The 105,269-nt window shown below is 35.5% G+C and carries 99 protein-coding genes and 1 tRNA gene (1 of these 100 only partly in view); 89 read left to right on the top strand and 11 right to left on the bottom strand.

Going from position 1 to position 105,269, the window contains the following annotated elements:
- The first annotated feature begins 252 nt into the window (after nucleotides 1-252).
- The 13 genes from EZV73_RS19415 (at nucleotide 253) to EZV73_RS19355 (ending at nucleotide 13,103) form a co-directional block, all read left to right on the top strand.
- On the top strand, nucleotides 253-915 hold the full coding sequence (locus EZV73_RS19415; protein ID WP_240842071.1) for a sigma factor: 663 nt from the start codon (nucleotides 253-255) through the stop codon (nucleotides 913-915).
- A 4-nt stretch (nucleotides 916-919) separates the two neighbouring features.
- The gene (locus EZV73_RS19410; RefSeq protein ID WP_240842070.1) at nucleotides 920-3,022 is read left to right on the top strand and encodes an anti-sigma factor domain-containing protein; all 2,103 of its coding nucleotides are present in this window, start codon (nucleotides 920-922) and stop codon (nucleotides 3,020-3,022) included.
- A gap of 184 nt (nucleotides 3,023-3,206) precedes the next feature.
- The gene (locus EZV73_RS19405) at nucleotides 3,207-4,394 is read left to right on the top strand and encodes an ATP-grasp domain-containing protein (protein ID WP_240842069.1); all 1,188 of its coding nucleotides are present in this window, start codon (nucleotides 3,207-3,209) and stop codon (nucleotides 4,392-4,394) included.
- A gap of 9 nt (nucleotides 4,395-4,403) precedes the next feature.
- Nucleotides 4,404-5,501 carry a glycosyltransferase family 4 protein gene (locus EZV73_RS19400; protein ID WP_240842068.1) on the top strand — a complete coding sequence of 366 codons (1,098 nt, stop codon included), beginning with the start codon at nucleotides 4,404-4,406 and terminating at the stop codon, nucleotides 5,499-5,501.
- An 11-nt stretch (nucleotides 5,502-5,512) separates the two neighbouring features.
- The gene (locus tag EZV73_RS19395; RefSeq protein ID WP_240842067.1) at nucleotides 5,513-6,493 is read left to right on the top strand and encodes a transglutaminase-like domain-containing protein; all 981 of its coding nucleotides are present in this window, start codon (nucleotides 5,513-5,515) and stop codon (nucleotides 6,491-6,493) included.
- 9 nt (nucleotides 6,494-6,502) lie between these two features.
- Entirely contained in the window at nucleotides 6,503-7,549 is a 1,047-nt protein-coding gene (locus tag EZV73_RS19390) for a type II secretion system F family protein (RefSeq protein ID WP_240842066.1), read from the top strand.
- Between the two features lie 13 nt (nucleotides 7,550-7,562).
- Nucleotides 7,563-7,895, top strand: a complete 333-nt coding sequence (locus EZV73_RS19385) for a hypothetical protein (RefSeq protein WP_240842065.1) — start codon at nucleotides 7,563-7,565, stop codon at nucleotides 7,893-7,895.
- A 9-nt stretch (nucleotides 7,896-7,904) separates the two neighbouring features.
- Nucleotides 7,905-8,387 carry a DUF4860 domain-containing protein gene (locus tag EZV73_RS19380; RefSeq protein ID WP_240842064.1) on the top strand — a complete coding sequence of 161 codons (483 nt, stop codon included), beginning with the start codon at nucleotides 7,905-7,907 and terminating at the stop codon, nucleotides 8,385-8,387.
- Between the two features lie 3 nt (nucleotides 8,388-8,390).
- A complete protein-coding gene (locus EZV73_RS19375; protein WP_240842063.1) occupies nucleotides 8,391-8,789 on the top strand; it encodes a prepilin-type N-terminal cleavage/methylation domain-containing protein in 399 nt (132 codons plus the stop codon).
- Entirely contained in the window at nucleotides 8,782-9,225 is a 444-nt protein-coding gene (locus tag EZV73_RS19370; RefSeq protein WP_240842062.1) for a hypothetical protein, read from the top strand. The genes EZV73_RS19375 and EZV73_RS19370 overlap by 8 nt, the downstream gene beginning before the upstream one ends.
- A 14-nt stretch (nucleotides 9,226-9,239) precedes the next feature.
- Nucleotides 9,240-10,574 carry a polysaccharide biosynthesis tyrosine autokinase gene (locus EZV73_RS19365; RefSeq protein WP_240842061.1) on the top strand — a complete coding sequence of 445 codons (1,335 nt, stop codon included), beginning with the start codon at nucleotides 9,240-9,242 and terminating at the stop codon, nucleotides 10,572-10,574.
- Nucleotides 10,575-10,582: 8 nt separating this feature from the next.
- Nucleotides 10,583-11,935 carry an O-antigen ligase gene (locus EZV73_RS19360; RefSeq protein ID WP_240842060.1) on the top strand — a complete coding sequence of 451 codons (1,353 nt, stop codon included), beginning with the start codon at nucleotides 10,583-10,585 and terminating at the stop codon, nucleotides 11,933-11,935.
- Nucleotides 11,898-13,103 (top strand): glycosyltransferase, encoded by a 1,206-nt coding sequence (locus EZV73_RS19355; protein WP_240842059.1) that lies wholly within the window; start codon nucleotides 11,898-11,900, stop codon nucleotides 13,101-13,103. Before EZV73_RS19360 ends, EZV73_RS19355 begins: the two co-directional genes overlap by 38 nt.
- A gap of 33 nt (nucleotides 13,104-13,136) precedes the next feature.
- Here EZV73_RS19355 and EZV73_RS19350 read toward each other — a convergent pair whose 3' ends face one another.
- On the bottom strand, nucleotides 13,137-14,522 hold the full coding sequence (locus EZV73_RS19350; protein WP_240842058.1) for a right-handed parallel beta-helix repeat-containing protein: 1,386 nt from the start codon (nucleotides 14,520-14,522) through the stop codon (nucleotides 13,137-13,139).
- 187 nt (nucleotides 14,523-14,709) lie between these two features.
- Here EZV73_RS19350 and EZV73_RS19345 point away from each other — a divergent pair, with 187 nt between their 5' ends.
- The 35 genes from EZV73_RS19345 to EZV73_RS19170 all read left to right on the top strand — a co-directional run bounded on the left by EZV73_RS19345 (nucleotide 14,710) and on the right by EZV73_RS19170 (nucleotide 54,399).
- On the top strand, nucleotides 14,710-15,930 hold the full coding sequence (locus tag EZV73_RS19345; protein WP_240842057.1) for a nucleotide sugar dehydrogenase: 1,221 nt from the start codon (nucleotides 14,710-14,712) through the stop codon (nucleotides 15,928-15,930).
- Nucleotides 15,931-15,940: 10 nt separating this feature from the next.
- Nucleotides 15,941-17,071, top strand: coding sequence for a glycosyltransferase family 4 protein (locus EZV73_RS19340; RefSeq protein WP_240842056.1), 1,131 nt, complete (start codon nucleotides 15,941-15,943; stop codon nucleotides 17,069-17,071).
- Between the two features lie 9 nt (nucleotides 17,072-17,080).
- A complete protein-coding gene (locus EZV73_RS19335) occupies nucleotides 17,081-18,274 on the top strand; it encodes a CDP-glycerol glycerophosphotransferase family protein (RefSeq protein ID WP_240842055.1) in 1,194 nt (397 codons plus the stop codon).
- Nucleotides 18,275-18,287: 13 nt separating this feature from the next.
- On the top strand, nucleotides 18,288-19,826 hold the full coding sequence (locus EZV73_RS19330; protein ID WP_240842054.1) for a lipopolysaccharide biosynthesis protein: 1,539 nt from the start codon (nucleotides 18,288-18,290) through the stop codon (nucleotides 19,824-19,826).
- Nucleotides 19,816-20,739 (top strand): GNAT family N-acetyltransferase, encoded by a 924-nt coding sequence (locus tag EZV73_RS19325; RefSeq protein WP_240842053.1) that lies wholly within the window; start codon nucleotides 19,816-19,818, stop codon nucleotides 20,737-20,739. Before EZV73_RS19330 ends, EZV73_RS19325 begins: the two co-directional genes overlap by 11 nt.
- Nucleotides 20,740-20,751: 12 nt before the next feature.
- On the top strand, nucleotides 20,752-21,348 hold the full coding sequence (locus EZV73_RS19320; RefSeq protein ID WP_240842052.1) for a sugar transferase: 597 nt from the start codon (nucleotides 20,752-20,754) through the stop codon (nucleotides 21,346-21,348).
- Nucleotides 21,349-21,363: 15 nt separating this feature from the next.
- Entirely contained in the window at nucleotides 21,364-22,308 is a 945-nt protein-coding gene (locus tag EZV73_RS19315; protein ID WP_240842051.1) for an LCP family protein, read from the top strand.
- Between the two features lie 8 nt (nucleotides 22,309-22,316).
- Nucleotides 22,317-24,203 (top strand): nucleoside-diphosphate sugar epimerase/dehydratase, encoded by a 1,887-nt coding sequence (locus EZV73_RS19310; RefSeq protein ID WP_240842050.1) that lies wholly within the window; start codon nucleotides 22,317-22,319, stop codon nucleotides 24,201-24,203.
- Between the two features lie 10 nt (nucleotides 24,204-24,213).
- A complete protein-coding gene (locus EZV73_RS19305) occupies nucleotides 24,214-24,945 on the top strand; it encodes a tyrosine-protein phosphatase (protein ID WP_240842048.1) in 732 nt (243 codons plus the stop codon).
- A gap of 9 nt (nucleotides 24,946-24,954) precedes the next feature.
- On the top strand, nucleotides 24,955-26,172 hold the full coding sequence (locus tag EZV73_RS19300; RefSeq protein WP_240842047.1) for a DegT/DnrJ/EryC1/StrS aminotransferase family protein: 1,218 nt from the start codon (nucleotides 24,955-24,957) through the stop codon (nucleotides 26,170-26,172).
- Nucleotides 26,172-26,864, top strand: a complete 693-nt coding sequence (locus EZV73_RS19295; protein ID WP_240842046.1) for a polyphosphate polymerase domain-containing protein — start codon at nucleotides 26,172-26,174, stop codon at nucleotides 26,862-26,864. The genes EZV73_RS19300 and EZV73_RS19295 overlap by 1 nt, the downstream gene beginning before the upstream one ends.
- An 8-nt stretch (nucleotides 26,865-26,872) precedes the next feature.
- On the top strand, nucleotides 26,873-27,541 hold the full coding sequence (locus EZV73_RS19290) for a DUF4956 domain-containing protein (RefSeq protein WP_240842045.1): 669 nt from the start codon (nucleotides 26,873-26,875) through the stop codon (nucleotides 27,539-27,541).
- A gap of 13 nt (nucleotides 27,542-27,554) precedes the next feature.
- Entirely contained in the window at nucleotides 27,555-29,954 is a 2,400-nt protein-coding gene (locus EZV73_RS19285) for a CotH kinase family protein (RefSeq protein WP_240842044.1), read from the top strand.
- A gap of 61 nt (nucleotides 29,955-30,015) precedes the next feature.
- Complete coding sequence (locus tag EZV73_RS19280) at nucleotides 30,016-30,414, top strand: hypothetical protein (RefSeq protein WP_240842043.1); 399 nt, start codon at nucleotides 30,016-30,018, stop codon at nucleotides 30,412-30,414.
- A 971-nt stretch (nucleotides 30,415-31,385) separates the two neighbouring features.
- On the top strand, nucleotides 31,386-34,067 hold the full coding sequence (locus tag EZV73_RS19275; protein ID WP_240842042.1) for an ABC transporter substrate-binding protein: 2,682 nt from the start codon (nucleotides 31,386-31,388) through the stop codon (nucleotides 34,065-34,067).
- A gap of 238 nt (nucleotides 34,068-34,305) precedes the next feature.
- Nucleotides 34,306-35,271 (top strand): ABC transporter permease, encoded by a 966-nt coding sequence (locus EZV73_RS19270; RefSeq protein WP_240842041.1) that lies wholly within the window; start codon nucleotides 34,306-34,308, stop codon nucleotides 35,269-35,271.
- Nucleotides 35,271-36,680, top strand: a complete 1,410-nt coding sequence (locus EZV73_RS19265) for an ABC transporter permease (protein WP_240842040.1) — start codon at nucleotides 35,271-35,273, stop codon at nucleotides 36,678-36,680. The genes EZV73_RS19270 and EZV73_RS19265 overlap by 1 nt, the downstream gene beginning before the upstream one ends.
- On the top strand, nucleotides 36,680-37,720 hold the full coding sequence (locus tag EZV73_RS19260; protein ID WP_240842039.1) for an ABC transporter ATP-binding protein: 1,041 nt from the start codon (nucleotides 36,680-36,682) through the stop codon (nucleotides 37,718-37,720). The genes EZV73_RS19265 and EZV73_RS19260 overlap by 1 nt, the downstream gene beginning before the upstream one ends.
- On the top strand, nucleotides 37,710-39,575 hold the full coding sequence (locus EZV73_RS28915) for an oligopeptide/dipeptide ABC transporter ATP-binding protein (RefSeq protein ID WP_330637174.1): 1,866 nt from the start codon (nucleotides 37,710-37,712) through the stop codon (nucleotides 39,573-39,575). The genes EZV73_RS19260 and EZV73_RS28915 overlap by 11 nt, the downstream gene beginning before the upstream one ends.
- A complete protein-coding gene (locus EZV73_RS19245) occupies nucleotides 39,572-40,369 on the top strand; it encodes an InlB B-repeat-containing protein (RefSeq protein ID WP_240842038.1) in 798 nt (265 codons plus the stop codon). Before EZV73_RS28915 ends, EZV73_RS19245 begins: the two co-directional genes overlap by 4 nt.
- Nucleotides 40,370-40,515: 146 nt before the next feature.
- A complete protein-coding gene (locus EZV73_RS19240; protein ID WP_240842037.1) occupies nucleotides 40,516-41,115 on the top strand; it encodes a hypothetical protein in 600 nt (199 codons plus the stop codon).
- Nucleotides 41,116-41,119: 4 nt separating this feature from the next.
- On the top strand, nucleotides 41,120-41,635 hold the full coding sequence (locus tag EZV73_RS19235) for a hypothetical protein (RefSeq protein ID WP_240842036.1): 516 nt from the start codon (nucleotides 41,120-41,122) through the stop codon (nucleotides 41,633-41,635).
- A 302-nt stretch (nucleotides 41,636-41,937) separates the two neighbouring features.
- Nucleotides 41,938-42,192 carry a hypothetical protein gene (locus EZV73_RS19230; protein WP_240842035.1) on the top strand — a complete coding sequence of 85 codons (255 nt, stop codon included), beginning with the start codon at nucleotides 41,938-41,940 and terminating at the stop codon, nucleotides 42,190-42,192.
- 95 nt (nucleotides 42,193-42,287) lie between these two features.
- Nucleotides 42,288-43,103 carry an SDR family NAD(P)-dependent oxidoreductase gene (locus tag EZV73_RS19225; protein ID WP_240842034.1) on the top strand — a complete coding sequence of 272 codons (816 nt, stop codon included), beginning with the start codon at nucleotides 42,288-42,290 and terminating at the stop codon, nucleotides 43,101-43,103.
- 9 nt (nucleotides 43,104-43,112) lie between these two features.
- A complete protein-coding gene (locus tag EZV73_RS19220; RefSeq protein WP_240842033.1) occupies nucleotides 43,113-43,688 on the top strand; it encodes a hypothetical protein in 576 nt (191 codons plus the stop codon).
- An 895-nt stretch (nucleotides 43,689-44,583) separates the two neighbouring features.
- Nucleotides 44,584-46,434, top strand: coding sequence for an ABC transporter substrate-binding protein (locus EZV73_RS19215; protein WP_240842032.1), 1,851 nt, complete (start codon nucleotides 44,584-44,586; stop codon nucleotides 46,432-46,434).
- Nucleotides 46,435-46,522: 88 nt separating this feature from the next.
- A complete protein-coding gene (locus EZV73_RS19210) occupies nucleotides 46,523-47,554 on the top strand; it encodes an ABC transporter permease (RefSeq protein ID WP_240842031.1) in 1,032 nt (343 codons plus the stop codon).
- Nucleotides 47,554-48,573, top strand: coding sequence for an ABC transporter permease (locus EZV73_RS19205; protein ID WP_240842030.1), 1,020 nt, complete (start codon nucleotides 47,554-47,556; stop codon nucleotides 48,571-48,573). The genes EZV73_RS19210 and EZV73_RS19205 overlap by 1 nt, the downstream gene beginning before the upstream one ends.
- Nucleotides 48,566-49,558 (top strand): ABC transporter ATP-binding protein, encoded by a 993-nt coding sequence (locus EZV73_RS19200; protein ID WP_240842029.1) that lies wholly within the window; start codon nucleotides 48,566-48,568, stop codon nucleotides 49,556-49,558. The genes EZV73_RS19205 and EZV73_RS19200 overlap by 8 nt, the downstream gene beginning before the upstream one ends.
- A complete protein-coding gene (locus EZV73_RS19195) occupies nucleotides 49,551-50,729 on the top strand; it encodes an oligopeptide/dipeptide ABC transporter ATP-binding protein (protein WP_330637173.1) in 1,179 nt (392 codons plus the stop codon). Before EZV73_RS19200 ends, EZV73_RS19195 begins: the two co-directional genes overlap by 8 nt.
- Nucleotides 50,726-50,938: a hypothetical protein gene (locus tag EZV73_RS19190; RefSeq protein WP_240842028.1), complete on the top strand. Its 213-nt coding sequence runs from the start codon at nucleotides 50,726-50,728 to the stop codon at nucleotides 50,936-50,938. The genes EZV73_RS19195 and EZV73_RS19190 overlap by 4 nt, the downstream gene beginning before the upstream one ends.
- A gap of 179 nt (nucleotides 50,939-51,117) precedes the next feature.
- Nucleotides 51,118-52,317, top strand: coding sequence for a class I SAM-dependent rRNA methyltransferase (locus EZV73_RS19185; protein WP_240842027.1), 1,200 nt, complete (start codon nucleotides 51,118-51,120; stop codon nucleotides 52,315-52,317).
- Nucleotides 52,318-52,319: 2 nt separating this feature from the next.
- Nucleotides 52,320-52,877: a histidine phosphatase family protein gene (locus EZV73_RS19180; RefSeq protein ID WP_240842026.1), complete on the top strand. Its 558-nt coding sequence runs from the start codon at nucleotides 52,320-52,322 to the stop codon at nucleotides 52,875-52,877.
- Nucleotides 52,878-52,888: 11 nt separating this feature from the next.
- Nucleotides 52,889-53,491 (top strand): GNAT family N-acetyltransferase, encoded by a 603-nt coding sequence (locus EZV73_RS19175; RefSeq protein WP_240842025.1) that lies wholly within the window; start codon nucleotides 52,889-52,891, stop codon nucleotides 53,489-53,491.
- A complete protein-coding gene (locus EZV73_RS19170) occupies nucleotides 53,488-54,399 on the top strand; it encodes an aminoglycoside phosphotransferase family protein (protein WP_240842024.1) in 912 nt (303 codons plus the stop codon). The genes EZV73_RS19175 and EZV73_RS19170 overlap by 4 nt, the downstream gene beginning before the upstream one ends.
- 8 nt (nucleotides 54,400-54,407) lie before the next feature.
- Here EZV73_RS19170 and EZV73_RS19165 read toward each other — a convergent pair whose 3' ends face one another.
- A complete protein-coding gene (locus EZV73_RS19165; RefSeq protein ID WP_240842023.1) occupies nucleotides 54,408-55,316 on the bottom strand; it encodes a hypothetical protein in 909 nt (302 codons plus the stop codon).
- Between the two features lie 115 nt (nucleotides 55,317-55,431).
- Between EZV73_RS19165 and EZV73_RS19160 the strand changes: the two genes are divergently transcribed.
- Genes EZV73_RS19160 through EZV73_RS19150 form a run of 3 tightly spaced genes read left to right on the top strand, consistent with a single transcriptional unit; the run spans nucleotide 55,432 to nucleotide 56,903 of the window.
- Entirely contained in the window at nucleotides 55,432-55,722 is a 291-nt protein-coding gene (locus EZV73_RS19160; RefSeq protein WP_240842022.1) for a DUF4346 domain-containing protein, read from the top strand.
- A 9-nt stretch (nucleotides 55,723-55,731) separates the two neighbouring features.
- A complete protein-coding gene (locus EZV73_RS19155; RefSeq protein ID WP_240842021.1) occupies nucleotides 55,732-56,262 on the top strand; it encodes a prolipoprotein diacylglyceryl transferase family protein in 531 nt (176 codons plus the stop codon).
- Nucleotides 56,263-56,270: 8 nt separating this feature from the next.
- Nucleotides 56,271-56,903, top strand: a complete 633-nt coding sequence (locus EZV73_RS19150; RefSeq protein WP_240842020.1) for a hypothetical protein — start codon at nucleotides 56,271-56,273, stop codon at nucleotides 56,901-56,903.
- A 3-nt stretch (nucleotides 56,904-56,906) separates the two neighbouring features.
- Here the strand turns inward: EZV73_RS19150 and EZV73_RS19145 are convergent, their stop codons facing one another.
- Together EZV73_RS19145 and EZV73_RS19140 are read right to left on the bottom strand one after the other, a co-directional pair.
- The gene (locus EZV73_RS19145) at nucleotides 56,907-57,950 is read right to left on the bottom strand and encodes an inorganic phosphate transporter (RefSeq protein WP_240842019.1); all 1,044 of its coding nucleotides are present in this window, start codon (nucleotides 57,948-57,950) and stop codon (nucleotides 56,907-56,909) included.
- Between the two features lie 8 nt (nucleotides 57,951-57,958).
- Nucleotides 57,959-58,609: a DUF47 domain-containing protein gene (locus EZV73_RS19140; protein WP_240842018.1), complete on the bottom strand. Its 651-nt coding sequence runs from the start codon at nucleotides 58,607-58,609 to the stop codon at nucleotides 57,959-57,961.
- A 124-nt stretch (nucleotides 58,610-58,733) separates the two neighbouring features.
- Here EZV73_RS19140 and EZV73_RS19135 point away from each other — a divergent pair, with 124 nt between their 5' ends.
- The gene (locus EZV73_RS19135) at nucleotides 58,734-59,030 is read left to right on the top strand and encodes a YciI family protein (RefSeq protein ID WP_240842017.1); all 297 of its coding nucleotides are present in this window, start codon (nucleotides 58,734-58,736) and stop codon (nucleotides 59,028-59,030) included.
- A gap of 6 nt (nucleotides 59,031-59,036) precedes the next feature.
- Nucleotides 59,037-59,588, top strand: coding sequence for a redoxin domain-containing protein (locus EZV73_RS19130; RefSeq protein WP_240842016.1), 552 nt, complete (start codon nucleotides 59,037-59,039; stop codon nucleotides 59,586-59,588).
- A 16-nt stretch (nucleotides 59,589-59,604) separates the two neighbouring features.
- On the opposite strand, the gene EZV73_RS19125 is transcribed toward EZV73_RS19130, so the two are convergent.
- Complete coding sequence (locus tag EZV73_RS19125; RefSeq protein WP_240842015.1) at nucleotides 59,605-60,156, bottom strand: DUF3841 domain-containing protein; 552 nt, start codon at nucleotides 60,154-60,156, stop codon at nucleotides 59,605-59,607.
- An 85-nt stretch (nucleotides 60,157-60,241) separates the two neighbouring features.
- On the opposite strand from EZV73_RS19125, the gene EZV73_RS19120 reads away from it, so the two are divergent.
- Nucleotides 60,242-60,826, top strand: a complete 585-nt coding sequence (locus EZV73_RS19120; RefSeq protein ID WP_240842014.1) for a TetR/AcrR family transcriptional regulator — start codon at nucleotides 60,242-60,244, stop codon at nucleotides 60,824-60,826.
- Between the two features lie 89 nt (nucleotides 60,827-60,915).
- Entirely contained in the window at nucleotides 60,916-62,430 is a 1,515-nt protein-coding gene (locus EZV73_RS19115) for a radical SAM protein (RefSeq protein ID WP_240842013.1), read from the top strand.
- 20 nt (nucleotides 62,431-62,450) lie between these two features.
- On the opposite strand, the gene EZV73_RS19110 is transcribed toward EZV73_RS19115, so the two are convergent.
- Nucleotides 62,451-64,433, bottom strand: a complete 1,983-nt coding sequence (locus EZV73_RS19110; protein WP_240842012.1) for a cache domain-containing protein — start codon at nucleotides 64,431-64,433, stop codon at nucleotides 62,451-62,453.
- 169 nt (nucleotides 64,434-64,602) lie between these two features.
- Here EZV73_RS19110 and EZV73_RS19105 point away from each other — a divergent pair, with 169 nt between their 5' ends.
- The 9 genes from EZV73_RS19105 (at nucleotide 64,603) to EZV73_RS19065 (ending at nucleotide 74,952) form a co-directional block, all read left to right on the top strand.
- A complete protein-coding gene (locus EZV73_RS19105) occupies nucleotides 64,603-66,027 on the top strand; it encodes a diguanylate cyclase (protein ID WP_240842011.1) in 1,425 nt (474 codons plus the stop codon).
- A 107-nt stretch (nucleotides 66,028-66,134) separates the two neighbouring features.
- On the top strand, nucleotides 66,135-66,812 hold the full coding sequence (locus EZV73_RS19100; RefSeq protein WP_240842010.1) for a TVP38/TMEM64 family protein: 678 nt from the start codon (nucleotides 66,135-66,137) through the stop codon (nucleotides 66,810-66,812).
- A gap of 27 nt (nucleotides 66,813-66,839) precedes the next feature.
- Nucleotides 66,840-67,346: a DUF2284 domain-containing protein gene (locus EZV73_RS19095; protein WP_240842009.1), complete on the top strand. Its 507-nt coding sequence runs from the start codon at nucleotides 66,840-66,842 to the stop codon at nucleotides 67,344-67,346.
- Between the two features lie 64 nt (nucleotides 67,347-67,410).
- Nucleotides 67,411-68,622 carry an NAD(P)-dependent oxidoreductase gene (locus tag EZV73_RS19090; RefSeq protein WP_240842008.1) on the top strand — a complete coding sequence of 404 codons (1,212 nt, stop codon included), beginning with the start codon at nucleotides 67,411-67,413 and terminating at the stop codon, nucleotides 68,620-68,622.
- Between the two features lie 116 nt (nucleotides 68,623-68,738).
- Complete coding sequence (locus tag EZV73_RS19085; RefSeq protein WP_240842007.1) at nucleotides 68,739-69,854, top strand: efflux RND transporter periplasmic adaptor subunit; 1,116 nt, start codon at nucleotides 68,739-68,741, stop codon at nucleotides 69,852-69,854.
- The gene (locus EZV73_RS19080) at nucleotides 69,854-72,949 is read left to right on the top strand and encodes an efflux RND transporter permease subunit (protein WP_240842006.1); all 3,096 of its coding nucleotides are present in this window, start codon (nucleotides 69,854-69,856) and stop codon (nucleotides 72,947-72,949) included. The genes EZV73_RS19085 and EZV73_RS19080 overlap by 1 nt, the downstream gene beginning before the upstream one ends.
- Nucleotides 72,942-73,508 carry a TetR/AcrR family transcriptional regulator gene (locus tag EZV73_RS19075; protein ID WP_240842005.1) on the top strand — a complete coding sequence of 189 codons (567 nt, stop codon included), beginning with the start codon at nucleotides 72,942-72,944 and terminating at the stop codon, nucleotides 73,506-73,508. Before EZV73_RS19080 ends, EZV73_RS19075 begins: the two co-directional genes overlap by 8 nt.
- Nucleotides 73,509-73,558: 50 nt before the next feature.
- The gene (locus EZV73_RS19070; RefSeq protein WP_240842004.1) at nucleotides 73,559-74,233 is read left to right on the top strand and encodes a LexA family transcriptional regulator; all 675 of its coding nucleotides are present in this window, start codon (nucleotides 73,559-73,561) and stop codon (nucleotides 74,231-74,233) included.
- The gene (locus EZV73_RS19065) at nucleotides 74,230-74,952 is read left to right on the top strand and encodes a biosynthetic peptidoglycan transglycosylase (RefSeq protein WP_240842003.1); all 723 of its coding nucleotides are present in this window, start codon (nucleotides 74,230-74,232) and stop codon (nucleotides 74,950-74,952) included. The genes EZV73_RS19070 and EZV73_RS19065 overlap by 4 nt, the downstream gene beginning before the upstream one ends.
- Nucleotides 74,953-75,025: 73 nt before the next feature.
- Here the strand turns inward: EZV73_RS19065 and EZV73_RS19060 are convergent.
- Nucleotides 75,026-75,101: transfer RNA gene (locus EZV73_RS19060), tRNA-Thr, on the bottom strand.
- Nucleotides 75,102-75,367: 266 nt separating this feature from the next.
- Between EZV73_RS19060 and EZV73_RS19055 the strand changes: the two genes are divergently transcribed.
- From EZV73_RS19055 to EZV73_RS19045, 3 genes are all read left to right on the top strand, one after another.
- Nucleotides 75,368-76,522 carry an HD-GYP domain-containing protein gene (locus tag EZV73_RS19055; protein WP_240842002.1) on the top strand — a complete coding sequence of 385 codons (1,155 nt, stop codon included), beginning with the start codon at nucleotides 75,368-75,370 and terminating at the stop codon, nucleotides 76,520-76,522.
- Between the two features lie 61 nt (nucleotides 76,523-76,583).
- Nucleotides 76,584-77,558 (top strand): LacI family DNA-binding transcriptional regulator, encoded by a 975-nt coding sequence (locus EZV73_RS19050; protein WP_240842001.1) that lies wholly within the window; start codon nucleotides 76,584-76,586, stop codon nucleotides 77,556-77,558.
- Complete coding sequence (locus EZV73_RS19045) at nucleotides 77,548-78,360, top strand: purine-nucleoside phosphorylase (protein WP_240842000.1); 813 nt, start codon at nucleotides 77,548-77,550, stop codon at nucleotides 78,358-78,360. Before EZV73_RS19050 ends, EZV73_RS19045 begins: the two co-directional genes overlap by 11 nt.
- 26 nt (nucleotides 78,361-78,386) lie before the next feature.
- Here EZV73_RS19045 and EZV73_RS19040 read toward each other — a convergent pair whose 3' ends face one another.
- On the bottom strand, nucleotides 78,387-79,172 hold the full coding sequence (locus EZV73_RS19040) for an AraC family transcriptional regulator (RefSeq protein ID WP_240841999.1): 786 nt from the start codon (nucleotides 79,170-79,172) through the stop codon (nucleotides 78,387-78,389).
- Between the two features lie 97 nt (nucleotides 79,173-79,269).
- On the opposite strand from EZV73_RS19040, the gene EZV73_RS19035 reads away from it, so the two are divergent.
- Both EZV73_RS19035 and EZV73_RS19030 read left to right on the top strand, forming a co-directional pair.
- Nucleotides 79,270-81,513: a glycoside hydrolase N-terminal domain-containing protein gene (locus EZV73_RS19035; RefSeq protein ID WP_240841997.1), complete on the top strand. Its 2,244-nt coding sequence runs from the start codon at nucleotides 79,270-79,272 to the stop codon at nucleotides 81,511-81,513.
- 68 nt (nucleotides 81,514-81,581) lie between these two features.
- Entirely contained in the window at nucleotides 81,582-83,726 is a 2,145-nt protein-coding gene (locus EZV73_RS19030) for an alpha-galactosidase (RefSeq protein WP_240841996.1), read from the top strand.
- On the opposite strand, the gene EZV73_RS19025 is transcribed toward EZV73_RS19030, so the two are convergent.
- Together EZV73_RS19025 and EZV73_RS19020 are read right to left on the bottom strand one after the other, a co-directional pair.
- The gene (locus EZV73_RS19025; protein ID WP_240841994.1) at nucleotides 83,721-84,518 is read right to left on the bottom strand and encodes an AraC family transcriptional regulator; all 798 of its coding nucleotides are present in this window, start codon (nucleotides 84,516-84,518) and stop codon (nucleotides 83,721-83,723) included. The two genes, EZV73_RS19030 and EZV73_RS19025, sit on opposite strands and share 6 nt — an antisense overlap.
- A 7-nt stretch (nucleotides 84,519-84,525) precedes the next feature.
- Nucleotides 84,526-85,368, bottom strand: coding sequence for an AraC family transcriptional regulator (locus tag EZV73_RS19020; RefSeq protein WP_240841993.1), 843 nt, complete (start codon nucleotides 85,366-85,368; stop codon nucleotides 84,526-84,528).
- A 239-nt stretch (nucleotides 85,369-85,607) separates the two neighbouring features.
- Between EZV73_RS19020 and EZV73_RS19015 the strand changes: the two genes are divergently transcribed.
- The 16 genes from EZV73_RS19015 to EZV73_RS18940 all read left to right on the top strand — a co-directional run bounded on the left by EZV73_RS19015 (nucleotide 85,608) and on the right by EZV73_RS18940 (nucleotide 100,121).
- The gene (locus EZV73_RS19015) at nucleotides 85,608-86,372 is read left to right on the top strand and encodes a glycerophosphodiester phosphodiesterase (RefSeq protein WP_240841992.1); all 765 of its coding nucleotides are present in this window, start codon (nucleotides 85,608-85,610) and stop codon (nucleotides 86,370-86,372) included.
- Nucleotides 86,350-87,240 (top strand): carbohydrate ABC transporter permease, encoded by an 891-nt coding sequence (locus EZV73_RS19010; RefSeq protein ID WP_240841991.1) that lies wholly within the window; start codon nucleotides 86,350-86,352, stop codon nucleotides 87,238-87,240. Before EZV73_RS19015 ends, EZV73_RS19010 begins: the two co-directional genes overlap by 23 nt.
- A gap of 11 nt (nucleotides 87,241-87,251) precedes the next feature.
- Nucleotides 87,252-88,088: a carbohydrate ABC transporter permease gene (locus EZV73_RS19005; RefSeq protein ID WP_240841990.1), complete on the top strand. Its 837-nt coding sequence runs from the start codon at nucleotides 87,252-87,254 to the stop codon at nucleotides 88,086-88,088.
- Nucleotides 88,089-88,133: 45 nt separating this feature from the next.
- Nucleotides 88,134-89,519 (top strand): extracellular solute-binding protein, encoded by a 1,386-nt coding sequence (locus EZV73_RS19000; protein ID WP_240841989.1) that lies wholly within the window; start codon nucleotides 88,134-88,136, stop codon nucleotides 89,517-89,519.
- Between the two features lie 51 nt (nucleotides 89,520-89,570).
- Complete coding sequence (locus EZV73_RS18995) at nucleotides 89,571-90,269, top strand: histidine phosphatase family protein (protein ID WP_240841988.1); 699 nt, start codon at nucleotides 89,571-89,573, stop codon at nucleotides 90,267-90,269.
- A gap of 10 nt (nucleotides 90,270-90,279) precedes the next feature.
- Nucleotides 90,280-92,241, top strand: coding sequence for an alpha-amylase family protein (locus EZV73_RS18990; RefSeq protein WP_240841987.1), 1,962 nt, complete (start codon nucleotides 90,280-90,282; stop codon nucleotides 92,239-92,241).
- 8 nt (nucleotides 92,242-92,249) lie between these two features.
- A complete protein-coding gene (locus EZV73_RS18985) occupies nucleotides 92,250-92,909 on the top strand; it encodes an MgtC/SapB family protein (protein ID WP_240841986.1) in 660 nt (219 codons plus the stop codon).
- Between the two features lie 133 nt (nucleotides 92,910-93,042).
- A complete protein-coding gene (locus EZV73_RS18980; protein WP_240841985.1) occupies nucleotides 93,043-94,287 on the top strand; it encodes a hypothetical protein in 1,245 nt (414 codons plus the stop codon).
- Nucleotides 94,288-94,818, top strand: a complete 531-nt coding sequence (locus EZV73_RS18975; protein WP_240841984.1) for a DUF6320 domain-containing protein — start codon at nucleotides 94,288-94,290, stop codon at nucleotides 94,816-94,818.
- A 60-nt stretch (nucleotides 94,819-94,878) separates the two neighbouring features.
- Nucleotides 94,879-95,922: a M20/M25/M40 family metallo-hydrolase gene (locus tag EZV73_RS18970; RefSeq protein ID WP_240841983.1), complete on the top strand. Its 1,044-nt coding sequence runs from the start codon at nucleotides 94,879-94,881 to the stop codon at nucleotides 95,920-95,922.
- A gap of 51 nt (nucleotides 95,923-95,973) precedes the next feature.
- Nucleotides 95,974-96,531: an AAA family ATPase gene (locus EZV73_RS18965; protein WP_240841982.1), complete on the top strand. Its 558-nt coding sequence runs from the start codon at nucleotides 95,974-95,976 to the stop codon at nucleotides 96,529-96,531.
- Complete coding sequence (locus EZV73_RS18960) at nucleotides 96,521-97,606, top strand: hypothetical protein (RefSeq protein ID WP_240841981.1); 1,086 nt, start codon at nucleotides 96,521-96,523, stop codon at nucleotides 97,604-97,606. Before EZV73_RS18965 ends, EZV73_RS18960 begins: the two co-directional genes overlap by 11 nt.
- 108 nt (nucleotides 97,607-97,714) lie before the next feature.
- Nucleotides 97,715-98,503, top strand: a complete 789-nt coding sequence (locus EZV73_RS18955; protein ID WP_240841980.1) for a hypothetical protein — start codon at nucleotides 97,715-97,717, stop codon at nucleotides 98,501-98,503.
- Nucleotides 98,503-99,030 (top strand): hypothetical protein, encoded by a 528-nt coding sequence (locus EZV73_RS18950; protein WP_240841979.1) that lies wholly within the window; start codon nucleotides 98,503-98,505, stop codon nucleotides 99,028-99,030. Before EZV73_RS18955 ends, EZV73_RS18950 begins: the two co-directional genes overlap by 1 nt.
- A gap of 43 nt (nucleotides 99,031-99,073) precedes the next feature.
- Nucleotides 99,074-99,556 carry a DUF2569 family protein gene (locus EZV73_RS18945; protein ID WP_240841978.1) on the top strand — a complete coding sequence of 161 codons (483 nt, stop codon included), beginning with the start codon at nucleotides 99,074-99,076 and terminating at the stop codon, nucleotides 99,554-99,556.
- 100 nt (nucleotides 99,557-99,656) lie between these two features.
- Entirely contained in the window at nucleotides 99,657-100,121 is a 465-nt protein-coding gene (locus EZV73_RS18940; RefSeq protein ID WP_240841977.1) for a DUF2569 family protein, read from the top strand.
- Between the two features lie 110 nt (nucleotides 100,122-100,231).
- Here EZV73_RS18940 and EZV73_RS18935 read toward each other — a convergent pair whose 3' ends face one another.
- Complete coding sequence (locus EZV73_RS18935; protein ID WP_240841976.1) at nucleotides 100,232-101,461, bottom strand: aminopeptidase; 1,230 nt, start codon at nucleotides 101,459-101,461, stop codon at nucleotides 100,232-100,234.
- A gap of 196 nt (nucleotides 101,462-101,657) precedes the next feature.
- Between EZV73_RS18935 and EZV73_RS18930 the strand changes: the two genes are divergently transcribed.
- The 4 genes in view from EZV73_RS18930 to EZV73_RS18915 are tightly spaced (at most 12 nt apart) and all read left to right on the top strand, a layout consistent with a single transcriptional unit that may run on beyond the window.
- Nucleotides 101,658-101,939, top strand: a complete 282-nt coding sequence (locus EZV73_RS18930) for a hypothetical protein (RefSeq protein WP_240841975.1) — start codon at nucleotides 101,658-101,660, stop codon at nucleotides 101,937-101,939.
- On the top strand, nucleotides 101,939-102,472 hold the full coding sequence (locus EZV73_RS18925; RefSeq protein ID WP_240841974.1) for a GNAT family N-acetyltransferase: 534 nt from the start codon (nucleotides 101,939-101,941) through the stop codon (nucleotides 102,470-102,472). Before EZV73_RS18930 ends, EZV73_RS18925 begins: the two co-directional genes overlap by 1 nt.
- The gene (locus EZV73_RS18920; RefSeq protein ID WP_240841973.1) at nucleotides 102,469-103,206 is read left to right on the top strand and encodes an MBL fold metallo-hydrolase; all 738 of its coding nucleotides are present in this window, start codon (nucleotides 102,469-102,471) and stop codon (nucleotides 103,204-103,206) included. Before EZV73_RS18925 ends, EZV73_RS18920 begins: the two co-directional genes overlap by 4 nt.
- Before the next feature lie 12 nt (nucleotides 103,207-103,218).
- Nucleotides 103,219-105,269, top strand: the 5' portion of a protein-coding gene (locus tag EZV73_RS18915) for a cadherin-like beta sandwich domain-containing protein (protein WP_240841972.1). 2,437 nt of this gene lie beyond the right edge of the window; 2,051 of the gene's 4,488 nt are visible here — the first part of the coding sequence; the start codon lies at nucleotides 103,219-103,221; the stop codon falls past the right edge of the window.

Below are 105,269 nucleotides of genomic sequence, written 5' to 3'. Positions count from 1 at the left end.
AAGAAGTAAGACTCATATAAGAAACTGCTTTAGCAGTTGCATGTGAGCGTAAGCGGTTGGCGGACTATTCAGAGAGCCTTAAGGCTCTAGCGTGTCCCATGCCCTTATAGGGCTGAGCAAACTACCCGCTGAGCGGGTAGTTTTGATTTTGAGAATAAAGAAATTTTTCGGGTAAATATTTAATGTTCAGGTACATTTAGTTTGACTTTGTTTCGTATTATATAGTGACAGTGAAAGGAAAGAAGTGATCAAGTGAATATCAATGAGCAAATAAAAGAGATTAAAGACGACAATGATAAACGCAGTTTATTCATTGAAACTCATCAACCTTTCATAATTGGTAAAATCACAAGAACAACTAATCGCTATGTGAGAAAAGAAACTGATGAAGTTTTTCTTGTTGGATTAGAAGCTTTCAATGAAGCTATTACCAGGTTTGATGAGTCCAAGGGTAATTTTTTACCTTTTGCGGGACAGGTTATCCAGAGTCGTATTACAGACTGGATGCGCAAAGAAAAGAAAAGGCAGGATAGAGAAACTAGATTAGGTGATTATGACCCTGTTGATACAAAGGATTTAGAATATGAAGTTCTTTTAAAGGATGAAGTTTTCAATTTTAAGAATGAACTTTCCCAGTTCCAAATTACCTTTGATGATTTAGTCACGAAGGCACCTAAAAAAGAAAAAACAAGAAAAAAAGTAACTACTATTGGCACTAAGGCTTCACAAAAAGAGTCTATTGTAACCAAGTTGTTTAAAACAAGAAAACTACCAATGAAAGAGATTCAATCATTTGTTAAGACAACACTTAGGATCTTAAAAACACACAGGGATTTTATTATTAGTGTTATGATTATCAAAGTAAAAAAGTTTGACTTAGTTGCAAACTTCTTAATTGAATCCGAAGAAGGGTGATGTTATGAAAAAAGGAATCGTACTTGAACTTAAAAAGGAATATGCCGTGATAGGGTCCGAGGGCTCTTACAAAAGAGTGAAAAGAAAAGATGGTATGGAGCTTGGACAAGAAATTATTTATCTTGAAGAAGATGTTTTGATTGTAAAAAAAGAAACTACTGGCTTCAGTTTACAAAAGCTTGTTCCTGCCTTATCTGCACTGGTTATTCTTATGATGATTGTATTTAATTATTATACAGAAAACCTTAGAATATATGCTGTTGTTACAGTTGATATCAATCCAAGTATTGAGTTAAAACTCAATAAGAATCAAGAAGTCGTGGAAGCGATAGCCATTAATGCAGATGCAGAAAAACTGGATCTAAGGAGTTTTGAAGGTATTATGGTAGAAGAGGTTGTTGAAAAGATTATTGAATCTTCAAAGGATGAAGGTTTTATTGCTCCTGACAAGAAAACCTATATTATGATAACAACAGTAAACACAAGAGATCAGGTTGAAACGTATGACAATATTAAAGCTACGCTAGAAACATCAATCGATTTGATTTCCATTGAGGAAAATGTAAATATTGGGCTTGGGGAATCTACTGTTGAACTGCTTGAACAAGCAGAAGCAACACAAGTACCGTTAGCACTTTTAGAAGTTAGAGATGAACTTGATGAAGATGTAGATTCGGTAGAAGACTTATTTGAAAATCAAGAAGTGAAAGCATTTATTGAATCACAAGGTAAAATTGTTGAAGTGGAAGTAGAGTTTGAAGATGATGGTGTGGAAATCGAGATTTCTATAGAAGATGATTTGGATGATGATCTTGATGATTTACTAGAGCTGTTGTCTAAGCTTTCAAAGATACCAGAAGAGGAAGTTGAAATTCTAACATTTGTTGAGGAATCATATAAAGCTTTAGATGGAGAAAACGCAAATGTTAAGGAGTTAAAGGATACTGCAAAAGGTTATTGGTTAAGTGTCAAAGACTTATACGATATTGATGACGACGATGATGATCTTGATGATTTGCTTGAGTTATTGGTCAAGCTTTCAAAAGTACCTGAAGATGAAGTTGAGATCTTAGCATTTGTTGATGAGACATACAACGCTTTAGATGGAGAAAACGCTAATATTAAAGAGTTAAAGGATATTGCAAAAGGTTATTGGTTAAGTGTCAAAGACTTATACGATATTGATGACGATGATGATCTTGATGATTTGCTTGAGGTGATGGCTAAATTAGAAGCTTATAGTCAGCTTGAAGAAGTTGTAGCATTTATTACCAAAGATACTGAGGCTGTAGAAAATGAAACCGGAAACTATCACGCATTAGAAGGTGAAGGAGAAGACTTACTTGATTCAATAGAAGATCAGTTAGATGACGACAACGACATGGATGAGTTAGAAGATTTACTAGAAGTAATCGATGAGTTGGACAAGTATAGAAATCTGGAAGAAGTTGCAGCATTCATTACTAAAGCAAAAGAGGCTGTAGAAAATGAAACTGGAAACTATGATGCTCTAGAAGATGAAGGAGAAGACTTGCTTGATTCTATAGAAGATCAGTTGGAGGATGAAGACGACGGCAATGATATAGATGATGAAGACGACAATGACATGGACGATGATGACATGGATGATGACGACGACAATGACATGGATGATGACGACGACAATGACATGGATGATGAAGACGACAATGACATGGATGATGATGACGACAATGACATGGATGATGACGACGACATTGACATGGATGATGATGACGACAATGACATGGATGATGAAGAAGACAATGACATGGACGATGACGACGACAACGATATGGATGACTTAGATGATTTATTAGAAGTTATGAGTAAGTTACAAACATACACTAGCTTTGAACAAGTTGAGTCGTTTATCAACAGAGCAAATGAGGTAATTGACAACAAGACTGGTGGTTATGAAGCTTTAGAAGAAGAAGGTAAAGACTTATTAGATTTCGTGGAAGATGCTTCTGAAGAAATAGATGAGGACAATGAAGAAGAGGAAACTGACGAAGCAGATGAGGTCGATGAAGTGGATGAAACTGACGAAGCGGATGAAATCGATGAAGTAGATGAAGAGGATGATTAATAAATCTAAGTGTGATGTAGCTTGGTAATAAATTTATGAGAGAGTATCTGATTTGATCAGATGCTCTCTTTGATCGTTTAACATAAAATAATATATACCAAATTGGTAAAATAAGTCTTTAAAAATGTAGAATATGGGTATACATAGTAAATAAGATGGTTATCAGAATTGAATCGAGGCACTTATGAAAAAACTGTTGATATTGGGTGCTGGTTTTTTACAGGCATTTGTAATAAGAAAAGCTGTTGAAATGGGTTATTATGTTATAGCCATAGATAAGAATCCTGAATCTGTAGGTTTTAAAGATGCACATGAATATGCTGTAGTAGATATTGTAGACATTGAAGCATGTTATGATTATGCACGTAGAAAAGCCATTGATGGTGTTATGACTTGTGCAACAGATTATGGGGTATTGGCTGCTTCCTATATCGCTTCTAAACTGGATTTGAATGGGATAAATTTCCAAACTGCTCAGATGATAAAAAATAAGTATTTGGTTAGAAAATGTTTACACGAAAATAAGGTTGATGGTATTTCGCAATATTATGAGGTGGATGGTCGAACTGATTTTGATAATATATGTTCAACCATAAAATATCCTGTGATGGCCAAACCAATTGATGGGTCAGGTAGTAAGTCGGCCAATTGTGTTAGGACATGTGACAAGCTGAAGGAAGCGTGTTATGATGCCATCTCAAGCTCAGTTGTAGGCGGCGCTTTAATAGAGGACTTTATTGATGGTCATGAGTATGGTGTAGAATCCTTCGTTATTGATGGTCAAGTCGTTCTCATGGCTGTGATGGAAAAGTTTATGACTCAGGCTCCTTACTTTGCAGAACTAGGTCATTCATTAGGCAGACAGCTTAGTATTGAAAATGATATTAAAGAACGAGTAAAAAAAGCCATCAAAGTATTAGGAATTGACTTTGGCTCTGTAAACATGGATGTGCTAGTGTCTGAAACTGGTGATGTATCCATCGTTGATATCGGTGCTCGAATGGGTGGCAATCTAATTGGCTCTCATATTGTTCCTATTGGAACCGGTCATAAGTATTTAGAGCTATTAATAAAGTCGACTCTAAATGAACCTGTCGACCTAGATCTTTATGAAACAAAAGCTATTGCCACACGACTGTTAGCCTTGAAACCCGGTATTGTTACTAATTTACCTGATTTTGGTGCTATAGAAAAAGAGTATGGCGTTTCCATTCATCATCATCTAAAGATTGGCGATAAAATCTCAGAGTATAAGACCAATCTGGATGGTTGTGGTTATGTTGTGGCTGTTGGAGAGAATATTGATGAGTTAAACAAAAAAGCTGAATTGGTAAAGAGACTTATTGATGAGACCATTGAGAGGTTAGAGTAGGAGGCAAAAATGAAAAAGATGTTGTTTATTAGCAATACATCAAATGCCATTACTAACTTTACGATTCCTTCTATCGTAGCTGCTAAGCGGCTAGGTTATGAGGTACATTTGGCTGCCAACTATTCCGATTTTGATGGGATTAACGACTATGGCGTTATCATTCACCATTTAGATATAGAAAGGAATCCGTTTAATTTTAGAAACCTTAAAGCCTATAGACAACTAAAAAAGGTGTTGGAGAAAAATAACTTTGACATGATTCACTGTAATACACCTGTAGGAGGTGTATTAGGTCGTTTTGTAGGAAAAAAATACGGAATAAGAAAAATAATATACTCGGCTCATGGTTTTCACTTCTATAAGGGAGCTCCTTTGATTAATAGAAGCCTTTACTGGGTAGCAGAATACTATATGGCTAAGATGACGGATGCCTTAATAACAATCAATCAAGAGGATTATGAAGCTGGGAAAAAACTTAACTTAAAAGCTGGCGGTAAAGTATTTTATATTCCAGGAGTAGGCATTGATTTGGATAGTTATCAAACAGATGAAAATCTGAGAACTTCTTTAGGACTCAGTCAAGACGACACCCTTTTAATCTCTATGGGTGATTTGATAAAGAGAAAGAACTATGAGGTTGCTATTAAGGCCCTTGATGCGTGTCAGGATCCATCTATTAAATATTTAATCTGTGGTACTGGTCCCTTAGAAGATTCGTTAAAGTTGCTTGTTTCTGAGCTGGGTTTATCAAAGCAGGTATTCTTCTTAGGCTTTAGAAGAGATGTCGTTGCTCTTTTGAATACAGCTGATATATTCTTATTTACAAGTTTACAGGAAGGGCTGCCGAGATCAACCATGGAGGCGATGACTTCTGGCCTTCCATGTATTGTCTCAAAAATAAGGGGAAATACTGACTTGATTACTCAAGGTGGTTTCTTAATAGATCCAATGGATATAAGTGGTTTTTCAGAAGCAATTGAAACGCTTGCCTCAAACAAAAGCATGATGGCATTTATGAGTCAGTTTAACAAAGAAGCAGCAAAGAGCTTTGATGTTGAAGTTATAAAAGGAAAAATGTACGAAATCTATAAAGAAGTTCTAGAGTAAAGGAATAGTTGATGAAGAAATATAGACTTGCAATTATCATGCTTTTTACCATTGTCTTGAGCATCGGTGTATATTTTTATATTAATCATGATCCAGGGATTAAAGAGTTAAACTATACCTACGATTTGACAATACTAGAGAGTATAGAAAAAAATGATTTTAATGTTATAAGAGAAGTAGTCTACAACTATAATGATGAATACGATATTAAACTGACTTATTCTGAACAGGGCGTTGTCGATATACTTTATAATTTGCCAAGTGATAAGAAAATAAAAGTAATCATTCGTTCAGGTAGAACCAAACTCTCATACGATATTTCGGCAAGCAACCAGTATGTTTATTTTCCTCTTCAGCTTGGGTCAGGCAAGTATGCCATAGAGGTTTATGAGAATACGACCGGTACTAAGTACAAAAAGATCTTTGGTGAAAAAGATTTTTTAGAGATTGTAGACAATAGAATTGTTTTCTTAAACACCATTCAAATCATTGATTTTAATGGCTCGAGTGAGGTTGTTAAGTTGACTAATGATTTGATAATTACTAAAAAGATCGAAATTGCGAAGAAAGAGTATGGCCAAGATATTACCAATGAGATGATTGAATCCATTGACTTAGAAGATAGAGAGATTGCCTTGTTACTCTACGATTACATTATCCAGAATATTGTTTATGACCATGATAAGATCGGTCAGTTATCTTATGATTATATTCCTGATATATTGGATACTCTAGAAACTAAAAAAGGCATCTGCTATGATTATTCTTCCTTGTATGCAGCTATGCTGAGAAGTCAAAATATACCCACTAAACTCATTAAGGGATACAGTAAGATTTCTAGTGTTTATCATGCTTGGAATGAAGTTTATATAGAAGATGAAAATGCTTGGATAGTGGTTGATACAACATACGATGCTTATCTTTTAGACCGGGGAGGAGACTTTTCTTTTGAAAAATCATCTACCGATTATATTAAGGATATTGAGTATTAAGAGGTGATTATGGCTAGGTATAAGTTTAATAAAAAAGAACTCATAATATTTGCAAGACAACTTAGCTTGATGGTGGATTCAGATGTATCCATCTATTTAGGCGTGGAAATGATTAAAAAGAAAATGAAAAAACCTGAGCAAAAGGAGGTAATTGCCTCGATATCTAAAGACATAAAAAGTGGTATGTCCCTAGCTGATGCCATTCTGGATGTTAAAGATGCATTTAATCCTTTTTTCGTAAACATGGTTGTATTCGGAGAAAAAAGTGGCAACCTGACTAAGGTCTTGTTGGAAATCGTCGACTTGTATGAAAAGGAACTTGATTTAAAAGCTAAAATAATTTCTGCTGTTACTTATCCTTTAATGGTAGCCACCTTAATGATGGGTGTCATCCTCCTTTTAATACTTAAAATATTTCCAATGTTTAACCAGATCCTTATTGAATCAGGTGGTACATTACCAGCACTAACAGAGGGATTACTCAGTTTTTCAACTTATTTTGCTGAAAACTTCTTGATTATATTCCTGATTATCATAATTATCGTTTCTATATATGCCATATACAGAAGAACTGATAAGGGCGCTCTAAGAGTTGATCGTTTAAAGTTCCAGTTGCCGATAATTAGAAAAATTAACAAGCTAAACACAGCCATCATTTTATCAAGGAACATTGCACTTGTTATAAAAAGTGGTTTGAGCATTTCAATTGGTTTGGAGATGATTACAGAGATTGTTGAAAACAGACATGTAAAGGAGAAGTTAGAAGAGGCAATTCAGTCGGTTGATGAAGGTGAACACTTTGATGAAGTTATTGAAGACATGGGCTTTTTCCCTGAGCTTTTAAGCAACTACATTGCTGTCGCTTTTATCAACGGTAAGCTAGATACAGTGTTTGATGAAGTTGCAGATTACATGCAAAAGGATATTGACGAGTCATTAGATAATTTAACCAGTATCATTGAGCCGATTTCGGTAATTGTTTTATCCAGTATCGTAGCAGTCATTCTCTTAGCGGTCATATTACCGGTTATTAATATTATCAACTCTATAGGTTAGAAACGAGGACTATATGAGGTACAAGGATATCTTGACAGTCATTTCAAAAAGTGCATTATTGATTATTATCATGTTAACGAGCTTAGTTGTTTTTCATTCATTGACGACCTTTTTTTCAAAACATGAGGACAATCATTTAGAGGCCATTGCAGAAACTGTGGAGCTTTTTGCTGTTCAGTGTTATACCTTTGAAGGCTCTTATCCACCTGATATTGAATACCTTGAAGAAAACTACGGCTTGGTCTTAGATCGTGAAAAGTATATATATATTTACGATGCGTTTTCGTCAAATATCAGGCCTGATGTTAGGGTGATAGAAAATGATGGCTACTCAGGAAATCAATAAGGGGAATGTATGAAACGAAAAAATAGGAGTTCTCTAGAATCGCTTATTATGGTTTTTTTCTTAATATTGTTTTCTCTTGCTGTAAGCATGCTGATTATTCAGGGAAGTCGTATGTTTTCAAGGGTTATGGATAATAAGAGAGCCTATGAGCAAATTAGGATTGCATCATCCTTTGTAGAAATGAAAATTAAGCAAAACGACTTCCGAGGCAAAATAGGCGTTAGAAATGATCTTCTAGATGATAAGTCGGTTCTAGTTATTGAACACATTGGTGAAGAAGAAGGTATGTTTACTTACTTGTTTTATGAAGATGGAGATTTTTATGAGTGTTATACTGATCAAATACCAACACTAGAAAGATCGGAACTGATCACGCGCTTAGAAGGTATCAGTTTTGAAGAAGATGATAACAAAATTATTATAAAGATAGATTATCAAGATGACGGTCAAATCAAACATGTAAGAAAAAGTATTTACTTGCGAACGAGGTAACTTATGAAGAATTCAAAGGGATTTACACTAATTGAAATCATAATATCAATCGCTATATTCAGTATTATCTCTGTTGTTTTATTGCAGCTTTTTATAGTGGCAGAGAATGTTAATCTAGAATCCAAGTCCAAGGAGCTTGCCTTGTTTTATGGGACATCCTTTATAGAAGAGTTTAAAGCAAGTAGAGATCTGCCTGAGTCATCATACCAAGAGATACATCATTATGATGAGGATTGGCAAAGAGTCGATCATCAAAGTGTTTATATCTTAAGTGCGGAAGTAGAAGTTGAAGAAGTAAAGACAGGTCATTATTACAAGCTTAAGGTGTCTGCTTTTGATGAAAATGACATTTTGATCCTTTTGAACACAGAGCATTATGTTCAGGAGGTGGCAAATGAATAAGCTAGACAATAAGGGAATGACCTCAATTCTGGTATTGGTCTTTATGACAGTCATTCTTCTTTTAGGCATATCAACCGTTATTGCCTCCTTGTCTAATCAAAAGTTGGCGAATAAAAAAGAAACTTGGCAAGTTGAGTATTATGAATTAGAAACTCTGGTACAAAGACAACTGGTACAAGTAGATGAAACACTCAAGGATTTATCCATTAATCCATCTTTTGCAAATGATTTTATCAGGCTGTATCCAGATGCCTATGAAGAAAAGGAACGTTTAATCTATGAGTTTCAGGTAGAAAATGATGATTCTAATCGTGGTATTTCTGTCATGTTAAGCATTCCTTTAGAGATAAATGCCAGATATGAAATACTCGCTTATTACGAGTTTTCTGCACCATTTGAATACAATCAAAAGTCAAAATTTGAAGATCCATTTTAAGAAAGGAAGCTCCTATGGAGAACTATCAAAGAGAAATAGAAATATTTGATTTATTCCAGAAGGTATTTAAACGTTTTTGGATAATCGCGCTTACAAGTATTGCAGTTGGAGCCTCATTTTTTGTGGTTAATAATTTTTATATACCAGATACCTATTCGGCTGAGACAACCATTTTTATTGGTAAAGAATCAGGTGCTCTTGCAGAATTTAACTTTCTGGACTTAGAGATCGGTGCCCAGTTGATTGACGATTACAAGGAACTGATTAAGACAAAAGCTGTAAGAAATGAAGTAATCAGTAGATTGAACTTAAATATTCACCCAGATTCCTTGTTGGGGAGAGTCAATGTTCATACTGTTGATGATTCTAGGTTTATGAAAATCGTTGTATTGGATGCTTCACCTCATGCTGCAACTCGAATAGCAAATGCTATTTCCGATGTCTTGATTGATAAGGCAGAAGTGGTTATTGGTGCTAAAAATATACAAGTAGTCGATGCAGCAGAAGTGAATGAAAGACCTATAAGTCCTAATGTTTTGAATGCTACAATCATTGGCGTCATTTTGGGCTTTTTAGTTGGCTTGATTATATCGATTATTCTAGTTTTGATGGATAATAAAGTGAATATTGATACAAACTTAGAAGACTTATTAGGTGTACCATTTTTGGGTTCTTTATTGCCAGTAAAATCATCAGACCACTTAGATGCACTGGTCATGCACCATAACAACAACACTTATGATGCAGAACTTTATAAGTTGATCAGGACCAACTTAGACTTTATGAGTGTTGACAATAAATGCAAAGTGATGATGTTTACTTCTGCACAGATGTCTGAAGGTAAATCAACAACTGTATCTAATATAGCACTTGCATTTTCGCAGGTTGGCAAGAAGGTGCTCTTGATAGATGCCGATTTAAGAAAACCAAACCTTCATAATCTGTTTTCTATTAGAAATTATTCAGGATTAAGTAATTTAATTGTGAATAATGTAGCATATAAAAAGATTATTAATCAAAAGTATCACACATCGATTATAACTTCAGGACCAAAGCCACCCAATCCAAATGAACTTTTAATGTCTAAGAAGGTAGATGATATTGTAATGGAATTAAGAAACATGTATGATATTATCTTGATTGATTCACCGCCAATACTCTCGGTAGCTGACTCATTAAGTTTGGCTAGATGTGTTGATGGTATTGTTATGATTGCAGCGTGTAAGCAAACTAAGAAAGAAAATGTTGTTGCCAGTATAAAAAAAATTAGGCAAATCAATGGTAAAATTCTTGGAGTTGTTATGACTAAGGCAAAAGTTAAGAAAAAAGAGTATTATTCATATAAGTAGGTGGCGGTATGGAAGAATTAAAGGGCAACAGGATATCCGATATTTCATTAATTATCTTATTAATAGCTTTGATTGGCTTGTTATTGATTCCAATAATTATTGGGTCCAATAGCTTTAAAATGCTTGCTTTGGTATTGATAATAACAGTTGTCTTATTTGCAAGTGTTGAAAATGCGATTAAAGCCATGATGTTTTTTATCCATGCCATAGCCCTTATGGTTTTTCCTGGTTTGCCTTTTTCTGCCTATTCAATTTTGGTTTTGGTCCTAATCATCAAGTTGATTTTAGCTCGTCCTGATATGAATGTATTTTCTGTTTTAATGACTTTTGTTTTATTTGCAATGGTACTAACCAATATATCTAACAACAACCTTCAAGAGTACATCGCTTGGGGGATTAACATAGTGATGTTGCTCATGATGTTTTCGTATCTACCTAAGAAATCCAGTAGGTTTTATACTGGTATTTTCAGGTTTTATATATTAGGGAATGTCTTCGCAGCATTTCTTGGTATTTTTATACGAGCTTTTTTCCCAAAGGTAAATTTTTTCTATAAGAATTATTCTGCTATTCAATACACCCGAAGTTTTATCACCAATCGTTTTACTGGACTCATGAGAGATCCTAATTATTTTTCACAGGCCATCTTGGTTTCGATAGCCATAATTGCCTTTTATAAGTTGCATAGAAAAAAACTTTTCAAACATGAATGGTTAAGTAATTGTATGCTTTTTATCTTAATTATGTTTGGCTTTTTATCTTATTCAAAGATGTTTATCATAAGTTTTTTAGTCTTGTTTGTTTATTATAATTATGCCAATCAACGTTTTAACTATAATCGATTCTTTTTGACCATGGGGGCTGTCCTATTGACAGTACCGTTGGTACTGAAATTCTGGGGTGATTATATCCTTAGAATATTCTATGCCTTGTCTTTGAGATTTTCAATAGGGGATTTATCATCGGGACGTTTTGATAAACTTGTAGAAGGATTTGATTCCTTGTTGGATAATCCAACCATTCTTATTAGGGGGATAGGTAGTGGTAGCGGCATTCATAACTTTATTGATTCTTCGCTACATAATACGTTTTTTGAGTATCTTGTTGCATACGGCATCATAGGGTCCATTGTATTTGTATTGGCATTTGTATATCTTATGTACAAGAGTGGCCATAGGACGACTAAGAAAGCCTATATACTGCTGGTTGTCTTAATGACCTCTTCTATGTCGCTAGATGGCCTCTTGGCAGATTGGCATTATCTCTATTTGGCTTTGATATTAATCATGTTTGAGTTGGATAAATTATTCAAAGGAGATATTTATGAATATCATAATATTTACAAACGGCTATCCTCTTGAGGGCAAAGATGTGTTCTTTGATAATGAAATCAGTTTTCTTCAAGAAAGGTTTGATGAAATCTTCATCGTACCGATTTTAGAAGATGGCTTGATGCCGAAAACTTCTTTTTCATATGATGAGGTTCATAAAGGATGTAGAGTCATATCTTATGATTATAAGAAAACTAACTTGTTCTTTAAGCCTAGAAACATGGGGGACATTCTTAAATCAGATAAGCAAAAAGGACTAAAGGTTTTATATAAAAAAGTTCAACATATTCTTTATTCTAATCTATTAATTAAAATACTTGGTCAGATTGAAAAGGAATACCAGTTAAATAAAAAAGAGACCCTCTTGTATTCTTATTGGTTTCACTATCATGCACTTGGTATTGCAAGAGCTGAAGGATACAAAATGAAAATTTCAAGAGCACATAGGTATGACCTTTATCAGGAATGGCGGATACAACCTTTTAAAGCCTATACCCTAAGTCAGATAGATTATGTTTTTCCATGCTCAAAGATGGGCGAGAATTATTTAAAGAAAATGTATCCTGGATTTGATAACATTAGAACTTCTTATTTAGGTACCTATCAAAAAGGTGAAAATCCAAAGCATACAAGTCATAGACTTAATTTGCTTTCTTGTTCATTTGTTCATCCTGTTAAGCGACTTGAAAAGATAGTAGATGCCTTGTCATTAATAGACGATATTGAGGTTCGTTGGACTCATATTGGTGGTGGGATAGACTTTGAAAGCTTAAAAGCATATGCTCAAGTGCTTGATGGAAAAGATAAGATCCTTTATCAGTTGTTAGGCAATATGACCAATGATCAAGTTCTGAACTACTATACCAGTCATCCAGTTGATCTGTTTATTAATACGAGTCAGTCTGAAGGGTTGCCGGTTTCCATTATGGAAGCTTGTTCCTATGGCATTCCTATAATTGCAACCGATGTCGGTGGCGTATCAGAAATTGTAGATCCAGGAAAAAATGGCTACCTTTTAGATGAAAACTTTAAAGATGAGGTATTAAAAGATTTTATAGAAGATTATTATAAGCTGGACCAACTTAACAAAGAAAAGATGGGTCGAGCATCCTATAAAAAATGGGCTGATCATTTTAATGCTGAAGATAATTACAATGAATTTTATAACTTTATAATAAAAAACGTCCTATCTGATTGATAGGGCGTTTTGACAGTTAAGATTAAAACTCAATTAGTAACTTTTGTATCTTTTGATTCTTACATCAACATCTCTGAATTCATTTCCAGATACTTGAGCATTGCCACTATAAGAGATGTCTATACCAGTAATCACATCAATTAGGTTGTTACCATAAATGGTGTTGTTCAGAATGGTTGGACCTAATAAGTTTCTAGCATAGATGGTTGTACCTGACGTCATATCTTCGTTAAATGCGTAGACATTATTGTTTGTGATAGTTACGTTTTCGCTTTGGAGACCATGAAACTTAATCTGTGCACAATCATTTCCGTCTACCACAACATCGTTATAGAAAATGTTTTCAGCATTTGTCGTAGGATGGAAGACGATAGATTTATCCAACATGGTGTTGTTAGATACTTCTACATTGGTAATGGTTGCATCACTGACGATTGTAACTACTTGAATACCTTCAGGTGTACGGCCGGTGATGGTATTGTCTCTAACAATAAAGCCTGTTGGATTGATATCATAAACTTCATCCTTACGAATGTTAATGGCTTCAGATCTTTCATTGTCCCATTGTATTTCATTACCTTCGATGACGATATAGTTAGAGTTTTTAACTCTTAATCCTACAATATAGGAATCATCTGAATCTTGAGCTGATGTAATCTTATTGTTGGAAATGGTGATATTCTCACATGCGGTGTATAGCTCAACGCCACCTAAATGCGCATCTGGCGACCAATAGTTGTCTACATTCAGAAACTGATTGTTATTGATAAGGCCGTTTTTAGAGTAGGCTAGCCACACTTGGCCTTTACCACTTGAAATGTAATTGTTTTCAATGACAAAGTTCTCAGATTCTAGTAACCAAATCATTGGTCCTTCTGGTTCATCAATAGTATTGATGGTGCAGTTAGAAACGGTTAAACCTTTGCTTTTACCATTTGGAGAATCAGTTCTCGGTCTGACTTCGACCACGTAGCCGGTTGTATTCTCCACGGTTACATTGTCGATTGTAACATTGGATAGATTTTTATAATATGAGAAGAATCGAGTGTTATCATCAAGTACATTCCTGTGGCCCTTTAAATCAACTGTTATGTTGCTGATAGTCACGTTTTTTAAAGTGGGCCTTTTAGAAGTAAAGAGGTATTCTGATCCATCCTTGTTAAAGAGCTTTACAAGTTTTGCACCAGATGACGTAATGGTCGTATCACTTCTCAGTTCTAATTGATGATAGATGTTGTAAGTTTTGTCACCTAAATCGATGACACCACCCTTGTCGAGTAATTTTTGAAGTGCGATGGAATCATCGAAACCAAGTGGAATTGGCGGGTCGATAATATCCATGGTTCTATTGTAGATCGCGATCGTTGCTACGATTAAAATTAGGGATATAATTAGGATTGACTTTGAATGTTTTTTCATAAAAATCACATCCTTTCAATACTATTGGTTAGTATTACATTATAGCACATTTTTGAACTTTTTTCAATCAAAAAACAGGCCGGTCATGGTTTTGTAATATAGAATTTTACAAAGTCTCAGCGTATTTTCCTGTTTAATGTTACTGATAGCGAATAATGGATATAAATATGATATAGAGGAGGCGCTAATGGTCAATGTTATAGGTCTTGGATATATCGGTTTACCAACGGCTTTAATGCTAGCAAGTCACGGTGTTGAAGTTGTTGGTACAGATAAGAATGAAATGCTTGTCAATCAGCTTAAGAAACATCAAGTAACTTTTACAGAAACGGGTTTGGAAGAACTCTTTAATCAAGCTGTAAGTAATGGCATTTGCTTTACCAATGAGTACCAGCAAGCGGATATCTACATTGTTGCTGTACCGACACCTTTTCACAAAGAAGACAAAAAACTGGATTCTAAGTATTTGGTAAGTGCAACTAAATCAATATTAGAAGTTTGTAAGAAGGATGCAGTTATCATCATTGAATCAACCATATCCCCTCGAACAATAGACAAGTACATCAGACCACTAGTAGATTTACATGGTTTTACACTTGGTAAAGATATTCATCTGGCACATGCCCCAGAACGTTTGTTGCCAGGCAAGATGATAGACGAGCTTGTTTACAACCCAAGAACCATTGGTGCAGATTCTAAGGAAATAGGTCAACTTGTCAAGAAGCTTTATCAAAGCTTTTGTAAAGGGGACATTCTACTAACAGATATCAAGTCAGCTGAAATGTCAAAGGTCATTGAAAATACCTATAGAGACATTAACATTGCTTTTGCTAATGAATTGGCAAAAATATGCAGACGCGACGAGATGGATGTTTATGAAATCATCAGACTGGCCAATATGCATCCACGTGTAAATATCTTGCAACCAGGACCTGGTGTTGGAGGTCACTGCATTTCTGTAGATCCATGGTTTTTAGTTGGTGATTACCCAGACTTAACAAACTTAATTTTAACAGCAAGAAAGATTAACGATTCCATGCCCAAACACGTTTTAGGTCGCATCAGAGTCATGATGAAGGAACATGGATTAAAGGATATCACAAGAATAGGTTTGTATGGCATGACCTATAAAGAAAATGTAGATGATATCAGAGAAAGTCCGACCATGAAGCTTTTAAGTGTCATGGACAACCACTTAGCATTTGGTGTTAAGGCTTACGATCCCTTTATAGTAAGTAGGCTTGTTGATAATCAATATTTTGATTTTGACAGGTTTTTAAGTGATATAGATATTTTGGTTGTTATGGTGGGGCATGATCATTTATTAGACCATGTAGATAAGATTAAGGATAAATTGATATTGGATACCAGGCATGTGCTGGATCAAGAAGGTATTTACCAATTGTAAGGAGGTCGGTATGAAAATCTTATATATTGGTAATGAAGATATGAGAAAAGTTGGGGGTGGCAAAACACATTTTTTCGAAGTCGCCTTAAATCTAAGAAAAATTGGTCATCAAGTAACGGTTATATTACCAGGCTATCATCCGAGAGAGAATCTAGGATATGACCTGCATATTATTCAGATTCCTACTTTTAAGAAAAATGTATTTTCTTACTTACTTTATGAGTTCTTTAAAATGTTCTACGTCATATGGTATTTGGCCTTTAAGGGATACAAAGTGGTTTATGTTCGGTCTGCCTTACTAGACTTCATGCCAAGCATTTTGACAAGGTTATTGATGAAAAGACTTTATACAGAAAGAAATGGTATTGCAGAATATGAGAACAAGGCCCATGGATACAGTTTGTTGTACATTAAAGTTATGAAACTTTCGGTCTTGATTTCTACTAAACTCAGTCATGGTATTGTATGTGTCAGTGAAGGGGTAAGGGATTATTATCATAGTGAATTTAAAGTACCATTGAATCGCTTGCATCTTGTTTCAAATGGTGCCAATGTTGAACGATTCAAACCACTAGAGAGTCATCGTAAAGTATACAAGCTACCTGACGATGCATTTATTGTGGGTTTTATAGGAACCTTTGTTAAATGGCAATCTCTGGATATATTGGTTCAAGCTGCACTGGAACTGAAAGAAGATGTCATTTTTGTCCTTGTAGGGGATGGGCCTTTATATCCGACCATCAAGAAAATGGTTGAAACTTATGACTTAGAAGATAAATTTTACTTTATTGGTCCTGTAGAAAACAGTCAAGTGCCTAAATATATATCATGTTTTGATTTATGTTATTTATGCAAGAAAAACCTAGAGGGTGGTTTTTCGCCACTAAAGATGTTTGAATATATGGCTTCTGGCAAGGCGATTATTGCCAATGACGTCGTAGGTATAAAAGAGTACTTGGACCTTTATAAATGCGGTTTGCTCTTTAATGGAGAAAGTGCAGATTTAGCACAAAAGATAAAAGATGCATCTTCAAGTAAAGACGCCATTATGGTCATGGGAGCAAATGGTCGAAGAGCTGCAGTTGAATACCATTCTTGGTATGCAGTTTCAGAAAAGGTGAGTGAAATCATATCCCAGTGAGGAAAAGCTATGATGAAAAGAATCTTTAGAAAAAGGACCCTGCATCAGCTGATGCACTTGTGTGTCATTAGTATAAGCTTTATCCTGTCTCTTCTTATTCGTATTTTTTATAGAAAAGAGATATGGCTTATAGGTGAGCGATATGACGAAGCAAGAGACAATGGCATGCATCTATTTAAATATATTAGACTTAATCATCCTGAGAAGAAAGTTTACTATGTTATTTCAGATGACTCTCCTGACAGACCCAATGTGGCAACTTATGGACAAGTTATCAAATATAGAAGTTTAAAACATTATTTTTACTATTGTCTTTGTAAGAAACATGTGTCAACTCATTTAACAGGTACTGCTCCAGATGATAAAGTAACACCGCTTTTTATTAAAAAGCTAACAAGAAGTAGAAAGTTTGTTTCACTTCAACATGGGGTGACAAAAGATTATATGCCGCTTTTGACCAAGGATCAGGCCGGTTTGGATTTGCTGGTTTGTAGCGCTTATCCAGAGTATGTCTTCGTCAAGGAAAAGTTTGGCTATAAAGATGATGAAGTTAGATACTTGGGGATGTGCAGATTTGATGGACTTTATAACGCAAAAACAAGAAATCAAATTTTACTGATGCCAACATTTAGGATGTGGTTTTGGGGGCATGAAAAGAACCACATAGAGAAAAAAAGACAAGAAATATTTTTAGAAAGTCATTACTATAAAACTTATCAAGCATTCATAAACAATGAAAGTCTCATTGACTTGTTAGAAAAATCCCAAGCCACCCTTGTCTTTTATCCTCATTATGAGATACAAGGTTTTATACATCTATTTTCTACACCTAGCGATAGGATTATAATTGCTGATAAGTCAAGCTACGATGTGCAGGCTTTACTAAAGTCTTCCAAGCTTTTAGTAACAGATTACTCCAGTGTATTCTTTGACTTTTCTTATATGAGAAAACCCCTCATTTTCTATCAGTTTGATTATGAAGAATATAGACGACATCATTATTCAGAAGGTTATTTTTCATATCAAAATCATGGTTTTGGTCCTGTTCTTACAAAAGAAAGTCAAGTGATCCCTATGCTGGCATCCATGATTGAGAAAGACTATAAAATGGAAGAGGTTTACTTAAAAAGAGTGGATGAATTCTTTAAACTTTCAGACCAGAACAATACTGAAAGAAATTATGAGGCAATAGAAAAGCTGTAGAGAGGAGTGACAGATGAGGACAAAAAGAATGATTATGACTTCTTTGGTATCATTTGTAGCTCTAGGGCTGAGAGTTGTTTCAAATTTCATAGTGATTCGATTGGTCATTCAGACCTTTGGTTCTCAGATGAATGGTTTAATTGCGACTGCCACTCAGATTGTTCAGTACTTAAACATTCTTGAAGGAGGGATAGGCCTTGCCATTGTAGCCATGCTCTATCAACCCTTGGCAGACGGTAATCATGAAAAAATAAACAATGTTATTCACTCGACAAATAAGTATTTTAGAAGGATTGGCTATCTCTATATCATCTTTATGATCGTGATTGCCTATATATATGCATATAGCTTCAATCATAGTTTACCACCTGATACTGTGCTTAATATTATCTTGTTGACTGGTTTGATGATGTTGCCGAACTTCTTTATTTATCCTGGTGCAACCATGCTTATATATGCAGACCAAAGGTCTTATGTAACTCAATTTGTCAAAGCAGTTTCTTATATATTAGGACCTGTTTTGATGATTGTCTTGATACAACTTGGTAAGAATATATATGTTGTAAGACTTGTGCCAATACTTACAAACACCTTGGTGGCACTTGGAACATGGCTTTATGTTAGATTGCATTATAAGTATTTAAGAACTAAGCATTTTATTGATGTGAAACTTTCAAATCATGCAAAGGACATGTTTACTCATAAAATATCAGAACTGATCATTTTTAATACAGACATCATATTGTTATCTATCTTTACTGATTTTATACAGGTCTCCATTTATGCTATTTATAGGTCTATTTACTATATGTCTAAAAATATCATCATACCTGTAATATTGGCTTCAAAAGCCGGATTAGGAGAACTCTATACTCAGTCGGATAAATCCTCTTTTAGAAAGATATTTTCATTGTACGAGTACATTCTCTATGGCTTGATATTTGTCATCATCACAAGTATAAACCTGGTGGCCCTATCATTTATTAAGCTTTATGCTGATGGATTAGATGGTGTTTTATATTCAAATTCTTGGACCAATTTGCTCTTTGCAGGTGTTTTTATAACAGACTTGATCAAGAACATTCACCATTCCATGATCAGTGTAGCAGGTCATTTCAAACAGACTAAGAACCGGGCTTTTTTAGAAGCAGTAATCAACATGGTACTTTCCTTGTTTTTTGTGTCTTCTTTAGGTATACATGGTGTATTGATAGCGACTTTGATTGCTTCTATGTATAGGCTAGTCGATATCATTCATTACTCAATGAAGTATGTGTTGAAGACATCTTCATACCAGACCATCAGCCGTTTGCTTAGAAATGCCATAACAGGCCTGATTATTTATATACTGTCAGACTTTATTCGAGTAGAGGTTTCAGGTTATGGTCAATGGTTTATGATTTCTACTTTGCATTTTATTGTTATTTCAACTGTATTTCTAGCTGTAAACTATGTATTTGAACCTACTAAGTTTAAAGAGGTTATTGGCAGGTTTTCACCAAAGAAGGTGATGACCATGTTCAAAAAAAAGGAAGGTAACCATGGAATATAAAATCCTGACTAGACAAGAACTCGAGGAACACTTAGATGACTTCTGCGACCTTTATAAAAAATGTTTCACTGCTAAGATTGATAGGGATATTGTTAGATGGCGTTACTTAGACAACCCTTATAAAGATGTTTTGATGTCTGTTGCCATTGATCAAGGTCGCCTCGTATCTGTTTATGCGGCATACCCATTTGAGATGTTTAGTGAAAATAAAATTGTCATGGGTGCCTTATCCATTAATTCCATGACTGATCCTGATTATATCAGAAGAGGCTTGTTCACGAAATTAGGATTGGCTCTATATGACCATTTAAAGGATAAAGATTATCATATGGTACTTGGATTTCCTAATCACTTATCTAATCCTTCATATGAAACGAAGCTAGGCTGGCAAGTATTGTCTGAGATACCGACATTGGAATTAAAGCTAGAATACGAAACTTCAGATGATTTGTGGATAAAACTTGATAATGAATTTAAAGGTGTTTATAAGACGCAAGCTTTTAACCAAGTTCAGATTCATAAAACATCAAAATATTTAAAATGGAGATACCATGATTGCCCCTCAAGTGAATACATGAATTATGTAATTGATGATGGTAATTGTGTTAGGTCATATATGGTCTTTAAAGCTTACAAGGATAGGATCAACATCGTTGATTATGTTTATGATGATATTGCAAGCTTTAAAAGACTTTTACAAGCAGTTATAAACTATGGTCAAAAGAATGGCTATGATTATATAACGACTTGGTCTGTACTCGGGACATCAGACCATGTGGCTTTGGAAAAACGGGGGTTTAGGTTAAAAGAACCGATTAGATACTTTGGTGTCAGAGCGTTTAATGGTTCTGAAGATTATCTGTACAATTATAGAAATTGGTTGTTACAAATGGGCGATGATAACGACTATTAAAAGGAGGTTTATATGTATGAAAAATACTTTAAACGGATTTTTGATATTCTTGTTTGCATCATAGGCTTGCCAATATTTCTTATTATTTTTGTAGGTGTTTGCATAGCTATAAAAATAGAAGATGGCGGACCAATATTTTATAATGCCAATAGAATTGGAAAGGACTTTAAGCTTTTTAAGATGTATAAGTTTAGGTCTATGAAGGTAAATGCACCTTATATTTTAATGGAGGACGGGACTACCTTTTCATCCGACCATGATGAAAGAGTTACTAAAGTAGGTCATTTTATCAGATTGACTTCTTTAGATGAAACCCCTCAACTTCTTAATGTTCTTAAGAATGATATGAGTCTCATCGGTCCAAGGGCTTCTTTAGAGGACAGTATTGACACCTTCTTAAAAGATGAGGTGGATAAGATGAAAGTTAAACCAGGTATCACTGGTTATTCTCAAGCTTATTACAGAAATAATAAGTCTAGCCGTGAAAAAAGAGTGGTGGATGCTTGGTATGCCAATCATGTGTCACTAAAACTGGACTTAAGAATATTTTTTAAGACTTTTACAACTGTCTTAAACCACAGGGGTGTATACAGCAATCATGAGGACTGATAGGGGGTGCTTTCTTTGAAAAAAGCATATATAGTCATCATAATTCTTTTAGTGATTTTGATTGTCCTTATCGGCATATTTTCCTTTAGAAGAAGTCAACTTTTATATCTATATAGGACAGAACCCTTACCAGAAAATGATAGAAATGATGAGGTCGTGATTTCTGAAACTGAAGTAAGTGAAGTGGTAGAAGAAGTTGATCAGATAAGAGAAGATAAAATAGAAAAAAAAGATATAAGTTTTCTTATTCTTGGTTTGGACACACGACAAGATAATTATTCGGGCCGATCCGATGTTGTCATACTAGTAGATATTAATCACGACAAAAGAAGCATAAAGTTGATCTCGTTTATGAGAGATTTATATGTTGAGATAAAAGATCATGGTCAGACAAAACTGGGTCATGCTTATGCATATGGTCGAGAAAAACTTGCCAAAGAAACCCTCGAGAATAATTTTGGTGTGGCTGTTGATGAGTACATCGTTCTTAACTTTGAAGATGTCGTTGATATTGTGGATGCCATGGGTGGTGTTGAGTTGGATGTGACGCGTGCGGAAAGTTCTCAAGTTAGTGGGATAGACACTGAAGGCACTTATCTGCTAAATGGTACGCAAGCGCTCCAGTATGTGAGAATTAGAAATGTTGGTAATGGTGATTTTGAAAGAACAGGCCGTCAAAGAATACTTTTGGAGAAAATGATGGCTTATGGTGGGAATTTAGACAATGAATCGCTTCTTTATTTCATTGGAGAGGTATATCCATTAATTGAAACATCTTTTGATTTAGATGAGATATATGAACAACTTGAAAGTGATGGAGAGGGTGATTATCATGTGTCGAGTATGGGAATACCATTTGATAATCATATCTCAGAGCAGTATATAAAGGGAATCTACTATTTGGTTATTGAGGATTTTGAGTTACTGAAAAATGACATAAGCGAGTTTTTAAACAACTAGGAGGTCTTATGAGTACTCTGTCAAAAAAAATGGTTATGCTCCTCTTGGATGCACTTGTGATTAGTACTTCCTTTCTTTTAGCGCTTGTCCTTAAATATGATTTGCCTTTACCTGGCGTTTATATTGATATATTTTATTCCAACATCTTAATTTACTTGTTATTAAAACTGATCGTGTTTAGAGTGTTTTCTCTTTATTCAAGCATGTGGTCTTATGCTTCAATAGAAGAAGTTATGAGAGGCATTGCAGCTGTATTGGTAGCATCCATGATTGGTATTTTTTACTTGATTTATCAAAACTCTACCTTACCACTGTCTTTTTATCTGATTACGCTCCTGATAGAAATGATAGGGGTGCTTGGTGTTAGACTTGCATATCGAGTATTTAGAAGAATTAAAAATGTTGGTTACCTTTTTCATAAGGATTTGTACAAGAACGTCTTAATCATTGGTGTGGGCGCTACAGCCAGTATGATTGCAAAGGAACTTAAGGAACATCCCAATGTCTTTGGCCACCTGGTGGGTTTTATAGGAAAAGAAAACAATATGATTGGTCAATACATCAATGGAGTTAAGGTACTTGGTAATCGATATGATATTTACAGTATTGTAAAACGATACAAGGTTGACGAAATCATTCTGGCCATTCCTGCTGAAAGCTCTAAAGTTGTTAAAGAGATTATGATGGAGTGTTCTAAGTGTAATTGTAAGGTCAAAACTGTACCAGGCATTCATGAAATTATCGATGGGAAGGTGAGTGTTCATCATATTAGAGACGTCAATATTGAAGACCTATTAGGACGTGATCCAGTTCAACTGGATAAGTCTGGATTGAATGAGTTGATCAATGGTAAAACCATTATGGTAACAGGTGGTGGCGGCTCTATCGGATCAGAAATTTGTAGACAATTGATGACCTATGAACCGAGGAAGTTGATCATTGTCGACAATTATGAAAACAATGCTTATGACATTACCAATGAGCTTAAACAGAAGTATGGTATGGACATGGATGTGGTTACACTTATAGCTACAGTTCAGGATTTTGATAATATCATGAACATCTTTTCTACTTATAGACCTCAACTTGTTTTCCATGCTGCAGCCCATAAACATGTACCATTGATGGAGCATGCACCAAGAGAAGCTGTGCTGAATAATTGCATGGGTACTTTTAATGTGGTTAAGGCAGCAGCCAATTATCATGTTGAAAAATTTGTCTTTATATCCACAGATAAAGCTGTTAATCCAACCAGTGTCATGGGGGCTACGAAACGTATATGTGAAATGATTGTACAATCGATGACAGATGTTTCTGATACTGTTTTTACGACTGTTCGATTTGGAAATGTGCTTGGCTCGAATGGATCAGTAATACCTCTTTTTGAAAATCAAATTAAAGCAGGTGGACCTGTAACAGTTACACATAAAAACATCATCAGGTATTTTATGACCATACCTGAAGCTGTTCAGCTTGTCTTACAATCAGGTGCTTTTGCAAAGAATAACGAGGTGTTTGTTTTGGACATGGGTGAGCCAGTCAACATTTATGCCTTGGCTGAAAATCTGATTCGATTATTAGGCTATGAACCAGGTAAAGACATCCAGATAGAAATAATCGGCTTAAGACCTGGTGAAAAATTATATGAAGAACTTCTCTTAGAGGAAGAAGGTCTAGTGGAGACTTCTAATAAAAAAATCTACATTGGAAAAACAACTAACATTGATTTTGATGATTTGTGTTATTCGCTAGAACGCTTAAAAAGTGCAGCATATAGAAACAACAATATGGAAATAAAGAGAGCCATACAAAAGCTGGTACCCAATTATCACATAGACGAAGAAGAAGTCAGTAAAAAAGTCATTTCAATAAAAAAAGATAGAAAACAAAGTTAGGGATGAAATTATGACAGATAAATTATTCGATATACATTCCCATATTATATATGACGTAGATGATGGCTCTAAGTCTCTAGAGGACAGTTTGGTCATGTTAAAGCAACTTTATGAGATTGGTGTGCGTAAGATGGTCTTTACACCTCACTTTCTACAGCCTAAGTATGTGACAGATACGTCAGAATTATTTGATAAATATGAGATTATAAAAAGTAAAATTGAGGAAGAGGGTATTGGTATTACCCCATATTTGGCCAATGAAATTATGATCAATCCCAATATACTAGATCAGATTCATGCTAATAATTGCTTGACCATTAATAAGACAAAATATGTTTTGGTTGAATGTCCTTTATTTGGTGAAATTCAGGCCTTAAAGGAGTTTGTATTTAATATGAAATTAGAAGGTTACTTTGTGATACTTGCACACCCAGCGCGTTATGAGTTTATTCAACGTGATTTTGAAAATCTAGAGGACTTGATTGACCTTGGTGTTTATACCCAGCTTAGTTTGGCTTCGCTTTTAGGCTATTATGGTAGAGATGCAAGAAGAGTTGCAAGGAGAATGATTAGAAAAAAAATGGTTCATTTTATTGGGACAGACCTACATAGAAAAAACTCAAGTGTTCTCTATATAAAAAAATCATTGGCTTATATAAGAAGATATTATGATAAAGAAATGTACCAAGATGTTACCTTTAGGAACGCAGAGAAAATGATAAATGATGAACTTATAGACTAAGGAGTTTTTATGGATAGATTGGGTCAGATTCGATTTGCAAGACCAGATATTACACAAGAAGAAATCAATGAAGTGATGGATGCTTTAGCATCAGGCTGGATTACGACCGGTCCTAAGACTAAAGCCTTTGAAAAAGCCATTGCAGATTACTGTAAGACAAAGTATGCAGTCGCATTGAACTCAGCGACAGCATGTATGGAAATGACTTTAAGACTTCTGGGAGTAGGTCCAGGAGACGAGGTCATTACCAGTGCTTATACCTATACAGCATCTGCAAGTGTCATTCACCATGTTGGCGCTAAAATAGTCTTGGTAGATACAAAAAAGGACTCTTTTCACATCGATTATGAGGCCTTAGAGAATGCCATTACAGAACGGACTAAAGTCATCATACCTGTAGATGTCGGCGGCTGTTTGTGTGATTATGATAGAATATATGAAATCATTGAAAAAAAGAAAGATCTATTTGTAGCTGAAAACAAGTACCAAGAAGTCTTTAATAGGGTGATTGTCATGTCAGATTCGGCCCATTCCTTTGGCGCTAACTATAAAAACCGGATGTGCGGCTCTGTAGCAGACTTCACTTGTTTTTCTTTCCACGCCGTTAAGAACTTGACAACTGGTGAAGGTGGAGCAGTAACATGGCGAGAAATGGATAAACTGGATTCTGAAGAACTTTATCATGAGTATATGTTGATTTCATTACATGGACAATCAAAGGATGCCTTTACCAAACATCAACTTGGTGCCTGGGAATACGATATAATTGGCCCCTTTTATAAGTGTAATATGACCGACATCATGGCAGGGCTGGGTTTGGTTCAGTTAAGACGCTATCCTGGTATTTTAGAAAAAAGGAAAAAAATGATCAGTATGTATGAATCCTACTTAGATAAAATGAATGTCACTTATATGAAACATGACACTGTTATGCAGTCATCAAGTGGCCACTTGATGCTTGTGAACTTGAGTGAGAAAGATGAGGCTTTTAGAAACAAAGTCATTGTTAAAATGGCAGAACATAAGATTGCAACAAATGTTCACTTTAAGCCGCTTCCCATGCATACAGCCTATAAGGAACTAGGATTTAAGATAGAGGACTATCCCAATGCTTATAAGATGTATGAAAATGAGATTTCTTTACCCCTTCATACAATGATGACGCAAGAGGACGTTGTATATGTTTGTAAGTGTTTAGAAGAGATTCTAGAAGAAATGAGCATGTGATGTCATTTTTAAGTGTAAGAAGAAGAGAAGAAAAGTACTATGTTAATCAGTATCAATATGCCTTGTTGTCATCTCTGTTTAAATCTATTTTAATGCTGGATAGCCATTCAGGTGCTAAAGGCCATTATCTAGTTAGAAGTGTCTATTTTGACAGTCTCAATAAGAAAGATTTCTTTGAGAAGGAAATGGGGATTAAGGTTAGACGAAAGATAAGGCTTAGATTCTATGATGATGATTATCAGAGGATCAAACTAGAAAAAAAAGAAAAAATCAATAAACATTCCTTAAAAGAATCATTGATTATATCAAATGATCAAGCCAAGGCCTTTTCAAAAGGTCAATTTGATCTTCTAAAGACCTATGCTAACGATTTTTCGCTTGGGTTATATGATTATCTTTCTGTGAATCATTACCGGCTAAGTGCTATTGTGGATTACGAAAGAGAGGCATATGTTCATGAGAGTTTTGATTTAAGGGTAAATTTTGATAAACATATTAGAGGCATTACACATCAAAAGGATATTTTCTTAAAAGATCCGAATATGGTACCAATTATTGATCCAGAACTTTATATATTAGAGGTGAAGTACACTGGCCATTTACCAGATATGATAAAGGAAATTCTTGCTTGTGTTGATCTAACCAAAGTATCATATAGCAAGTATTATTATGCTTTATGGTCTGAATGTTAGGAGGAAATATGAATCTAGAAAGACTAACAGATTTAATTAAAGCTCATGACGTTTTATCTTACAAGGTAGTTTTGGTTTATTTAGCAGTAACAATACTACTAACTTTGATTGTTTTTCTTGTCTACAAAATAACTTTTACTGGCGTTGCTTATTCAAGGAATTTCAATATCTCCATAGTCCTTACAGGGGTTATTACATCCATGGTGATAATGGTAATAGGAAATAACCTGGTTCTATCACTCGGGATGGTCGGAGCTCTTTCGATTGTCCGCTTTAGAGCAGCCATTAAGGAACCTAAAGACATTTCTTATCTTTTTTGGTCCATAGCCATAGGACTTTCAGCGGGGACTGGGGCAATACTGATTGCCATCATTGGGACGTTAACAATCAGTGGTCTGATATTGATGTTTCATTTTTTCAGGTTCAGGCAAAACAGTTCCTATTTATTAATCATTAAAGGCAGTAGGTTCAAGCTTGAGGATTTGGAACCTATTATGGAAAAGTATATAAAAAAATATCGCCTTAGAATGAAAAATACAGAGGCTGATGTACAAGAGTCCATATATGAAGTGACGATTGATGAGGCAGATGAGGATGACTTGATTGATGATCTCTATAAGGTAGAGACAATAAATAAAGTAAACATTGTGTCATTTAGTGGTCACTTAAATGAATAGGTGGAGGTGACTCATGAGGAGTCGGATATACTTATCAATTCTCGTCGTAATATGCTTGGCTCTAATTGGGCTAGTAACAAATGGCTTTCATGGAGCTGAGTTAACGGATGACGATTCTTATCATATAATCATCAGTGAGATTATTTCATCAAATAAATCATTAATGATGGCTCATGACGGCAAGTATTATGACTTGATAGAACTGTATAATCCTACTGACTATGCCATCAGTTTAGAAGGCTATGGTTTAAGTGATGAACCAGAGAAACCTTTAAAGTGGCAATTTGATCATGGCATTATTGAACCAGGTCAGCGCTTGATAGTCTATGCCTCAGACTTAGACTGGGTTTATCATCATAGCGATCAAGAATACCATGCTAATTTTAAGTTAGATGATAGGGGGGAAAAGGTATCCTTAGCCAAATCGAATGGTGAAATTATTCAAACGGTCTTGCTACCTTATCTGAATGACAACATGTCTGTGGCTTTAATTGATGGTAAATATCAGTATTTATTTGAAGGGACACCTGGTCAAGAAAATCAAGGCATAATTATTGATGATATTAAGTCGCTTAACAGGCAGTATGTTATAGAAGCCTCTCATCAACCAGGCATTTATAAAGAACCATTTTATCTGACTTTTGATGAGATAGAGGGCTTAGATATATACTATACACTTGATGGTTCAGAACCAAGTGATCAAGCGAATAAATATAGTGGGCCAATATTTATGGATTATTCTATCAAGAATCCTATTCGTTATGCCAATATCAATGCAACCTTCTTGGATTTTGTAATTTTTATTGACCATGAAAATATCAATCGTATATCCACAATAAAAGCAAGGTATTATGATGGTCCAGTACCGATTGGAGAGGGTTTTGTAGGTTCTTATTACGTGAAGGATCAAAGTATTGATGATTATACCTTCGATATTTTATCTATTACGACTGATCCGAAACATTTATTTGACTCTTATGATGGGATTTATATTGTTGGTGAAAGATTTAAGCTAGATTCTTTGACACCAACAGATGGCTCGACGCCTGCAAATTACAATCAAAGAGGCAAGGCCTGGGAAAGACCTGCTTACTTTGAAATGTTTGATACAAATGGTGCTTTGGTCTTCTCCCAAGATATTGGTTTAAGGATATTTGGTGGCTATTCTCGGTCAAGTCCCAAAAAATCTTTTAGAATCATCGGTAAGAATGGCTTTGATAATGCGCCTTTTGAGTATGCCTTTTTTGAAGAACTTGAGATAAATACTTTTGATTCGATTATCTTAAGGTCTGGTTCAAACGATCTTAAATATGCCATGATTAGAGATATACTGGCAGACGAGCTTGTAGATGATATTATTGACCATCAGGCCTACAAGCCTGTCATACTCTTTCTAAATGGAGAGTATTGGGGCATCTATAATATGAGAGAAACCATGGATGAAAGCTTTATAGAAAATCACTATGGTTTAGAGAAAGATGAGATAGGTCTAATAGAAAATATCACTGTTAAACACGGCGATGAAGAAGATCAGATCCACTTCAATAAGGTGTATGACTTTATAGAAAAAGAAGATATGTCAATAGAAGCTAATTATGATCAGGTCAAACTCATGATAGATATGGATAACTTTTTAGATTATTATGCGACTCAAATCTATCTTAACAACAAAGATTGGCCTAACAACAACATTCGTTGGTGGCGTTATAAGGGGCCAGTTGGAGAAGGGGTCTATGATGGCCGTTACCGTTTTTTACTTTATGATATTGATTTTTCCATGGGTCTTTATGAAGGCAGTGATGCAGCTTACTTTAATTCTTTTGAATATTTGACTGCAACCGAAAATACAGGTAGGCATAATCCATTATGGGCGACTATGTTTTATAGACAGTTGAGTCAAAATGAAGAGTTCAGAGATGGTCTCCTACTGAGAATTTGTGATTTTTCTAATTCTCGTTTCAGTAAAGACAATGCTATGCAAGCGTTAGAGCACTTTGTAGCCTTATACAAGCCGGAAATGGATGAGTATGTGAAACGTTGGCGTTTCTTTGAAGATGAAGGGACAGGCTGGGATCAAGAGGTTATGGTAGTCAGAGAATTTTTGTCCAATAGAAAAGAAGCCATTCTAAAGCATGCTGCAAACTTCTATGACTTAAAGGGGCCTTATGAGATTGGTCTTTCATTTGCTGGAGGTGTGATTGATGTTAATGGGACCTATCAAATGGATACTTCTTCTGAAGTCCAGTATCTACAAGGTCAAATGTTAAGGTTAAGAGCTAAACCACTTTCAGGTTATAAATTAGATAAGTGGGAGATAACAGAAATGGGTGAGACTAGGTATGTTGCAGGTGAACTTTTAGAACTGGTTGTAAATGGTGATACACAAATAAAAGTACATTTTGTCAAAGACTAGTTTGATTGCTCTTCTTTTGTGTTAAACTCAAAAAGACGACGTAATCTAGAAAGGAAATATTATGGCTGCACCATTTACTATGAAAATCGAAGATATTTATCCATCTCAACTCTATATATCTAAAAAGAAGTTAGCTGCTGTTCAGACTTGGATCAAACCGGATGTATATGATCCCATTCCTATAAAAAAACTTAATGGACGTCATATATACGTTGATGGTCATACAAGAGCCTACGCTCTACATGTCTTAGGTGTCACTGAAATAAATGTAGAATGGGAACCAGAAGAATGGGACTGGGATGCCTATCAGATATGTGTGGATTGGTGTCTAGATGATAAGATACATTCGATTGCTGATTTAACTGGTAGGCTTGTCGATCATGAGTCATATGAAGTACTTTGGTATGATCGCTGTAGAAAAATGCAAAATGCTTTAGAAAAGGAACGTGAAAATATTTAGTCTATAATTTTTCTTTTATGCGACTGAAGAGAAAAACCTTATCTTTTAGGATGAGGTTTTTTAAGTTTTTGTAATATTTGAGGTAACAATTGAAGAAGTTGCATATAAAAATAGCTAGGTGATTTTTATTAAAAAAGGTGCATTAATATACAACTTTTGCATAGAAAATGACAGTAAAGCTTTGAAAATAGCGGACTTAGAAATTGTGTATTCAATCGGAAAAATAATGAGGCTCGGATAAATTTACCATCTCTAAGAATAAGATAATTACTTAGGGTTACGGAATTGTTTAACGATAAAAATAATTGAATAATGATAAGCATCTTGATTAATTTTATCAGAAAATATATAATTTTATTAGTGGTTTATATTTTCTTAAGAAATGTAAAGTGTATTTACACCTTAATGATTTTATTAGAAACACTATTATAAGATATTTACAATGCTTTCAGATCGTGTCAGTGATGTATTAACAAAAGTTCACATGGTGTGATTATCTAGCGTCCGTGAAAATTTGTGGCTAATCTCAAATATTCGGAAAAGACTAAATTAACTGATTCTTATGACTTGCTAGACAATAACAAGTAAGACATGACTTGAATTATTCGTATGATTGATTATGTATACCAATTAGATCTTACACAAATAGAAGAATAGATATATATATTTTAAACCGAGACCATTTATTCATATCTATTGCTAGACCTAATTTAGTATAAGCCTCAAAGATTTTTCAATCTTTAGGCATTTTTCATTTCTTAGGAAATGAAAGAATGAACTGTATTGCGACTTAAACAGAAACATCGTTTTTCTTAAGCCGTTTAAGTTGACAATACATAAGAGTTCAAGAATATGTATGGAGTACATCTTTACATTGGCAACAAAATGAGTTATTCATTTGAGTAATTCAAAGCGTATAAAATAGAGAAAGGGACGTATGATTTGGCTTAAGGTCGTACAGGGCATAAAGTATGAAGAATATTTTTTTCAGACCTTTAGCGTTAATGTTAGTACTAGTAATGATGATGGCATCATTTGCTGGTTGCTCACCAAGTGAGTTTACAGTAACATTTGACACTCAAGGTGGTAGTGTAGTTGAAAATGCTACAGTTGAAAAAGGACAAGCTGTTGCTGAGCCTGCTGCACCTACAAAAGAAGCTGCAGAAGGTAAGACAAATAGTTTTGTTAATTGGTCAACAGATGCAGAAGGTAACAATGTTTATGACTTCGCAACACCAGTTGAAGCAGACGTAACATTGTATGCACAATGGACAGTATCTACTGTTGTTAGTTTTGACGACAGACAAGGTAATGTTGCAACAGTTTTAGTTGGAGAAAACGGTGGTGATGTAGAAGCGCCAACTGAGCCAACTCGTGAAGGTTACAAATTTGGTGGTTGGTTTACAACTAAGAGAGGTTTTACTTGGACAACTCAACCAGTAGAATTCCCTTACAATGTAGAAGCATCAACAACTTTATATGCATATTGGGAGCCAGTAGACTCAAAGGCTGTTGACTATAGCCCAGAGGTTACATATGTATCTACTTTAGATGATAAAGATCCAGTAGTAATTAACCCATTGATTTACCAATGGAGTTATGAAGATGATTTAATTGATTTATTATCTACATCATTATATACATCAAGTGATAAGAACAACATTGAAGTTGACTGGGACAAGGCCATAGCGGATGGTCTAGCGGCATTCCCAGGAGATTTCTCGAAGTTTGAATCACAAGAATATTCAATTGAAGCTCTTGACTATCAAATCGTTTTAGTTGGAGCGACAAGATTTCCAGTGGACTCTGAAGGAAATGATCACTTAACTGCAGATGGTAAATATGACCGTGAAGGTGCGCCTGCAATTAAGGATACGGAGTGGACTATTTCTATTAGAGAAGATATGAAGTTTGAAGATGGTACACCAATTACATCAGCAGACTACGAGTATACTCTTAAGCAGTTTATCGATCCAGTATTAAACAACAAGCGTGCGACTATGTTCTACAAGACTGAAGAAGCTAAGAACGGTGCGCCACTTATGAATTCTTATGAATACTTTACTGGTACTCAGATCAAAGATGAAAATGGTAACATGAAAGATGTTGCTTGGGAAGATGTTGGTTTCGAAATTGTTGATGATTATACATTTACAATGAAGTTCTGGGAGCCGGTTTCTCAATCATCTGCTATCGCATATGCAAATAACTTTAGATTAATCCATAAAGAAGCATTTGAAGCATCATTGACTACTGCAAAAGAAGATGCTGCTTATGGTACACCTGATTACCCATATGTATCTTATGGTGAGTACATCATTAAGACTTGGGATGAAAACCAAAAGATTGTATTTAACAAAAACTTTGATTATGTAAAGAAAGAAACTATCAACTACAAGTCTAGAGTCATTGAAATCGTTGATTCAACAGATACTAGAATGGCATTATTTGCTGCTGGTGAGATTTCTGTAGCTGGTTTAACTCAAGATTACTACGCAGAATATGCTGAGTATGACAACTTATTCAAAGAATGGAGAGGATATCCTCAGTACTTAATCTTAAATACTGCACCTTCAAAACTTGAAGAGAATGCACATGAGCATCCATCAGCGATGTATGACAAGACATTTAGACAAGCATTATTCTATGGTTTTGATAGAAGCTACTATGCAAACAATGTATATGCACCAAATACAGCTTCATTATTACCAATTCCATTAGATACAAAAGCTTATAACCAGGACGTATTCTATTATTCGGAATCTCCTCAACATATGACTGTATTAGAAGAGTTTAACATCAACCCTGATACTCATGCATATGTACCAGATTTAGCACTTAGCTTATTTGATCAAGCTTGGGCTAACTGGAAAGCTGAAGGTAATGAAGGTCCAATAACACTTAAGTTTATCTCTGATAACGATGATTTTACTAAGAACTTAGTTGAGCATATGAAAGTTTCATATGAAGAACTATTCAATGCAGACGAAGAAAGATTTATCTTAGATATCGTATACAATGAGAATGAGGGTCACCAAGCAGAAACTTCTTCATGGAACTTTGATGCTGTACTTTCGGCAGTAGGTTTTGGTACATCTTCAGGAGCACAATGGCAATATCCAGCAATCGCATTCTTTGGCGATGTTATCGGTGGTGGTTTCTTAGGATTATCACAACCATATGATGTTTCTGGCGTTGACGGTGTTGCAGAGTATGCAACTCTTGAAATTGAAATTGATTTAACAAATACATGGAACTACTTAGATGAACTTGGTCTTGATTCTATGGAAGAAGACGAGTTAGAAGGTCACATCAAGCTTTACAACTGGTTAAAAGAAGCTGATGGTAAGCCAGCTGGTATCTACAGAGGTTCATTAGAAGATATTTGTATGGTTATTATCAACGAAGATACACCATGGGACGGTACAGCTTCTGAACCGTTTGCAGGTGCTTCAAATGACATTTACAACTATATTGCAGAACTTGAAAAAGTATTTTTCGAGTATTGTCCATTGATTCCAACAGTTACACGTTCATCAGCAATCGTTTATGCAGATAACGTAGTTATTGAATGGCCAGCTTACTCAAGTGGTTTTGCATGGGGTACTGGTAGATACCGTTACTTATCTACAGATCCTGACTTCATGGAGTAATTACTTGAAGGAAAATAGTATTTAATATTAATCCCATGTTCGTTCATTTGAACGTGGGATTTTTATGTCACTTAAATCGTGTATTTATATGTAACATCATGAATGAATATTAGATGACTCGTCATCTGATAAACCAACATGGTTGATAAGAGTTTATTTTAATTTTTAGGAGTTAAAGTACAAGGGTTAGGGTTTAACATATAGATATAAAATCAATGAATATGAGGGAGAGTAAACTTTGTTTAGTTATATGCTAAAAAGAATGGGACTTATGTTAATAACATTTGTCATTACTGTATTCCTTTTCTTCTTTTTTATCAAACTAATGCCAGATAATTATGTGCCTACTATTGGTCAAGGTAATGACTGGTATGAGCAGATGGCAGAAAAAGAAGGTTGGAATGAACCGATTGTTGTTCAATTTGGATTATGGGTAAAGAATATATTTACAGAAGGAAACTTCGGTTATTCACATCTATTAAATAGAGACGTTTCTGAGGCTTATTTTAAGAAGATTCCTGCATCGGTTAAAATCAATATTGTACCGTACTTATTGTCGGTACCTATAGCAATTATAATTGGTGTTGTAGCAGCTCTTAAAAAGAACAAATGGCAAGATACAGCAATATCTATCTGGATTATGATATTTATTTCAGTACCTTACTTTGTTGTAGGTGTTGTTGCTCAGTATTTCTTCTACTGGAGATGGGGCATTGCACCAGACTACAAAATAGCCACGGCCTCCGAATTCGCAGAACTAGGTTTCTGGTATGGTATTTCTACTTACATCATGCCTGTCATCATTATAACTTTAGCCAGTATTCCATCTATGGCGCGTCGAGTACGTGCAGAGTTAACTGAGCAGTTAACAACAGATTATATGTTATTAGCTAGAGCAAAAGGATTAACAAGAGAACAAGCTGTATTTAAGCATGCCCTTAGAAACGCCTTGGTTCCAATATTACCAGGTATTTTTATTGGTTTGATCGCTGTTTTAAACGGTGGTATTATCACAGAAAAAATATTCCGTGTTGATGGTACAGGTCGTATGTATCTTGCAGCATTTAATGGTCGTGATTATGCCCTATTAATGCTTATAAACACATTTGGTCAGTTCTTAACATTGGTTTCAGCTATTATAGCAGACTTATCTTATACATTGTTTGATCCAAGAGTACGATTCGGGAGTGGAAAGTTATCATGATGAATATAGACAAAAAAGATTTAGTATTGGTCCGTGATAGTCAAAAGATACTTGATACAGAACTTGAATCAAAGCGTATTGGGTATTATCAAGATTCATGGAACAGATTTAAGAAAAACAAAGGGGCTTTTTATGCCTTTATCATCATCTGTGTGGTTTTATTCTTTGTAGTATTTGGCCCTTATATGAGAGGTTATACATTGAAGGCAGATGCACCAATTGAAGCAGCAAGGTTAGGAAATCTTGTACCTAAGGTACCAGGTCTTGAAAAGTTAGGTTTCTTTGATGGTACTAAGAAAATTGAGGCTGGTAAGCAGTTTCTTTTAGATATGAACAGCAATGATTTTGGCAAGGATATTATTATTTCAGGCCTACCACAGGAACTGATTGATAATCCAGATCATCCAGACTATGAAGATGTTACAAAGTTAGAAGTTGTAGTAAACCACTATAGATACACAAACTATGTATCATCTTATAAACCTGAGAGATATTATTCTATAGTGAAGCAAAATGAGATCAATCAAACAGATGATGATCCTTTGGCTGAAGTAAAAAGAACATTAACTCAGGAAGAATTTGATGAGGAACTTAAAAAGAACTCAGTTATTGATATTCTACAAATACTAGAAACAGACAACCCGGCAGATCCGGAAAAGCCTTTCTTCCAGTATGTTGTTAGATTGAATCAGTTTAAATCAACACTTGGTGTTAATGATCCATCTGATGTTTACTTCTGGTTTGGAACAACAGATGAGGGTGGCGACTTATTTACAGAGTTGTGGTTAGGTGCAAGAATTTCACTTATCATGGCCCTTGCAGTTGTATCTATCAACTCATTAGTAGGTCTTATCCTTGGTTCACTAGTAGGTTACTATGGTGGTGCCTTTGACTTAATTATGGATAGATTGGTTGAGATTATTGTATCAATTCCTTTCTTATCAGTTCTAATTCTATTAACACTACGTTATGGTAACAGTTTGATTGTTATTATTGTTGCCTTTACCTTAACAGGTTGGGTTGGCATGTACAAAACTGGTAGAATGCAGTTCTACAGATTTAAGAATCGTGAATATGTATTTGCAGCGCGTACTTTAGGTGCGAGTGATGCAAGAATCATGTTTAAACATATCTTCCCAAATACACTGGGTTTAATTGTAACAGGTTTAGCGTTATCTATACCATTCTTCGTATTTACTGAAGCTTCATACTCATTCTTAGGCATCATTGAGTATGCAAATGCGACAAGTGTTGGTATGTTGATTAATAAAGGACAGGCAGTGATGATGCATCATCCGCATTTACTACTGTTCCCATCAGCTTATATTTCTATCTTGATGATTGCATTCAACTTATTTGGTAATGGTTTAAGAGATGCATTTAATCCATCATTAAGGGGGGTTGAATAATGAGTGAAAAAGTTTTAGAAGTAAAAAATTTGGCCATATCATTTAAAACACAATATGGTATCTTACATGCAATCAGAGGAGTATCTTTTGATTTATATAAAGGTGAAACACTTGCCATAGTAGGTGAGTCAGGTTCAGGTAAAAGTGTTTCTGCTAAGACGATTATGGGTCTTTTAGCAGGTAACTCAATTTATGAAGATGGCGAAGTATTGTTTGACGGACTTGATTTAACACAAGTTGGTGAAGAACAAATGCATAATATTAGAGGTTCTAAGATCTCTATGATCTTCCAGGATCCAATGTCTTCATTAAACCCAATTCAAACGGTTGGTAAGCAAATTGCAGAGGCTTTGATCTACAAGCAAGGCATGCCTAAGGCTATGGCTAAAGAAAGGGTGCTTGAGTTATTAACTCGTGTTGGCATCAGCGAGCCAGAAAAGAGATTCAATCAGTTTCCACACCAGTTTTCAGGTGGTATGAGACAGAGAATTGTTATTGCCATAGCACTAGCAAATAATGCAGAAGTACTGATTTGTGATGAGCCGACAACTTCACTTGATGTAACGATTCAAGGTAAGATTCTTGAGCTGATCAATGAACTTAAATTACAAAGAAAACTATCGATTATATTCATTACACATGACTTAGGTGTTGTAGCCAACGTAGCTGACAGAGTTGCTGTTATGTATGCAGGTAAGATAGTTGAATACGGTGAAACAGAAGAAATCTTCTATGATCCAAAACATCCATATACTTGGGCCTTGTTATCATCAATGCCTAACCTTGCAACATCTAAACATCTAGATGCTATTGCTGGGACACCACCGAATATGATTTTCCCACCTAAGGGTGATGCATTTGCACCTCGTAACAAGTATGCAATGAAAATTGACTTTGAGGAGCAACCACCTATGTTTAAGGTTACAGATACACATTATGCTGCAACATGGTTGTTACACCCTGATGCACCTAAGGTAGAGTTGCCTGAAGCGACGATAAGATTAAGGGAGAATAGAGGTAAGTTACATTATGGAAAATAATCATGTTGTAGATAATAGAAAAGTTGTTTTAGAGGTGGATAACCTTAAAAAACACTTTACTTCAGGTACCGGTAAAAACAAGCTGGTTGTACCTGCAGTAGATGGGGTCTCGTTCAATGTCTATGAGCAAGAGGTATTTGGTGTTGTAGGTGAATCGGGTTGTGGTAAAACAACAACTGGCCGTACAGTAATGAAGCTTTACAGTGCAACAGAAGGTACCGTTAAGTTAAATGGCGACATCATTTCAGCTGGGCATAAAGGTATAGAGAGACAAATCGTAGAAGTTAAAGAAGAAGCTAAAAGAAAGCTTGTTGAGATTGATAAGCATGCAGAAGCTGTTCATAAAATTGAAGAAAAGTTAGAACATGACCTTATTGATGCTGAACACAATTTGAATAAGGTTTTAGAAGCCAATAAAGAAGTTTTAAAAGATTTAAGAAAACCTTTAGACGACCATAGAGATGAAACATATAGAATAAAAAATAAGTATGAACTTGAAGTCGCTAAAGTAGAACATAAGTATAAGCTTGCAGTTGAAAAGATTAAAGGCACAACTAAAAATGTTGTTGAAGATGAATACAACAAAGAAGTTGCAAGACATAAGCTGGGACTTAGCCGTAAGACAGTTGGTCTTAAGGAATCAGCTGCCCTTGAAAAAAGTGTCATTGAAAAGAGAATGGCAGATCTTAATGCTAAGTATGATCAGATCTTTAAAAAGTTAGAAGAAAGATACAAGCCTTTAATTGCTGAAGCAGAAGGTCAAATTGTTTCTAAATCAGATGCTAAGGCTCAGATTAAAGTTTTAACAAACGATAAGAAGACTCAAGTTTCAGCCTTAAAGGACCAATATAAGAAAGATAAGACTAAGTTAGCTAAGCCAGATTCTTCTGCTATTAAGGCTAAGATTAATGAAGAAAAGGCCAGACAAAAGGCTGAGGTTTCTAAGCTTAAGAAAAACATTTCTGAGTTGAAATCAAAGGCCAAAGAAGCGACTTCTAAAGTCCCTGATAATAAGGCCCTAGGTGTTGATATCAGTGCGCTTGAAGCTGAGAAGAAAGCCATCCAGAAGTGGGAACAAGAAGAGGTTTCTAAACTGAAGGAAAAAATCGCATACTATAAAGATGTGAACAAGTCTAAAGAAGCTTTAGAGACTTCAAGAAAGATGCAGATGATCTTCCAAGATCCTATTTCATCACTAAATCCTCGTCTAACAGTTGAGGAAATTGTTGGTGAAGGTCTTGTTATCAAGGGTGGTCATAGTCAAGAGGAAATTAAAGAAAAAGTAGCTGTTATGCTTGAAAAGGTTGGTTTACAAGCTTCTTTCGCTGCAAGATATCCTCATGAGTTCTCTGGTGGACAACGTCAAAGAATAGGTATTGCAAGAGCCTTGATTATGGAACCTGATTTTGTTATTGCTGATGAGCCTATTTCGGCACTGGATGTATCAATCAGAGCCCAAGTACTGAACTTATTACATGGTCTTAAAGATGAGTTAGGCTTAACAATTATGTTTATTGCCCATGACTTGTCAGTAGTTAGATTCTTCTGTGATAGAATTGCAGTAATGTATTATGGTAAGATTGTAGAAATGGCTGAAGCAGAAGAGTTGTTTAATAATCCAATGCATCCATATACAAAATCATTGTTATCAGCTGTACCACAGCCGGATCCAGATTATGAAAAGAACAGAATTAAGATTGGTTACAATCCAGCTACAGCCCATGATTACCGTCATGATAAGCCGTCTCTAAGAGAGATTGTTCCAGGACACTCTGTGTATGTGAACGACGCTGAGTTTGAAAAGATTAAGAATGAGTATTTTGATACAAATGAAAGACCAGGTGATGTACAATGAAGAGAGTAATTTATTTATTAATGATGATGCTTGCATTATTTGCATTAACCTCATGTAATAGTGAACCGGAAGTTGATAACTCTATCAATGTTATGTTCTTTACATCAAATCAAAATGCATCTATGGTAGCAAGTTATTTAAACTTAGAAGAAGGTCAAAAAATTCAAGCACCAGAAGTACCAACAAGAGAAGGTTATATTTTCGCAGGCTGGTACAAAGATTACTATAAAAAAGAAGCATGGGATTTTGATAAAGATACCTTAGGCGGTGAGTCTATTGTACTCTATGCTGATTGGGAGCCTTCAATCTTTGATATTGAATATGTCCTTAATGGTGGCGAAATGCCTTCAGACGATTATGTTAAAACATTCCGTGGTGGTGAGTTCGCTGTACTACCGCTTCCTGTTCAAGAAGGATTTGCCTTCGTTTCATGGTATGATTATGAATGGAAAGATGCAGATGGTAAGATCACAACTATTCCTGGTGACAAGGGTTATTTAAAAATTCCTGAAGTATTTGAGGACGTAACCCTGTATGCTCACTGGAAGCCAATTGTCGTTGATGTAAAGTTCAATATCAATTATCCAGAAGACGATGCACCTAAGCTAGATGTGACACGTATGAGTGTTAACTATGGTGATTCTATTGACTTTGAGGTACCAAAAGATACTGACAAGTATACTTTTGAGGGCTGGAATGTTAAGAGAGATGGAACTGGTGAATTCTACATCAATGGTCAACCATTTGAAAGGAAGCTGCGTATAACGCTGTATGCATCATGGAAAGAAAAATAGATAGACAAGAAAATTATAAACAATACAAAAGAAAGATGAATTCTATTCTCTTTCTTTTGATGATCCCAGCTATTTTAATGCTGGGATCATTTCTCATATTATACCTTGGTAATTTGGTCTCTAGTGTACACTTAGGGACAATATATTTGTTACTTCTTATGGGCTATTTGATTTTGATATTTGCACTCACACCTAAGTTTCTTTATTATAAGATGCATGTCAACTATGCGAAATTGCTTATAAATGAGCCTAAGCTTGAAAAGTGTAACAAACACCTTTTCTCAACCGCTTGGATTGATCATTTAAAAAAGGATGGCTATGAACTTGTACAGGAAGATTTGAGACATCTTATTTTGTGTAAACATCATAATAAGTTACCCAAACTAAACAACTCAGAAGCTAGTCTAGTTTTTCTTGTAATAGCCAAACAAGATGACTTTGACTTTTATGGGGATGAAGTTGATCAGGGGATTCAAGCTTACTACATGAAGCACAAAGATTACGAAAAAGTCATTAAGCGAATCACTCTACAGTTTAAAAAGTATGATATGATAAATGAAAAGGCAAGAGAAGAAGTAGAAACAGCGATTTTGTATGAAGCCGGCAAGCACACTTTGATTAATTTAACATTTATTTATGATAATAAAGGTGGCTTACTTGGCCTAAACCCAGGTGACTGGTATCCAAGCAAATATGCTTATTTTGCTTTTAAGGAATGCAAAAGAATATGTGACATAAAGGACTAAAGCGATGAAAGATGATAAGTTTACCTTTGTCAATGACGTTGATTCAGATGTTATTGACCCTTCAGATATGATACAAAAGAATATTGATTTTGACATTGATTCTGATGAACCTAAGTTTGAGTTTGTGAGCGAGGAAGAACGTTCAGAAAGAATAAAGCTGGTAAGAACAATCATCATTATGATTATTGCTGCTGGCGGCATCTTTGCCTTCGCCTTGTTTTGGCAAGACAGCACATCACTTTTAGCTATTTGTAATGCTGTTTGGTTGGTATCAATTTTGTTCTTTTTCATGGGATGGATGATGCTAATGAGCAATATGAACATCTTATCACCCCTTGTATATGGTGCGAAATCCTTTGCTAAGATGATAATGGGCAAGGGCATGGCTACTGATTATTACACGTATGTTCAGTTAAAAGAAGAAAATCCAATACCAGGCTTTTACTACAAATCATGTTTTATTGGAGCTGTCATTAGTGGTATTCCAGCAATTATTTTATTGTTCATCGCTAGAGCTTAAAAAAAGAGGTTTTACATGGCTATATGCTTATGTAATGCCTTTTCTATTTTTTTTGATGATATAATAATTTAAAAGGAGACAATATGCCAACACAAACATTTAATAATTTAAGCTTTTAAAAGAAGCATGATATTTATCATAAGTCTAAAACATATCTGGTAAGCAAAGCCTTCGAAAATGCAAAGGTCACTGAAATATGTGAGATCACTGATATTAAGAGAAGAACATTTTATTCATATTTTTCGTCTTTAGAAGATCTGTACAATTATGTTTTTGCATTTTCCAATATGGACTGCAAAACCTTGTTTGAAGAAAACAACTTTCTAGAAGACCTAAGGACTAAGGGCTTTAGTGAAGAACTCTTTCATGTGTTTGAATCCTACTATTTAAGTGTCATCTGCTCAGACTATGGTTTAAGAAAACTCTTTGAGTTTATAAATACCAACAACTTAAATGAAAGAAAGATTTTAAATCTTCTTGTGGCCCTCTTAAAACAGTATGAGTTGGGTGTCTTAAATAAGGAAGCTCTGATAAAAGAAATTAACCTTTCAATATAATATGCACACATCTGATTTTCTGTACATTGATAGTAGACCTTGTGTTTCATACAATATGATTAAATAAACAAACACATGTATGAAAGGAAGAATATATGAAAACAGCTTTAATAACAGGAGCAACAGATGGTATAGGTAGATCGACTGCAATTAGTCTGGCAAAGAAAGGCTACCAGATCCATGTTCTAGGGCTTGGTAAGGAAAAAGGACAAGAGGTTATTGCTACTTTAAATAAGATAAATCCTAAAGGCAATCATGAACTTTTTATAGTGGACTTATCGACCTTAGAAGGCAACAGGAAATTTTTAGATACGTATAAAGAAAACTATAAGGGACTGGACCTCTTGATTTTAAATGCCAATGCTATGTTTAAGAAACCAAGACTATCGAAAGATGGTATGGATATGGGCTTTACAATTGGTTTCTTTTCAAGATACATGTTTTCTGTGATGTTGGATGACTTACTAAAGGAAAGAAGTGGCCGTGTCCTTCATATTGGAGGTGCAACGCTTATTAAACCAATTAAGTTTGACAAACTTAAGTCTCCTGATTATAAAGGCAGTGACACAACCTATATGGGTTTTATGGCCAATAATTTGATGGTTAATTATGTTAATCAAGATAAATTAACCGATATACCTTATGAGTATATGGAACCAGGTATTGTGAATACCAATACGGTAAAAAGCCAAAATGTCATGGTGAGATTGATTTCTAAGATGATGGGGATGATTGAACCAGAAGAATCAGGTGAACGCATTGCTTCCTATATAATAAACTCACAGGCAAGTCCTGGCTCTTTCTATATCTTAGGTAAGAAAAAAGAACCAAAAGATAAGGTTAAAAATGGCCGTACGGTCTACAAGAAACTCATGACCTATGCCTATGACTTTACTGGCTTGAAGTTTTAGGAGGTCAATATGAGTGAAATATACAGATTGATCATCTACAGAGCGAATGGCCCGCTTGAACTGTCGTCATACGAGAATACCATCTTTAGAAAGGTTTATCAGTCGAAAGCTTCTTATTCAAAAAAAGGTGCTCAAGATGTTTATATTGAGTTGACGGGATGGCCATCTTCTGGCCACATTAAAGCTGTCAATACAAGAGATAGAGAACTAGATATAATGGTAAACACTGTTATGACTTCAGAAAATGGCTGGGACAACACACTTAGTCAGACACTTAAAGACCATCAAACAATAGAATTTGGCGTTAGAAGTATTAAAATGAAGCATAAGGACCGATTTGTCAAAAGACGTAAGGCTTTTATGGCTATCATTCACGAAAACCAAGGTGCTGAGTTTGACCATGAGTTAAAGTCTTTAGATGGTGAGTATAATATCATGTTGTTTGCCTGGTCATCATTTGATCGTTTTAAGCAGGGAGCTAAAACATCCTTTTCCTCTTTAAAGGCAATGCTGGCTATGATAAGGTATTTTCCACTTATGAAGCAAAAGGCCTTTCAGGTTGGCATTCAGATAAATGAGGATTAATGACTTATTTAATATGAAAGCTTGCATTATCGTTGAAGCCTCATTCATCATGGCTCTTAACAAGTAAACAGGAAACTTCATTTAAAAGGCACAGTTAAAACTGTGTCTCTTTATATAAGAAGAAAGATGATAAAGCCTATAAATGACCTGAAGATGAAAATACTTATGATTGGTATTTTGACGATAAAAGCTCATTATTTGGAGATGCAAGAAATTGTAGAAAAAACGGAATTTTTAATACAATTGTGAATTCATTTTGCAAGAAATCTTGAATCTGATACTCAATTCAAAAAGTAAATATTAATTCTTTGTAATAATTCTATTTCCTAAATGAATATATTCTGTTCATAGAAAATTTCGGAGTCCGAAGTATTATTTTAAGCCAATATATATAAAATCTTAACTGAATATAAAGAAAGAATAAACTGAAAAGCGCTTGTATACTCATTTTGTCTAAAAAGCGCCAAGATAATATTTTACAGATTATGACATCAAAACCGTTAAATTCATGACTCATTTGAAGTAAAATATGACATTTTTTTAGAATTTTCAGACTATTGATGCAGCTTGAAAGCCTTGCAATGCGAGCTTCGCTAACTTGACAATACAGCTATAAAGGGGTAGAATTTCATTGTGATTAAAGTCAGCAAAGTTCTAAAGAAGTGTGAGCTTTTTTGAAGGAATTTGATACTTTATCACAAAACTGTTCTTTATAAGTTAATAGCGGTTGTTATCTTAGGCGTGAAAATGGAGAGACAATTGTTTTAGTCTGACAGGATGATTTGATGATAGAAATATCAAAAAAATAGAAATGTCTGAATATTACAAGAATCTTAAAAGGATCACAACTAAGTACAATATAAAGTATAGGTCATAAATCATAGGGAGGGTATTTATGAAAAAATTTATTACTTTACTGTTAGCAATGGTATTAGTGTTCTCGCTAGTAGCTTGTGGCGGAAGTAACGAACCTGCAAACAACAATGCTGGTACGGAAACTGCTACAGAGACTGAGACTGCTACTGAAACTGCTACAGAAACTGAAACAGAAACTGACGAAGTTAACATGAGACCATTCGTGGCTGCATCTGCTGACTTCAACGGTGACTTCTATGCTGGTTGGACAAATTCAACTTACGACAAAAACATCAGACAATTAGTTTGGGGTTACGGCCTTATGACTGATAACGCTGCTGGTGAAGTAATTGATTCTCCAATGGTAGAAGAAAAAACTGTATCAGAAGACTTAACTGAGTGGACTTTCAAAATCGTTGACGGTATGAAGTTCCACAATGGTGAAGAATTAACTGTAAGCGATATCAAATTCACTTACGAATTCTACATGGCTACTGAAGCTTTAGCTGCTACTGGTGGTTCATCTTCAATGGCTGACTATGTTGATACTATTACTATTGACGAAGCTGCAAACACAATTACTTTCAAGTTAAAGAAAGTTATCTTTACTACTGATGCTACAGTTTTCTATGAGACTTGGATCATGGCTGAAGATACTATCACTGAAGGTGCTGCTGCTGCAGGTCAAAACGTTCAAGAGTATGTTAAGTCTACAATTAGCAACCCAATTGGTTACGGTCCTTACATGATGACTGAATTCAAAGAGTCAGAGTACGTAAGATTAAAGCTTAACCCAGATTACGTTGGTAAAATGCCTGCGATTCAAGAAATTATCGTTAAGGTTACTCCATCTGAAACTGAGTTAGACCAATTATTACAAGGTGAAGTTGATATGTTAGGTAGAACAGTTGAAGCTGAAAAGATTGATGCTGCTAAGGAAGCTGATTTCTTAACTACTAACAACTACTTCAGACACGGTGGTGGTACTGTTGTACTTCACACTGACTACGAAGCATTTGCTTTAACAGAAGTTCGTCAAGCATTCGCATTTGTATTTAACAGACCAAAAGTTATCGAGTTATTCTTAGGTGAATACGGTATCGCATCTCAAGGTCCTTACTCTAAGAACCAATGGATGATGTACGATGATGACGAAATGTCAATGTTAGGTACTGCTGCTAACTCTAGATTCGAAGATTCATTAATCAACTACGATATCGTAGATGCTAATGGTAAATTCGACGAAGAAGCAAACATTGCAAAAGCTCACGAATTATTAGACGCTGCTGTTGCTAAGACAGAAGGCGAATACGCTAACTTAACTAAAGATGGCGACACTTATATGTGGAAAGGTGAACCTTTAGAAATTAAGATCACTTATACTTCATTCTGGTCAGATACTTATAACTTAGTATGGAATGATGATTATGTATCTAAATTAGGTTTCAACGTATCTTTACACGGTCTTGACTGGCCAGTAATGTACGGACACTGGACTGGTGACCAAACTGAAGAAAGACAATATCATGCTTTCGTTGGTGGTACTGGTTACACAATCAAGTCTAATCCAAAAGGCGACTATGCATCTGATAAGATCATGCCTTGGGGTCAACCTTCAAACAACGGTCCAAGATTCGCTGGTGGTAGCGCTTTAACTGTTGAAGAGTGGGATCAATTATTAGACGATATCGAAAATGCACATCCAATTACAGGTGCTGACGAGTATAGAGAAAACTGGAGAAGATGGATCACTGTTATGAACGCAGAAGTTCCTGTAATCCCTGTTTACTCAAACAATTACCACGATTTATATGTTTCTGATTTAGAGAACTTCAACACTAACGCATTATGGGCATGGCCAAGAGCTATTCTTGATGCTAACTGGAAGTAATCATTAGATTCAAGAACAATTTTTAGGGTTAAGACCACTATTTGTGAAAATAGATAGTGGTCTTATTTTCAAGATATGAGGTGAACGAATGGAAAACAAAGACATTAGAGGGTCTAAAACGTTTATTGAAGTTATGATGCCGTATGTAACTTACTTAGGAAAACGTTTACTTTCTTTAATCCCAGTCTTATTGATTATCGCAGTAGTAATATTCATTTTAATCAATTTAATGCCTGGTGATCCTGTTATGGCAATGCTAGATCCGGAAAAGACAGCAGCTATGACAATCGAAGAAAGAAATCAATACGTCGAAACCATGAGAGCTTTCTTAGGATATGATAGATCATATGTAGAGAGATTCTTTATCTGGTTGAAAGATACATTCTTTAAAGGCGAATTTGGATATTCAATTAGATTTAACAAGCCAGTTAACCAAATCATTGGTGCTTACATTGGTAGATCATTTAAAGTAAACATACTTGGATTTATATTTGCATTTTTAATATCCATTCCTATAGGTATTACGGCGGCAGTAAAGAAGAACAAATTTTTCGATAAGGCAGTAACAGTTTTAACGATTATTGGTATTTCCTTACCATCATTCTTCGTAGCATTATTATTGATCATGTTGTTTGTTATTCATTTGAAAATATTACCATTCTCAGGTATGTCAGATCCTAGAGGGGTAATTCCAGATTGGAAATACTTAGTATTACCAGTTACAGTTATCGTAATCACATCATTAGCATCATTAATCAGATACGTAAGAGCTGCAATGATCGATGTATTACAAGCAGATTATGTAAGAACTGCAAGAGCTAAAGGTTTAGCAGAAAAAGTTGTTATTTATAGACATGCATTCCAAAATGCATTAATCCCTGTTGTAACATTAATCGGTATGTGGATCCCTGGTTTATTCGGTGGTTCAATCGTAGTTGAACAGATATTCGCATTCCCAGGAATGGGTTACTTATTAAACCAAGCATACAACTATAAAGACAGAGCAGTATTACAAACAGCATTACTATTCTTTGGTTTATTAACACTTTTAGGTAACATCTTTATCGATGTTGGTTACATGGTAGTTGATCCAAGGATTAGAGAAGGGAAGGTGAAATAATGTCTGAAGCTACAAAAGACGCAAAAGGGTTTAGTAAAGAAGACGAAGTCATTCTTTCACCTACGCAACAGATTATCATTAAATTTAAGTCTAACAGACTTGCAATGTTCGGTTTCTGGTTATTTACAGCAATCGTATCAATCGTAGTTGTTACACACATTTATACAACAGTTACTAACTATGATTTTTCATTCACTGATGCTTCAATGAAAAATCTTCCACCATCTTGGCAACATCCTTTCGGTACAGATAAGTATGGTAGAAATACTATCGTTCGTGTATTCGAAGGTGGTTGGATTTCATTACAAGTTGGTTTCTTATCAACATTTATGGCTGTAACAATCGGTGTAACTATGGGTGCAATCGCTGGTTACTTCGGTGGTAAGGTAGATGCTGTTATCATGAGAATTGTTGAGGTTATTTACTCATTCCCATTCTTAGCATTAGCATTTATCATTTCTGCAGTATTTAGAGATCAACCTGCTGAGTTTAGATTATTCGTAATCATTTTCATACTTGGTTTCATTAGATGGACAGGTCTTGCAAGACTGGTTCGTGGACAAATTCTTTCTTTAAGAGAACAAGAATTTATCCTTGCAACAAAAGCATTAGGTATTAAGAAGCGTAACCAAATCATGCGTCACTTAATTCCAAACGTATTAGCAATGGTAGTTGTATCTGGTACATTAACATTTGCCGGTGCAATCCTTAGTGAGTCATTCTTATCATTCTTAGGTTTATCTGTAACAGAGCCAATTCCTACATGGGGTGCTTTATTAGCAAAAGCTGCTTCTAACTCGACTTCATTAAGAAAGTTCTGGTGGATTTGGGTATTCCCAGGAACAATGTTATTCTTATTCATCATGTCAATTAACTTAATTGGTGAAGGTTTAAGAGAAGCGATTGACCCTAAAGCTGATTACACAACAAAAGAGCAAAGAAAAGCACAGAAAGCAGCAAGAAAAGCAGAGAAACAAGCTGCGAAATTAGCAGCAAAGGGAGGTAGTGTAAATGGCTAAGAATTTACTTGAGGTTAAAGATTTACACACTTACTTTTTCACAAATAAAGGTACAGTGAAAGCTGTTCAAGGTGTTGATTTTACAATTGAAGCTGGTAAAACTCTAGGTATCGTTGGAGAGTCAGGTTCAGGTAAGTCAGTTTCATCTTTCAGTATTTTAAATTTAATAGAGCACCCTGGTAGAATTGTTAAGGGTGAAATCAACTTCAATGGTGTTAACTTAGTTGACTTATCTAAAGAAGAGATGAGAGGCATTCGTGGTAATGATATCTCAATGATCTTCCAGGAGCCAATGACATCATTAAACCCTGTTCACCGTATCGGTAGACAGTTAAGTGAACCAATCATTCTTCACCAAGGAAAATCTAAGGATGAAGCATGGCAGGCAGCAGTGGATCTTTTAAGAGAAGTAAAGATTCCTAACCCTGAATCTGTTGTTTACAACTACCCGTTCCAATTATCAGGTGGTATGAGACAGCGTGTTATGATTGCAATGGCACTTGCATGTGAGCCTAAGCTATTAATCGCGGATGAGCCTACAACTGCACTTGACGTTACAATTCAAGCACAGATCTTCAAATTAATGAATGATCTTAAGACTAAGCATAATACAGCTATCATGTTCATCACACATGACTTAGGTGCGATTGCAGAACTTGCAGACGACGTTGCAGTTATGTATACTGGTGAAATTGTTGAAAGAGCTTCTGTTGATACAATATTTGATAGAGCAGCTAAATATTCTCATCCATACAAGGAAGGTTTATTAAAGTCTATCCCAGTATTAGATGAAGAAGTTGAATACTTAGATCAAATTGAAGGTAGTGTTCCTCACCCATTAAAGTTACCAATTGGCTGTAGATTCTCAACGCGTTGTGAATTTGCAACTGACAAGTGTATTAATGAGAAACCAGAATTGGTAGAGGTAGAAAGTGGACATCTGGTAAGATGTTTTTATCCAGAAACGGGGGGTAGAAATGCCTAATGTTTTATTAGAATCTAAGGGATTAAAGCAGTATTTCCCTACAGGTAAAAGAAGAAACGAAAAGAAAAATCTAAAAAGATTAGCAGCTCAAGCTGTAAAATTATACAAAACAAACTATCCTGATGCTTCTGTTAACGGCAAAGACAAAGACTTCGTAGAAGATCTTGTTAAGCAAATGGAAAACGGTAAAGAGTTCGCAGCTGACTTAAAGCATGTTTTAGTTGAGTACGATGCTCTTTCAGAAGTACATGGCGAAAGACTTTACGTAAAGGCAAATGACGGTATCAACCTGACTATTTATGAAGGTGAAACAGTTGGTCTTGTTGGTGAGTCTGGTTGTGGTAAATCTACTTACGGTAGAACAGTATTGAAATTATATGAGCCAACTGCTGGTGAAATCTTCTTCAATGGTGTAAATATCACTGATTACTCAGAAACTGATATGATTCCGCTACGTCAAGAAATGCAAATCATCTTCCAGGATCCATATTCTTCACTAAACCCAAGACAAACAGTTGGTCAAATTATTGGTGAAGCACTTTTAGAGCATGGTATCTATAAGTCAAGAGATGATGAATTTGAAAACTATGTAAAAGAAATCATGAAGACTTGTGGTCTTGATGACTACATGATCTACAGATATCCACATGAGTTCTCTGGTGGTCAGCGTCAAAGAATCGGTATCGCAAGAGCATTAGCACTTAAGCCTAAGTTCATCGTATGTGATGAGGCCGTATCAGCACTTGACGTATCTATCCAGTCTCAGGTTATCAACTTATTAAACGACTTACAGAAGAAGTTCGGAATGGCTTACTTATTCATTTCGCATGACTTATCTGTAGTTAAGCATATCTCTGATAGAATCGGTGTTATGTACTTAGGTGATATGGTTGAGTTTACTGATAAGCACAGCTTATATGAAAACCCATTACATCCATACACAAAGGCATTATTATCAGCGATTCCAGAAACTGATTTAGAAAAATCAAGAAACAAGAGAAGAATTTTACTAGAAGGTGATATTCCTTCAAACGTTATTGTACCAACTGGTTGTAAGTTCCATACTAGATGTCCTGCTGCTAAGGATATCTGTACTAAGAAAGTACCAGCGTTCAATGAAGTTGAAAAAGGTCACTTTGTAGCTTGTCACTTCCCAGGAGTTGAAATATGAAGCTAAACGATGAATTAGATGATAGTCTAAAATCCAAAAGAAGAAAAGCTCAGGAAGAAACTGAGTTGTTAAATAAACTTAGAGATGAAACTGAGTTCGAAAAAAATGATCATATGGCATTAGTAATTGCTGCTTTGACAACAATTTTGCCTGTCGTAATCATTGTATTACTTGCTTATTATTTCATTTCCATGCTGTTCTTTGGATAAGATTTATTCTAGCAAGTCGTCAGTATTATTTATTCAAATTAATGCAGTCTAGGTGTAAACCTAGGCTGTTTTTATGTTTTTGATGTAGAAGCTTTCTAGATGTTGGCGGTTCTTATTTAGTTTGAGCTTAAGAAATGCTATAATGAGTAGAGATTAAACCTAAGATTCGAGGAAGAATAATGAAAAAAGAAATTATAGTAAAAATAAAACCTAAACATGTCAATCAATATAGAAGTGGCTATCCACTTTTAACCAAAGAAGCCATAGAAAACATTGGTGCTCTTAATAAAGAAGGGGACATCATCAAACTTGTAGACCCACAAGGACGTTTTATCGGTAAAGGTTATTATGGCAGACAAAACAAGGGTTATGGCTGGATACTTACCAAAGAAGAAAAACAAGTTATCGATATTTCATTTGTTGAAAAACGTCTAATTGAAGCCATTGATAGAAGAAAGTCGCTTTATAGATCCAAGGACACCAATGCCTTTCGAGTATTTAATGGTGAAGGAGATGGTTTTGGTGGTTTTACCATTGATTACTTTGATGGCTATTACTTGATTAACTGGTATAGTAAGGGCTGTTATAAGTTTAGAGACCATGTCATCAACTCATTAAAAAGAATTGTAGACTTCAAGGGTATCTATCAGAAGAAGCGTTTTGATACTCAAGGTAAGTACATAGAAGAGGATGGCTTTGTTATGGGGACAAGGGGAGAGTTTCCACTTGTTGTTAAAGAAAATGGTGTTCATTTTGCAATCTATTTAAACGAAGGTGCTATGGTTGGTGTTTTCTTAGATCAAAGAGATGTAAGAAATGCCATTAGAAAGAAGTACTCTAAAGATAAAAGTGTCTTAAATACTTTTTCATATACAGGTGCATTTTCTATCTATGCAGCACTGGGTGGTGCAAAAAAGACGACCAGTGTGGATTTAGCCAATAGGTCTTTACCGAGAACCAGAGAACATTTTTCTTTAAATGAACTGGACTATGAAGGACATGATATCTTAGTTGAGGATGTCTTTAATTACTTCAAATATGCTGTCAAAAAAGGGCTGAAGTTTGATACTGTTATTCTTGATCCGCCAAGTTTTGCAAAATCAAAGAAGTTTAAGTTTTCTGCTCAAAAGGATTATACAAACTTACTTAAAGAGGCCATCGCCATCACTGAGGATGAGGGGGTTATTGTTGCATCTACAAACTGCAGTCTTTTCAATATGAAGAAGTTTAAAACTTTTATAGAAGATGCTTTTAGCCAGATGAGATACCCATACAGTATATTAGAAGAATACACACTACCGAGTGACTTTAAAACAACCAAGACTTTTAAAGAAGGCAATTACCTGAAGGTTGTTTTTCTAAAAAAACATAAGAGGTAATCATGACAGTAATTTATTTCGTAAGACATGCAAAAGTAGATCATTCAGTAAAAGAAGAAGCCATAAGACCCTTAACTGAGGAAGGGCTAAAAGGTGCTTTAAAAGTAAAAGAAGTATTAAAAGACAAGTCGATTGATGTCATTTATTCAAGTCCCTATGATAGAACTCTTGATACAATTGGTCCTTTGGCTCAAGCATTAGACCAAGAAATCCATCCAATATCTGATTTAAGGGAACGTTGTATTGGACGTTGGGTAGAAGATTTTGATGGCTTTTGTAAAAACCAGTGGGACGACTTCGATTATAAACTTGAAAAAGGTGAGTCTCTTAATGAAGTTCAAACAAGAAATATAGCTGTGCTTAAGGAGTTATTAGATAGACATAAGGATCAGGTTCTAGTTGTGTCCACACATGGTACAGCCCTAGCTACAATTATCAATTATTACGATACATCATTTTTGTTAGAAGGTTTTGAATCCATCAGACACAAAATGCCTTTGATTATGAGATTTGATTTTGATGGGGACAAACTGCTTTCAAGAAAGGAAATTTCTTTGTAAAGGAGTCTAATATGATCATACGCCAAATGAAGAAAAAAGATATATCTCAGGTTGTTGATATGTATCATGCAGCCTTTTGGTCTAAGGCCAAACCCCTGCAAGCTTTAGAAGATAGTCAAGCAAAAAAACTGATACAGACTGTCTTTTTTAAGGTAAAAGAAAACATACAGTTTTATTATGTCGCAGAAGAAAATGAAAAGCTGCTTGGTGTTATAAAACTGATGAGAGCTTCTTCTAAAGAAAAACATAGCCTGCCTAGTCTTAAAGACTTCTTGACCATGGGGATTTTCAAGTTGATCAAAACAGGTTTTGTCTTATCTTTGATTGAAGAAAAAATCATGGAGGAAGATCTCTATATAGAAATACTAGCAGTGACACCTCATGCTCGGGGCAAGGGTGTCGGCACTAAGCTTTTAGATTTCGCCTATGATATGGCTTTAGAAAATCAGGCAATCAGGTATTTGAGCCTAGGTGTTTTAGCAGACAATCAAGGTGCCTTTAAGCTTTATAAGCGTTATGGCTTTGAAGTTACAGGTGAATATGAAAATGATATATTAGAAAAACATGCTGGTATTAAGATTATGCTTGCTATGAAAAAAGAGGCTATAAAATGATGAAGCAGTTTAGTGACATACCAGGTTATGATGCTTGGAGGTCTATTGAGTTTGTAGATAAAGGGTGGTCAGAAGATAAGAAATATCACGTTATCACTCATGAAGGAGACCATTTGCAATTAAGAATCTCTTCAAGAGAGACTTATGACTCGAAACTAAAGGAGTTTGAAGTCTTAAAAGAAATTTCTAAGTGCGGCTTTGACATGTCTATACCTTATGATATGGGTTTATGCAGTCAAGGGACTTATATGATTCTCAAGTGGATTCTTGGTCAGGATTTAGAGTCTGCACTTCCAAGTTTATCTCTTAAAAGACAGTATGAATTAGGCTATGAAGCAGGGGAAATTCTTAAATCCATACACGGCACAGACATAGCTTTTGAACCATTTTCATGGTCTCAAAAGTTCAACAATAAAATCGACAAGAAAATGCTTATGTATGAAGCGTGTGACCTTAAATATCCCTCTGATCATTACTTCCTAGATTATATAAAAAGGTCTAGACATCTTTTGGATGATAGGCCCATCACATTTCATCATGGTGACTTTCATGTGGGCAATCTTATCTTAAATGAAGAAGGCCATATAGGTGTGATAGATTTTAACAGGCATGATTTTGGTGATCCATGGGAAGAATTTAACAGGATTGTGTGGGACAAGGACATAAGCCCTTATTTTGCGGCAGGACGCCTTGATGGTTATTTTAAAGGAAATGTGCCAGAAGTGTTTTTTAGGCTCTTAGCCCTTTATATTTCATCTAATACGCTGTCATCTTTGCCATGGGCTATTCCATTTGGTCAAAAGGAAGTAAGTGTTATGAAAAAACAGGCCCAGGCAGTACTGGATGATTTTGATAATTTTAATGAAGTGATACCCAAGTGGTACATCATAGGAAGAGGAAACCGATAGGTTTCCTCTTAAAGTTTAACTTCATGAATAGCACCTGCCTGACCATTTTCTTTTAGGAAAACGCCAGACCTTGCAATTCGTCCTTTTTTCTGACCATCTTTCAGATCAAAGTGGCTGTTTACAGAATCCAGATAAATAGCACCGATATCTGCTTCTTTAAGTGGAATCAGTGTTTCTTTACCGTCTTCATCAATCATCCATATCTTTAGTTCTTTATAGATGTCATCGTTTTCATCGATCCATAAATTATTATCTTCATCATAAACCTTTAGTTCAGCAAAACCATTGTCAGTTCTTGGACCAAAGAGTTCTGAGCCATCATCTACTTTGCCGTTTTTATTACGGTCTAATACCAAGAAACCACTGCCTTTTTGAAGCATATTAAAGGTGTCGATATGACCATCTAAATCTAGATCCATCTGAATGGTTTTACCAGATAGGTTCATCCCTTTGCAATCGATGTTAAAGACCAAAGGATCTATAAAATTATTTGACCTAACAGTAGATTTTACAGACTCAAAGTAAGACTTGCTAAAAGATACATTGCAAGTATAATTAATGATCTCACCTGATTCCGTTTGGACGACTCCAGTAGATGTAAATGTCATAGCTGTGTGTACAGATGTAGTTTCTAGTACAGTCATTTCTACATTTGTATTTGCCTGATAGAATCTATTGGATTGATTCCATGACTGCTGATTCAGCTTTTGACCTGAAAGAATTGCGATCAGTGTTCCTACAAGATCTAGATTGATCAAGTCTTCCTGAACATTCTTTTGACGCTCCTCGTCGAGAATGTTCTTGAATACTAGGGCTTTCTTTGTATCCTCAGAGACTTTGGTTTGACTTGATACTTGTCTTTGCCTGTACGAACGGTTCCATGCGTCTTGAACGATGCCGTACTGAGCAATTCTCATGAATTCACCTCCTTTACTGGAAATTGACGTCCATTTCTATAAGAGTTATCGACAGAAAATGTCCATCCTCTTAGTGAATATTTTTGTGATATAATTGAAGTCAAAGGAGTTTATGATGACTGAGATAATTGATGCTATAGAAAAAGACCCATATGATATAGAACTTGACCAAGCTGGCTACTTTGTTATAAAGGTTGACCACAGTGATAAGTGTATTTATGTTGACCACTATAATTACGACAAGAAAATCATCCGCACCATTAGAGGGCATGATGCAAGAAATCTCTACTGGACTATACTTGAAAATAAGTGGATAAGTTCACTTAGCCATGCAGCTTATATAGGCAAGGAACTTATGCGGGCTGAATATGCGCTTAAAAATAATGAAAATTATTCACAAAATTAAGGAGTACTTATGTTATTTAGACTTATAGATATAATCCCTTTCATAGTCAATCATTTTGTGTTGGCTTTGACAAATAAGAAGGAAAAAAGAAAGCTGATTTCAGACCAGTTCTTTTATGGGGCGATTTTAGGACTACTAGGTGCTAGACTAGTCTATGTCGCCTTACATTTGTCTAGTTTTTCCGGTAATGTATTTTCTATTATCAATCCAGCCCCTTATAACTTTAACTTGATAGGAGGCATTGTCGTCAGCATATTTGTGATTCTATTTATATCTAGAAAAAAGGATGTATCACTAGAAGAAAACTTATCCAACTACGCCTTTGGTTTTTATAGTCTCTTTTCTATGATTGCTCTTAGTGCTTATTTAAAGGGTATTTTCTATCCGCTCAGTCTAATGAGCGGATCTGATATGAAACTTTTAATTGCTTGTATAGTTTATGTGATAGCGGCCTTTGTAGAAAAGTTGATAATCAAAGACAAGAAGGGAACGATTGCTTTATTTATTGTTTTACTTGTCTTAAGAATGCTTGTGTTATAGGAGAGAATATGGCTTATATAGATGAAATTGCTTACAATTTAGGACGAAGAGATGAAGTACCCAATCAAGAACTTGCCAGAAGGCTTGCGAGTGAAGAAAATGTAACTGGCTTAGATGAAATGGCAAGCTACTTATACGATAAGAACAAGTCTGTTGCCAGTGACTGTCTAAAGGTCCTCTATGAAGCAGGCTATATAAGGCCAGACTTGATCTCTAAGTATGTGGATACCTACTTGGACTTGTTGTCGAGTAAAAACAATCGTATGGTTTGGGGGGCTATGATTGCCATTTGGAACATAGCCGCGATAGAACACGAAAAGATTTATGCACGCATTGATCTGATTTTAAACAAGATAAAAACAGGTAGTTTGATAACCCATGTGACAGGCATTAAAGTACTTTTGGTCTTGGCTTCAGTTGAAAAAGATTATTATGACAATCTGTATCCAATTTTGCTGGATTATTTAAAGGCTTGTAGACCTATAGATTTTGGTAAACGGGTTGAAGATTATATGGTTATTTTAAATGATGACAATAAAGATGACTTGTTAGACATTGTAAGAGGACGATTTGATGGGCTTAATAAAAACCAAACCAAGAGAGTAACCAAGGCATTTAAGTCAAAAAATATAGTACTCTAGAAGCTAGAGTACATTTTGAACAAATACATTTTGCATAAAGAATAGAGAGACATATGAAAGTATAAGTGATATCGTTGGGGTTAATAACCACCCAAATGATATCATTTTTAATTTTGAATAGTTGATGTTTCTGTCACCTTTGGCAACACCAATACCGATTATAGAGCCTACAACAGCCTGTGAACTGGATACCGGTACTAGCGGGATAGGCGGTAGGTTGAGAGATATCAAGAACTCTTGCAGTGATACGGATGCAAATATAAAGAGTACAAATGAAGAGGACAATACAACAATAAGTGCAGTAGATGGCGACAACCTATAAAGACTATTACCAACCGTAGACATGACATTTTTGGAGTAGGTAAAGATGCCTACAGCAATGGCCAAGGCCCCGATCAGAAAGAGAATCTGTATCTTGTTGATTGTAAATAGACCTAAGTCTACTGAATTAATATCAACAGCATTTGTAAAGACCCCCATAACATTTGCAATGTTATTAGCACCCAGTGAATAAGCACCAAAAGCACCAACGATAATAAGACCTACTCTAATAAAATAATGTCTTAAAAATAAGTTGAGTTTGAGTGTTTTGGTTCTGTTTTTAAAGAGCTTATAAAAAATGATTGAAAACAGAGCCGCAAGTATTGGACACAAGAACCATGTCATAACAATCTTTGATAAAGTTGACAGACTTGTCGGATTTGAAGTAAACAGATTCCAGCCAATAATTGCTCCAACTATAGATTGTGATGTAGAAACAGGTAGGCCGTAACGCGTCATGATAAATACAGTAAGTCCAGCAGAAAGTGCTACAATAAAAGCACCTGGCAGTGTACTGACTGCACCTAGCTTGCCAAGTGTATGGCTGGCACCAGAGCCACTTGCCACTGCACCTATTATTACAAATATACTCATAATGATGGCAGCTGACCTAAACTTGATGACCTTAGCACCTACTGCTGTACCAAATATATTGGCAGCATCATTGGCGCCTAAAGACCAACCCAGAAAAAGGCCGGAACTTATAAAAAGAATAGTTAAGTCCATAAAATCACCTATATTTCTCTCTTAATGGTGAATATCGTTAGTTTTTCACTGATGACTTCAGCTTCGTCTGAGACATCCGCTATCATATTGATAAAAGATTTTAACTGTAGTTTTTCAGCTAAATCATCTACAATGCCTTCGTTAAATATTGAATAGAGTATCTTGTCTTCTAAAATATCTGCTTCATGTTCATAAAATCTTACCTTGTTGATATGGGTATTAACAAGATGAACTTCATTGAAGAATGAATGAATGGCAGAAATGAGGGCGTCCGCAGACTGAATACTCATTTTTGTCAACTTCATAATCTCTTGGTGAATGGCCTGAGGAAAGACAGGCTTCTGAATATGAAAGTCTTTTGTAAACTCTTCAATGTCATCAATGATATTGTCAAGACTCTTGATAATGGATAAAACATCTGCTCTTGTATCTGGCAGTAACATAAACTTATAAAGCGTGACTTTAATTTCTGTTTCTAGTTCATCTGCTTCACTTTCTAAAGCGCAGATTCTATCGTGAGTTTCTATAAATGTTGCCATGTCATTTTCTAAATAAGATTCCATTTCTTTTTCAAATAACAAAAGGCTATTTGAAATAATGTCTAGAAATTTCTCGATTTTCATGTTAAGTTCTATGGATTTTTTAAATATTGAGTTCATAATCTTATCCCCCTTATTTATATATACCTTTTAAATGGCCAATTATGCATTTTGTATTGCAATTAGCTTAGGTACTTTATTAACCATGCCAATATGTAGTATAATGACTAAAAAAGAGAGGTGTATGATGAATTTTATAGTTAATGGATATGATTTTACAGATGAAAAAGCCCTTGAAAGAAGAATGGCAGCAAGAGATGCCCATATGGCCAATATTCAAATTATGAAGGAAAAAGGACAGATTTTGTTTGCAGCAGCAAAGTTAAATGAAGCAGGTAATATGTGTGGTTCTACCATGATTCTTGAAATGGCGTCAAAAGAAGAGGTAGACAGTTACTTATCGATGGAGCCTTATATTCAAAAAAAAGTATGGGATAGGGTAGAAGTGATTCCTTGTGCTGTGCCACCTTTATTTAAGTAGGTCCTGATGAGACTTGATAGTGGTAGACAGGTACCTGACTTTAACTTAAAGTCAATTGGTCATCAAGTATTTACTGATAAGTCTATGCTGGGCAAGAGGTACATGTTGTCCTTTTACAGGTATGCATCTTGTCCGTTTTGTAATTTAAGAATTAGCTTCTTAATGGGACTTCATGAAGAACTTGGTCTTAACAATCAAATGCTGGCAGTTTTTCAGTCAGATGAAAAAGATATGAATCAGCATGTTGTCAATCAATCACCAGTCTTTCCGCTATTTTCTGATCCTGAGCAAATTTATTATAAGAAATTTGGCGTTGAGAGTTCTTGGTTTGCTTATATAAGAGGGGCTATTCGATTAAAGACCTTGTTTGATGCCTTTAAGAAGGGTTTCTTTATCAGCAATGCTTTTGGTGATAAGGCAACTGTTCCAGCGGACTTTTTAATAGATGAAGAAGGTAAGATTGTTCATGCTTATTATGGTAAGGACATTTCAGATCATCTAGATTTAGAACTTGTGGAAGCTTTTTTTACAAATGAATCATATAAAGAAAGGGAGTAGATTTGATCTACTCCTTTTATGCTTCTATGGCATTTACAATCCATTCTTTTCTAAGTTCCCATACAGTCACTCTTTTGTTATCAGACAAAGTTACTGATTCATCAAACAACCTATCCCAACTGTCTATGATTTTTCTTTTGTAGTCTGGATAAAAATCTGTTTGAAAAATTTGGTTTTGCTTGATACCTCGATCATCAAGTTCTTTTTTGAATTTTCTTTGATCAGAATCGTCTTTTGGTAAATACCAGTGATTTAAGATATAGTCCCATTTCTTAGCATCTGTCATGGTTAAGTGATTTTCTTCAATTGCCATCTCTAAGAGAACCTTATTGGGTGATGGACTAGATTTGTCATCTGTTGAAACAATAAGAGAGTACTTACAATCTTCAGGAACCCTGCCAAGTTCAAGGCTCTTCTCATAGTACCAATTGTATATCTTCATATAAATATCAAGACAATCATCATACTTCTTTTTTAAATGTTCTTTATCAATTCGGTAGAAGCCTTGCTTTTGAATTGCCTCATAAACTTCTTTTTCTACCAGTATCCATGTTTTTATTTTCGTCATATTGCACCTCATATTTTATAGTCGCCTAATTGATTTATAACATGATATTTGATAAAATGCAAGTAGCACTTGCATAGGAGGAATAATGAAATTATCCAGTAAAGATAAAATATTAATGACAAGTATGAAATTATTCATGGAAAAAGGTTATAAAAAGACAACAACCAAGTTAATTGCCAGTGAAGCAGGCGTCAATGAAGTAACTGTATTTAGATTGTTTGGCAAGAAAAGAAAGATCATAGAGGACATTATGGTCTTAAAGCTGATGGATATCCAGCCGCTTTCAGATTATTTTAGTCAGCAAGTGACTTTTGATATTCAAGAAGACTTGTATGAATCCAGTATGGTCTACTACAGGTCTATGATTAAGAATCTCCCGTTGATGATGTCTCTTTTGGATGAACTGGGAGATGATTTTGGTCACTTGTTTTCAAAATTGCCTAAAAAGGTAATAAGCATCTACAGTCAGTATTTTGAGCTACTAAAAGAAAAAAAATTAATAGGTGACTATGACAGCAAGACTTTGGGTAAGTCATTTAACACATTGATTTCAGGGATTGCTATGACCAAAGCTTTAACGAAAGACTCTATCATCGATGAGACAGATGAATTATTTATCAAGACCAATGTAGAGATTTTTTCTAGAGGTATTTTAAGAAAAGTGGGATAGAGAAAATACATTGCATATGAGGATTTTTCTTGACCTTATAGTGGCTCTAAGGTGTAAACTGGTGGTAGTAAAAGTAGAAATGAGGATATATGAAGAAGTATATTAGAAAATCAACTACAGAAAAAGTCAAAGTTTGTGTCATAAAAGCCAGTGCCAAGTCTGAGTTTAAAGATTATAAAAAGTCAATGTTGGGACTGCCGCAAAATATTTTTTCCCTAGCTGCATGTACGCCAGATTATGTTACCTTGCAAATGGTTGATGAAACTGTTGGTGTCAAAGTGGACTTTCAAACTCAAGCAGATATTGTTATGATCATGTTTCATACACCAGATGCTATTAGGGCTTATGAACTAGCAGATAAATTTAAGGCTAAAGGTAAAACGGTTGTGCTTGGAGGACTCCATACATCTTTTATGAGTCAAGAAGCACTTTCTCATGCACATGCAATTTTGGTAGGGGAATGTGAGGGCATATGGGAAGAACTCCTCGAAGATTATCTAAATGGTCAATTAAAAAGTAAATACGAAAGAGATTTTGTTTTTGATCTTAAAGATTTAAAACCATATCCTACAGATATATTGCCAACGGAGCTTTATGATTACTCTTGGACTGTAACAGTGTCTAGAGGTTGTCCCAATAAGTGTTCTTATTGTACAGTGCATAAGTTTTTTCCAAGCTACAGAAAGAGGCCGATTGCAGATATTGTAGAGGAAATTAAGAATGCGCCTACTGATTTTATAGAGTTAAAAGCAGATAATTTGACCATAGATAGGAACTATTGCTTGGAGCTGTTTAAAGCTTTAGAGCCCTTGGACATTATTTGGATGACTGCACTTGAGCCTGAGTTTGCAGAGGACAAAGAACTGGTTGATGCTGCAGCTAAAAGTGGTATGAGGGTTGTCCTATTAGGTATAGAAACACCTTCAAGAGAGGCCTTAAAGGACAACAATAAGGGGCATTTAGCACTTGAAAAGGTTAAAGAGCAAATTGCCTATTTGCATGACTTGGATGTAGAGGTCGATTCAGCCATGTTATTTGGTTTTGACGAACATGATAAGACTATATTTGCAGAAACACTTGAGTATGCTTTAGACATTGATTTAGATATCACACACGGAGTTGTGCCGATTCCATTTCCTGGTACTGAACTCTATAAAAGTCTTTCTGAGGCTGGACGCATTGAAACGAGAGATTGGTCAAAATATGATGGTACCAGGTTGGTTTTTAAACATCCTAATTTCACTGACAAAGAACTCTACGAAAAAACATATTGGTATGAAAAGGAGTTTATCAAAAGACATAAGAAGAGAGATTTTAAATGGAAACATAGATGGGACAACAAGCCTGTCAAGACAAAATCAACTCAACCGATCAAATGGAAAACCATCTCAGCCATACTTTTAGTGATTGGTGCTATCTTGTTTGAAATGCCTATGCTCTTTGGTTTACTCTACATATTTTGGGCTATATTAGACATAAAAACAGGACATGCCTATATCATAGAGGACATATCCCGTCATGATAATCCAATACTCTTTTGGATCATTGTTATCTTATGGATGTCTAGTGGTTTCTACATTCTTGTTGAGAACTTGCTATTTTAACTGTATCGAATGATGCAGTTTTATTTTTTTAGATCAGTTAAGGTCATTTTTATAGCACTGCCGTGCTTGTCTTCAACAACACTGATATTGCCTTTTAGGCCTCTTTTAACTAAGTCAGCTACTAAGTTAAGCTCTAAACCCAACTCTGAACTATCGAATGAGTGGAGGTAATATGGATCGAAAAACTTGTCCACATCACCATTTAAGTTTAAAGCATTGTCTCGGTAGTAGAGACAAATCATAGTCTTCTTAACTTGAATTTCAAGCCTTATAGGGTCTGTATCAGGTGTTCTTTCTATTTGGTTAGAATATCTAAGCAGACGACTAATCAATTCGCTGACTAAGCGCTTAGACTGATAAATATCGACTTTGATGCTGTCATCAAAGTGTACTTCAAAATTTAAGGGTTCCGTAATTTCATAATCGCTGACAGCAACTTTAATGACTTTTGAGATGTCAAAGGAGCTGATCAGGAGTTGATCGTAGGTATCTAAATAGAGTCTCATCTGATTGATGATCCTATTGATCAGATTGAGATTGGAATCTAACATATCAATAGCCTCAAGGTGTTTGTCTGTCTTCTTTTCATCCATTACATAAAGTTTCTTGATGTAAGACAAAAGCACAATGGAATTACCAATTGGCGTGCTGAACTTATGGGCAAGATTTTGAACCATGGTTCTGACTAAGGTATTTTTTTCAGATTCGACCAGTTGTTCCTGCATATTTTGTAAAGATTCTAGTGAGGCTTGCAACTCTTGATTCAGGCCAAAAATTTCTGCTGTTCTTTCTTCGACCAATAAGTCAAGTTGTGAGTTGTGTTGTTTCAAATCTTCAAAACTTGAGAGCAGACGGTTTCTTAAATTATCGATTTCTTGACTTAAAATACCGATTTCGGTTGGATTGTCCAGTAAACTTTGTGATATTTCTACATTTAAACCGTCCCTCCTTATTTTTTCTACATGTGCTGTTAAGTTTCTTATGGGATCGGTTAACTTATAAGCTGTAAAGGATAGGGCAAGTAATGAAATTACTAAGCCAGCAATTATAATCATAAGTGAATTGGTCATTTGGGTGTTAAGCGTTTCAAAAACTTCTTCATAGACGGGAGCGACTGCTATCATCCAACCATTAGACAAATGATAGTAGCCCATAATCTTTTTAGAACCTTCATAATCATACCGTAAAATGCCAGTATCGTTTTGTCTAAATAGGTCTTCCATATAGGCATATTTGCCAGCTTCTATTTGAGACAACTGATCTAACATATCAAGTTTAGGATGCACAAGATACCTGTAATCTTTATCTAAAAGAAAGGCATAACCGGAATCATAGACCTTTACATCCTCAACAATCTCTTGAAAAGATTCAAAGACGATGTCAGTACCGACAATTGCAATGACTTGATCTTCTATTATGATCGGATACGAGTAGGTCATGAGTCTTTCCTTTAAGAAGATGTCATCATAAGGATTGGACCAAACCCCTTCTTTAGCATTTAGTGGACCGTAGTACCAAGTGAGTTCCTCGCTTTCACTTTCCATTTGCTGTCTGCTTAATATGCCTTCAAGAGATACATAGGGCATGTTCTCATCGTTAGAATCTCTTGAATAGACGATTGCTTTTATATCATCTGTTAAATCAATGTTGAATACCAGATAGAAATTTAGGTTATGGTCTAAGTCTTCGGCCATATTTAAAACTGAGGGCTTTAAAAAATCCAGTAAATGATCCATATAGTCACTATTATCTGCATGATGAACAAGGTCTATATTAAGTTGATACTTAACCATGTCGGCATAGACCTTTGTAGATTTTTCTATTTCTTCTATCATGTTTTCTAGATGTTGCCCCTTGTCATAAGCCATCAATTCTAGATATTTCACAGCTTCTTCCTCAATAGCCCTAGTGCTGCTTCGATGCATTAAGTAACCAACTATGATAAGAGAAAGAGACATGACAATGGCAGATACCAACATAAATATACGGCCAATTTTTTTCATGAGATCTCCTTGATATAATCTTTATTATAAATACCCGCTTTTTTGATTTAATAATCGAATTAATTTAAGCATTATCTAAGCTACTCCCTTAAAACTCATATCTTATTTTTAAAGATAAAAATGAATTTTTTTGCTAAAATGTGGTATAAATATACGGTGAGGTGAAGTTTTGAAGAATAAAAGAATAATACCAATTACATTAATCAACTTAATGATCATCATACCAATTATGGTTGTCATCGCCATTTTAAATAACAATATCATCAATGATTTAACAAATAGAGATATTCAGAACGTGACGAGACTGACTCAAAATAATATCTATGCAGATATCACAAGGGAGTTTATTGAGCCAGTCAATGCATCTATCGTCATGGCCCAAAATACCTTTGCCTTTGATTGGATGAATGAAGACACACTTGAAACGGAAGAAAGAATGGCTGAATACCTAACCGCTTTACAAGAGGCTTTAGGTTATGATTCTGTCTTTTGGATTCCTCATGAAACACTGTCTTATTATCATCCTGGCGGTACAGATGCCAAGGTTGATCTAGAAGATGAATATGCCTTTTGGTATACTGATAGAATTGATGCAGAAGATGATTATGCAGTCATTGTGAATACAGAACAACTTGATGACTATGCATTGACAGCTTATATTGATGCAAATATTGAAGATGCTGACGGCAACTTCATTGGTGTTGCAGGCGTAGGTAAGAGGATTGTTCACCTACAAGATATTCTGAACAGGTATACTGTCAATCAGGAGGTTACAGCCTATTTGGTTGATTCTGAAGGTATGATTTTAATACACGACAATCCAGAACTCATTAAGTTTTCAACTTTTTATGAACTGGAGAATATAAAAAAAGCTTCTGATTATCTAGAGAAAAATGATGGCCTGCCTGTCGAAAAGCAAGTAGGGGATGAATTTATGATCACTCAGTATATCCCTATGCTGGACTGGTATTTAGTTGTTAAAAAAAGTGAATCCAATATAGCCTCATCAGTTAATGAGAATAATATTAAGAATTTTGTGGCTTTTTCTGTAGGTGTTATTGCAATAATGATTGCTACAAGTATGACCATTTCTAGGTACAAGAAACAAATCATTTCCTTGTCCAATACAGACCAATTAACAGATATGCCAAATAGACGGATATTTGAAAATGCTTTAAAGGAAGTCATTAAGAATAAAGAAAAGTTAGATTATTCTCTGGCTCTCTTTGACTTGGATAACTTAAAAAATATCAATGACGAGTACGGCCATGACAAGGGTGATTTTGCCTTAAAAAGAGTAACCAGGAAACTTCAAAAATACGTGACTGAAAATGATTTGGTTGCCAGAGTGGGTGGCGATGAATTTGGTGTCTTGATAGCTGATGAAATAGAAAAGGCCAAGTCTTTACTTGAAGACTTTATAGAAGATGTGAACAATGATCCTGATTTATCAGCCATACATGCCACTGTCAGCATAGGTTTAACAGATCTGAGAAAAGACGACAATGAATCCTCAATCTATAAGAGAGCGGATCAAACGCTTTATGTCTCTAAAACATCTGGAAAAAAACATTTGCAGGTATCTAAGAGGTGATTCTTTTAGTTTTAAGATGAGTGTGTTATACTTACAAAGTAAATGGAGCAGTTTATCTGCTCTTTATTATTGATTCTGGACCTTTTGGTTTGGTGGAAAGAGTATACATGAATAAGAAAAAAATTTTGATATTGGTAGGCATGATTGTGGTTTTTTTAGGTGTGAGATACTTTAATGTGGATGCTACCATATCTGTGGAGTCACTCTTAGATAATAAGGAACGTTTTATAGCTTTTTCCTCGAAGTACTATATCTTGAGTGTCATTATATATCTTGTATTAAATATTGTTTTAGGTGCCATTGGTGTACCTGTTTATGGCGTTTTTACCATGGCAGCAGGCTTGATGTTTGGATTTTTAGAAGGTCTTGTTTTTTCAATGAGTGCAGCTGTTCTAGGAGGCTATATCAGCTTTAACCTTTCTAGGTATGCATTTAGAGATTTTTTTCATAAAAGGTACAGTCACCGACTGGACAAGTTTGAAAGAAGACTTGAGGGCAGAGAATTTGCTCATTTACTGGGTTTAAGATTACTACCTGGTTTTCCTTATTTTATAACGAATATCATAGCAGGCTTATCACCTATAAAGGTTTCGCCTTTTTTTATGTCGACCATTATCGGTATTTTGCCTAGTGCCATACTATTTAATTATACGGGCCATGTTCTAAGGGAACTAGATTCTATGGCGCAAATGATGACCATGAAGTATTTGTGGCCTGTAATAGCAGTCGCCCTAATGACGCTTGTAGCCATAATATTAAGATTAAAGAAGAACAAAGTGATTTAGCTTTGTTTTTTAGATTGGAGATTTTTTATGATTAAAACAGAGTTAATAGAAAGAAAAGTGACCATCAAGAGCTTATTAGATTTCTATGACTTAGATAAGGTTGAAGGTTATTGTAAAAACTGTGAAAATTACAATCAAATCTGGTCATGTCCAGGTCATGATTTTAATCCTTATGACTATTTAAGTCAGTTTGATACAGCCCATTTATATGCCCTTAAAATATACTTGCCAGAAGGTGCAGACAAAGATCAGGTACTTGAAATCTTTCAGAATGAGAGAAGGGCATTTTCAGATAAGTTGATGACAAAAGAAGAGGAGACAGTGGCTTTAATAGCAGGCAACTGTTATCAATGCGAAACATGTGAAAGACTTTATAACAGACCTTGTCGTCTAAAAGACAAAATGCGTTATTCGCTAGAATCACTAGGGTTAAAGGTTGGTGATATCACATCAGATTTGATGGGCATCGAACTGAAATGGTCAAAAGGTGGAAAAGGAGATTATCTTGTGACTGTCGGTGCACTCTTAAAATAGAAAAGGTTTTCCTCTAGTCTTTATTTTTTTCTTTTGTTATACTCTTTGAAAAGAGGAGTTTGACATGAAAGAAAATATAAAATCAGAAGCAGAAAGATGTTTACAATGTAAGAAACCCAAATGCGTGGAAGGCTGTCCAGTATCCACACAGATTCCTGAGATGATGTCTATGTTATTAGAAGGTCAAATCAGACAAGCTGGTCAGATGTTATTTGATAACAACCCGCTTTCAATTGTGTGTGGTTTGATTTGTCATCATGAAGCCCAGTGCGAGGGGCATTGTATACTCAATCATAAGAAACAACCGATTAAGATCGGTTCTGTAGAAAACTACATATCAGATTACAACCTAGACATGTTACCGCTTAAAAATGGAGATAAAAATGGTAAGGTGGGCATCATTGGATCAGGTCCTGCTGGTATTACCATTGCCTTTATCTTGGCTAGAAGGGGTTATGATGTGACCATTTTTGAATCACATGATAAAATTGGTGGTGTTATGCGCTATGGCATACCAGATTTTAGATTGTCAAAAGACATTTTAGAAAGAATCAAAAAGAGGTTAGAAGACTTAGGTGTAAAAATTAGACCCAATGTTTTAATTGGTCCAGTCATTACAATGGATGATTTATTCAATGATGGCTATGACAGTATATTTATTGGTACAGGTGTATGGAATCCAAAGAAGATGCGCATAAAGGGTGAATCCCTAGGTCACGTCCACTATGCCATTGACTATCTTAAAAATCCTGAAGTTTATGACTTTAAGGGAAGAGTAACCATCATAGGTGCTGGTAATGTGGCTATGGATGTTGCTAGAACAGCCATTAGAAAAGGGGCCAAGGAAGTGGTTATTCTTTATAGAAAAGACATGGAGGATATGCCTGCCAGTCCTCATGAGATAGAATATGCTGCCTTAGATGGCGTGTCTTTTGAAACACATAAGCAGCCTATAGAAATCACAAATGAAGGCATCATTTACAAGGACATGGTCTTTGATGAGACTTGGAAGGAAGTCGGTCAAAACAAACTGTTCAAATCCGAAGCCGTTATCATATCTGTCAGTCAAGCACCGAGATCTAATATTGTATCTAAGGCTAGAGACATTCATGTCAGTAAAAAGGGGCTTGTGGAAACAGACAATTTAGGACACACAACACGCCAAGGTGTTTTTGCTTCAGGTGATGTAGTGACTGGGGCTAAAACTGTTGTAGAAGCTGTAAAATACTCTAAAGTTGTTGCTGATGCAATGGACGATTATATGACAAATAAATAGACTTTAATTAGAACATCGCTTGTCGATGTTTTATTTTGTTAATAAACTCTAAATTGAATTGACCGACGGGTCGGTCGATAGTATCATGAACTTATACATAAGACATAGGAGGCATCATGAGAAAATATATGTTAATGGCTCTAGCCATTGTAACAATGATGATTTTTGTCGGTTGTGGTCAAGAAGCAACCGTGGAAGTTGAACAGGAAAAAGTTGTAGGTGTTGTTGTAGAAAATCCTACAAAAGGCTCGTTAGTTAATGAATCAAATATGGTAGGTAAGTTTGAGGCCAAGTCTTCAGCAACAGCCATGGCACAACTTGCAGTTCCAGAAGAGATTTTGATGGTCAACTACAAGGTAGGCGACTATGTAGAAAAAGACGATATCATCGTTTTATTAGATTCTGAATCTACAGATGATCAAGTTGAAAATGCAAGACTTTCTTACCAAACTGCTGTAAGAAACTACAATGCATTACTTGAAAGTGTAGAAACAAGCAAGGCAAATTTAGAAAGAACCCAGGCGCTATATGATTCTGGTATTGCATCTAAGCAGCAGCTAGAAGCTGCTGAGTTACAAGCTTCTGATGGTCAGTTGAAGACTGTAGCTAACCAGATGACTCAGGCAAGATTTGCATACGAAAATGCTCAGAAGAATTTAGATAACACATCTGTTGTCGCACCCATTAGTGGTATTATTTCGATGATGAACTTTGAAAAGTCGAATCTTGCTACATCACAGAACATGCTGGTTGTTACAGATATGTCTGAGATGAAAGTTGTTTTAAACATCACTGAAGAAATGCTTGGAAAAATTGGTGATGAAACCAAAGTGAGTACTATCATAGAAGCAACCGGTCAAGTTGTTGAAAGTAAAATCGATTCAGTTAACCCTGTTGCAGACCAAAGAACAGGTTTGTACGAAGTTGTTGTTACAGTCAATAACGAGGAAATGCTTTATAAGCCAGGTATGTTTGTTAGGGTTAATTTTTCATTCGTTAATCAAATGTCATTTTTAGTTCCTATTGATGCAATTTTACAAGATGATCAAGGTGATTTTGTTTATACCATCTTGGATGATAAGGTTGTAAGATCAGCTGTTGTACTAGGCGAAGACGACGGTGAGATTATTGAAATTTTAGAAGGCATCACCGTGGACAGCCTTTTGGTTGTAAGTGGTCAAAACTATATAACAGAAAAATCAGCTATTAGAGTGGTAAATGGAGGCGAGTAATGAATATTTCTACATTATCCATTAAACGACCTGTTACCGTTATAATGATGATGCTGGTTGTTGTACTCTTGGGTGTGGTATCCTTAACAGATTTATCACTAGACTTGTATCCTGAGATAGAAATTCCAATCGCTGTTGTATCAACAAATTATTCAGGTGTTGGTCCTCAAGAAATCGAGGAACTGGTAACAAAGCCAATAGAAGGTGTGATGGGTACCGTTGGGGGGATCTCTGGGATTTCCTCTACATCATCAGAAGGCTCTTCTCTGGTTATATTAGAGTTTGATTTTGGTACGGACATTGAATCGGCTGCACAAGAAATGCGTGAAAAGTTAGATATGATTCGAGACTTTTTACCTGATGATGCATCTAGTCCGGTGGTATTTAGAATCAACCCAAATTCATTTCCAATATTACAGTATTCTATTACAAGTGATAGGGGACTATTAGAAGCACAACGTATTGTAGAAGAAAAAATTGAGTCAAGAATAGAGCGTATAGATGGTGTTGCTTCAGTTGACTTTACAGGTGGCTATGACAGTGAAGTTGAAGTTCTTTTAAATGCTTCTAAGCTTCAAGGTTATGGTCTTAGCAACACACAAATTGCCAATATACTTAGAAGTGAAAACTTAGATTTGCCAGGTGGTGAAGTGGACAAGGGTTCTAAATCTTTAACAGTAAGAACTTTAGGTGAGTTTGAATCGGTTCAAGAAATTGCAAACTTACCAATCACTTTAAACACGGGTGCCATCATCAAACTTTCTGATGTTGCAGATGTTAACTTAAAGGAAAAAACACTGTCTTCAATCAACAGAGTGGATGGTGAATCTTCAATTGGTTTAAATGTGACCAAGCAGACCGGCTATAATACTGTTCAGGTGTCTGAGGCTGTCTCAAAAGAAATGAATAAAATCATTGCTGAAGAAACTAATCTGAATATCATCACAGTTTATGATGCATCTATGTTTATCAATCAATCTATTGGTAATGTAGCATCAGCTGGTATCATTGGTGGTGCTTTGGCTGTACTGATTATCTTCTTGTTCTTAAGAAATATTGGTTCGACCTTAGTCATTGGTATTTCAATACCAGTTTCTGTTATTGCAACATTCTTTATTATGTTTAATGCAGGCATTACCTTAAATCTTATGACCATGGGTGGTTTGGCCCTTGGTATTGGTATGCTGGTAGATAACTCTATCGTGGTACTTGAAAATATCTATCGATATAGAGATATGGGCTATTCAAGATTTGATGCAGCTAAAGAAGGTGCCAAAGAAGTGGGCATGGCTGTAACGGCTTCTACTTTAACAACGGTTGCAGTATTTTTACCAATCGTTTTTGTAGAAGGTATTACATCAACCATGTTTAAAGAACTTGCTTTAACTGTTACCTTCTCACTGGTGTCATCGCTGGTAGTTTCTTTAACAGTTGTACCTATGCTTGCATCTAAGTTATTAAAGATAGATCACAGCAAAGATAAAAAGAAAAGATATTCATGGTTTGATCAACTCTTTAAACAAGTAGAAAGGCTTTATAAGTGGTTGTTATCAAAAGCCATTAAACATAAGTTTATTACAATTGTCGTAGCCATCTTTATCTTTGCCTTGTCACTTGTGACTGCAGGTGGAATAGGGGCAGAGTTCTTACCGGCTATGGACGAAGGACGTGTCAGAGTATCTGTGGACTTGCCTTTAGGCACCAGAGTTGAAAATACAGATAACTATATATCTGAAATAGAAAAAATCGTATCAGAACATCCTGCAGTGGAAACGGTATCAGTCAGTGTGGGTTCTACAAATATGATGATTACAACTACTTCGAATACCAATATTGGTTCTATTGAACTGGTACTTAAGTCATTGGAAGAAAGAAGTAAGTCGACAAATGAAATTGTTGAAGAAATAAGAAATGACTTGAAAGACTTTACAGGTGCTGATATCACAGTGAGAGCATCATCTCAACAAGGTATGGGTGCCATGGGTGCATCACCAGTATCTGTTTCTATCAAGGGTGATGATTTTGAAGTACTTGATGAATTAAGTGACCAAGTGGTAGAGATTATAGAAAATGTTCAAGGTACAAGAGAAGTTGCTTCATCTTTAGGTGAAGGTAAAGAAGAACTTCAAGTCAACATAAAAAGAGACATTGCCGCTCAATATGGCTTAACAACCTATACGGTTTCACAGGCCATCAAAGACGCGATTTCTGGTATTACAGCAACCCAGTACAAGGTTGATGGTACTGAAATCGATGTGACTGTAAAAATGGAGTCATCTTACAGTGACAGTATTCATAACTTTAAAGAGTTGATGATTCAAACGCCAACAGGGTCAAATATTCCACTTTCTCTTGTTGCTGACGTTGAAGTAAAAAAAGGACCAGTATCTGTGAGCCGTGATAACCAAGTAAGAGTGGTCACCATTAACTCACAAATTGCTGGTAGAGACCTTGCAAGTGTGAACTCGGAAATTGAAGAAGGCTTAAAAGAGATGTATATACCTGATGGCTATTCTTATGAAATAGGTGGTGACTATGAGGAGCTTTTAGAATCCTTTAATTCTCTTTTCCTAGCACTTGGTATTGCCATCTTGCTGATTTACATGATCATGGCTTCTCAGTTCGAGTCGCTGGTATATCCATTTATCATCATGTTCTCAGTACCACTTGCTATATCGGGTTCTATATTTGCACTTAAGCTTACGGGTAACATCATTTCTATGCCGGCAATTATTGGTGTCATTATGCTTGCAGGTATTGTAGTAAACAATGGTATTGTATTAGTTGACTATATCAATACATTAAGAGCAAAAGACATGTCAGCTGTAGAGGCTGTCTTACAGGCTGGTCCTACAAGACTTAGACCGATCCTTATGACGACCTTGACTACTGTGCTTGGTTTAACACCAATGGCCATAGGCGTCAGTGAAGGATCAGAAGTCACAGCACCTCTTGCACTTGTGGTAATTGGTGGTCTCTTGTTATCAACGCTTTTAACACTGGTATTGATTCCTGTCATTTACTTGTTGTTAAATAAGCTTTCAAGTAAGAAAAAAGTAAAGGTAACCTTTAGTGAAGGAGCTTCTCATGAATGATAAGCGTATGCGCATGCTGATGGCTGCTAAAGATGCCTTTGAAGAAAGCGGTTATCATGAAACTAAAATGGCTGATATTGCAGGGAGAGCAGATGTTGGCAAAGGTACCCTTTATGAGTATTTTGATTCAAAGCAGATGCTCTTTGAAGAGATGATGAAGTTTCTTTTAGAATCGATGCACGACTTTTTAACATCAAAGATAGAAGAAAAGCAAGATCCAGTAGAAAAGCTTAGAGTGATTGCAAATCTGGATATAGAGATTGCTAAAGATCACGGTCAATTGTTTTCTGTGATTCTAGAAAGGTTAAATACATCCTCTGAATCTTTAAAAGAGGAGTTTATGTTGGCAAGACACAAGCAACTTAAGATGATAGAGAAAATCTTAGAAGAAGGCATTTCATCAGGTGTGTTTAAACCAGTTAAATCAAAGTATTTTGCATATGTATTTAAAGGTACAATTGCTCAGGCTACTATGAGTCACTCATGTGGTATGGGTGATGAAGAAGAGAATGTTCTCGATGAGTTATTTGACATTTTGATTTCATCTATTAAGTCCTAGGTTTTCCTAGGACTTAAATTTTGCTACAATATACGAGAAGGAGTGAAATTATGAACAAAACAGCAGAAAAAATACAATTAGCAAGATTAAAAAAGAATATGACGACTAAGCAACTTGCCAAAAAGTGTGGCTTAACCGCTGGTTATATAGAACAGATAGAGTCAGGCAAAAAAATAATTTCTGAAGCAATTGCTGAAAAGATATTTAAGGTGCTTGAAGTAAAATCGGATTCAGTTTCTTTGGAAGCTATGGCCCGTAGAGAAGAGTATGTAAAAAAAGCACCGAAGCCAAAGCCAGTCCAAAAGGTACAACATCATTCTGTGGATCACACACCATCTTGGTCAGGGGCCTTAGACAACCTCTTTAGAAAGTATCCTGTTTACAATGCCCATACCAAAAAAGAAGTAGGTGAAAAGACTGTTGCGACCCTTGATACTAAAGTAGAAGGTTATCACTGTGATAAAATTTCTTTTATTGAGGTATTTGATAACACCATGTCTTCTTATAATATTTTAGAAGGTGATACACTTATGATGTTTTTAACACAGGATATCACCAATGACAAAATCTATTATTTTGAGTATGAGAACAGGCCTTATATTAGAAAACTTAGAAAAGAGCAGAACAAAAAAATTAGCATATACTCTGACAATCAAACGGAAACGGTGGATGCCTTAAAGGTTAAGCTAATCGGAAAGATTGTTAAACTTGAGAGAAATCTATGAAGAAGTTTATCATAAGCATCTTTTTAATCATTTTCTTAGGTGGCCTTGTCGTTGGAGGCAAAATAGCTTTTGATGGCTATAAGCTCTATGAGGAAACCATGGCTGATGTAGAGATTGAAAATGTTGTATCGGAAATAAGAAACCGAGACACCTATGTGGTTATTGATGACATACCCAGCCATTTCTTAGAAGCCATCATAGCTGTCGAAGACCACAGATTTATGGGGCATAATGGTTTTGATGTCATCTCTTTTGGCCGTGCTGTCATTAGAAACTTCAAGGAAAATGAGTTTGCTGCAGGGGGGTCTACCATAACCCAGCAGCTGTCAAAAAACTTGTTCTTTTCTTTTGAAAAGAAACTTGAAAGAAAGGTCGCAGAACTTATTGTGGCTCGCCAGCTTGAAGACATGTATAAAAAAGATGAGATTTTAGAACTATACGTTAACATCATTTATTATGGTGATGGATTTGAAAATCTGTACGATGCCTCTATGGGCTATTACAACAAAGCCCCTAAAGATATGACAGATGCTGAAGGTACGCTCTTAGCAGGGCTTCCTCAAGCACCATCTACTTATGCCATGATTGAGAATTTTGACCGTGCAGTTAAAAGAGCATTTGAGGTTGTAGATGCCATGGTAGAGCATAAGGTTATCACTGAAAATGATGGTGATTTACTTAAGATTGAAATAGAAAATGTTCAATTAGCAGTTGATTAAAAGGAAAGAGCTTTATTTTAAGATATGGTATATAAAACAAAACTCCAAGTCAAATGACCTGGAGTTTTTTCGCTGGAGCTAACGATGAGATTTGAACTCACGACCTACGCCTTACCATGGCGTTGCTCTACCTGCTGAGCTACGTCAGCGAACCATGTATTATTATAAACTAAAATGGTCAAAAATAAAAGTATTTTCTACATGTAGTAAGAAAAAAAATTGCCTGAGGTCAAATAAACTACATCTTGTGTGTCAGAGATGTTACAGATACTCAAAAAAATACAAATTTTCTTTTCAAGGCAATAGGCTTTAAGCTATAATTGTGTTATGAGGTACAGCTCTGTAGATAAAGGTAAAGAAATCATTTGTATAAGCCGATAACACTTTTAGGTCGATTTATACAACGAGGTATTGGATGAAGTCAGCAAGAGTAAGCGAAATTTTAATTGGAAATATGATCGCTGAACCTGTTTATTCTGAACAGGGTAACTTATTATTGAAAGAAGGCGTGGTTATCAACAAACATGTGCTTAACAAATTATTGGCACATGAGATTGACTATGTCTATATTTTTGATGCGCTGATGGAAGACATTGAACCAAAGAGCCTTATTCGTGAAGAGAAACTTGAAGAGTCTGTACGTGTTGTGAAGCATGTTTTTGATGATGTACTACACAATGAAAGAATGGGTGTTAAATCAGGTATTTCTAAAAGGGACATCCTTTTAGTAAAGAATGTTGTAGATGAACTTTTAAGAGAGTTAGAAAATGCTGAGAATATTCTTTATACTGTGGTAGATTTGATTGGTACAGATGCCTATACCTACAAACATTCTGTTAACGTAACGGTCTTATCAATTATCGTTGCCAAAGCCTTGGGTTATGATAAGGCAGATATAAAAAATATTGCAATGGGTGCTTTACTGCATGATATAGGCAAGGTGCGTGTAGAATCAGAGTTGATTTTAAAACCAGGTAAACTGACTTTCGATGAAAGAAAAAGAGTAGAGAAACATCCATCTTATGGCTATGAGCTTCTTGAGGCCATAGAAGGTCTGTCTTATACAACTAAGCAGATTATTTTACTACACCATGAAAAATTAGATGGGTCAGGTTATCCTTATGGATTACGAGGTATTGAAATACCACCATATGTACGTATTGTAACGGTTTGTGATATGTATGATGCTATGACCACGGACCGTGTATATAGAAACAAGATGCCTATTTATAGAGCCTTGGATATTTTAATGGCTGAAGCTATTTATAGAATAGATCCTGAAGTCTATTCAGTTTTACTGGGTAATATTGCAGTCTATCCTGAGGGGACAGGCATCATATTATCAGATGGTAGAATTGGTGTTGTTATGAAGTACCGTCATAAGAATCCTGCAAGACCAATTGTAAGGGTCTTGAATAATCATTTACTTTCTGGTAAAATAAATGTCGAACTAATCGATTTGGAACAAAGCCAAATATTATTTATAGAAGATGTGTGGGATGTTAAAGCTACTAAAGAAGAGCGTTTAGAAGCTGCACAAAAAAGAAATTCAAGAGTCGCAATTAATTAATTGTGACTTCAGAATATTTTTTTAATCAAAATTGTAACCGGTTACAATTTCGGAGAACTTTATGAAAATGGATGATATCGCCAGACTTGCGGGCGTTTCGAAAGCAAGTGTATCCAGAGTTTTAAATGACAAGCCTAATGTAAGTGATAAGCTTAGAAAAAAGGTTGAACAGGTTTTAAAGGATTATGACTATCAACCCAATCTTGTAGCGCAGGCACTTAATACAAAAAAATCTAAACTGATCGGGGTTCTTTTGCCTGCCATTGGTTTGGATTTGTTTGCTGATATTGTTGATGGTATTTCATCTACCTTGCAAGTCCATGGATATGAGATGATACTTGCAGATTTTAAGGGAGATACTTCTCAGGCCATGAGCAATCTGGATGTCTTTAGAAGCAAGCAAGTAGATGGCATTATCTACTTCCCGACAGATAACAGTCCTGAGCATGTTGCTTACATCAACCAGTTTAAGATCCCTCTTATCATCCTTGGTCATGAGCCTGAAGGATTAACTAAGAAATCTGTTTCATTTCCTGATGTAAAGGCAACAGAGGAGATTGTCCAGTACTTTATTGATATGGGCTGTAAAGAAATCACTCATGTTGCCATGCCAAAGGGCCATGCGGTAGGAAAACTCAGAGTGGATGCCTACACTGCCTTGATGAAAAAAAATGGTCTTAAGCCCATTGTATATTATGTGGATGATATCACTTATGAATCAGGTTATGAGATTGCAAAAAAAATTGGTAAGACCCAGGCTATATTTGCTGCCATGGACCGTTTAGCATTAGGTATGATGAGGTATTTTATAGATGAAGACACCATAGCGGATTATTATATAGCCGGTATTGATAATATGAGCGTCTCAAAGATGTTCAACCCGAGTTTAACAAGTATAGATTTTGATTATTACCATAGTGGAAAAGTTTCAGGAGAAATGGTACTTAATTTAATAAATGGCAAAGGTGTGGCAAAGATAGTACTGCCATACAAACTTTATGAACGCGAAAGCACAAGGAGGAAACATGTACGATAAGGTTATGGAGTCGAAGGCATTCATTGAGAAGTCTTTAAAGGAACAACCAAAGGTTGGTATTATTTTAGGATCTGGTTTAGGTGACTTGGTAAATGTTATTGAAGATAAGGTTTACATCGATTACAAGGATATTCCTAACTTCCCACAATCAACTGTAAAGGGTCATGCCGGTAGATTAGTAAGCGGAAAAATCGGTGGCGTACCAGTTCTTTGTATGGAAGGTCGTTTCCATTTCTATGAAGGTTATGATATGAAAGAAGTTACTTATCCAGTATTCGTATTTAAGATGTTAGGTATTGAAAAGATGCTGGTAACAAATGCTTGTGGTGGTATCAACACAGATTTCGAACCAGGTACATTAATGATCATCAATGACTTTATTAATCTAATGGGTACCAATCCTTTAATGGGTCATAATGATGAAAGATTTGGTCCTAGATTCCCTGATATGTCAGAGCCTTACTCAATTGAACTGATGAACCATGCAAAATTAGTTGCAGATAAGCTTGGTATTGACTACAAGGAAGGTGTTTACGCTGGATTTACTGGTCCTTACTATGAAACGGCAGCAGAAATTAGAATGATTGGTCGTCATGGTGCTGATGCTGTAGGTATGTCAACTGTACCTGAAACAATTGTTGCCAACTACTTAGGTATCAAGGTATTAGGTATTTCATGTATTACTAACATGGCAACTGGTATTCAAGAGATGAAACATTCTCATGACAGAGTTGTTGAAATTGCAAAAATAGCTTCAGTCAACATGTGTAAATGGGTTGAAGCCTTAATATGTGAATTATAATAAAAAGCCAGTCTAACTGGCTTTTTTTACATTCTAATTTGCCTTGGTGTAATGCCATGCAATTTCTTAAAGAGTCTATGAAAGAGTGAATAGTCCTTATAGCCTACAGACTGTGCAATAACCTTAATAGAAATATCGGTAGTCTTGATGAGTTCATAGGCCTTGTCTAATCTGTACTTTATAAGATAATCCTTTAGTGACTGACCCAGTTTGTCTTTGAAGATTTTAAACAAATGTGTTCGATCTACGTGAAGTCTTTCAGATAATTCTTTGACAGTTAGTTTACCTGAATACTCATGGTGAATAATTGAAATTGCCTGGTCGAAAAGGGTTGAGGATCTGTTGTCACTTGTCGTCATTGAAGCAATTAATTCATAAAGTTTTCCTTGTAGATATAGATCTTTACTTGCTTTTTTACAATCTGATTGACTAATCTGATAGAGTTCCTTGGCTATGATACTAGATGCCTTGTTGGCTTTAAAGACAGGTTGATCTAAATCGACAAATGATCTAATAAAAGTTTCATCTGCTTTGAAGCCAACCCAGTAATAAGTCCAAGGATCAATGTGGTGTGGCAAATAAGTACAGGCTTTGTTTTCTATTAACATAAAGCCATCATCTTGTTTCAAGTGATATGTTTTGCCCTTAACCGTGTATGAGCCCTTACCTTCAGTAATAAAATGAAGTGTATAGTAGTTGTCGATTTTAGGTCCTACCAGTTTTCCAGGTTGACACCTTTCCATTCCAGTAACTACAAATTGTATGTTTATATCAATTGGTTGATTTAAATAATAGGAGTTTAAATAATACATTCCATGCCTTTCTGTCAACATAAGTCCATGTTTTCACATCATTAGTTTATATCATTTTGAAGAAAATTTCATCATAATTATTGATATGGAGGTAAACATGAGAAAAAAAATCTATTTTGAAGAAGGGGCACCTAGGTGGGAAGAAGCATGTCCTTTAGGAAACGGCAGATTAGGAGCTATGGTTTATGGACGTGTAAAACATGAGGTAATTCAGTTTAATGAAGATACACTTTGGTCGGGCAAACCCAATATGAGAGAAAGTTTTGATACAAGTCAGGCGCTTTTAGAAGCTAGAAGACTGATTGATGAAAACCACTTGAGACAAGCCCAACTTTTTATGAATAAGAATATGCTAGGCGAATATTCTGAATCCTATTTGCCTATGTCTTTGATGACACTCAGTTTTAATCATCCTTCTAGCTATGAAGATTATGAACGTGTCTTAGACTTGGATAAGGGTGTATTGGACATGACTTATACGAGTGATAAGACAACTTATAAAAGAAAGTACTATTGTTCAAAGGTTGACGATGTTTTCATAATAGACTTAAGTGCAAGTAGAAGAGACAGATTGTCATTTATAGTTGAACTGGACTCCCTTTTAAGACATGAGATAAAAGAAAACTATGAATCACTCTTAATTCTTGGTGAGGTACCTATACAGGTTTATCCTGCCCATCATGAAACAGATTCACCTGTTGAGTATGGTGATGGCATGAAGTTTTCATTTGGCATAAAAGTCCTTACAGATGGTGTTGTTTCTACAAATAATCAGAGGCTGTTTGTCCAGTCTGCAACACAAGCTAAAATTGTCTTAACGGGATATACAAGCTTTATAGACGCTTTTACCAAACCAGCTTCAATAGCCCCGGTGGAGAAGACATTAGAGACAATAGACAGGTGCATGAAAGCTGATAGTCTTTCTGTCCATATAAAGGACTTCACAGAACTGAGCAGAAAATCAGACTTGTCCTTTGGTGAAGCTGATCGTACACCTATTAAAGAACGTATAGAATCACATACATCACTGGATCCTGTACTTTTAGAAACGCTGTTTCATTATGGCAAGTATTTAGCCATAAGTGCTTCAAGAAAGGGAACACAGGCGACGAATCTACAAGGCATATGGAATTCTATGATTCAACCGCCTTGGTCATCAAATTATACTTTAAACATCAATACGGAAATGAACTACTGGCCTTTGGATGCTGTTGGACTAGAAACTTGCTTTGAGCCATTTGTAAGTTTGGTAAAAGACTTATCCATAACAGGTAAGGTTGCTGCTAAAGCACTTGCTTGTAGTGGATGGACTGTTCACCATAACAGTGATTTATGGAAAAAGGCAATTCCTGCTGCTAAAAGTGCCTCTTACGGCTTCTGGCCAATGGGGGGACCTTGGATGACAAGCCTTCTAGTAGACCATTACAGATACAATCAAAATCAAAATTTTCTAGAGGAAATTTATGATGTCCTTATAGGTTCAGTAAACTTTTGTCTAGACTGGCTATATGATGATGGAGGATGGACCACTTCACCAAGTACGTCACCTGAGAATAGTTTTCTACATAAGGGTGAGTCATGTGCAGTCAGTAAATCCTCTACCATGGACATGGTTATTATATGGCAGCTATTTAATGACTTTCTTGAAATCGAGCACATCTTAAATAGGAATATCTCCTTAAAAGAAAGAGTTGCAGATGTTCTTTCAAACTTGCCTGATTATCCTATTAAAGATGATTTGATTATGGAATGGTCAAGAGACTTTAAGGAAAAAGATCCAGGTCATCGTCATCTTTCACACTTATGTGGATTGTATCCTGGTCATAGGGTCAATGTTCATCATAGTACTGTAGAAGCTCATATGAATTCCTTAAAGACAAGAATCAAACATGGGGGTTGTCAAACCTCTTGGTCTTGTGCATGGGGTATAGCTCTAGCTGCTAGAGGTCATGACAAGGTTCTGGTTGAAGAGCTCTTAAATCAGTTTACAAGAAAATCTTTGATCAACAATGGACTGAGCTCACATCCGCCTTTTCAAATAGACGGCAACTTTGGTTTGCTAGCTGGCATGGTCGAAATGATTGTTCAAAAGATAGATGATGAAATTCATGTCCTACCGGCTTTACCTGAAAGTATCAAAGAAGGTTATGTTAAAGGGATTCGTTTGAGAGAGAATTTAGAAATTGATATACGTTGGAAAAAAGGGATGGTTGAGTATCTTGAGCTTAAAGGGGTAAAAAAGCCTTATAAACTTTATGTCAATCATACAGTGATTCTTGTAGAAAATGACGAAAGATTTATTCTAGAGGCTGATGACCTACGGAAAAGTACAAAAAGATAGGTCTTATAAAGAAAAGTACATGTACAAAATCTACTGGGATGTTATAATTCATGAAAAGGTAGGTGCATATGATTAAATATAAAGATAGAGTCTTTAACTTACAAACTGATAAGACCAGTTATATTATGAGAATCGCGGAATCCGGTCATTTGGAACATATACACTATGGTGGAAAAGTTACCGATGAAGATTTCACTATGGTCAATCCCATAATCAAACGACCATGGTCTGGTAACCCCTTGAATGATGGATCTTATTTCTCATTAGATAATTTCAGAAGTGAATGTCCGACTTATGGACACACGGATTTTTCAGAACCCATGATTGATCTGCTATTAGATGATAGGCGTGTCTTTGATTTTCGTTATATCAGTCACCAAATAGGTGACAAACATATTTTAAAGACCTTGCCATCAGCAACGTCTGGTCCTTTTGTTGAGACTTTAGAACTTACATTAAAAGATACCTTATACGATATCTATGTCAAGCTCTATTACTCTGTTTACGAGTCACTTGACGTAGTTGTCAGATCTCTAGAGATCATCAACCAAACAGATAAGAAACTTACTATCAACAAGGCCTTGTCTGCTTCAATAGACTTTGCCGACAGTGATTTTGATATGCTGCAGCTTTCTGGAGCATGGGCGAGAGAGAGACATCTTATAAAAAGAGATATCAGGTCTGGTACCAGCATGGTTGATTCTAAAAGAGGTAACAGTTCACATCAGCAAAATCCAGCTGTCGCTATAATAAGAAAAGACTGTCATGAAGATTATGGGCAAGCGTATGGTATGTCCCTAATTTATAGTGGTAATTTTTCTTGCGTCACAGATGTTAATGATTACAATCGATTACGGGTGGGCTTTGGTATCAATCCATTTCATTTTTTATGGGACTTAAAGCCAGGTGAATCATTTGAAACACCTGAACTTGTAATGACTTATTCAAGTCAGGGCTTAAATAAAATGAGTCAAAATTTTCATGCTTTTATCAAAGACCATATCCTAAGAGGTCTACACCAGTACAAGGAAAGACCCATTCTATTAAACAATTGGGAGGCGACTTATTTCGACTTCACTGAGAAAAAACTTCTAGAACTTGCTGACAAGGCCAGTCAAGTAGGCGCTGAAATGTTTGTACTTGACGATGGTTGGTTTGGTAAAAGAAATTCACCAGACTCATCATTAGGAGATTGGTATGTCAACAAAGATAAAATACCATCTGGTTTAGAGGGACTTTCTAAGAAAATCAATGAAAAGGGTCTAAAGTTTGGCCTTTGGGTTGAGCCTGAAATGATTTCACAAAAGAGTGACCTGTATAAGAATCATCCAGACTGGTGTCTTCATGAAGTAGGACGTTCTCGTTCTGAAACTAGAAATCAGTTGGTACTTGATTACACGAGACAAGATGTTAGAGACTACATCGTAAAAAGCCTTATAGAGGTTTTTAAGAACGGAAACATTGAATATGTCAAATGGGATATGAACAGAAACATTACAGAGCCTGGCTCAAAGCATTATGCATCAGGAGAGATATTCCATCGCTATATACTCGGCTTATACGATGTCCTAAAAAGGATTACAGAGGCGTGTCCTGACATCTTATTTGAAGCCTGTGCAGGTGGTGGTGGAAGGTTTGATATGGGCATACTTGCCTACATGCCACAAGTATGGACCAGTGATGATACAGATGCGCATGAACGTGTTAAGATACAAGATGGTACAAGTCTTTTCTATCCACCTATAACCATGGGGGCACATGTATCAGCTGTTCCCAATCATCAAGTTGATAGAATGACATCTTTAGAAACACGTTACCATATAGCTGCTTCATGTAATTTAGGTTATGAACTTGATTTAACAAGCTTGACCGTGAAGGAGTTAGATGAAATCAAGTTGCAGATCGAGGATTATAAATCCATTAGAAAGACTGTTCAGTTTGGGAAGTTTTATAGGCTTAAATCGCCATTTAACAGCAATGAGACTGCTTGGCAAGTTGTTAATGAAGACCAAGTATTAGTCTATTATTATAGGGCGCTTTCTGTTCCTAATGCGCCTATGACTTATCTGAGATTAAAAGACTTAGAAGATGGCAAATACGAGTATCAAGGCCGTGTATATACCAGTGACTATTTGATGAACATCGGTATAGGACTTATGCCTGAAAAAGGGGACTTTAAAACAAGACTACTAAGATTTAAAAAGACTTCATAATTGAAGTCTTTTTCTATAGCCAGAAGGCGATTCGCCTGTCTTTTTTTTGAATATTTTTGAAAAGTAATAAGGATCTTGATAACCTATGGAAGTGCCTATATCTTCGATAGACATATCTGTTAAATCTAAAAGCTTGCGTGCATTGTTAATACGTGTTGTCATCAAATAATCTTTTAAAGATTGGCCTGTCTGTGCTTTGAATCTTCTTGAGATATAGTCCAGATTAAAATCGAAGGCTCTTGATATTTCATGAGTCGATTTAATCGATGCAAAGTCGTTGTCAATGTACTCTTTGATGTCATCAATGACATGGCTATCTGATTTTTTTGTATGACTTAATTGATCCATTTCAATAGCACCAAAAGCCTGCATGAGAAGCCCTGTATTGTATAAGTCGTTTTTCTTTGCTTCAAAAGACATATTGATGATAGGCCTGATAGCATCAATGGTATGGCTACTGATGTCAAAGACTGGTTGAGGTATGTATGTTTCAACAAGTGCTTTTGCCTTAAGTCCATGAAAACCAAACCACATATAAGTCCAGGGAGCTTCTTGGTCAGCCTGATAAAAAGCTACATCATCAGGTGTTAAAAGAAAGGCTTGTCTGGCTTGCAGTTTGTATGCCTTTTGATTTATAATAAGCTTTCCCTGACCCATAATTACAAAATGAATAAGGTAGTGGTCTCTTTTAAAGGGACCAAATGATTGACCAGGCTTGCAAGCTTCACTGCCTTTATGGAAAATTTTATATTGTTCTACTTTTCTATAATCTATGTCGTTTAAATTTAGCATACTTCCTCTAATTTTTTGAATCCGATTGTGACTCGACGTCCTTTGCGAGTTTTCTATAATTACCTGGACTGGTACCCATCTTCTTTTTAAACAAGCGTGAAAAATAAAACTTGTCTTGAAAACCTAAGTTTCTTGCGATTTCTTCAATAGATTGATTGGTTGCCAGTAATAATTCTTTGGCTCTTTGGATCTTAAGCGAGTTGATAAACTGTTTGGGTGGCAAATCAAAATGCTGTTTAAATAATGCATTGAAGTAGTTGGGGTGGACATGCATCTGGGCAGACAGGTCTTCAATACTTAGGGGTTGATTCAGATGGTCCTGTATATAGAGTCTGATCTTGGCTAACTGGTTGTACTTTCTGTCTGTTGTCACCATTTCTATGTTGTCACTGTTATTGTAATAATAAAGCAAGAGGTCCATTGATGCCTTGATCATTTCTATACGACTTTCAAGGTCGCTTTTTTTTGAAAGATCTAAAAGCTTGTTAAAGATAGATAAGAGATAGGCTGAATCAAGCCCTGATATTTTAACAGGAAAATTCATCAAATCAACAAGGTCTAAATCTTGTCTTGTCAAAGGACAATTTAAGTGGAGCCAGTAATGATCAATTCTGTCTGATAGTACTTCACGGCTTTGAACCTTGTTTTTAGGCAAGAAGAGTAAATCGTCTTTTTGTGCATAAATAACTTGGTCGCCTATTTCAATTTTTATTGAGCCTTCTCTTATGAAATAGAACTTATTAACTGGAGGGATAAAGTTGACTTCTTTCCAAGCAGCAGGGTAGTTAATGGTTCTTTGAGCAATATCAGGCTGTATCAAGAGATTTTTAAATCCGAATGATTGATTCATGATTACCTCAATTCGTTATAATACGTTTTGTAGTTATTTGTTTTGTATGTGAGCAGTTTAACACTTAATAGGCTTATATTCAAGTGTATCAAGGATTATAGAGCTTTTAGATAAGTCTGAAAATAGAAACATCTTAGAAAAATCCATATAGCGATTTGATTTATCCATTGAGGAAAACGCTTTTTGAAACTAGAATGGATACATAGCAAGAACAAAATAAAGCATTTCTAGGAGGCATAGTGGATACAGTTATAGTTGCTCATTCTGGTTGTGGACAAGCGCCCAACTCAAGAGCATATTTGAATAAGATCATACACTCCAAGGCACACGTGATTGAGATAGACATCAATTTTACCAAGGATCAAAAGTTGGTACTCTTTCATGATGATGCTCTTGAAATTAATGGGGTATTAAGAAAAATAGATAGCTTGACTTTAGAAGAGTTAAAAAAACATGATGATCAGATTTTAGACTTTTATGAGGCACTCGATATCATACTTGAGGGCAATCAGATTATTAACTTAGACATAAAGTCAACAGCTTGTCTTCAAACGCTTATTAGAAGCATTCATGACAAGGACATCTTAAAAAGAGTCATCATCACAGGGTGTCATCGTGACCGAGTAGAAATCATCAGGGAAATTGACAAAGAGATTTCAATTATCTGGAGTCCTTCAGAGCACTTGTATAAAGACGTATCTGAAAGTAAACTCTTAGACTTGTGTCATATGGCTGTTCAATTAGGCTGTAGCGGCATCAACATCGATTATAGGTATATCAATAAGTCCTTTGTCGATTATGCAAAGAAAAGAGGGCTTTCAGTCTTTGTATGGACACTGAATGATCTAGACGATGTAATGAGTGTGATCAAACAAGGCGTCTCTTCAATAACTGTCAATAAATATGATTTAATAGATATATTGTACAAGGTAAACAAGGAAAAACATCTTTGGTTAAAAGACAAACAGAAAGGATTTTCAAATGGAACAGGTGAAGCACTCTAAAAAGAGTCGATTTTTTGAAAGCTGGGTGTGGTATATATTTGTACTACCGACCTTGCTGGGCATAGTACTTTTTATGGCTTATCCGATTTTAGAGTCCTTAAGACTCAGCTTCTACCAATCAAATGGTACAACTGAAACTTGGGTAGGATTGAATAACTATAAGTTGATTCTTACATCTGAACCATTTAGAAAGGCAGTATACAATACTTTCTTTATCGGTTTCTGGTGGTTGGCGGTTACCATACCATTAGGTTTTGTTATTGCCAGCCTGATCAACGGCTTAAGTTTTGCAAAAAATACTTTTAAGTCTATATTCTTTATACCATACATGACATCACTAGTAGCAGCTGCAGCCATCTTCTTATTTGTTTTACATCCTGATATGGGACCTTTAAACACACTACTCGATATGTTTGGTCTACCGACCATGATGTGGCTGGCAGAACCCCTTACTGCAAGAATCGGTGCCGTGATACTGGCTTCTTGGCAGTGGCTTGGATTTGTCGTTGTTATTTGCATAGCCAATTTACAGGCAATTCCAAGAGACTTATATGAAGCGGCTGGTATTGATGGGGCTAACTGGTTTCAGAAATGGAAGTACATCACGATCCCTAAAATGAAAGGCACGTTTTCCTTTTTATTGATCATGGGTTGGATCAAAGCCTTACAACGTTTTGCAGAAACATACGTATTGGGTGGTCCTCAGGGTTCGCCTGCCAGATCTTTATATACGGTAGTAGGATTCATTTACGAAAGAGGTTTTGGCGGCAATGAATACGGTCTTGCTTCCGCAGCGGCTTATGTACTTTTTATCATAATTCTAGTATTTACATTTATTAATATGAAAGTTTCAAAATTTGACGTATAGGAGGTGACATCATGAAGAAAAGACTTTTTAGAAATAATTTTTTAGTAATCATACTTTTAACCCTATTTGGTATTGTAATGCTGTCACCCTTTGCTTTTATGGTGAGCCTGAGTTTGGAAAGGTATGCCAACATTCAACCACCGTTTCCTCCGCGATTTATTCCAGAGGTACCATCACTTTTTAACTATAAACTGGTATTTGAAAATGGCAAGCTCTTTCATGCTTATTTAAACTCCTTTATTACAACTTCATGCTCGGTACTTTTAAATGTATCTTCAGCTCTACTTGCTGGTTATGCATTTTCCAAGGGACAGTTTAAAGGCAAAAAGATGCTTTTCTACATGGTTATTGCAACCATGATGATCCCCATGCAGGTAAGACTGATACCTATGCATAAGATGTTTTTAAAGGTAGGTATGTTAAATACCTTCTTACCAATCATTTTACCGAATATCTTATATGGTTTTGGTGTTATGCTTTGTAAGCAGTACTTTGACAATTTACCAGACTCATTAGGAGAATCTGCTGCCATTGACGGTGCAGGTAAGTTAAAGACTTTCTTTAAAATCTACTTGCCTCTAACAGGACCGATTACAGCAACAATGGTTATACTCAGTTTTATGGACAACTGGAATGCCTTTTTATGGCCTTTGGTTGTACTGTCTGACCAAAAGCTCCATACAGTACCAATCTTCTTATCTAGGTTTGTTGCAGAAGATGGTGGCCGATTTATGGGACTTACAATGGCGCTTGCATCAGCAAGTATTTTACCAATCTTGATAGTATTCTTAGCCCTTCAACGTTATATCATTGAGTCTATAGCGCTCAGTGGTCTTAAAGGGGAGTAGGCTAAGTTCTATGCATAAAATAATAAATATTAAGGAGGAGAAGGAATGAAAAAAAGACTATTTGCCATGCTGATGGTTGTTGTACTTATTGCAAGTGTGTTTGTAGGTTGCGGTGGTACGAATGAAGCAGCAGAGACAAAAGCACCTTCAGAAGGTTCAGGGACAGAATCAGCTGGCGAGGTGAGTGAAAAAGAGTGGTCAGGCACTTTAAAGGTTCAACTTATTGGTGGTTGGGAACTTGAGGATAAGACAGATCCGATGTCAGGTAAGAAGACCAAAGGTTTACAAGCTGTTAAGGAAGAATTCGAAAGATTGTACCCAGGTGCAACATTAGAGTTTTATGTAATGGGATGGGATTCATACCAACAAAAAACACAAGCAATGCTAAATGCCAATGAGGTTGATGTTTATCAAGTGCCAGGTATTGCTTCTCTTGCAGATCAAGGCCTATTAGAGCCATTAGCACCATATATTGAAAAAGACAATTTTGACTTAAATGTTTATGTAGATGGTCAAATAGACGGATGGAGAGCCATGGGACCGGAAGATGATTCCTTAGAAATCTATGGATTACCATTCTTAGGTGATACACGTGTTATCTGTTATGACAAGGTATTATTTGACCAATGGGGTGTAGAATACCTGTCTCTAAATCCAACTGTTGAAGAAATCAAAGAAAAGGCTGAAAAGATGACTGGTACAAACCCTGTAACAGGTGAAATGAACTACGGTATCATGTTTAGAGGTAAAGATGCAGCTGATACTTTGGTAAATATCGCAGAAGGTTTTGGTGGTACATGGGGTGAAGGCTTTAGATTTAATGAACTCAAGTTTAACTTTAACAGCAAAGAGTTTGTAGATGCGGCCAATTGGTTCTTAGATATAAAAGAACTTGCACCTAAGGGTATCTTAACAGATCAAGGTGTGGAAGCTTGGTGGACACCTGAGAACAACATTGCCATTAACATGCGTGTTATTCCTTCTCAAATGTTAGGTTCATTTGCCTTAGAAGGTATGCAAGAAAGAATTGGCGTTTCAATGCTTTATACAAATCCTGAACTAGGTATGGGTGGTATGTTTGCTGGTTCTCCGATTGCTATTGGTAAATCAAGTGAGCAAAAAGATTTAGCATGGGAATACTTAAAGTTTGTATCATCAGACTTTTTCCAAAAGCATATTCATGAAAACAACAACGAGTTCCCTGTCATCAAGGGTGCTGCTGAGTGGGAATCATTTAAATCAATTCCACAAAAGCAAGTTCTATTAGATTCAATGGCTAAATTATGGACGCCAAGATATCCGTATAGAGCGGGTCAACCAAGATACATCTTATCAGAAAACGTTGATTTAATGATGTTAGGTGACTTATCAGTTGAAGAAGCATTAAATAAAGCCCAAACAGAAGCAGAAGCTTGGGTTCAAGAACAATAAACTTTAGGGGAGGCGCAAAGCGCTTCCCTCATTAATTAAAAGGAGCAAATTATGCGTTTATACATCATCCGTCACGGCGATCCTAATTATGAGCTAGACACTCTGACACCTAACGGACGTCTTCAGGCGAAGGCTTTGGCAAAAAAATTAAAAGAAGAAGGCATTACTAAGATCTATTCATCTCCACTTGGACGCGCTCTAGAGACCATGTCTTATACGGCGGATTTATTAGAAATTGAGCCAGTGGTTCTAGATTGGACCAGAGAGTTGTCTGGCATGGATATTAAAAGTGATGGCTTTGGTGAATTTAAGGCGTGGAATGTTCCTGGTGAACTGGTTTTAAAAAGATTACCTAACCACGAAAACTGGGAAGATAATCAATTATTTGATGGATTGGATATTGGACCTACTTACAAGAGTTTGATTGATCATTCTAATGAATTTCTAGAATCACTTGGTTATAGACGTGAGGAAAATGTCTATAAAGTCCTAAAGAGTAATGAAGAAAGAATTGCAGTCTTTTGTCATGGTGCCTTTACTAGAACCTGGCTATCCCATTTACTGAATATACCACTTTCGATTATGTGGGCAAGCTTTTGGCTTTCTCCAACGTCAGTGACAACACTTATATTTGAAGTAAGATCAAAAGAATATGCTGCACCTAGATGTATAGGATTCTCTGATACCTCTCACCTTTATGAGAGTGGTTTAAGTACATCTTATATTGGCATACCTGCAAATATCTATTAATGAGGTGGCTATGAAAAAAATAAGTTATAGACAAGTACATTTAGATTTTCACACATCACCTTTGATTGAAAATATTGGTTCAGACTTTAAGCTGGACGACTTTATCCAAACAATAAAAGAAGCTGACATTGAGTCAATCAATATCTTCTCAAAGTGTCATCATGGTTTAAGTTACTATCCGACTAAGTACGGTAAGATGCATCCTCATTTAAACTTTGATTTATTAGGAAGTATGATCAAAGGATTAAAAGAAGCTGAAATAACTGCACCAATTTATTTTACTACTGGTTGGGAAGAGGTATCTGCAGACAATTCAGACTGGCTTGAAGTCAACAAGGATGGCCAGCTAGGTGACGTTTTGCCATTTGATAATGCTTACTATAAATGGCGAAAGCTTTGTCATAATAAACCGGGTTATATTCAGTTTATTAAGGATCAGGTTAAAGAAATCGTCGACTTATATGGTCAAGTAGATGGTTTTTGGTTTGATATCGTTGTTCAGCACAATTGTGTGTGTAAAGACTGTATTAAAAGCATGAAGGAACTGGGCTTAAATCCTGAAAATGATGCGGATCTTCAAAAACATGATTATATTGTTGTAGAAGCCTTTATGAAAGAAATCAGAGAATACTGTACGGAAATCTTACCTGAAGGTTTAATTTTCTTTAATGGACCATATGGTCCTGACGGAGGCTATGATCCTCTGTATAGCATTGACAACAAAGTTGATCATATGACACATCTGGAAATAGAATCATTACCGTCAGACCGATGGGGTTACAATCATTTTCCCTTGTTTGTCAATTATCACAACCATAGGGAAAAAGAGATTATCGGCATGAACGGAAAGTTTCATACGGCCTGGGGGGATTTTGGTTCCTTAAGAAATAAAGAAGCCATGGATTATGAATGTTTTAGGATGCTGATGAACGGGTCTAAGATTTGTATTGGTGACCAGTTACATCCGAATGGAAAGATGGATCAACTTGTTTATGAAAGAATTGGTCATATCTTTTCTAGAGTTAAGACTTATGAACCTTGGTTAGGCGGCAAGAAACTGACGCAAATTGGTGTGGTTTCATCCAACCGAGGTGCTTTTGAAAACTACCAAATTGATGAAGGGCTTATGCGCATGTGTTTAGAACTTCAGGTGCCCTTTGACTTTATCAATGTATCAGATGATTTTTCAAAGTATGAGGTTATTGTTTTACCGGATGAAGTTTACTTGTGTCAAAAGACTAAGGAGAAGTTTGATGACTATGTAAGTAAGGGTGGTAAAATAATCGCGACACACCACAGTGGGACAGGCTATCAAGGTGAAAAACTAGAGGTGTTGCCTAGACATATTGAAGACAATCCCTTTGAACCATCTTATATGAGATTTAAAAAGGATATTATGAAGGCATACGGCACTTTTGATCTGGTTAACTATAAGAGAGGTTCTATTGTAGAAAGTAAAGGTCAAGTCCTTGCTTATATAGGTAACCCATACTTTAACAGGACATATGATCGATTTTGTTCTCATAGACAGGCGCCTTTTAAGGAGCTGACAGACCATCCAGCTGTAATGGCTAGTGAAGATATGGTTTATATTGCCTATCCTATTTTTGATGATTATATGGAGTATGGAGCAAAAGTATTAAGAGATACATTTGAGTTAGCTTTATCACTTATGATAGATAAAGCTTTAATAGAGTCTGATTTACCTTCTACAGCTGAACTTGCCTTATGGGAAAAAGACCATAAAAAGCTTTTACATGTTGTTCATTATATTGCTCAGAAAAAATCTAAGCATATTGAAATAGTAGATGCGATGATACCTCTTTATAATAAGAAGTTTAGAATTAAAACAGAAAAAGTGAGTCGTGTATATTTAGTACCATCACTCAAGGAGATAGATTTTGACTTTGATGGTGAGTATGTGTCTTTTGAACTGGACATAGAAGGCTATCAGTTAGCAGTCATAGAATAGGAGTCAGTATGTTATTAGATGTGCTTATACGTATCGGATTATCATGTCTATTGGGTGGTATCATCGGATGGGAAAGAGAGTCTATCAATCGTCCAGCTGGCCTTAGAACACATATCCTAGTATGTATGGGTGCAAGTCTTGTCATGCTGACAAGCTTGGTCATGTTTGACAGGTACGCTGTACAAGTTAACATTGACCCAACCAGACTAGGCGCTCAAGTTATCAGTGGTATAGGCTTTTTAGGAGCTGGTACCATCATGCGTGAAGGGCTAACTGTTAAAGGACTGACTACAGCAGCAAGCATTTGGATTGTTGGTTGTATTGGCTTAGCTGTTGGATGTGGTTTTTATGAAGGGGCAATTGTCAGTACAGGACTTTCTATGATTGTACTGGTTTTCTTTTCAAAGGCAGAAAACTTTATATCTCAAAAGGATAACGAAATGTATCTGAACGTTGAAACAGAAAATAAATCAGGACAAATCGGAAAAATTGGTACAGAACTTGGTAAGCTCAATATCCGTATTGTTAATATAGAAATGAGAGAATCTAAAAAAGGTACCATGGAAATATCCTTTCTTACTAAGCTACCCAGAAAAATCGAAAAGCCAGTCATAATAGAAAAAATTGCAAAACTTGATGGTATCAATATAGCAAGCATTGTTGATTAAGTATCTCTTCGGGGGTACTTTTTATTTTAATATCTAACTTGACTTTAATGAATCTCTAATAAATATTGTTTATAATCCAACATATGGTTTTGATATACTCCATTGTTGGTATATTATATATAGAGAGGTGTTTATGCTAGAAAAAACAATCCATGATAGATGGTTAAGATTAGATAATGCAGGAAAGATCTATCCTGCTTTTGCAAGTAAAAGAGATCCAGCAACCTTTAGAGTTGCTGTTGTATTAAAGAGAGATGTTATTGGCGAATGTCTTCAAAGAGCCTTAGAAGAGACACTAAGGGATTTTCCTTCCATGGATTTAACCCTGAGAAGGGGACTCTTTTGGGCTTATTTAGATGAAAGTCATCATACGCCAAAAGTTTTAGAAGAAAAGAAGATGCCATGTACATACATTGATATGCACCATTCTAAAGGTCATCTTTTTCAAGTATATTATTACAATAAAAGAATTTCTTTAGAATGTTTTCATGCCCTGACAGATGGTTATGGTGCTTTGGAGTTCTTAAAGGCCATTCTTTATAACTACCTAAAACAAATATATAACGTAGATCCTGGTGACCTCAGACTACACGGTCTTGATATGGGAGATGTAGAGGATTCATATAAGAAGTATACTTCTGACTTTTTTACCTCAGGTAAAAGTGTTAGAGCTGCCCATATAAAGGGAACACCTACAAGACTTGAAGGTGCTTTTGTACATCATGGTATTGTATCAGCCAGTGGTTTAAAAGCAGTTGCTAAATCCTATAATACAACCATTACTGTCCTTTTGACAGCCATATACGGTAAGACCTTGATTCATGAGATACAAAAATCTCCAGTTGTCGTAACAGTACCGATTAATTTAAGAAAGATGTTTCCATCATCTTCACTCAGAAACTTTTCATATGTCATGAATGTGGTTATTGAAAAGGATCTATCTTTTGATGAGATTGTTACGTCTGTTCATAAGCAATTTCAAGAACAAGTTAATGAGGAGTCCTTGAGAGGACAGTTTTCTAAAAACGTTAACTTTGAAGAACACTTTATCTTAAGGGTTATGCCAAATGTGGTAAAGAGTCTGATACTTAAACAGGTGCGCCAGTTTAAGAGTAAAAAAATCGTTACTTCCATACTCACAAATCCTGGTATTGTTAAACTGCCAGAATCCATGAAAGAACATGTTGAGCATTTTGAAACAGTCCTTTATGCATCCAAGCCCCACTACATCAATATGGGGGTTTCGACCTATGACGACAAACTTGTTTATGCGCTTTCAAGAGGCATCGAAGAAACAGATATCATTGATAGTTTCTATGAAAATATGGTAGAAATTACAGGCTTAGAAATAAAAAGATTTTCGAATGTAGGTGACTAAATGGATTATCCAAAATACAATCATAAGAGGTACAAGCTTTACGGAAGGTACTTGTTGATGTTTATCCTTCTAAATTTTGTACTCAGTTTTATTATACCTTGGTACAGCTATATACATGGTTCTATACTCTTTATAGTTATGGTGACTTATATCTTTAAGCGTTATAAAGGCTTTAAGGCCTTTTCTGCCTTTATGTTTGCCGTCATGGTCATGCTCTTGATCTTTGATTTTGAGGATATGGAGTTTACCTGGTCTTTAGATTATGTTTTTCCATCCTTTTTAATTGCCATAGGGGTTATCCAGTTTCTCTTGATTCTTTTCAGAAGAAGATCTTGGAAGAAAAACTATGACATACATGTTTATGTTTTGCTCCTTAATATCTTAATGGTGATTTTGCTTGTCTTTGGTGTCATTGAGTCTAGTGTTCTTGTTATAGTGACCTATTCTATCATCGTGGCGACTATGATTGTTATAAGAATAAGAGTCGGTAAGGCTTATGGTAAAAATATTGATAAGTTTACTCATTTATAATTGAAGTATGTGTTTAAATTTCCCCCTCAATCCGATACAATAGGTGTTGAGGGGGAACTTATGAGAAAAGAATTTTTAGAGAAATTAATTGAAACGCCATCACCATCGGGTGATGAGATTAAAATCCAAAAGCTTTGGATTGATCAGATGAAAGAACATGCTGATGAGATCAGAACAGACTTTGCAGGCAATGCTATAGCTGTTTTAAATCCTGAGGCAGACTTTAAAGTGTTACTAGCAGGCCACTGTGATGAGATTGCCTTTATGGTAACACATATTGATGACAAGGGATTTTTATCTGTAACAAAAGCAGGTGGTATCAATCCTAAATTAGCACTTGGCACAAGAGTAAGAGTTTATGGTAAAGAAGTCATCAAGGGTGTTGTAGGTGTAAAAGCTGAACATAAGGGTGGTGCTAAAGGCGAGGTTAAGCCAGAAGACTTAATCATTGACTTAGGTGCATGCTCTAAAGACGAGTTAAAAGATCTTGTTTCTGTCGGAGACTATGTACTTTACGATGTAGACTATGAATACTTGTTAAATGAAAACTTTGCAGGACGTGGTTTAGATAATAGAACAGGTTCATTTATTGTAGGTGAGGTTTTAAGAGAGTTAAAGGACCAAGATATTAATGTAGGGGTTTATGCCGTATCTACTGTAAACGAAGAAACTAATATGGGTGGCGCTTACTTTGCAGCTGCAGGTATTAAGCCTAACATGGCTTTAGCGTGTGATGTTACTTTTGCAACAGATGCACCAGGTGCAAATCCAAAAGCAGAAGGTAATGTAAAATTAGGCGGTGGTCCCGTACTTGCAAAGGGTTCAATGATTAACTTTAAAATCAACAACCTTTTAAAGGAAGCTGCAGAAAAAGCAGACATTGATCTTCAGTGGGAATTAACACCAAGAACAACTGGTACAGATGCAGATAAAATGAGATTTACGGGTGAAGGTGTACCTGTAGGCCTTGTGTCATTACCACTTAGATACATGCATTCACCTAGTGAAGTTGTGAGTTTAAAGGATATTGAAAGTGAAATCAAACTACTTGTAGAAATGATTAAATCTCTTTCAGGTAATGAAAACTTAAAACCATTAGAATAAGACAGCGCAAGCTGTCTTTTATGTTATAATGAAAGTCAAGGGAGGAAAATTATGGTTACTTTAATAGGTGGATTTTCATGTTCTGGTAAAACACTCTTGGCTGATAGGTTGATGAAAGACCTGGATGTGCCTTACTTTTCGATAGATTACTTGAAGATGGGCATCTTTAGATCAGATAAAGACTGTGGTTTTACACCGACAGATCATGACAATCATATAGCAGATAAGCTCTGGCCAATCATTAGAGAAATGATTTATACTTATATAGAAAACGGAAGAGATGTTATTTTAGAAGGTTGTTATTTAATGCCTGAGCATATAACACAAATAGATGATGTCTATAAAGACAAGGTACAACTACATATGATAGGCTTCTCTGAACAATATATCATCAATAATTTTACTGATAAGATTCTGGCTAATAAGGGCGTTATTGAAAAGAGAACAGCTGATGACGAAAGACCAATTGAAAACTTTATAAAAGGTCATGCATACTTAAAGGATAAAGCGAATAAACATAAGATACCTTATCATATGATAGAGAAAGATTATGTTTCTGAATTCGAAGAAATCATTAAAGACATAAAAGAGGGGAGTTATGAAGCTTAAAGTTTTTATTGTTATAGTTGCTGTAACCTTACTTGCTTCTTTAGCTGTAATCTTACTAAAGGAACTTTCTGTTGAAGAACCATTTGAATCTCATAATGAAAAAGTAGAAGAGGAAGTTTATACGGAAGATGAACTACGTTTGCTGCAGAATCAAGTGGTCAATTTAGCCGAGGATACTGAAGAACTTGATTGGATGGGTTGTGGTGTAAGTAAAGGTCTAAATGGTTATTATGTCTATTTGGAGTTAAGAGAATACGAAGATGTAGATTATGATGCTCTAAAGGAGTTTATCTACGAAGAACTAGGGACTGAGTTTCCATTAGAGTTTGAACTGATTCCTTTTCCAGAAAAGCCGAGTATTCAAGGTTTTATAAGAAAAATCGAATCAGCACCAAAGAATGTAAAAGGTGATTTGGGCACGGTTTTGATTGTTAGTAATACGGATTTCTTAGGCAAGTTTATGAGTCCTGATGCCAGTAATGTAAGTATTACTGAGAAAACAATTATTGAAGATAAGGAGGGCAATACTCTATCATTTGAAGATCTACAATGGGGCATGAAAGTAGAGTCTTATTATAGAGGTATGACCCTAGATACCTATCCGAGTATGCAAGGCTCTGAAAAACTTGTTGTTGATACAAGTTATCAAGCTAAAGCAATTCAAGAACTTGTTTCGGAAGATGTATTTAAAAACAAGTTTTCATCCAAGGAACTTTTAGAACCTTATTATTTTCATTTTGGATATTCAAAGTCTTTTGAAAACATAGGACCTCTTGTCCATATTTATTTACGTATGGAAGATGGTTTCGTTTATTATGATTTAAAAACTCATGAGCCTGTGTATTATGAGGGAGAGCTATACATAAATGTCCAAACAAATGCTGATATAGGCATTAAATATACATTTGACACTACCATGGTAGGACCTGACTTTGAACCAAACATTGAGGATGTAGATGCAGATGGATATTATGAAATCTTCCTACCTTATTTTGAAGAAGGGATTTGGACTAAAAAAGCCTTTAAAGTTCTTGATGATAAAATCATCAGAGATCCAGATAACGACAAGAAATGATAAGCAGCGAAAGCTGCTTTTATATTACAAAAATATGTCTTTTTAAGAATTTTACAAAATGCACCATTTATTTCATATATACTTATATTGCTTATAAAGGGGGCTGAAATGACTTTTAAACGAGGGATATTGATAGGAGTTGTCCTAGTCTTCCTGGTCTTATTAATCAATGAGGGTTTGATTGGAATAAATGATTTAGATGAACCATTGTTCTTTGAACATCATATAGATTTCAGTTTAGATGGCAGGATACTGAATACTAAAATCTATTATGTGAAAAACTCAGGAGATAGACGAGAAGTTGAAAAGATTGACTTAGACAATAAACTTACTTTACATGTAGATTCTGCAAAGACGACAAAATATGGCCTTTTAACACTTGTTGAGCTTGACCTGTATTCTTATATGAATGATTTTGAAGAAGAGAGTACTATTGAAGTTATTGATGTGACTTATAATGATGGTTCAAATCAGATTGTAGATATTGGTCAAATTAATATAGTAGAAGTAACAAATAATGAGGTTTTCAGATTTCGTTATGCTGAACATTCTGATAAGGGTACTGAGTTTGTCATTTATGATGTATCAGAAACTGTAGAGGTTACGGCTTATGACTTTAATCATCCAATAGAAGACGATATTGAACTTTTTATCAGTGTAGATGGAAGGTCGTATCAGGTACTAGATGAAGCAAAAGTCTTGGATGAGAACTTGCCTGTTACTGTTGATAAGAAGTTTAAAGTATCAGCTAGAATGCCTTCGGATAGTTACTTAATATATGATGTTCAATTGAAATTTAAAACATCTAAAGGTGATATGGATTTAAGTAACTATACTTATCGTCCTGCATTGGATAGAGATAGTGTTAGAACTTTTGTAGAAAGTAGGAAAAAGTAATGTCTAAAGGTCTTATAAAAATTGTAAACGGTTTGGTATTTATATTTTTAGATATTCATTTAGGTATCTTCAGTTTTAGTACTGATGCTGTACCTGATTTCATTGGTTATATTTTTGTAGCTCAAGGTTGCAAAATCCTTTATGAAAAAATGGGTAAAGAAGGACTTAAGCTCGCTTCAATACTTGCCATCCTATTAGCAGTACTTGACATAGTTACAATATGTCTGCCATTAGTACCAGGTTTTCAACATGAACATCTTCTATCCATAATTATTTTATTACTTCATGTTGCCGGATATACATTTTTTAATGAAAGCATGGATGTAGAAGGTTACAGGAAGGATATTGGGAGAATGGCGAGTTTATCTCTGCTAGCATTTTCTTTTCTTGCTGTATTTCGTCAGTTTAGAGAAGTTCAACTATATGAAATCCTCATGTTGCTTGTTGGCATAACTGTATTAATGACTGGTTTTACTTGGTTTGTAAGTTTAAACAAGTTACGAAGAAAGTATGAGGCCATGAAGTAATTGGTGAGTTGAGATAGTTTAATTATTTTTACGGGAGGTATTTATGGAAAAGAAGATTAAGATGGGTGTAGAAGAGGATTTGGAACCAGTTGGAATAGGTGGATGGCTGATATTGGTTGCCATTGGTCACATATTAGCGCCAGTTACATCTCTGTTGAATATCTACAACATAGATGACTTGCGAATAAGTGCTCGTATGTTTGACATAGAATTTCCTATGATGTACTTTACTGTATCTAAGTTTGGTTACATTTGCATCTTCATATTATCAATTATACTATTATATTTATTCTTTCAGAAAAAGAAATTGTACGTTCCTTTTGCAATAGGAGAGATCATCTTTAGAATGGTCTTGGTTGTGGTTTTGATGTTTATCGGTTCTTCGGTAGAAATGATGAGAGCTCAACTCGTCATGATAGCTATATTCGGTCTTACTTCTGGCGCAATATGGATTTTGTATTATAAAAGATCTGTCAGAGTAAAAAACACTTTTGTTGAAGAAATAAAATTGACTTCTGCAAGTTAAAAAGTTTAGATTAACTAAATATTGGATATAAATATAATGGCATTAGCCATTTTTTTTACAAGAACTTTTGTTTTATGATAAATTGAAATCGGAGGCACACATGGAAAAGAAACCTATTAAGATGAGTTCTATTACTAAAACTAAATTATCTGGTATAGGTGGGTGGCTTATTCTGTTTATTGCTGATTTGATTCTATTGCCTTTTAACTCAGTATTTAGGATTGTTCAGGCAGCTGAACTTAAGGATCCATTAGGTTCTACACCAGTACTGGATATTCCTATAATGTATTTCACAGTAACTCAAATAGGTTATTCTGTATTATTTGTTGCAGCTCTTGTATTAATCGTACTCTTTTTCAGAAAGAGTAAAGCATTTGTCCCACTTGCTATATCTGAGCGCCTTTTTAGAATCACTACTGTCGTACTATTAACACTTGCAGCTTTTCCTGTAGAGCGAATGCGGTCAAGCTTACTTGTTAACTGCTTTATAAGTGTAGGCCTATCTGTTGGTTGCATCATGTATTACAAGAGATCAAACCGTGTGAAAAACACCTTTGTTAAATGATTTAGGCAAGTCAAAACAGAACTTCTACACTCTAGCATAATGAGCATCGAAGGCAAAAAAACTTAAAAGTGTACTATAAAAGCCAGTGAAAAAATCACTGGCTTAATTTATTAGAATGCCCAATTACCTTTAGTAAAGATTTGTACCTCTCTACCATCCTTTTCGTAACCGATTATTTCAAGTTCTGGTCCACCTACCATGAAATCCACATGGATTAACGAGTAGTTAGCACCACGCTCTGTTAATTCTTCTTGAGTAGCTTCAGAACCATCTCTCATAGCATATGAGTAAGCTCTACCTAATGCAAAGTGACAAGATGCATTTTCATCAAACAAAGTATTGTTAAATAAGATACCTGTGTTTGAAATTGGTGAATCATCTGGAACAAGTGCTACTTCACCTAAGTATTTAGCACCTTCATCATTGCTCATAAGCTTTTCTAATACGTCATAGCCTTTTTCTGCGTAGAAATCAACTACTTTACCATCTTTAAAAGTAAAACCAAAGTCATCAACAAGCTTACCGTTTAAGCTAAGTGGCTTAGTAGCTTTTAAAGTACCATTTACTTTTAACTGGTGAGGTGTTGTGAATACTTCTTCAGTTGGAATGTTTGCTACATAAGCATCGCCAGCTTGAGAATCTTTAGAACCACCCATCCAGTAGTGTCTGTCAGCTAAATGAACTTCTAAGTCTGTACCAGGTGCTTTGAAAGTTAACTTCTCAAAATCTTTTTCATTTAAGAAGTCTTTGTACTTTCTTAGGTTGGCATTATGGTCTTGCCAAGCCTTTACTGGATCCTCTTGATCAACTCTTGTTGCTTCAAAGATCTTTTCCCATAACTTTTCAGTCGCTTCTTCAAGTGGTAAGTCAGGGAATACTGACTTTGACCAAGCGTCTGATGGTACTGCTACAATTGACCATTTAGTGATACCAGTCATTCTGTATTTCATTACTGGTGCAACAGCCAATGATTGAGTCTTTTGATCTTTTGCTATTAACTCACCATCGATTTCTTTAAGTAGTTCTGGATCTGGTGCCATAACAAATAATTGATGGTAGTTTTCTTTGTACATTGCTTCTAATGAATCAATTTTAAATTGTGGCACATTTTCAAATACATATTCCTTACCATTTAGGTAACGGATGATTGACATTTGATCATCTCTAAATTGAAACTCTACGTGTTTTGCACCAGCTTCATAAGCCTTAGCCATAATCTTACGTGCAAGTGGTAGTGCTGCTTCATTACCTGAAAGTAATAAACCTTCTTTTTCTTTTAAGTTAATACCGACTTTTACAGCAAGTTCGGCATACTTGTCTAATTGCTTTTCTAAATTCATCGTTAAACTCCTTATTGTAGTTATTCTTATGATACTAACCCTAGTTTATCAGATTTTTTTAATCGTGAAAAGTTTTTTGTCGTAGAGCTTGGAATATTGTCTAAATGTCTTTAAAATACGGCTAAATCCATTAAAATGCATCATTTTTGACGTCACCATGCTATAATGAAAGTGTATAAGTAATTTAGGAGGATCTATGAAAAAAGCTTTATTATTAATCATAATTTTAGTACTAATAACATCACTAACAAGTTGTTTTCCAGGAGATAAAAGTATAGACGATGAACCAGCTGGATTCTTGTGGGGGATTTTACATGGATGGCTAGCGCCTTTATCTTTGTTTTTGTCAATTTTTAAAGATAACATCAGAATTTACGAAGTAGTCAACACCGGCTTTTGGTATGACTTCGGATTTTATATAGCAGTGATCAGTGGTTTTGGTGGTATTTCGTTATCAAGAAAGAAGAAAGATAAGTAATGGTAGTTTTAGACACAGATGTAGGTAGCATAACGATTAGAGAAGGCAACAGACAAGATGCTCAGAAAGTTATAACTTTTATGAACTGGGTAACAGGAGAAGTGGATTACCATACATATGGTGCTAATGATTTTCATATATCCATTGAAGATGAAATCAAAGTTTTAGAACTTTTTCATCAAAGAGATAATTGTTTGTTTTTAGTGGCTGAGTTCAGAGGAGAGATTGTTGCAGTCGCTTCTTTATCAGGTGGCATTAAAGAACGTGTTTCTCATCGAGGTACTGTTGGTATTACAGTTGCTAAAAGGTTTTGGCGTTTAGGTATTGGTATCAAAATGATGGAATTAATCATAAGGTATGCTGAAGAGAGCAAGGTACTTACAAAACTTGAGCTACTTGTTCATCAGAACAATCTACCAGCTATAAAACTGTACAATCGTTTAGGATTTTATAGAGAAGGCGTGTTTAAAAGATACTTTAAAATAGACGGTAAGTATTATGACGGCATCAGTATGGGGTTGATTGTAGAATGAATTGGTACAAGATAGACAGAATAAATGAAGAATTATATAGGATCAGTGAAGAAAATCACTGGGAAAAAACCAATATCTATTATTTCATTGGTGAGAATAGAAACTTATTAATTGATACAGGTACTGGCTTGTTTCCATTAAGAAAAGTTTTGGAGGCTATAGATTTAAAACCGATAGATGTTGTTTTAACACATGCCCACTGGGATCATTTAGGCAATGTTCATGAGTTTGAAAATGTCTATGTTCATCCAGAGGATATGGAATGGACTCGACTAGGTTTACCTCTTCCTGACAATAAGATCATTGAGATGATGACGAAAGATGTAGATGAAAGCAATTTAATTGATTTTGAGTTACCACCTCTTAAACATGAAAATCCTAAGAGTATTCATGATTTTGAATTTGATAACCTAAGATTTATACATACACCAGGGCATTCACCAGGATCCTTGTGTATTTATGATGAGAAAAATAAGAGACTGTTCTCTGGTGATACAATATATGAAGGTACTGTATATTGCCACTATGAAAGCACAGACCCTGTTAAGCTTAAAGCGTCGATAGATAGGCTTTCGGACTTAGATATAGAAAAAGTATATCCAGGACATTATCACCAATTAGATGATCGAGCTGTAGATCTATTAAAACGTATTTTAGATGAGTATAAAAGAGAAGATAAACTTCACCATGGTGGAGGCAAGAAATGCATAGACAAGGTTTGTGTTCAGTTATAAAGGAGTAAAAAAATGAAACGGTTAATGTTGATAGTACTTTTATTATCATTATGTATTGCACCTTCTTTTGGTGAAGAAGAAGCCATACAAGATGAAATACTGGTGCTACTTGAAGATGGGACATATGAAAGAAGGAGTACAGCAGACTTCGTTAAAAACCTTGATGGTGGTATGCTTCGAGCAGCTAGTTTTGAAAGTGATTTAGATCAAGCCATTAGAAATGCTTCTTCATCTGATGGTATAAGAGAAGCTTATAAAGTATATCCAACTTATGAAGAAGACTCTAGCTTAGATGATGCTTGGAGATTCGATTACAGTAATATTGCTGAGATACTCAATGATGTAAATGTGGATTTATCAGGTTCAGAAGTAAGAGTTGCTGTATTCGATTCAGGTTTAAATAAGAGTTTGGAAACTTCCGATTTAAATGTTGAAAATGGTTATAATGCCACTGGTAGTGGTGCTACAAGTGCCTATGATGATGATACTGGCCATGGTAGCCACGTGGCTGGGATTATTGGTTCTAAGATTGATGATGATCCGGTTGACATCAATGGTATAGCACCAGGCGTAACGATTATACCTGTTAAAGTTTTGAATAATGGCGGTGGAGATACAGCAATGATTGTTTCTGCATTTCAGTATGTCTTCTCGCTTCCTGAAGCAGAGAGACCAGATGTCATCAATATGTCATTAAGTTATACAGGTTATACACCGGATGTCATAACAGAGATAAATAAAGCCGTTGATACCTATGGCATGATTGTTGTAGCTGCATCGGGTAACTATAGTAATCTTTGGGATGGTGCACCTTATAATACCAACCACACAACTAGTGAGGATCCAGGTGATGGTGAAGTAGCAAGATTCCCAGCTGCCTATGCCAATGTTTTGGCAGTAGGTTCAGTTACCAAACATCCTACTAATGCAGAAGTTCAAGTTTCAGACTATTCAAATATTGCTGGTACAAGAACAGCATCAGGTAATGAGTTTACTGCTGTGATAGATGTAGTTGCTCCTGGACAAGGAATTATTTCCTGGAGTGATACTTCTTCAACAGAAGAAATGTCAGGAACTTCTATGGCAACACCACATGTATCAGCTTTTGCAGCAATTTTAAAGCATAAATATCCTAATTTGACGCCAAGTCAGATTAGAAGTTTTATCAATGATACTGCTAAGCAGCATTCTTATTTCATTAAGCCGCCTCTAGTTGATGCTTCTGTATCACTTGACGATTTAATTGGAAATGGTCTAATTGATATAAGAGCAGCTTATGATTTTAACTTCTTAGAGACTTTTGATTTAACGGATTATGTATTTATCTATGACAAATATGAAGATTCTCAGACTATTATCGTGCCTAATGATACTGCATCTATAGCATATACCTATAGTGGAGCCGATTATGGTAGTTTGGAATTGGTTGGAGGAGATATTGCAGGTGGTAGCCTAACTTTAGATGCTTCTAAAAAGGACTACGTGTTTAAATCAACTTATGCAGGTTATGAACAGTTTTATACATTAAAAGCGATAAAAGAAGGATTAACTTTATCTGACATCAAGTTAAATGGTAGTTCATTAGCGGATTTTGATGCCACAAAACTAGAGTATGATGAAGGGGACAAAGCTTATGACGAAGCATGGAGTATTGAAGGCACAAAAGTAACTGAATCTTCTACGTTAGAGTATGCTTTGAATGAAGGAAATTATGTGTCTAGTATTGATTTGAATGATGCTATACCTGGTCAAGAGAATACTGTTTATTTGAAAGTATCAGATGCTAATAATGGTGTAAATATCTACACTGTGACTTTTGACAGAGCAGCGCCTGATACAGACAGTAGTTTAAGTGATTTAAATGTTACTGGTCATACATTAGATCAATCATTTGATAGTAGTTTAACTAATTATAGTTTGACAGTGCCATATAGTGTTGATGAGGCAACAATCAATGTTAGCAAATCATCTGAAAAGGCAACAATGAATGTTAACAGCACTTCTACGGAGCAATTGTCTGTCGGTGAAAACATATACGATATAATCGTTACTGCAGAAGATCA

The organism is Acidaminobacter sp. JC074 (assembly GCF_022496765.1).
Taxonomy (GTDB): Bacteria; Bacillota; Clostridia; order Peptostreptococcales; family Acidaminobacteraceae; genus JABXKX01.
This window is presented reverse-complemented; position numbering and strand designations above follow the sequence as displayed.

What these genes read in the sequence shown, in the direction of transcription:
- EZV73_RS19410 (WP_240842070.1), top strand. Translation starts at nt 920, where the DNA reads ATGAAAAAAGGAATCGTACTTGAACTTAAAAAGGAATATGCCGTGATA.
- EZV73_RS19405 (WP_240842069.1), top strand. Translation starts at nt 3,207, where the DNA reads ATGAAAAAACTGTTGATATTGGGTGCTGGTTTTTTACAGGCATTTGTA.
- EZV73_RS19400 (WP_240842068.1), top strand. Translation starts at nt 4,404, where the DNA reads ATGAAAAAGATGTTGTTTATTAGCAATACATCAAATGCCATTACTAAC.
- EZV73_RS19395 (WP_240842067.1), top strand. Translation starts at nt 5,513, where the DNA reads ATGAAGAAATATAGACTTGCAATTATCATGCTTTTTACCATTGTCTTG.
- EZV73_RS19390 (WP_240842066.1), top strand. Translation starts at nt 6,503, where the DNA reads ATGGCTAGGTATAAGTTTAATAAAAAAGAACTCATAATATTTGCAAGA.
- EZV73_RS19385 (WP_240842065.1), top strand. Translation starts at nt 7,563, where the DNA reads ATGAGGTACAAGGATATCTTGACAGTCATTTCAAAAAGTGCATTATTG.
- EZV73_RS19380 (WP_240842064.1), top strand. Translation starts at nt 7,905, where the DNA reads ATGAAACGAAAAAATAGGAGTTCTCTAGAATCGCTTATTATGGTTTTT.
- EZV73_RS19375 (WP_240842063.1), top strand. Translation starts at nt 8,391, where the DNA reads ATGAAGAATTCAAAGGGATTTACACTAATTGAAATCATAATATCAATC.
- EZV73_RS19370 (WP_240842062.1), top strand. Translation starts at nt 8,782, where the DNA reads ATGAATAAGCTAGACAATAAGGGAATGACCTCAATTCTGGTATTGGTC.
- EZV73_RS19365 (WP_240842061.1), top strand. Translation starts at nt 9,240, where the DNA reads ATGGAGAACTATCAAAGAGAAATAGAAATATTTGATTTATTCCAGAAG.
- EZV73_RS19360 (WP_240842060.1), top strand. Translation starts at nt 10,583, where the DNA reads ATGGAAGAATTAAAGGGCAACAGGATATCCGATATTTCATTAATTATC.
- EZV73_RS19355 (WP_240842059.1), top strand. Translation starts at nt 11,898, where the DNA reads ATGAATATCATAATATTTACAAACGGCTATCCTCTTGAGGGCAAAGAT.
- EZV73_RS19350 (WP_240842058.1), bottom strand. Translation starts at nt 14,522, where the DNA reads ATGAAAAAACATTCAAAGTCAATCCTAATTATATCCCTAATTTTAATC.
- EZV73_RS19345 (WP_240842057.1), top strand. Translation starts at nt 14,710, where the DNA reads ATGGTCAATGTTATAGGTCTTGGATATATCGGTTTACCAACGGCTTTA.
- EZV73_RS19340 (WP_240842056.1), top strand. Translation starts at nt 15,941, where the DNA reads ATGAAAATCTTATATATTGGTAATGAAGATATGAGAAAAGTTGGGGGT.
- EZV73_RS19335 (WP_240842055.1), top strand. Translation starts at nt 17,081, where the DNA reads ATGATGAAAAGAATCTTTAGAAAAAGGACCCTGCATCAGCTGATGCAC.
- EZV73_RS19330 (WP_240842054.1), top strand. Translation starts at nt 18,288, where the DNA reads ATGAGGACAAAAAGAATGATTATGACTTCTTTGGTATCATTTGTAGCT.
- EZV73_RS19325 (WP_240842053.1), top strand. Translation starts at nt 19,816, where the DNA reads ATGGAATATAAAATCCTGACTAGACAAGAACTCGAGGAACACTTAGAT.
- EZV73_RS19320 (WP_240842052.1), top strand. Translation starts at nt 20,752, where the DNA reads ATGTATGAAAAATACTTTAAACGGATTTTTGATATTCTTGTTTGCATC.
- EZV73_RS19310 (WP_240842050.1), top strand. Translation starts at nt 22,317, where the DNA reads ATGAGTACTCTGTCAAAAAAAATGGTTATGCTCCTCTTGGATGCACTT.
- EZV73_RS19305 (WP_240842048.1), top strand. Translation starts at nt 24,214, where the DNA reads ATGACAGATAAATTATTCGATATACATTCCCATATTATATATGACGTA.
- EZV73_RS19300 (WP_240842047.1), top strand. Translation starts at nt 24,955, where the DNA reads ATGGATAGATTGGGTCAGATTCGATTTGCAAGACCAGATATTACACAA.
- EZV73_RS19295 (WP_240842046.1), top strand. Translation starts at nt 26,172, where the DNA reads ATGTCATTTTTAAGTGTAAGAAGAAGAGAAGAAAAGTACTATGTTAAT.
- EZV73_RS19290 (WP_240842045.1), top strand. Translation starts at nt 26,873, where the DNA reads ATGAATCTAGAAAGACTAACAGATTTAATTAAAGCTCATGACGTTTTA.
- EZV73_RS19285 (WP_240842044.1), top strand. Translation starts at nt 27,555, where the DNA reads ATGAGGAGTCGGATATACTTATCAATTCTCGTCGTAATATGCTTGGCT.
- EZV73_RS19280 (WP_240842043.1), top strand. Translation starts at nt 30,016, where the DNA reads ATGGCTGCACCATTTACTATGAAAATCGAAGATATTTATCCATCTCAA.
- EZV73_RS19275 (WP_240842042.1), top strand. Translation starts at nt 31,386, where the DNA reads ATGAAGAATATTTTTTTCAGACCTTTAGCGTTAATGTTAGTACTAGTA.
- EZV73_RS19265 (WP_240842040.1), top strand. Translation starts at nt 35,271, where the DNA reads ATGAATATAGACAAAAAAGATTTAGTATTGGTCCGTGATAGTCAAAAG.
- EZV73_RS19260 (WP_240842039.1), top strand. Translation starts at nt 36,680, where the DNA reads ATGAGTGAAAAAGTTTTAGAAGTAAAAAATTTGGCCATATCATTTAAA.
- EZV73_RS28915 (WP_330637174.1), top strand. Translation starts at nt 37,710, where the DNA reads ATGGAAAATAATCATGTTGTAGATAATAGAAAAGTTGTTTTAGAGGTG.
- EZV73_RS19245 (WP_240842038.1), top strand. Translation starts at nt 39,572, where the DNA reads ATGAAGAGAGTAATTTATTTATTAATGATGATGCTTGCATTATTTGCA.
- EZV73_RS19235 (WP_240842036.1), top strand. Translation starts at nt 41,120, where the DNA reads ATGAAAGATGATAAGTTTACCTTTGTCAATGACGTTGATTCAGATGTT.
- EZV73_RS19225 (WP_240842034.1), top strand. Translation starts at nt 42,288, where the DNA reads ATGAAAACAGCTTTAATAACAGGAGCAACAGATGGTATAGGTAGATCG.
- EZV73_RS19220 (WP_240842033.1), top strand. Translation starts at nt 43,113, where the DNA reads ATGAGTGAAATATACAGATTGATCATCTACAGAGCGAATGGCCCGCTT.
- EZV73_RS19215 (WP_240842032.1), top strand. Translation starts at nt 44,584, where the DNA reads ATGAAAAAATTTATTACTTTACTGTTAGCAATGGTATTAGTGTTCTCG.
- EZV73_RS19210 (WP_240842031.1), top strand. Translation starts at nt 46,523, where the DNA reads ATGGAAAACAAAGACATTAGAGGGTCTAAAACGTTTATTGAAGTTATG.
- EZV73_RS19205 (WP_240842030.1), top strand. Translation starts at nt 47,554, where the DNA reads ATGTCTGAAGCTACAAAAGACGCAAAAGGGTTTAGTAAAGAAGACGAA.
- EZV73_RS19200 (WP_240842029.1), top strand. Translation starts at nt 48,566, where the DNA reads ATGGCTAAGAATTTACTTGAGGTTAAAGATTTACACACTTACTTTTTC.
- EZV73_RS19195 (WP_330637173.1), top strand. Translation starts at nt 49,551, where the DNA reads ATGCCTAATGTTTTATTAGAATCTAAGGGATTAAAGCAGTATTTCCCT.
- EZV73_RS19190 (WP_240842028.1), top strand. Translation starts at nt 50,726, where the DNA reads ATGAAGCTAAACGATGAATTAGATGATAGTCTAAAATCCAAAAGAAGA.
- EZV73_RS19185 (WP_240842027.1), top strand. Translation starts at nt 51,118, where the DNA reads ATGAAAAAAGAAATTATAGTAAAAATAAAACCTAAACATGTCAATCAA.
- EZV73_RS19180 (WP_240842026.1), top strand. Translation starts at nt 52,320, where the DNA reads ATGACAGTAATTTATTTCGTAAGACATGCAAAAGTAGATCATTCAGTA.
- EZV73_RS19175 (WP_240842025.1), top strand. Translation starts at nt 52,889, where the DNA reads ATGATCATACGCCAAATGAAGAAAAAAGATATATCTCAGGTTGTTGAT.
- EZV73_RS19170 (WP_240842024.1), top strand. Translation starts at nt 53,488, where the DNA reads ATGATGAAGCAGTTTAGTGACATACCAGGTTATGATGCTTGGAGGTCT.
- EZV73_RS19165 (WP_240842023.1), bottom strand. Translation starts at nt 55,316, where the DNA reads ATGAGAATTGCTCAGTACGGCATCGTTCAAGACGCATGGAACCGTTCG.
- EZV73_RS19160 (WP_240842022.1), top strand. Translation starts at nt 55,432, where the DNA reads ATGACTGAGATAATTGATGCTATAGAAAAAGACCCATATGATATAGAA.
- EZV73_RS19155 (WP_240842021.1), top strand. Translation starts at nt 55,732, where the DNA reads ATGTTATTTAGACTTATAGATATAATCCCTTTCATAGTCAATCATTTT.
- EZV73_RS19150 (WP_240842020.1), top strand. Translation starts at nt 56,271, where the DNA reads ATGGCTTATATAGATGAAATTGCTTACAATTTAGGACGAAGAGATGAA.
- EZV73_RS19145 (WP_240842019.1), bottom strand. Translation starts at nt 57,950, where the DNA reads ATGGACTTAACTATTCTTTTTATAAGTTCCGGCCTTTTTCTGGGTTGG.
- EZV73_RS19140 (WP_240842018.1), bottom strand. Translation starts at nt 58,609, where the DNA reads ATGAACTCAATATTTAAAAAATCCATAGAACTTAACATGAAAATCGAG.
- EZV73_RS19135 (WP_240842017.1), top strand. Translation starts at nt 58,734, where the DNA reads ATGATGAATTTTATAGTTAATGGATATGATTTTACAGATGAAAAAGCC.
- EZV73_RS19130 (WP_240842016.1), top strand. Translation starts at nt 59,037, where the DNA reads ATGAGACTTGATAGTGGTAGACAGGTACCTGACTTTAACTTAAAGTCA.
- EZV73_RS19125 (WP_240842015.1), bottom strand. Translation starts at nt 60,156, where the DNA reads ATGACGAAAATAAAAACATGGATACTGGTAGAAAAAGAAGTTTATGAG.
- EZV73_RS19120 (WP_240842014.1), top strand. Translation starts at nt 60,242, where the DNA reads ATGAAATTATCCAGTAAAGATAAAATATTAATGACAAGTATGAAATTA.
- EZV73_RS19115 (WP_240842013.1), top strand. Translation starts at nt 60,916, where the DNA reads ATGAAGAAGTATATTAGAAAATCAACTACAGAAAAAGTCAAAGTTTGT.
- EZV73_RS19110 (WP_240842012.1), bottom strand. Translation starts at nt 64,433, where the DNA reads ATGAAAAAAATTGGCCGTATATTTATGTTGGTATCTGCCATTGTCATG.
- EZV73_RS19100 (WP_240842010.1), top strand. Translation starts at nt 66,135, where the DNA reads ATGAATAAGAAAAAAATTTTGATATTGGTAGGCATGATTGTGGTTTTT.
- EZV73_RS19095 (WP_240842009.1), top strand. Translation starts at nt 66,840, where the DNA reads ATGATTAAAACAGAGTTAATAGAAAGAAAAGTGACCATCAAGAGCTTA.
- EZV73_RS19090 (WP_240842008.1), top strand. Translation starts at nt 67,411, where the DNA reads ATGAAAGAAAATATAAAATCAGAAGCAGAAAGATGTTTACAATGTAAG.
- EZV73_RS19085 (WP_240842007.1), top strand. Translation starts at nt 68,739, where the DNA reads ATGAGAAAATATATGTTAATGGCTCTAGCCATTGTAACAATGATGATT.
- EZV73_RS19080 (WP_240842006.1), top strand. Translation starts at nt 69,854, where the DNA reads ATGAATATTTCTACATTATCCATTAAACGACCTGTTACCGTTATAATG.
- EZV73_RS19075 (WP_240842005.1), top strand. Translation starts at nt 72,942, where the DNA reads ATGAATGATAAGCGTATGCGCATGCTGATGGCTGCTAAAGATGCCTTT.
- EZV73_RS19070 (WP_240842004.1), top strand. Translation starts at nt 73,559, where the DNA reads ATGAACAAAACAGCAGAAAAAATACAATTAGCAAGATTAAAAAAGAAT.
- EZV73_RS19065 (WP_240842003.1), top strand. Translation starts at nt 74,230, where the DNA reads ATGAAGAAGTTTATCATAAGCATCTTTTTAATCATTTTCTTAGGTGGC.
- EZV73_RS19055 (WP_240842002.1), top strand. Translation starts at nt 75,368, where the DNA reads ATGAAGTCAGCAAGAGTAAGCGAAATTTTAATTGGAAATATGATCGCT.
- EZV73_RS19050 (WP_240842001.1), top strand. Translation starts at nt 76,584, where the DNA reads ATGAAAATGGATGATATCGCCAGACTTGCGGGCGTTTCGAAAGCAAGT.
- EZV73_RS19045 (WP_240842000.1), top strand. Translation starts at nt 77,548, where the DNA reads ATGTACGATAAGGTTATGGAGTCGAAGGCATTCATTGAGAAGTCTTTA.
- EZV73_RS19040 (WP_240841999.1), bottom strand. Translation starts at nt 79,172, where the DNA reads ATGTATTATTTAAACTCCTATTATTTAAATCAACCAATTGATATAAAC.
- EZV73_RS19035 (WP_240841997.1), top strand. Translation starts at nt 79,270, where the DNA reads ATGAGAAAAAAAATCTATTTTGAAGAAGGGGCACCTAGGTGGGAAGAA.
- EZV73_RS19030 (WP_240841996.1), top strand. Translation starts at nt 81,582, where the DNA reads ATGATTAAATATAAAGATAGAGTCTTTAACTTACAAACTGATAAGACC.
- EZV73_RS19025 (WP_240841994.1), bottom strand. Translation starts at nt 84,518, where the DNA reads ATGCTAAATTTAAACGACATAGATTATAGAAAAGTAGAACAATATAAA.
- EZV73_RS19020 (WP_240841993.1), bottom strand. Translation starts at nt 85,368, where the DNA reads ATGAATCAATCATTCGGATTTAAAAATCTCTTGATACAGCCTGATATT.
- EZV73_RS19010 (WP_240841991.1), top strand. Translation starts at nt 86,350, where the DNA reads ATGGAACAGGTGAAGCACTCTAAAAAGAGTCGATTTTTTGAAAGCTGG.
- EZV73_RS19005 (WP_240841990.1), top strand. Translation starts at nt 87,252, where the DNA reads ATGAAGAAAAGACTTTTTAGAAATAATTTTTTAGTAATCATACTTTTA.
- EZV73_RS19000 (WP_240841989.1), top strand. Translation starts at nt 88,134, where the DNA reads ATGAAAAAAAGACTATTTGCCATGCTGATGGTTGTTGTACTTATTGCA.
- EZV73_RS18995 (WP_240841988.1), top strand. Translation starts at nt 89,571, where the DNA reads ATGCGTTTATACATCATCCGTCACGGCGATCCTAATTATGAGCTAGAC.
- EZV73_RS18990 (WP_240841987.1), top strand. Translation starts at nt 90,280, where the DNA reads ATGAAAAAAATAAGTTATAGACAAGTACATTTAGATTTTCACACATCA.
- EZV73_RS18985 (WP_240841986.1), top strand. Translation starts at nt 92,250, where the DNA reads ATGTTATTAGATGTGCTTATACGTATCGGATTATCATGTCTATTGGGT.
- EZV73_RS18980 (WP_240841985.1), top strand. Translation starts at nt 93,043, where the DNA reads ATGCTAGAAAAAACAATCCATGATAGATGGTTAAGATTAGATAATGCA.
- EZV73_RS18975 (WP_240841984.1), top strand. Translation starts at nt 94,288, where the DNA reads ATGGATTATCCAAAATACAATCATAAGAGGTACAAGCTTTACGGAAGG.
- EZV73_RS18970 (WP_240841983.1), top strand. Translation starts at nt 94,879, where the DNA reads ATGAGAAAAGAATTTTTAGAGAAATTAATTGAAACGCCATCACCATCG.
- EZV73_RS18965 (WP_240841982.1), top strand. Translation starts at nt 95,974, where the DNA reads ATGGTTACTTTAATAGGTGGATTTTCATGTTCTGGTAAAACACTCTTG.
- EZV73_RS18960 (WP_240841981.1), top strand. Translation starts at nt 96,521, where the DNA reads ATGAAGCTTAAAGTTTTTATTGTTATAGTTGCTGTAACCTTACTTGCT.
- EZV73_RS18955 (WP_240841980.1), top strand. Translation starts at nt 97,715, where the DNA reads ATGACTTTTAAACGAGGGATATTGATAGGAGTTGTCCTAGTCTTCCTG.
- EZV73_RS18950 (WP_240841979.1), top strand. Translation starts at nt 98,503, where the DNA reads ATGTCTAAAGGTCTTATAAAAATTGTAAACGGTTTGGTATTTATATTT.
- EZV73_RS18945 (WP_240841978.1), top strand. Translation starts at nt 99,074, where the DNA reads ATGGAAAAGAAGATTAAGATGGGTGTAGAAGAGGATTTGGAACCAGTT.
- EZV73_RS18940 (WP_240841977.1), top strand. Translation starts at nt 99,657, where the DNA reads ATGGAAAAGAAACCTATTAAGATGAGTTCTATTACTAAAACTAAATTA.
- EZV73_RS18935 (WP_240841976.1), bottom strand. Translation starts at nt 101,461, where the DNA reads ATGAATTTAGAAAAGCAATTAGACAAGTATGCCGAACTTGCTGTAAAA.
- EZV73_RS18930 (WP_240841975.1), top strand. Translation starts at nt 101,658, where the DNA reads ATGAAAAAAGCTTTATTATTAATCATAATTTTAGTACTAATAACATCA.
- EZV73_RS18925 (WP_240841974.1), top strand. Translation starts at nt 101,939, where the DNA reads ATGGTAGTTTTAGACACAGATGTAGGTAGCATAACGATTAGAGAAGGC.
- EZV73_RS18920 (WP_240841973.1), top strand. Translation starts at nt 102,469, where the DNA reads ATGAATTGGTACAAGATAGACAGAATAAATGAAGAATTATATAGGATC.